At 32.4% G+C, this 115,343-nt stretch carries 86 protein-coding genes, 1 tRNA gene, 1 pseudogene and 1 other annotated feature (1 of these 89 running past the window's edge); of the genes and pseudogenes, 17 read left to right on the top strand and 71 right to left on the bottom strand.

What is annotated here, in order from left to right; all coding sequences use genetic code 11:
- Positions 1-2,547, bottom strand: the 5' portion of a protein-coding gene (gene addB / locus J6Y29_03425) for a helicase-exonuclease AddAB subunit AddB (GenBank protein MBP5426929.1). It extends 855 nt beyond the left edge of the window; only the first 2,547 of its 3,402 coding nucleotides appear in the window; its start codon is at positions 2,545-2,547; its stop codon lies beyond the left edge, outside the window.
- Between the two features lie 225 nt (positions 2,548-2,772).
- On the opposite strand from addB, the gene J6Y29_03420 reads away from it, so the two are divergent.
- Complete coding sequence (locus J6Y29_03420; GenBank protein MBP5426928.1) at positions 2,773-3,711, top strand: glycosyltransferase family 2 protein; 939 nt, start codon at positions 2,773-2,775, stop codon at positions 3,709-3,711.
- 217 nt (positions 3,712-3,928) lie between these two features.
- Here the strand turns inward: J6Y29_03420 and J6Y29_03415 are convergent, their stop codons facing one another.
- Both J6Y29_03415 and J6Y29_03410 read right to left on the bottom strand, forming a co-directional pair.
- Complete coding sequence (locus J6Y29_03415; GenBank protein MBP5426927.1) at positions 3,929-5,932, bottom strand: hypothetical protein; 2,004 nt, start codon at positions 5,930-5,932, stop codon at positions 3,929-3,931.
- Positions 5,933-6,182: 250 nt separating this feature from the next.
- Positions 6,183-7,688, bottom strand: coding sequence for a hypothetical protein (locus tag J6Y29_03410; protein MBP5426926.1), 1,506 nt, complete (start codon positions 7,686-7,688; stop codon positions 6,183-6,185).
- Positions 7,689-7,896: 208 nt separating this feature from the next.
- Here J6Y29_03410 and J6Y29_03405 point away from each other — a divergent pair, with 208 nt between their 5' ends.
- Positions 7,897-8,271, top strand: coding sequence for a carbohydrate-binding protein (locus tag J6Y29_03405; GenBank protein MBP5426925.1), 375 nt, complete (start codon positions 7,897-7,899; stop codon positions 8,269-8,271).
- A gap of 91 nt (positions 8,272-8,362) precedes the next feature.
- Here the strand turns inward: J6Y29_03405 and J6Y29_03400 are convergent, their stop codons facing one another.
- Together J6Y29_03400 and J6Y29_03395 are read right to left on the bottom strand one after the other, a co-directional pair.
- A complete protein-coding gene (locus tag J6Y29_03400; GenBank protein MBP5426924.1) occupies positions 8,363-11,110 on the bottom strand; it encodes a M6 family metalloprotease domain-containing protein in 2,748 nt (915 codons plus the stop codon).
- A gap of 30 nt (positions 11,111-11,140) precedes the next feature.
- Positions 11,141-14,017, bottom strand: a complete 2,877-nt coding sequence (locus J6Y29_03395; protein MBP5426923.1) for a hypothetical protein — start codon at positions 14,015-14,017, stop codon at positions 11,141-11,143.
- A 193-nt stretch (positions 14,018-14,210) separates the two neighbouring features.
- Between J6Y29_03395 and J6Y29_03390 the strand changes: the two genes are divergently transcribed.
- From J6Y29_03390 to J6Y29_03380, 3 genes are all read left to right on the top strand, one after another.
- Complete coding sequence (locus J6Y29_03390) at positions 14,211-14,864, top strand: hypothetical protein (protein ID MBP5426922.1); 654 nt, start codon at positions 14,211-14,213, stop codon at positions 14,862-14,864.
- 181 nt (positions 14,865-15,045) lie between these two features.
- Positions 15,046-15,585 (top strand): LemA family protein, encoded by a 540-nt coding sequence (locus J6Y29_03385; GenBank protein ID MBP5426921.1) that lies wholly within the window; start codon positions 15,046-15,048, stop codon positions 15,583-15,585.
- Between the two features lie 143 nt (positions 15,586-15,728).
- A complete protein-coding gene (locus J6Y29_03380) occupies positions 15,729-17,723 on the top strand; it encodes a DUF2207 domain-containing protein (protein ID MBP5426920.1) in 1,995 nt (664 codons plus the stop codon).
- A 102-nt stretch (positions 17,724-17,825) separates the two neighbouring features.
- Here J6Y29_03380 and J6Y29_03375 read toward each other — a convergent pair.
- Together J6Y29_03375 and J6Y29_03370 are read right to left on the bottom strand one after the other, a co-directional pair.
- A pseudogene (locus J6Y29_03375) lies at positions 17,826-19,067 on the bottom strand (6-phosphofructokinase).
- Positions 19,068-19,366: 299 nt separating this feature from the next.
- The gene (locus tag J6Y29_03370) at positions 19,367-23,044 is read right to left on the bottom strand and encodes an ankyrin repeat domain-containing protein (protein MBP5426919.1); all 3,678 of its coding nucleotides are present in this window, start codon (positions 23,042-23,044) and stop codon (positions 19,367-19,369) included.
- 256 nt (positions 23,045-23,300) lie between these two features.
- Here J6Y29_03370 and J6Y29_03365 point away from each other — a divergent pair, with 256 nt between their 5' ends.
- On the top strand, positions 23,301-26,315 hold the full coding sequence (locus tag J6Y29_03365; protein ID MBP5426918.1) for a DHH family phosphoesterase: 3,015 nt from the start codon (positions 23,301-23,303) through the stop codon (positions 26,313-26,315).
- 105 nt (positions 26,316-26,420) lie between these two features.
- Here J6Y29_03365 and scpB read toward each other — a convergent pair whose 3' ends face one another.
- From scpB to J6Y29_03295, 14 genes are all read right to left on the bottom strand, one after another.
- Complete coding sequence (gene scpB / locus J6Y29_03360; protein ID MBP5426917.1) at positions 26,421-26,984, bottom strand: SMC-Scp complex subunit ScpB; 564 nt, start codon at positions 26,982-26,984, stop codon at positions 26,421-26,423.
- Entirely contained in the window at positions 26,977-27,744 is a 768-nt protein-coding gene (locus J6Y29_03355; GenBank protein ID MBP5426916.1) for a segregation/condensation protein A, read from the bottom strand. Before J6Y29_03355 ends, scpB begins: the two co-directional genes overlap by 8 nt.
- Positions 27,745-27,798: 54 nt before the next feature.
- Positions 27,799-28,455, bottom strand: a complete 657-nt coding sequence (gene minC / locus J6Y29_03350) for a septum site-determining protein MinC (GenBank protein MBP5426915.1) — start codon at positions 28,453-28,455, stop codon at positions 27,799-27,801.
- Positions 28,456-28,537: 82 nt separating this feature from the next.
- Positions 28,538-30,598, bottom strand: a complete 2,061-nt coding sequence (gene mrdA, locus J6Y29_03345; GenBank protein MBP5426914.1) for a penicillin-binding protein 2 — start codon at positions 30,596-30,598, stop codon at positions 28,538-28,540.
- Between the two features lie 10 nt (positions 30,599-30,608).
- On the bottom strand, positions 30,609-31,088 hold the full coding sequence (mreD, locus tag J6Y29_03340; GenBank protein ID MBP5426913.1) for a rod shape-determining protein MreD: 480 nt from the start codon (positions 31,086-31,088) through the stop codon (positions 30,609-30,611).
- An 18-nt stretch (positions 31,089-31,106) separates the two neighbouring features.
- Positions 31,107-31,928 carry a rod shape-determining protein MreC gene (mreC, locus tag J6Y29_03335; protein MBP5426912.1) on the bottom strand — a complete coding sequence of 274 codons (822 nt, stop codon included), beginning with the start codon at positions 31,926-31,928 and terminating at the stop codon, positions 31,107-31,109.
- Positions 31,929-31,970: 42 nt separating this feature from the next.
- On the bottom strand, positions 31,971-33,002 hold the full coding sequence (locus J6Y29_03330) for a rod shape-determining protein (GenBank protein MBP5426911.1): 1,032 nt from the start codon (positions 33,000-33,002) through the stop codon (positions 31,971-31,973).
- 39 nt (positions 33,003-33,041) lie between these two features.
- Entirely contained in the window at positions 33,042-33,632 is a 591-nt protein-coding gene (gene maf / locus J6Y29_03325; GenBank protein MBP5426910.1) for a septum formation inhibitor Maf, read from the bottom strand.
- A gap of 183 nt (positions 33,633-33,815) precedes the next feature.
- A complete protein-coding gene (locus J6Y29_03320) occupies positions 33,816-34,208 on the bottom strand; it encodes a methylglyoxal synthase (protein MBP5426909.1) in 393 nt (130 codons plus the stop codon).
- A 30-nt stretch (positions 34,209-34,238) separates the two neighbouring features.
- The gene (gene minE, locus J6Y29_03315; GenBank protein ID MBP5426908.1) at positions 34,239-34,508 is read right to left on the bottom strand and encodes a cell division topological specificity factor MinE; all 270 of its coding nucleotides are present in this window, start codon (positions 34,506-34,508) and stop codon (positions 34,239-34,241) included.
- A gap of 17 nt (positions 34,509-34,525) precedes the next feature.
- On the bottom strand, positions 34,526-35,326 hold the full coding sequence (minD, locus tag J6Y29_03310; protein MBP5426907.1) for a septum site-determining protein MinD: 801 nt from the start codon (positions 35,324-35,326) through the stop codon (positions 34,526-34,528).
- 123 nt (positions 35,327-35,449) lie between these two features.
- A complete protein-coding gene (locus tag J6Y29_03305; GenBank protein ID MBP5426906.1) occupies positions 35,450-36,451 on the bottom strand; it encodes a deoxyguanosinetriphosphate triphosphohydrolase in 1,002 nt (333 codons plus the stop codon).
- Positions 36,452-36,474: 23 nt separating this feature from the next.
- The gene (gene galE, locus J6Y29_03300; GenBank protein MBP5426905.1) at positions 36,475-37,449 is read right to left on the bottom strand and encodes a UDP-glucose 4-epimerase GalE; all 975 of its coding nucleotides are present in this window, start codon (positions 37,447-37,449) and stop codon (positions 36,475-36,477) included.
- Positions 37,450-37,639: 190 nt separating this feature from the next.
- Positions 37,640-38,803 (bottom strand): D-alanyl-D-alanine carboxypeptidase, encoded by a 1,164-nt coding sequence (locus J6Y29_03295; protein MBP5426904.1) that lies wholly within the window; start codon positions 38,801-38,803, stop codon positions 37,640-37,642.
- Positions 38,804-38,942: 139 nt separating this feature from the next.
- Here J6Y29_03295 and J6Y29_03290 point away from each other — a divergent pair, with 139 nt between their 5' ends.
- Positions 38,943-39,152, top strand: coding sequence for an alpha/beta-type small acid-soluble spore protein (locus J6Y29_03290; protein ID MBP5426903.1), 210 nt, complete (start codon positions 38,943-38,945; stop codon positions 39,150-39,152).
- Positions 39,153-39,193: 41 nt separating this feature from the next.
- Here the strand turns inward: J6Y29_03290 and J6Y29_03285 are convergent, their stop codons facing one another.
- The gene (locus tag J6Y29_03285) at positions 39,194-39,952 is read right to left on the bottom strand and encodes a FliA/WhiG family RNA polymerase sigma factor (GenBank protein ID MBP5426902.1); all 759 of its coding nucleotides are present in this window, start codon (positions 39,950-39,952) and stop codon (positions 39,194-39,196) included.
- 782 nt (positions 39,953-40,734) lie between these two features.
- On the opposite strand from J6Y29_03285, the gene J6Y29_03280 reads away from it, so the two are divergent.
- Complete coding sequence (locus J6Y29_03280) at positions 40,735-42,765, top strand: ankyrin repeat domain-containing protein (GenBank protein ID MBP5426901.1); 2,031 nt, start codon at positions 40,735-40,737, stop codon at positions 42,763-42,765.
- A gap of 22 nt (positions 42,766-42,787) precedes the next feature.
- Here the strand turns inward: J6Y29_03280 and J6Y29_03275 are convergent, their stop codons facing one another.
- The 4 genes from J6Y29_03275 to deoD form a co-directional block, all read right to left on the bottom strand.
- Positions 42,788-44,923, bottom strand: coding sequence for a sodium-translocating pyrophosphatase (locus tag J6Y29_03275; protein ID MBP5426900.1), 2,136 nt, complete (start codon positions 44,921-44,923; stop codon positions 42,788-42,790).
- Positions 44,924-45,082: 159 nt separating this feature from the next.
- Positions 45,083-45,628 carry a hypothetical protein gene (locus tag J6Y29_03270; protein ID MBP5426899.1) on the bottom strand — a complete coding sequence of 182 codons (546 nt, stop codon included), beginning with the start codon at positions 45,626-45,628 and terminating at the stop codon, positions 45,083-45,085.
- Between the two features lie 527 nt (positions 45,629-46,155).
- The gene (locus tag J6Y29_03265) at positions 46,156-46,641 is read right to left on the bottom strand and encodes an SEC-C domain-containing protein (protein MBP5426898.1); all 486 of its coding nucleotides are present in this window, start codon (positions 46,639-46,641) and stop codon (positions 46,156-46,158) included.
- A 17-nt stretch (positions 46,642-46,658) separates the two neighbouring features.
- Complete coding sequence (gene deoD, locus J6Y29_03260; protein MBP5426897.1) at positions 46,659-47,360, bottom strand: purine-nucleoside phosphorylase; 702 nt, start codon at positions 47,358-47,360, stop codon at positions 46,659-46,661.
- 199 nt (positions 47,361-47,559) lie between these two features.
- On the opposite strand from deoD, the gene J6Y29_03255 reads away from it, so the two are divergent.
- Together J6Y29_03255 and miaB are read left to right on the top strand one after the other, a co-directional pair.
- Positions 47,560-48,234, top strand: a complete 675-nt coding sequence (locus J6Y29_03255) for a hypothetical protein (protein ID MBP5426896.1) — start codon at positions 47,560-47,562, stop codon at positions 48,232-48,234.
- A 68-nt stretch (positions 48,235-48,302) separates the two neighbouring features.
- A complete protein-coding gene (miaB, locus tag J6Y29_03250) occupies positions 48,303-49,751 on the top strand; it encodes a tRNA (N6-isopentenyl adenosine(37)-C2)-methylthiotransferase MiaB (protein MBP5426895.1) in 1,449 nt (482 codons plus the stop codon).
- Between the two features lie 34 nt (positions 49,752-49,785).
- Here miaB and J6Y29_03245 read toward each other — a convergent pair whose 3' ends face one another.
- The 14 genes from J6Y29_03245 to J6Y29_03180 form a co-directional block, all read right to left on the bottom strand.
- The gene (locus J6Y29_03245) at positions 49,786-50,295 is read right to left on the bottom strand and encodes a folate family ECF transporter S component (GenBank protein ID MBP5426894.1); all 510 of its coding nucleotides are present in this window, start codon (positions 50,293-50,295) and stop codon (positions 49,786-49,788) included.
- A 42-nt stretch (positions 50,296-50,337) separates the two neighbouring features.
- Positions 50,338-50,916 carry a hypothetical protein gene (locus J6Y29_03240; protein MBP5426893.1) on the bottom strand — a complete coding sequence of 193 codons (579 nt, stop codon included), beginning with the start codon at positions 50,914-50,916 and terminating at the stop codon, positions 50,338-50,340.
- Positions 50,913-51,728, bottom strand: a complete 816-nt coding sequence (locus J6Y29_03235; GenBank protein MBP5426892.1) for an ATP-binding cassette domain-containing protein — start codon at positions 51,726-51,728, stop codon at positions 50,913-50,915. Before J6Y29_03235 ends, J6Y29_03240 begins: the two co-directional genes overlap by 4 nt.
- Positions 51,706-52,290: a folate family ECF transporter S component gene (locus J6Y29_03230; GenBank protein ID MBP5426891.1), complete on the bottom strand. Its 585-nt coding sequence runs from the start codon at positions 52,288-52,290 to the stop codon at positions 51,706-51,708. The genes J6Y29_03235 and J6Y29_03230 overlap by 23 nt, the downstream gene beginning before the upstream one ends.
- A 259-nt stretch (positions 52,291-52,549) precedes the next feature.
- Entirely contained in the window at positions 52,550-53,848 is a 1,299-nt protein-coding gene (eno, locus tag J6Y29_03225) for a phosphopyruvate hydratase (GenBank protein MBP5426890.1), read from the bottom strand.
- A 138-nt stretch (positions 53,849-53,986) separates the two neighbouring features.
- Positions 53,987-55,519: a 2,3-bisphosphoglycerate-independent phosphoglycerate mutase gene (locus J6Y29_03220; GenBank protein ID MBP5426889.1), complete on the bottom strand. Its 1,533-nt coding sequence runs from the start codon at positions 55,517-55,519 to the stop codon at positions 53,987-53,989.
- 32 nt (positions 55,520-55,551) lie between these two features.
- Positions 55,552-56,307, bottom strand: a complete 756-nt coding sequence (locus J6Y29_03215) for a triose-phosphate isomerase (GenBank protein MBP5426888.1) — start codon at positions 56,305-56,307, stop codon at positions 55,552-55,554.
- A gap of 20 nt (positions 56,308-56,327) precedes the next feature.
- Positions 56,328-57,515 carry a phosphoglycerate kinase gene (gene pgk / locus J6Y29_03210; GenBank protein MBP5426887.1) on the bottom strand — a complete coding sequence of 396 codons (1,188 nt, stop codon included), beginning with the start codon at positions 57,513-57,515 and terminating at the stop codon, positions 56,328-56,330.
- A gap of 220 nt (positions 57,516-57,735) precedes the next feature.
- On the bottom strand, positions 57,736-58,182 hold the full coding sequence (locus tag J6Y29_03205) for a GatB/YqeY domain-containing protein (GenBank protein ID MBP5426886.1): 447 nt from the start codon (positions 58,180-58,182) through the stop codon (positions 57,736-57,738).
- 56 nt (positions 58,183-58,238) lie between these two features.
- Positions 58,239-58,427, bottom strand: a complete 189-nt coding sequence (locus J6Y29_03200) for a 30S ribosomal protein S21 (GenBank protein ID MBP5426885.1) — start codon at positions 58,425-58,427, stop codon at positions 58,239-58,241.
- 152 nt (positions 58,428-58,579) lie between these two features.
- Positions 58,580-58,918, bottom strand: a complete 339-nt coding sequence (locus J6Y29_03195) for a histidine triad nucleotide-binding protein (GenBank protein MBP5426884.1) — start codon at positions 58,916-58,918, stop codon at positions 58,580-58,582.
- Between the two features lie 28 nt (positions 58,919-58,946).
- Positions 58,947-61,589: an alanine--tRNA ligase gene (alaS, locus tag J6Y29_03190; protein ID MBP5426883.1), complete on the bottom strand. Its 2,643-nt coding sequence runs from the start codon at positions 61,587-61,589 to the stop codon at positions 58,947-58,949.
- A gap of 82 nt (positions 61,590-61,671) precedes the next feature.
- The gene (locus J6Y29_03185) at positions 61,672-63,870 is read right to left on the bottom strand and encodes an ankyrin repeat domain-containing protein (GenBank protein MBP5426882.1); all 2,199 of its coding nucleotides are present in this window, start codon (positions 63,868-63,870) and stop codon (positions 61,672-61,674) included.
- 59 nt (positions 63,871-63,929) lie between these two features.
- On the bottom strand, positions 63,930-66,122 hold the full coding sequence (locus J6Y29_03180) for an ankyrin repeat domain-containing protein (GenBank protein MBP5426881.1): 2,193 nt from the start codon (positions 66,120-66,122) through the stop codon (positions 63,930-63,932).
- 218 nt (positions 66,123-66,340) lie between these two features.
- On the opposite strand from J6Y29_03180, the gene J6Y29_03175 reads away from it, so the two are divergent.
- Entirely contained in the window at positions 66,341-67,444 is a 1,104-nt protein-coding gene (locus tag J6Y29_03175) for a hypothetical protein (GenBank protein MBP5426880.1), read from the top strand.
- Between the two features lie 40 nt (positions 67,445-67,484).
- Here the strand turns inward: J6Y29_03175 and J6Y29_03170 are convergent, their stop codons facing one another.
- The 7 genes from J6Y29_03170 to J6Y29_03140 form a co-directional block, all read right to left on the bottom strand.
- Complete coding sequence (locus tag J6Y29_03170) at positions 67,485-69,221, bottom strand: NFACT family protein (protein MBP5426879.1); 1,737 nt, start codon at positions 69,219-69,221, stop codon at positions 67,485-67,487.
- Positions 69,222-69,277: 56 nt separating this feature from the next.
- The gene (locus J6Y29_03165) at positions 69,278-70,396 is read right to left on the bottom strand and encodes a hypothetical protein (GenBank protein MBP5426878.1); all 1,119 of its coding nucleotides are present in this window, start codon (positions 70,394-70,396) and stop codon (positions 69,278-69,280) included.
- Between the two features lie 24 nt (positions 70,397-70,420).
- Complete coding sequence (locus J6Y29_03160) at positions 70,421-78,868, bottom strand: hypothetical protein (GenBank protein ID MBP5426877.1); 8,448 nt, start codon at positions 78,866-78,868, stop codon at positions 70,421-70,423.
- 90 nt (positions 78,869-78,958) lie between these two features.
- On the bottom strand, positions 78,959-81,778 hold the full coding sequence (locus J6Y29_03155; GenBank protein MBP5426876.1) for a hypothetical protein: 2,820 nt from the start codon (positions 81,776-81,778) through the stop codon (positions 78,959-78,961).
- 46 nt (positions 81,779-81,824) lie between these two features.
- On the bottom strand, positions 81,825-83,162 hold the full coding sequence (locus J6Y29_03150; GenBank protein ID MBP5426875.1) for a hypothetical protein: 1,338 nt from the start codon (positions 83,160-83,162) through the stop codon (positions 81,825-81,827).
- 18 nt (positions 83,163-83,180) lie between these two features.
- Positions 83,181-84,170: a hypothetical protein gene (locus J6Y29_03145; protein MBP5426874.1), complete on the bottom strand. Its 990-nt coding sequence runs from the start codon at positions 84,168-84,170 to the stop codon at positions 83,181-83,183.
- 30 nt (positions 84,171-84,200) lie between these two features.
- Entirely contained in the window at positions 84,201-85,199 is a 999-nt protein-coding gene (locus tag J6Y29_03140; protein MBP5426873.1) for a hypothetical protein, read from the bottom strand.
- A gap of 128 nt (positions 85,200-85,327) precedes the next feature.
- Between J6Y29_03140 and J6Y29_03135 the strand changes: the two genes are divergently transcribed.
- Entirely contained in the window at positions 85,328-87,211 is a 1,884-nt protein-coding gene (locus tag J6Y29_03135) for a DNA topoisomerase 3 (GenBank protein MBP5426872.1), read from the top strand.
- 15 nt (positions 87,212-87,226) lie between these two features.
- Here J6Y29_03135 and J6Y29_03130 read toward each other — a convergent pair whose 3' ends face one another.
- The 3 genes from J6Y29_03130 to J6Y29_03120 form a co-directional block, all read right to left on the bottom strand.
- The gene (locus J6Y29_03130; protein MBP5426871.1) at positions 87,227-87,946 is read right to left on the bottom strand and encodes an AAA family ATPase; all 720 of its coding nucleotides are present in this window, start codon (positions 87,944-87,946) and stop codon (positions 87,227-87,229) included.
- A gap of 51 nt (positions 87,947-87,997) precedes the next feature.
- Positions 87,998-88,081 (bottom strand) — tRNA-Leu (locus tag J6Y29_03125).
- A 346-nt stretch (positions 88,082-88,427) separates the two neighbouring features.
- Positions 88,428-88,670, bottom strand: coding sequence for a hypothetical protein (locus J6Y29_03120; protein ID MBP5426870.1), 243 nt, complete (start codon positions 88,668-88,670; stop codon positions 88,428-88,430).
- Between the two features lie 580 nt (positions 88,671-89,250).
- Between J6Y29_03120 and J6Y29_03115 the strand changes: the two genes are divergently transcribed.
- Positions 89,251-89,886, top strand: a complete 636-nt coding sequence (locus J6Y29_03115) for a hypothetical protein (GenBank protein MBP5426869.1) — start codon at positions 89,251-89,253, stop codon at positions 89,884-89,886.
- 283 nt (positions 89,887-90,169) lie between these two features.
- On the opposite strand, the gene J6Y29_03110 is transcribed toward J6Y29_03115, so the two are convergent.
- From J6Y29_03110 to htpG, 3 genes are all read right to left on the bottom strand, one after another.
- Positions 90,170-91,603, bottom strand: a complete 1,434-nt coding sequence (locus tag J6Y29_03110) for a hypothetical protein (GenBank protein ID MBP5426868.1) — start codon at positions 91,601-91,603, stop codon at positions 90,170-90,172.
- Between the two features lie 220 nt (positions 91,604-91,823).
- The gene (locus J6Y29_03105) at positions 91,824-92,882 is read right to left on the bottom strand and encodes a hypothetical protein (GenBank protein ID MBP5426867.1); all 1,059 of its coding nucleotides are present in this window, start codon (positions 92,880-92,882) and stop codon (positions 91,824-91,826) included.
- Positions 92,883-93,083: 201 nt separating this feature from the next.
- On the bottom strand, positions 93,084-95,033 hold the full coding sequence (htpG, locus tag J6Y29_03100) for a molecular chaperone HtpG (GenBank protein ID MBP5426866.1): 1,950 nt from the start codon (positions 95,031-95,033) through the stop codon (positions 93,084-93,086).
- 171 nt (positions 95,034-95,204) lie between these two features.
- Between htpG and ychF the strand changes: the two genes are divergently transcribed.
- Both ychF and aroF read left to right on the top strand, forming a co-directional pair.
- A complete protein-coding gene (ychF, locus tag J6Y29_03095; protein ID MBP5426865.1) occupies positions 95,205-96,296 on the top strand; it encodes a redox-regulated ATPase YchF in 1,092 nt (363 codons plus the stop codon).
- The gene (aroF, locus tag J6Y29_03090) at positions 96,262-97,086 is read left to right on the top strand and encodes a 3-deoxy-7-phosphoheptulonate synthase (protein ID MBP5426864.1); all 825 of its coding nucleotides are present in this window, start codon (positions 96,262-96,264) and stop codon (positions 97,084-97,086) included. The genes ychF and aroF overlap by 35 nt, the downstream gene beginning before the upstream one ends.
- A 30-nt stretch (positions 97,087-97,116) precedes the next feature.
- Here the strand turns inward: aroF and J6Y29_03085 are convergent, their stop codons facing one another.
- The 6 genes from J6Y29_03085 to J6Y29_03060 form a co-directional block, all read right to left on the bottom strand.
- Entirely contained in the window at positions 97,117-97,797 is a 681-nt protein-coding gene (locus J6Y29_03085; GenBank protein MBP5426863.1) for a DNA alkylation repair protein, read from the bottom strand.
- 19 nt (positions 97,798-97,816) lie between these two features.
- Positions 97,817-98,596 (bottom strand): 23S rRNA (guanosine(2251)-2'-O)-methyltransferase RlmB, encoded by a 780-nt coding sequence (rlmB, locus tag J6Y29_03080; protein MBP5426862.1) that lies wholly within the window; start codon positions 98,594-98,596, stop codon positions 97,817-97,819.
- 206 nt (positions 98,597-98,802) lie between these two features.
- Positions 98,803-99,162, bottom strand: coding sequence for a 50S ribosomal protein L20 (gene rplT, locus J6Y29_03075; protein MBP5426861.1), 360 nt, complete (start codon positions 99,160-99,162; stop codon positions 98,803-98,805).
- Positions 99,163-99,165: 3 nt separating this feature from the next.
- Positions 99,166-99,378 (bottom strand): 50S ribosomal protein L35, encoded by a 213-nt coding sequence (gene rpmI / locus J6Y29_03070; GenBank protein ID MBP5426860.1) that lies wholly within the window; start codon positions 99,376-99,378, stop codon positions 99,166-99,168.
- Between the two features lie 33 nt (positions 99,379-99,411).
- A complete protein-coding gene (infC, locus tag J6Y29_03065; GenBank protein ID MBP5426859.1) occupies positions 99,412-99,903 on the bottom strand; it encodes a translation initiation factor IF-3 in 492 nt (163 codons plus the stop codon).
- A gap of 39 nt (positions 99,904-99,942) precedes the next feature.
- Positions 99,943-100,062, bottom strand: a sequence feature (ribosomal protein L20 leader region).
- A gap of 387 nt (positions 100,063-100,449) precedes the next feature.
- Positions 100,450-102,657 carry an ATP-dependent RecD-like DNA helicase gene (locus tag J6Y29_03060; protein ID MBP5426858.1) on the bottom strand — a complete coding sequence of 736 codons (2,208 nt, stop codon included), beginning with the start codon at positions 102,655-102,657 and terminating at the stop codon, positions 100,450-100,452.
- Positions 102,658-102,795: 138 nt separating this feature from the next.
- Here J6Y29_03060 and rodA point away from each other — a divergent pair, with 138 nt between their 5' ends.
- Positions 102,796-103,917, top strand: coding sequence for a rod shape-determining protein RodA (gene rodA, locus J6Y29_03055; GenBank protein MBP5426857.1), 1,122 nt, complete (start codon positions 102,796-102,798; stop codon positions 103,915-103,917).
- A gap of 6 nt (positions 103,918-103,923) precedes the next feature.
- On the opposite strand, the gene J6Y29_03050 is transcribed toward rodA, so the two are convergent.
- The 12 genes from J6Y29_03050 to hrcA all read right to left on the bottom strand — a co-directional run bounded on the left by J6Y29_03050 (position 103,924) and on the right by hrcA (position 114,586).
- The gene (locus J6Y29_03050; GenBank protein MBP5426856.1) at positions 103,924-104,832 is read right to left on the bottom strand and encodes an RluA family pseudouridine synthase; all 909 of its coding nucleotides are present in this window, start codon (positions 104,830-104,832) and stop codon (positions 103,924-103,926) included.
- Positions 104,833-104,836: 4 nt separating this feature from the next.
- Positions 104,837-105,304, bottom strand: coding sequence for a signal peptidase II (gene lspA / locus J6Y29_03045; GenBank protein MBP5426855.1), 468 nt, complete (start codon positions 105,302-105,304; stop codon positions 104,837-104,839).
- Positions 105,305-105,323: 19 nt separating this feature from the next.
- Positions 105,324-106,715, bottom strand: a complete 1,392-nt coding sequence (locus tag J6Y29_03040) for a glycine--tRNA ligase (GenBank protein ID MBP5426854.1) — start codon at positions 106,713-106,715, stop codon at positions 105,324-105,326.
- A gap of 33 nt (positions 106,716-106,748) precedes the next feature.
- Positions 106,749-106,955, bottom strand: coding sequence for a DNA-directed RNA polymerase subunit omega (locus tag J6Y29_03035; protein ID MBP5426853.1), 207 nt, complete (start codon positions 106,953-106,955; stop codon positions 106,749-106,751).
- 32 nt (positions 106,956-106,987) lie between these two features.
- Positions 106,988-107,572, bottom strand: coding sequence for a guanylate kinase (gene gmk / locus J6Y29_03030; protein ID MBP5426852.1), 585 nt, complete (start codon positions 107,570-107,572; stop codon positions 106,988-106,990).
- 12 nt (positions 107,573-107,584) lie between these two features.
- Positions 107,585-107,869 (bottom strand): DUF370 domain-containing protein, encoded by a 285-nt coding sequence (locus J6Y29_03025; GenBank protein MBP5426851.1) that lies wholly within the window; start codon positions 107,867-107,869, stop codon positions 107,585-107,587.
- 44 nt (positions 107,870-107,913) lie between these two features.
- Positions 107,914-108,642 (bottom strand): 16S rRNA (uracil(1498)-N(3))-methyltransferase, encoded by a 729-nt coding sequence (locus J6Y29_03020; GenBank protein ID MBP5426850.1) that lies wholly within the window; start codon positions 108,640-108,642, stop codon positions 107,914-107,916.
- A complete protein-coding gene (gene prmA, locus J6Y29_03015; protein MBP5426849.1) occupies positions 108,635-109,564 on the bottom strand; it encodes a 50S ribosomal protein L11 methyltransferase in 930 nt (309 codons plus the stop codon). The genes J6Y29_03020 and prmA overlap by 8 nt, the downstream gene beginning before the upstream one ends.
- A 15-nt stretch (positions 109,565-109,579) precedes the next feature.
- Positions 109,580-110,713 carry a molecular chaperone DnaJ gene (dnaJ, locus tag J6Y29_03010; protein MBP5426848.1) on the bottom strand — a complete coding sequence of 378 codons (1,134 nt, stop codon included), beginning with the start codon at positions 110,711-110,713 and terminating at the stop codon, positions 109,580-109,582.
- Positions 110,714-111,048: 335 nt separating this feature from the next.
- Positions 111,049-112,902 (bottom strand): molecular chaperone DnaK, encoded by a 1,854-nt coding sequence (gene dnaK / locus J6Y29_03005; protein ID MBP5426847.1) that lies wholly within the window; start codon positions 112,900-112,902, stop codon positions 111,049-111,051.
- Between the two features lie 35 nt (positions 112,903-112,937).
- The gene (gene grpE, locus J6Y29_03000) at positions 112,938-113,504 is read right to left on the bottom strand and encodes a nucleotide exchange factor GrpE (protein MBP5426846.1); all 567 of its coding nucleotides are present in this window, start codon (positions 113,502-113,504) and stop codon (positions 112,938-112,940) included.
- Positions 113,505-113,524: 20 nt separating this feature from the next.
- The gene (gene hrcA / locus J6Y29_02995; protein ID MBP5426845.1) at positions 113,525-114,586 is read right to left on the bottom strand and encodes a heat-inducible transcription repressor HrcA; all 1,062 of its coding nucleotides are present in this window, start codon (positions 114,584-114,586) and stop codon (positions 113,525-113,527) included.
- Positions 114,587-115,157: 571 nt separating this feature from the next.
- Here hrcA and J6Y29_02990 point away from each other — a divergent pair.
- Positions 115,158-115,343 (top strand): hypothetical protein (locus J6Y29_02990; protein MBP5426844.1); only part of this gene is annotated, 186 nt, incomplete at its 3' end.

Below are 115,343 nucleotides of genomic sequence, written 5' to 3'. Positions count from 1 at the left end.
TTTATCTAGCATGTCTTCTATTATTTCTGAAACTTTATTCTCACACCATTCTAAATCAAATGTCCTCCACGTAATATCTCCTCCTGATACCTCCTTTGAAAAAGCATCTATAACTACATGTAAAAATGTTCCTACGTCAGGTGGCGTTAATTTATATACTTTTCTCTCTTTCGCTCCTAATCCATATTGTACGTAAAACCCAAATGGACATGCAGTAAATTTTTCAAGCCTTGATACACTCTCCACTAAATTCTCGCCATAAAGCATATGAACTTTTTGGGTACTTAAGTTTTCTTCCTTGTTTTTGTAGCTTAGTGCATATTTTATATACTCACATTTTTTCTTCCAGCCTTCATTTTCAGAAAACCACTTATATATATTATCCCAATCTTTTTCATATTCTCTATGATATCTTTTATTTTTTAATTGATTTACTAACTCGCTAAATATTTTAGACTTCGTTACCAAATCACTTCTTCGCATCTTACTATCCAAATTACTTGTGCATATCATATTGGGAAACATTTTCTTTAATCTAGATATTATAATCGATGGCCTAAGCGATTTATCATTTGTATCTTTTATTGCATAACTTATATGCAATACTTCACTTGGTACAAGCATAGTCTCATATACCAAAAATTGTTCATCAAATGCCTGCACTTTTGTATCCTTAGCTATAACTACATTATTATCCTCTAAAACATTTCTATCCTTATCACTTAAAATTCCTTCATTCTGGCCTTTTGCAGGAAAAATTCCATCATTTACTCCAACTAAATACATCATCTTTATATTATGACTTTTTGATCTTTCTGCACTACCAACAAACACTTGATCTTGTCCCATTGGAATCACTCCCAAACTATACTCACCTATACTTAATTTAAATAAATTAAGAAATTTGCTAAATGTTATAGTTTCATCTCCTCTTAATAACACCATATGATCAAAGCAATCCATCAAAACAGTCCAACTTTGGGAATATTCACTTCCTTTTTCTAATTGTCCACAATCATTAAACCTCTTCACAATATCTTGTATCTTACGTGGTACATCCAGCTCGCACAACAAATAATATAAATTTTCACAAATCTCCCGCACTGTCTTTTTGCCACTATCGCAAAATCTTGTAAGTGGCTCCACTACCTTATCTCTTATATCATTAATCTCATCTAATAACTTTTTTTCCCTTTCTTCATCATTTTCTCTAGGCATGAAATATGGCAACATACTCCAAGGTTTTTTATCTTTCCACATAGACCCCCTGATGCCACACGATAACACATAATTTTCCAGTTTATTAACCTGCGCCACATCTATATTAAAAAAACCTATTCTTAACACCCTAAATACACTCTCGTACGACCAATTCTCTGCAAAAATCTCGATTATTCCTGTTATAAATCTTGTCAAATTATTATCTGACATCTCAACTCTCTTATCCATGAAATATGGTATCTCATTTTCTCCAAACACTACCTCTATTATTTTCTGGTACATGTGCATATCTCTAGACACTATTGCTATGTCTTTGTATCTGTACTTCCCGCTTTGACACGCATATATTATTTTTTTTGCTACGTCATATATCTCTTTATACATATCTGCGTACATATTCACTGATATATTACTCATTGTCGCCTCATACTTAGCACATGGATACACTCCATAATTTTGCTCCAAATAACGTAATGGAGCATTATCCTTAAACTTATACTGCAAATCTAGATGAATTATTTGCTCTACCTGAATTTGATTAGCCTCTGCCATCTTTATTATGTTCCTGTACGACCGTTTTACTCTTGCAAATATATCTATATCATCTATTTCTTCACCTTTATTACACAATTTATCCATGCAAAATGTAATACTTACATTCTTTGCTTTTTTCATTAGCACACCAAGCATATTATACTCTTGCTTAGTATATCCACAAAATCCATCTACCCATATACTAACATCATCTAACATTTCTGATTCACAAAGAATTTGAGTTGCCCACGTAACATCATCATCAGCATCTTTATATTTGTCACGTATATTTTCTTCAAAGCTATTGTATATGGTATATATCTCAATAATCTTTGACTTTAACTCGCCACATGGAAGTTGTTCTATCAATTTCTCTAAGTCACTAGGACCTACGTTGTATTTTTTAAACTCAGATATTAAATCTATTATTGATTGTATGAATCCTTGCTTATTGTACACTTTATTAAATATTTTGAATTTCTTCGCATTTTTCTCTATTATCCCAGATATTATAATAGCTTTGCCAGCCGGATGTATATGTGGATATACTTTGCCTCTTTCTTCATTAAACACTCTATAAGATAATCTCTCAAAACTTAACACTTCACTTTTTATAACTCCTCCGGTGATGCAATTATTCACAAGTTCCTTTTGAGCTTCAAATGAAAATTGCTCCGGAACTAAAAAAATTATTTTATCTGATGAATTCTTTGCTAGTACATCCCTTATCTCCCTAAGACAATATGTCGTTTTCCCACATCCAGATCTTCCATATATTATCCTTAGTGCCATTTTCATTTTCTCCATTCACATAAAATTTACATCTTTTGTAATTATATCACAAATTAACTCCACTTCCAAATAGTCAATTAAGATTTTTAAGATCAATCTTTAGCACATAATATCGAGTACATTATTACTATCCCCAACTTGCGCCTTACAACTTGGAAGTCGATATCATCTTTTGACTAAGATATATTTTTGTTGTATAATATCAGTATATTATACAAAAGGAGCATACTTATGGACATAATTTATTCTGTAGTTGTACCTGTGTTTAATGAAGAACAATTAATAATCAAGACTTACACCGAACTAACACGCGTTATGAATTTAACAAACAAACATTATGAAATAATCTTCATAAATGATGGCAGTATAGATAAAAGTGAAAACATATTGAGCGATATCTGCAAAAAAGACAAACACATAAAACTCATAAATTTCTCTCGCAATTTTGGGCATCAGATTGCAATTACTGCCGGAATGGACCACGCTAAAGGATTAGCTATCATTGTAATTGATGCAGACCTACAAGATCCACCTATAGTTATGTTAGACATGATAGAAAAATGGAAAGAAGGATATATGGTAGTATACGGCAAACGCGAAAAAAGACTTGGTGAATCATTATTTAAAAAATTTACCGCACACTTTTTTTATAGATTATTAAATAGCCAAACTAATATTGATATACCAAAAGATGTAGGTGACTTTAGGCTAATAGATCGCACTGTGTTATTAGAACTTAAGCGCTTACCTGAGCATAATAGGTACGTACGTGGAATTATATCTTGGTTGGGCTTTAAGCAAACTTGTGTACCCTTTGTTCGAAATGCTAGGGAAATTGGTATAACTAAGTACCCATTAAGAAAAATGCTAAAACTTGCCTTTGACGGGATTATATCATTCTCGACTAAACCTCTAAAATTTGCTACCCATATTGGTATTATATCTTTTTTAGGAAGTTTTTCTTACCTTTTATTCCTTATGTACAAGAAATTTTTTACAACCAAATATGTTTCTGGATACCTATTTATAATCCCAGTCACATTAATCTTAAATAGCGTCATACTTATGTGTTTGGGAATAATAGGAGAATATATAGCTCGCATATACGACGAAGCAAGAAATAGACCTTTGTACATAATAAAAGATATCATCAACGATGACTAATATAGCTTTACTTTTTAAGGCAATAAACAGCAAAAGCGTATTGCCTTAATCTCTTACCTAAAACACTGATTTCTTTAACCGAAGATACATAATTATACCCTAAAGTCAGGTTTTATACTATTTGTACCTCTGTATAACTAATTTTTTCCCGTTCTTTTAATATTTATTCCCACTTTCCTACAAAAACACTTAAAAAGAAATCTCCATAACAAAAAGCTTACAAATCTCTTCCTTTCTTCATCCTATCTAAAATTTCAATTCCTCTTTCAACTGAATCAATAAACTTATTTATTTTGTTTCTTCTTAGTGTTACTCTTTCTATTTTTTCTCTATCCTTAGCATTAATCCTATCAACTACCGCATCGTATTTTCCTCTTGCCTTCTCTATTAAAATTCTTTTTTCAGAAAGATCAGCCCCTTCATCGATTAAAAACAACATCAAATCCTCTCTCTTTTTTCTCTCTTCCTCATCATCCTTCTTTCCTCCTTCTAACACATCTCTTATTGTTGTATCATAATCTGCTTTCGTTCCTATTAAATTAAATTCATAATTAAATCTCTCACATAAATATTTAGCAAAACCAGGATATGGAGCTTCACATGATTGTTTTAACTTATTACATAGCGTATTTTTAAATCTTTTTACATCTAAAATACCTTTTGCTATTTCATTTTCTATGTATCGATATGTACTTTCCATCTGCTCCTCTATCTCTCCTATTCTCTTATCCCCTTCATTCAAAACTAAATATTTCAAGCAATTACATAAATCTTTGCCATAATATCTATCTACACAAAGCATTACACTTTTTAAATTCTCATTATTAATACTGATCTCATAAGGTCTCTTTCTTAAAAAAGATTTCACTATATCTGGATTCTTGCTCATACACGCAAGTTCAAATATATTATTACTCCTGCTAAAATCAGTTTTTATACTGTCCATTCTGTCCAACAGTTCATCAACTAATTTGTTATAGCCCTTCCTACAAGCATTTTCTAGCAACTTCATATAGTCACTTTTATCTAACAACCCACTCTCAACTAAATATAAACAAACCCCCTCTGTTGCCAATTGTAACACCTTGTTAAAATTATTTTTAAAATAATCTTCCTCTTCTTGAGCTTGCAGTTGCTGTTTAAAATACCTCTTAAATCTGTTATAATCTTTATCACAAGCAACTTTTAATATTTCTAATATCTCTTCTATTTGATTTTTTTGTTCACGCCTAATTCGCAAATCGATATCTCTCATTTCTTCTTCAACTGGATTTGCTAAAATCTCCTCCAACAACATCCTTATTTCTTGAGTTACTTCTTCATCAGCCATTATTTCAGATCGCCTATCATCTGTTGATATATCTAGAAAAGTAGCCATCTTTTCTTGAATCATTCTTTTTACTATCCTTGTATCTTTGCTAGTACACGCGTGATCAAAAATAGTCCTACTTCCATAATATTCACTAATATTAGGACATTCTTTCATATCCAATATTGCATTTACTACTATTTTTTTACCTTTTATTAACGCATTACCTAATATATCTTGGCCCATATTTTTTACTATATTCCTATCTCTATCTTGATTGATCAAGTATAAAACCATATCCTCATACCCATCAATCAAATTTAATGCTCGTTCCATTAACCTTTCATACTTATCTGTACGGTGATACCCACAATCATCAATTAAATAATCTTTGTTGCGTTTCAACCAATTCTTGGCATCTTCAAATTCACCATCCCTTAAAAAAATTTCTATCCTTTCATATATTTTATTTCCCTTTTTCTGATTCTTAACATTATAATTTTCTAACGGCTCTCTAAATATTTTACTATATATAGTTGTTGAATTTAATTCTAGATGTTCCTCCTCCATTAAAGGGTATATATTCCACCACTCATTGGGACCACCTATCTCTAGTTCTATTATATGATGCGCAGTGGCACCTATTGGCCATTCTTGTTTTGTCTTTTTTTTGTATTCATCAATTATCTTAATCTTTGTCGCATTAAAACAATTCCTTCTGTAAACTCTTTCTGGCTTAATAATGCGTTTATATGAATAAGTATTCAAAAAATCTTTTATATTTCTTTCTTGTTCTTCTAAAAGTTTCCTTTTGCCTATTTCCTCCATTGTATTTAAATACTCATCTATATTGTCTCTTAATTCATCACCAACCTCAGCCTCGATATTTTTCTCTAAATAACCTTTTCCCATTCTCCACAACACCTTTCATAAATAAATACCTTACCATTCTAAAAAGGCAAATCTTTCAAACGCCCATGGTTTAAAATATCACATATTTTATATATTGTCAACATTTAGAATCTCTGTAAAATTAGTTCTATGATGGAGGCTACAGTAAATATACGGCAAAAACATTTCTTTAGAGAATCTGATCCTAAAAAAATCCCTCCTTAGTCTAAAAGGAGAGATTTTTTTAACTTTTAAAAAACTTTTATATTTTTCATGCATTAAATTCTTTAAATGTATTAGTAAAATCATAATCGTCCTGTTGTATCATTGTACAATTGTATAAACCAGTACCTTTTGACTTATCTCTTGTTATTGACCACATTGATAATAACCTTACGTCATCTTCTGTCTTCGCCCAATCAAGTAGTTCTCTAGCATCCTCTAATGTAAATGTCTCCACTGACACATCATTTTGTCCTATCATTGGAGTATTACCCAATTTTGCGTTAAGTCCTATTTTACGTATTTGAATCTCCGTATTCTTACAAGCCTCAATTGCATACTTACCCATGTCATTTGTATATGTTGGGCCATAATCCATTGTCATTATATTTACAACATCTATATTAACTCCCTTTTCTTTTGCATCCTTTAAAACAAAAAGTCCGCTATCTGTTAATCCTTCTGGCATTACCGGTAAACAATAAGCTATTGTTAAATTTGGATTATCTTTTTGCAAACCTGCTATCGCTTGATTTCTTCTTTGCACTGACCCCTTGTCCGAAACAGCAAATCCCTCTATGTCAAAATCCACCCACGTTAATTGATATTCATCTATAACTGACTGATATGCCGCTTGTAATTTCGCCACATCTGTTATCTCTAACGCAAGCTCTATCCCATTTGCTCCCCCAAAAGATACTATGACATCCCCTCCTCCTTGCCTTATTTTAGATATCTCTTCTTTATAAAATCCATCATTATATGGTGTTATTCCACCCCATGCAGGCTTGCCTCCATTACTTAATATAAATGCTAATGTATAATATTTGTTATTTGTAGCCTTCATAAATTCATTTATACTTGGTGTTGGCCAAAGCATAACATCAACATAAGGAGCATATACCTTATCTTTCCAATCACCCTTTGATTCAGCTAATACCTTATCACTATCAGTATCTGATTCATTTATTACGTCTATTATATCATCATCTTCTACTGCTACATCATTATGTTGAGAATCTGCATTAGGAATTTCATCATTCAATTCAACCCAAAGTGTAGGTGTTGCTTCTGGATTCCAAGCTGTACCAACCCATGCCACATGATCTACTATGCATTTGTATAGTAGATTGTTATACATAACTATCTGTCCTAAAGAATATGCCTCTCCCTCTTTCCATTCTAAGACAGCACTATTTTCATCATTTACTGTTTCTACCTCATTCTCCGACTTTTCATCAAGTGTTGCATCTCCTTCATTCTCTTTTTCTTCTTCCATTAACTCCTCTTCATGAGATTTTTCAGATTCTTGTAAAACAACCACGTTACCATCAACACGTTCCCATAATGAAGGAGTAATCTCTGGATTCCAATTTGCTCCTGTCCATGCAGTATGTTGTGCCCTGCACCTATAAGATACATCGTTATATGTAACAAATTCTCCTACAAAATACATAATACCCTCTTCCCAATTCTTTGCATCAACCCTCACAGCACTAATACATAGTATTAATGCCATAAACATAACAACGGTAAATCTTTTAAATAATCTCATACTCACTTTCGGCACTTAAAAGTTATACCAGGTGTTAATTTAAGTGCCTTCCTCCCTTCTCTTGGTTTTATTTGACACCTATAGTCTTTAACGCCAAAATATTTTAATTTCTTTAGGAATATTCGTACCAAATTGCTAAAAAATATTTGTATACTTTTTGTGTAAATAGCACAAACTATGGTTAATAAAATTTTAAGGAGTGACTATTATGCGCTTTTGGGACTTTCTTTTTGGCAAAAATAACAACTCTGAAATCGCAACTGAAATAACACCAAATTCACCAAATTTAATTAATTTATACACTGAAAATGGTATATCTATTCGTGTAAATGAAAATTCATTTACTATTTACTACAATGGTATCCTTGCACAAAAAGGCGCCTTAAATATAAATCTTTTAACAGGTTATGGTGATATTAACAACTGGACAAACGTCACATCGTACACCATGAAAAATAACGGTGATAAAACTTTTGAAGTGGATATACCCCGTTTAACAAACACAAGATTAAATTTAGTCTTCAATGACGGAATAGATAATTGGGACAATAATCAGGGTCAAAATTATTCCTTCCTATGTTAATTCAAAAACATCTATAACAAATCTCCACCTGAAATTTTAATATTTACTATATACAGGTGGAGCAAAATGTCACATAACAGGTATACTATATCTATCTGTTACGGAAATCATAAATTGTACTTTCTCCATATTTTACTCTTCCTTTCCCTTTATACCTTACTGCAACTAATGAATCTATATCTTTTAACTCATCTATATTATCATTCCAATTGACCCCATCAAAACTAAACTCCATATCATTAGTTAATCCTCTTAACAACTTATTATTATGGTCTATTACTAATGCAGGCTTCCTGTTGTTGTTAAGTATATTTATTACATGATAAATATACTTATCCTCTTCCTTTTTTTCCCTTACTATGATGCCATCAATCTCATTTATCTTTTTCAGATCGTCTTTCGTAAGCGTCGTACTTTTGTTGTCACAATTTGTATACGTTACTCCTCCATCAACACTATACTCCATATTATCTCTTGTACCAACAATTTTCCCCTCATTTGCTCCGCTAAAACTAAACCTCATTTTATGGATATAATACTTATTATTTGCAAGAACCGGCACCAAAATTTCTACATCCTCATCACAATCCCCGTTCAATAGATGTCTAGACACTTTTATACTAAGTTTTGCATCCTCAGTTAACACAAATGAGTCGTTCCTTTCAAGTTCTATATCAACCATACTATCATCTATTCTATTAACACTTCCCTGCTTCATTCCATAGGGTAAAGTATCTCTACTAATATGTATTGTGGATTTATTATAATTACCATTTTCTTTGAATATACCTTTATCTGTCATAAGAATTATGTCAGTTGGAAGCATACCATCTTTTTCCCCTCCACCAATAGTCTTAGCTATAATACACACATCCTCAGCTTTTGGAATAATAAGTCTATCACTGAATTTACTGGATTTACCATTGTTTATACTTCTAACACGTATGTTGCATTTATTTAATTCGTTTTTACCCTCAAATATATTTTTGTCAGAGTATATTTCTTCTCCATTATATAGCACTATGTATCCCGATACATCCTCTTCTTTTACCCACGATACATTAAGTTTATTATTCAAAGCCTCCCAAACGAAATTACCTGGCGCTTCTATTACTTCACCTTTTGTATAATAAAAATCCTTTACATTACTCCATTTTATATTTTTCATTTTTGTAAGTGGATTAGTCGCAGCCACTCTCCAATAATATTTTGTATTATTATCTAATACATCTCTAAAATATTTACTAAAAACAATTTTATTCTCCATCACTTCCATTTTCTCTTTACTGGCATTTATAGTGTATTGTAGCGGATTTAAAAAATTTCTGTCCTTACTTATCTGCAGTTTATATTCACTACATTTATCCACACGCCCAAACGAAAACACAACTTCCTCACACACCGCACTACCATCCAACGGTGCATATGTTTTAATAGATTCATTTGGCATACCCATATCCACATCAATATACATTTTAGCCTTATCTCCATCTATTATAAAGTTCTTTCCTTCAATAAAGCTGTACTCTCCTTTGTTACTAAAATTTAGTGCATATGGCATCGCAGCAAAAATATTATTTTGTGTGCATCCCGGAAATGGATCTCCTGCATCGCCAAAATTATATTCATTCTCTTTATTTAAATGAAACTTACCATCTGCTTGTATCAACGATACTCCTTGATTTTCTATTTCATTATTAACTTCATTTATAAACATTTTTTTGTCAATAACTTTATTATCAATATGCCAAATTAATATTCCCTCTCCAGGTAATCCTTCATCGTAATTTATCCTTCTCCTATATTCTATCAGATAATACTCATTTTTGTTTTTCCTACCATATTTATCTTTTAAATATATCTTATATATATTACTTATACCATCAGTATTACTAAACGTTAGCTCTCGGCTTTCATCTACTTCCTCTATATCGCCCCATCCTAAAAACTCCCTACTCCAGGCCGACAAATTGGATGGACATTCACCAGGATTTTGACCTACACCTCTATTCCATGATCCTGCCCCCATAAGATCCCATACTCCTACACCCTGACTTACACTAAATGTATCATATAAATCTGGCAATCCAAAATCATGCCCCAACTCATGAACTATAACTCCAATTGTGGATTTCTCTGGCACTGTTGTATAATTTAAAGCTCTTACCCTACCCAAACTAACTCCATTATTTTGTATCTCCCATCTATGCGACCATATTAAATCCGAATTTGGTGTTTCCTCTTTCCCTCCTCCTGCATGTACGATTATTATATGATCAATTACGCCATCTCCGTCATTATCGTATTCTTCAAACTCAAAACCACTCTCTTTTAAAATACTAACGGCTTCTTTAGCCATTTCATCAATTCCTACCGTTTCATCTAACTCTTTAAAAAGACTTACATATGCACCTGCATAATACACCATATCTTGCTCGCTAGTTACTTTGTCTGTAACCGTGTAATCTATTGTTATTCCCTTTTTCCCTTTCTGATAGCTAGAATTTATTTCGTAGTATTTTTTTACTTCTTCCATCATATTTTCACAATCTCTTTTTATATCATCACTTTCAAACTTTATATCCTTAAACTCTAGTGGTATTACCAAAATTTTCTCTCGATTTTCATTGACAACATTACTTACACTCAACGCTTTTTTCTTCTTAAATGACTCTATAATATACCGTTTGTCCTCACCTATATCATCCCTTATTTTATAAAAATTATAAACATCTGGCTTGGGTGCTACTCTTTCTATATTACTTGCAGCTAAAGTACAATTTAACCCAAACATAATCCCTAAACTTAACCCTACGCAAAAAATATTTTTAACCCTCACCATGTTTTCCTCCTTATGTCATAACGTTCTTCAATCCAACATGAACTGACTTCTATACTCATAAAGCTTTGATTTAGAAATTATAAAAAACTCGTACTCTCCTACATCCCTTAGGTTTTTATATCTTATTTTTACACCATATAATTTATTATTTCGTAAATCTACTGAGTTAACACCATCGTCCTCCTCACTGTCTAAAATCCTATTGCCATCGCTATCAAATACTTCAATAATAACTTTATTACCTTTTGACTGCGAAAATAAATATACGTCCTTGCTACAAGGAACAAATTTATAGTAGTTACATTGTCCTGGTTCTTCTATCTCACCGCTTTGCATCACTTCCTCTACTATACATTCCGCAATATCGTATGCGTGTTTTAAATTATCTATCTTAAAATTATATATGCCTGTTTTATCTGAACTAATTTCTACATAATAAAGGTTATTCTCATCTAATTCAAATATCCTATCTTTATTTACAATATTTTTGTTTTTATCATAAACCACCACTGACATACCTGTGTTCCCATACTTATCTATAAAATACGTATCCTTGTAACAAGCTATAAATTTATATCTTGCAACCTCTCCTTCCCTCTTTATTACATCTGTTATTAGTTTGTTTACTTTTATCCATTTTGATGTTCTACACTCAGTTTCATCATTTTTATTCAATACCACTTTATATATACCACCTTGTTCCTGGTCTATACCTCCCACTTCTATTAAATATACTTCTCCCTCATTAAACTTTGTTACAGAATAACTATTGTTATCAAATCCAATCTCACTTTCATGTATCAAATCACATTTCATATTATACACTTTAATATAAGTATTTAATTCACCAGTAGTATAAATTGAGTAATATCCACTACTATCGCAATTAAACTTATAATAATCTTTTGTGTCAGATAATATCAAGTTACCACAACACATCTGATTACAATCAATTTTTTGCGCATCATTAACCATCCTTGTAAAATTTTCTACCTCTATACAATACTCACCTATATCAACCAATTCATCAGAACCTGTAACTTCTATTATGTACTCTTCCCCCTTTGTAAGATTTACTCCTTTATATTTAGTATCCTCATCTATTACCATACCCTTATCGGAATACATCCTAACATGTATATTCGCATCAGACTTAATTTTTACTGCATACATATCATCACTATCCGCTTTTAATTGATATCTTTTTATATCTCCTACAAATTCTATCTCATCCTCAATCGCAACATCCTCTTGTATTTTTACAACATCATTTTCCTCAACAAAAGATATATCTAGAGAAAAATCACCAAAGCTCTCCTTATATAAATCTGTTATTTTTATATAATATGGTATACCCTCATACATACGCTTAGTTATGTTTAATTTCATATTATTGGCAGTATTCTCACTTAAAATATCTCCAAATGTATTATAAAGCCTGCCATCTATATACAACTTACATGTTGACTTTATTGTGTAAACACCTGTCCTTTCTGGAAGAAAACCATATAATACAACTGGCATATCTTCTTGTATTGTACCATAAGTCTCGCCCTCGGTTACTCTAATACATCTTTTAGCTAAATCACTAAAATTAGACACCTTAACCTCGTACTCTATTTTTTTCCTGCCTGTGTTTTTTACACAAAGATATAGTACATCATCTTTATGTGCAATAGTTCCAATAGTAGGACTCATAACATATGCACAATCTTTTTGCTCCTTTATGAATTTACCATTCTCATCATACAAAGATAGTTTTATTTTAGGAGATGCCGAAAGCTCAAAATTAAAGCATCCATCAGCTGGACACACAAATTTTAAATACTCCTCCCTACCTGTAAGAACATTTTTATTTTTCCCTTCTACTATCGATTTTGCATTTGATCTTAATTTCCCAAAATTTAATATCTTAAGCTTGTATATTCCCTCTTCATTTGATTCACCCTCTAATGTCAATGTGTAAACTTCATCACTTAATACTCTTGCTCTTACAGCTGAATAACTTTTATTATTATTAATTGTTATTGCCACACTTTTTTGTCCTTCATCTAACACATCTAATTTTAAACTCATGTCCGACACTGCCAAAAATTCAAATTCGCCATCAACATTAGGTACAAACTTTATTTTACAAGGTTTATCTCTCTTTATAGCACCTTCAAAAACCCTGTCTAAATTACTATTAACTTCTAAATTAATAACATCCGCATACAACATTCTATCTTTTTTTACTTCTATTTCAAATGTTCCTTCTTGAAACTCTGAATATACTCTAATGTAATAACACTTACCCTCTTCTAGTTCACTTACAATTTTGAAATTCTTACCTGAAATATTTACATCCCTTTTTATTAACATCCCCTTTTCATCATATATACAAGCCATTATATCTATCTTCCCATGCGACTTTACTACATATGTGTCTGTTTTTTCCGGAACATACTTAAAATATTTATCCTCTCCACATAATCTAATTTGACCAGGTACAGAACTATCCTTAATTATCTTGGCATCATCCAAAAGAAATAACCACAGTCTAGATATTTCTTCTTGATTCACTCTATCTACCTTTACATCAACATAGTACCTTTCTCCCTCCATGAAAAAATACGTAGCATAATAATTATTATCATGTTCTTTGTAATTAGGCATTACCTCCTTATTGTTACAATCGATAATCTTTAGCACTATATCGTTCTCACCAGACGTTTTTAGAGCATATAGACCATTCTTATATATATTAAGTCCAATTACTTCATGCTCATTGCTGCCAAGTTCAATATAATTATTTTTTGTTAATATACCATACATATCTGATGAAAAACTTGCTATCCCACTCATCAGTATGTACATTAACACAATCATCAAAGTGTATACTACTCTCTTGTAAATATTCTTCATGTCCCTCACCCCTATGTAATGTTACCTTATTATTTTATATAAACTTTACTGTGTTGTAAAGACTTTTTTGTATTATTTTTCCATATATATATGTATTTTTTTTATTTTTATGTTGACATTTTGATACTTTCATGTTATCATAACGTTGTGCAGTTTTTCGCTGCTTTAGTATGTAAGGAAAGAGGTAATTTTTATGTCTATTTGTGATAAACCTTTAAGGGGTTTGAAACGAATTTTTAATTCATTTCGAAAGGCTTATCGAAAATTTACTGGCGTATGTAAGAAAATTATAAATGCTATAAGAAAGACTTTTAATTTTTCTATTGACTTGATAAAAAAAATATTTGCACTCCCTAAAAAAATTGTGGATACTATATGTAAAAGCAAAAAATACATTGGAATATCTTTAACTTCATTGGGTGCAATAGCTGGAGCTTCCATAGCAACAGTATTTGGTTTAGGGCTTTTTTCAGCTACAAATTTGCTATTTCCTAAAATGGCAATATCAACTTGGGTAGCTACTGCTTCTTTGATAGCTGTTCCTGTTGCAGGTATAGCAGGTGGCATCGGAACTTCAGTTCTTTTAGGGGACATTTTCTCTGATAATAATAAAAATGTTAATCAAGCCACTTCATCTTATGATTGGCATTGTACTGTATCTTATGGTCCAGATTTTGAAAAATCATTTGATTCTAACGGTACTATGAACTACATGAAAGATGTACTACCTACTTTGTCAATACGCACAAATAATTTATCAAAAGTTTCAAAAAATGAGCAAATTATAGAAAATGTTTTCTCGTCTAATAAGTCTAGTAATTCAAAAGGAAAATCAAAAGAAATATAAAATTCATAGCAACTAGTATTTTTATAACGTTAATTATTAAGTACTCTTGTCTTTAGTACAACGAGTACTTTATTTATAGCACTTTTTAGCCATTGTTTATAAGTCTGATCTTTTTTGTTGACAAATCCATTATAAATGTGTTACACTCTTAGCAAGGTATTGAGAAAAGGGGGTATTTATTATGATTTTTTGGGGTATTCTTATTTTAGGAATTATTTTTGTCGTATCAACATATAATGAGTTGGTGCGAATAAACAACACCGTAAAAGAGGCATTTGCTACTATGGATGTTTATTTGAAAAAGCGATGGGATTTAGTACCTAACCTTGTTAATGTTGTTAAGGGATATGCTAAACATGAGAAAAATACTTTAGAGGAAGTAATTAAACTTAGAAATACCACTTATCCTAATATGTCAAACAACGAAAAAATTGAAGTGAACGAACAATTATCTAGGGGGATTAATAAAATTATAGCTCTTTGTGAAAGCTATCCAGATTTAAAGGCTAACGAGAATTTTAAGGAATTGTCATCTCAGTTGTCTTCTATAGAGGATGATATTGCTAACTCAAGGAGATATTATAACGGAGCGGTGCGTCTATTTAATAGCAAACTAGAAATTTTCCCTAATAATATACTCGTTAAACTTTGGAAATTTCCCCCAGCAGCCATGTTTGAGATAAGCTCTGATGAAAGGAATAACGTCAATATCGATTTTTAACTAAATGAAGAGTTAGCTACTTTTACAAAAATTTTGTACAAACCTATTCTTGCAAAAAAAATGAAGATAGGGACGATTTATTTTTGTAGATTTTTTTGTAATAGCTATCTCTTCCTTTTGTTTGTACTGAAAGGAGAAATACTATGTTTAAAAAAATTTTTATAAAATTCTTGATTTGTTTTATAGCACTAATGACTTGGAATAAAACTTTTGTTTTTGCAATTAATGAAAATTCAAAAGATCAGTATATTGATGTCTCTAAAATCAAAGAGTCATATCTTAGATTGAATAATCCAGACAAACTCAACGAATCATATTCAAATCCGTTCGAAACTTTTTATCCTGGAGAAGTAAGTAAATATGATGTGAATGTTGTCGTTCATAAAAATAATGTACTAGATATAAAAGAAACAATAACTGTAAATTTTCATACTAAACGGCATAATTTTATTAGGTTTATACCTTTATTGAATAATACTACTAGAGCTGATGGAGTTTCTTCCACAAATATTGCTCAAATAAGTAACATAACAGTTAATAGACCATTCACCACTTCTTTTGAACAAAATAGCTGTAAATTAAGTATTCATTCGAATAAGCCCTTGTTAGGAAAACAAAAGTATGTGATAAGTTATTCTTATAATTTAGGTAAATCGGTTTCACCTAATTATGATGAGTTATATTTTAATATAGTTGGTAGTAATTGGAGTATTCCTGTTAGCAATATAACTTTTTCTATAAACATGCCTAGTACCTTTGATACCTCAAAAATTGGTTTTACTTCTGGTCGACTTGGTTTAGACACTTGCGGAAAAGTTAACTATACTTGCATTAATAATATTATTTCAGGAAATTATGAAGAAAAACTTGCTCCTGGTAATGCTCTTACTATTAGGTGTGAATTACCCAAAGGATACTTTGTTAACACAGGTCTTAAAAGAAATTTTATAGACTATGCTACTTTTATAGTGCCTTCGTTGTTTATAGGTATGTCTATATTCGCTGTTAAAAAATTTGGTAAAAACGAAACTGTTGTTGATGCAATTGAATTTTATCCGCCTGACAACTTGAATAGTTTAGATATTGCTTTTTTACACAAAGGTATAGCAACTGCAAGTGACGTTACATCATTACTTGTATATCTAGCTAATAAGGGATATCTAAAAATAAAAGAAGAAAATGCATCTGGTAAAAACATAACACTAATAAAGTTAAAAGAATATGATGGAACAGATCCAAATGAAAAAATTTTCTTAGAGGGATTGTTTGAAAAAGATAAAACTGAAGTTAAATTAAGTTCTTTAAAAAATAAATTTTATCGTACAGTAGACAAAATACTATTTAGTGTAAATTCTTTCAAAAATAAATTCAAAGTTTTTGATAAAATGGCCATATTGGTTTCTATATGTATTGCTTTTATGTCATATCTATCATATGGTTTTGTAATTTACAATTTTTATAATGCCTGTGGTCTATCAACTGTATTTATACATATGATTGGTATATCAACATTAGGATTTATTATATTGTTTTATCCTGTACTATTCTACACCTTAAAAATAGCTTTATTTTCAGAATGTTTATATTTTTTGACTTCAATATTTTTTATATCTATACCATATATTCCAGTGAAATATATAATAAGTGACAAATTTTACTTTGCATCCTATATATTTAATTGGGTATCTTTTGCAATAATGTTTATGTGTGTTTACAAAATTAGCAAAAGAAGAACATCTTATGGTATTACTATGTTGGGTAAAATATTAGGCTTCAAAAAATTTCTTGAAGTTGCTGAAAAAGAAAAATTAGAAACTTTGATTACAGAAGATCCATCTTATTTTTATAATATTCTTCCATACGTTTATGTATTAGGAATATCTAGTAAATGGATTAAAAAATTTGAAGTCTTATCCTTCAAGCAACCAGAACCAGAATGGTATATTGGTACTAATAATTATACTGATTTTTTATCATTTAATACGCACCTTTGTTCAACTATGTCATCAGCTAATAGCTATTTGACTAGCAAAAAACTTCCTAGAGGTACATTTTCTAGTTCTGGAACCTCTAGTGGCTTTTCTGGGGGAGGTTTCTCTGGACAAGGATTTGGTGGTGGAGGCGGTGGAGTTGAGTAATTCCATCATAAATATTTTGTGCTCTAATGACATACGTCAATAGAGCACATTTTTATTTATAAATAAAATATAGGGTAATACTTCTAAATGTACTGTTATATTTCAATATCTAACAGACACTTTTTTCAAATGTGCAAATCTAGGAAGCCCATCTTCCATAGGTGGCTTTGAATCTCCTTGAATTAAAGGAAGTGCATAATCAATAAATTCTTTATTTAATCCATTTCCCTCTTTATTAATCCACTCCATAGGCACTTTCTTCTCTGTATTCGCAACTTCTGTTAAGTTCAACAATTTTATATTACACTTGTACTCTGGTCCATTAGCTCGCTCAAATGCTACCATATAATCAGTTTTCCCTTCAACTGCGTACCTTACCGCCATCTGTCCTGCCAAGAAAGCTTCATTAACATCAGTTAATGATCCTACGTGTGCAGCGCATCTTTGAAGTAAACTAAACTCTATTCCTCTAACCTTTGGAGCAATTTTCTCTTTTGCAAGATTTGCCAATATCGATGCTGTACCTCCGAGCTGAGAATGTCCAAATGAATCCTTTGCCAATGATGCACCATATTCAGCTATATATTTGCCTTGAGCATCTTTTGCGCCTTCTGATACTGCTATAATAACTTTACCTTGCTTTTTATATATAGCATTTGTCTCTTCTAAAAACTTATCTACACTAAATGGAAGCTCTGGAAGATAAATCAAATCTGGTCCATATCCTTTGTAAGCAGCTAACGCAGTTGCGGCTGTTAACCAACCAGCATTCCTTCCCATAACCTCTAGGATAGTAATCATACCTGTATCATATACTCTAGCATCATGATACACTTCCATTGTCGATGTCGCAATATATTTTGCTGCACTACCATAACCTGGGCAATGGTCTGTTCCAAATAAATCATTATCTATTGTCTTAGGAACTCCCATAACTCTACACTCATATCCTACTTTTTGCATATACTTACTTATTTTGTTGCACGTATCCATCGAATCATTTCCACCATTATAGAAGAAATATCTTATATTGTATTTCTTAAACACTTCCAACAATCTCAAATAGTCAGTCTCATCTTCTGATGAATCCTTTAACTTATATCTCACTGATCCCAATGCAGATGATGGCGTAGTCTTTAACAACTCTAACTCCTCTTTTGACTCTTTGCCCATATCATAAAAATTTTCTTCCAATATTCCTTTTATTCCATGCGCAGCTCCATACACATGTTCAATGCACGGTTGCTTCAACGCCTCTTGAAATACTCCAGATGCACTCGCATTTATAACTGAAGTTGGACCTCCTGATTATCCAAATATACACGAACCTACTAGTTCTTTCACAATAATAACCCCCTAAGTAAAATCTTTTTGCATTGACTGCTCAATAAGCATGAATCGCCAGGAGATAGTATATCACAAGAAATATTTTTCTACAATAGGAAAACTTAATAAATTTTCCTATATGTTTGAAATGTGATAATGTCCTAAGTAATATCATTTAAAACAAAGAATAATAAAAATAGCCTTCTACACAATACTTCTGCGTAGAAGGTTTTAACCCTATTACAATATCACTTAGAATATGTATATCAACACACTTTTTCGATTATTTATCTTATGCTAAACAAAAAACCTTACTATTATAAATTCAACCCACTAGACTTATAAGCATAGCCTTTTTGCCGTCTCTCTACTGCATCTAAATATATATTCATGAGAAGGTTATCATTTTTATTTTCAAGTATCTTTAATGCTGTCATTCCTTTTTTGTCTTCTATTTCTTCCTTCGCACCTATTCTTATAAATTCCTTTATTATTGTTGCGTTTTTATTTTCGCACGCTATCATTAGTGGTGTCCTACCATCTTCATCTCTCACATTTACATCGCAACCCATTTTTAATAAACTCAATATAGTATCATCACTTATATTCTTCTTGCATTCCTCTAATAATGACTTATTTGCTCCTGCAGTAACAGCATCGCTTAGAACATATCCTGTACTCTTACCATATGTCCTATTTTCTCTTTTCTTTCCATTTTTCACTCGTTCAATATTATTTATTTTACTTCTCTTCTTTGATACAGGTTTAGTATGAGTCTTTGATACATCTGATTTTTTTACAACCTCTACATTTTTCTCCGCCTCTATCTCTGATTTTATACTCTCAAACACATCATAAAACTTATTATAATCTATTTTTTCAGATGTCCCTGCAATACTGGCACCTTTTCTTATAAGATATTTCATCAAGTCTTTATTATCTCTCTTAAATGCTATCCCAAGAGCTGTATATTTTTCTTGGCCCTTCCCGTCTATATCTTTTACCTTATTTACCAATCTCTCTATAGCTCCCATATAGCCTCCTACACATGCATATGTCAACATCTCATACGCTTTTGATTCCCTTACATTTGCTATCATACTCTCTATACTAGCATCTATTAATTCTGATACATCTTTGCCTTTTTTTAGTGCGTACATAAATGTTCTTTCATCTACTTTGGCACCTCTTTCTTCTAAACATCTTATCACTTCTTTAGACCTATTATCTATTGCGTACATTAGTACACTCTTTTTCTCGTTATCCACTGCATTTACATTGACATCCTTATTCTTAAGTAAATTCTTTATTGTATCATTGTTTTTTAGCTCTATTGCGTACATCAATGCACTCTTTCCTTTTCCATCCACTACATTTACGTTTACTTTGTTATTTCGCAATAATTTATGTATATTTTTTCTCTCTCCTGATTTTATTACATCTATCAATTCCTGCTCATCAAAAATATCTTCTTTGGGTTTGTCTATAAACCCAAAATCTGTTCCTTTACTTTTCTTGACTTTATGAACCAATTTGTTCATTTTTTCTTCTTTATAAAAAATTTCTGAGTTTATCCCTGTAGCCTTCAATATTTTTATATATGTCAATTTTTCTTCATTAATAGCCTCTTTAATCTCTTTTATTATCCTTTCCTCTAACATACTTTTTAATGTTCCTTCTTTTATTTCTTTTAAAATATTTTTCCTTTCAAATAAACACTCTACTATTTTTTCTCTCTTATCGTTATTTATATTTTCAAATCCTTCACTTATTTGAGATATATCAAACTTGTCTACCAAAACTGGTATATTACTATCTTTTACTTTATTTATTATGTCTACTGAAATAATAGTTTTTATATTTCCTATTCCTCTTAAGATTGTTTTTAATTTACCTTCTGTCATGCCCTCATTAATTATATACTCACTTAATTTGCTTTTTAATTCACTTTTTAATTCACCACTTGTTTTGCTAATTGCATCTTTTTTATTATATAGTGAATTTATTATACAATTACGCTTTCCTTCTTTGGTTATTAATTTAAATGTATCGTTTATTAGAGAAACATCTATTCTTTTTACTAATACTTCTAAAGTATCCTCATTGGATAAATTAATTAACTCTACCAAAAGCTCTTTAGGTAAAATTCCTCCAACTTTGTCCAATTGTTTTTCTATCTCACCTTTATCATTCTTCACACATGCATTCCTTAGCTCTCTTCTTACTAATGCTTTTAACATTTTATCTCGTACTTTGATATCTACCATGCTTATTGGAGTTCTCCCTTTGTTGTCTTCCTTGTACATATCTGCCCCGTTATCTATTAAATATTCTATTATTTCTTCTTTGCCCTTTTTACACGCGTAGTATAGAGCTGTTCTCCCCCACTTTGCATTCTTTTCTTGTACGTACTGTAATCTATCTTTTTGGGGTATATTCTCTAGCAATAACTCTATCACTTTTTTGGGTGCATTACTTACACATGCAGCTATCAATGCTGTTTGGCCCAAAACATCTTTTATTTTCACTTCTGCTCCGCGATCTATCAACAACGTTATCACGTCCTCCTTTGATTCCTTTCTGAGACATGCAAGCATCAACGCTGTTTGACCACCTTTATCCTTCATATTCACATCTGCTCCATTATCTAGCAATAACTCTATCACTTCTTTTGGTGCATTCATAAAACACGCATACATCAATACTGTTTGGTCATTTTTATCCTTTATATTCACGTCTGCTCCATTATCTAGCAATAACTCTATCACTTCTTTTGGTGCATTACTTCCACACGCACCCATCAACGCTGTTTGTTCCAAATTATCTTTCATATTCACTTTTGCACCGCGTTTTAACAATAACTCTACCACTTCTTTTGGTGCATTCCTGATACATGCAGCTATCAATGCTGTAAATCCTTCTTTACCCTTTGTATTCACTTCTGCCCCGCGATTCAATAATAGCTCTATCACTTCTTTGGATGCATTATTCCCACATGCAAACACCAACGCTGTTTGACCACCTTTATCCCTCATATTCACGTCTGCTCCATTATCTAACAATATCCTTATTACTTCTTTTGGTGCATTCCTAGCACATGCATGTATCAATGCTGTTTGACCATCTTTGCCCTTTATATTCACTTCTGCTCCACGATTTAATAATAACTCTACTACTTCTTTTGGTGCATTCCTAACACATGCAGCTATCAATGCTGTATCACCATCTTTATCCTCCAAATTCACTTCTGCTCCACGATTTAACAATAGCTCTACCACTTCTTTGGGTGCATTGCCTGCACATGCGTACACCAACGCTGTTTGACCATCTTCATCCTCCATATTCACGTCTGCGCCGCAATCTAATAATAGCTCTATCACTTCTTTTGGTGCATTCCTGATACATACACACATCAACACTGTTTTACCATCTTTATCCTGCATATCCACTTCTGCACCATGTTTTAGTAATAACTCTGTCACTTCTTTTGATGCACATTGACAAGCAACCATCAACGCTGTTTGACCATCTTCATCCTCCATATTCACGTCTGCACCATTATTTAACAATAACTCTATCACTTCTTCTGGTACATTACTTCCACACGCAATCATCAACGCTGTTCGGCCCAAATTCGTCCGCATATTCACTTCTGCACCATGTTTTAGTAATAACTCTATCACTTCTTTTGGTGCATTTGCGTGACAAGCATACATAAACACTGTTTGGCCATTTTTATCCTTCATATTCACATCTGCACCATTATCTATCAGTAACTTTACCACTTCTTTATATCCATTACGACATGCTTTGTGTAATACTGTTTCTCCATATTTATCCTCTTTTTGTATATACTTTTTTCTTACTTCTTTATCTGGTATATTTTCTAGTAATTTTCTTACCTTTTCTTTATCACCATTTTCACACAACATATGCAACATTGTATCTTCTCTTGTTTCCTCTAAAAAAACAAATCCCAAATCATTTTTCTTCATAAAAATACATCTCCTGTCCTTTTCTTTCACTAAAAAAATCTCGGTTAATCCAGTGTAGACATATTATAGCATCATTAAGTTTGTTTTTCAACCATTGGTTTATTATTGGAAACTATAAGTCTTAATAACTTCTTTGATTGAAAAAACTCTAAATATTTGTAAATGTTTTGTTGCATTGTGTAAACATATATGTTACAATTAAATAGAAACGTGCTATGTTTCGATATAAAAGTTTTACCAAGGAAGGTGATTTATTATGTTTAGTAAGGAGTGTAATCCTCTTTTGCTAAAAGATATGGAAAAGTGTGTTGATAGAATAAATAAAGCACTTAAGGAAAAAGAAAAAATACTTGTATTCGGTGATTCTGATACTGATGGAGTAACAGGTACATCGATATTATATGATTTTTTAATCAAACTAGGTGGTGTTGTTGACTATTATATAGTAAATAGAGATACTGAAGGTTATGGATTATCAGAAAACGTCCTTGATAAAATATTCGAGATAAACCCAAATCTTATAATTACAGTTGATTGTGGTACAACTAATATAAAATCAATAGAAAGAATAAATGAACAAGGCATAGAGACAATTATAACAGATCATCATGAATCTTATTATGAAGTACCTGATGCTTATGGAATTATTAATCCTAAAATAGAAGAATATGATCATCCTTTAGGAGAATTAGCTGGAGTAGGGGTTGTATTCACTTTAATTGTAGCATTGTGTCAAAAAAATGGTCTTGAAAAAGAATTGTATTTAAATTATCTAGACAGAGTAGCATTAGGTACAATAGCTGATAAAGTGGATCTTACAGATATTAACGTAGAACTAATAACACAAGGAATTAAGCAAATAACTGCAGCTCCTAGTTTAGGTGTTAAAAAATTATTAGAAAATAGTTCCCTTAATGGTAAAAACCTTTCTTTATTTAGCAATTTTGAACAATTTGCCAACTTTATTAGTTTTGAGTTGGTTCCAGTAGTAAATTCTAAGGGAAAATTAGGCCAAGATGCAAAAATATGTGTAGAACTCTTTAATACGAATAATGAAAGTAGAGCAAAAGAAATTATATTCGAGTTAAATAAAAGTAATGCTGAGCGTAGAAGAATAGAACAAAGCATAAGATCAGAGGTGGAACAGAAAATAAAAGATCAACAGTTAAGTAATGATAGAATTATCGTAGTATCTGGTAAGGATTGGAAGGGCGGTGTTATAGGATCAGTTGCATCTAGCGTTGTCCAAACCTATTCTAAATGTTCTAAAGCAGCTATATTATTTAGAGTAAAAGACGGAATAGCTAAAGGTTCAGGAAGAAGTGCAGAAGGTTTTAATTTATTTCGTACACTAGGAAGTTGTAAGAAAAAAAATTTAATACAATATTTTGGCGGACATGAAGAAGCATGTGGGCTTGCAGCTGATGAAGAAAATATTGACGAAATAAAAAGTTATATAAACAATATAGTAAAAATTACTGAAGAGACTGCTAGAAACCTAGATTCTCTTATGGCCAAGAAAAAAGTCACAGAGATTGAGATAACTCTAGATAAGGCAAATATGTTAAAAGATTTAAAAACACGTCAAGTATTTTCATGTCATGGCATGAGAGTAGTTGATTTTTCTCAAAAATCAACTGATGTTTTAACTTTAACATTAGCAGGTCGTGATAATAGTAACATAAAAGCAGTAGCATTTAACATGGGTAATATAGTAGATACTATAAAAAAAGATGATTATCTGGATGTAAAATTTACAATTGGTGAATTTATGAATGCTGTTCAGTTAAAATTACAAGACATACAAATAACTAATAAAGTTCCTGTATGTAATATAACCCCTCAAAAGGTTCAAACTATAGAGCTTTATGCAAATGGAATAACTCTAGAAAATGCTAAAAATGTTAAGTATTCAAATTTATTTGGAAATACAAGTCCGTTATTTTTATGTCGAGCTATGCAAGTAGTGTATCCTCCTCAAATAATAGGTAATAATCATTTAAAATTAGTATTAGTTGGCGAGAATACTCCTTGTATAGATGCAGTAGCATTTGACATGGGGAATATGATAAATACCATTAAAAAAGGTGATTTAGTTGATGTCAAGTTTGAGTTTAACGAATTTAGAGGAAAAGTTCAAATGAAAATAAAAAATATAAATGTACTTAAAGAAGAATTAGAAGATGTTGAACCTATGGAGATTACGTGTGACAAAATAAACTTAAATAATGCTAAAGGTATTAAAAATTTAAGACTATCCGGATTTATACATCCTCCATTTTTATGTCGTGGTATGAGAGTAATTTCTGATCCGCAGATGGCGAAAAAAGGAAATCATTTAAGATTGGTCTTGGCAGGCAACGATAATCGTCCTATAGATGCAATAGCTTTTGACATGGGAGACATGATAAATACTATTAAAAAAGATGATTTTGTAGACGTTAAATTTGAACTTGATGAATTTAGGGGAAAAATTCAGATGAAAATAAAGAAAATCTGCTTCCCTAAAAATAAATCAATGCAATCAGAAGAAATTCAACCTGTAGAAATTGAAGCAGATGAAACGTTTATGGAAAAAATTATTTTACTAAAAGAATTAAATTCTTGTGGTTTATTTTCATGTCATTGTATGAGAATAGTAAATTGGCCTCAAAAATCAAAAAACGGAAATCATTTAAGATTAGTATTAGCAGGAGATAATACTCCACCTATAGATGCAATAGCTTTTGACATGGGAGATATGGTAAGTACCATAAAAAAAGGATCTTGTGTAGATGTTCAGTTTGAAGTTTCTGAGTTTATGGGCAAAATTAGTTTGAAAATACAAAATATAAAACTACTTGAAAAGAAATTAGAATCTATAGAAATTAATGCAGATGGTCTAACTTTAGATAATGCTAGAAAACTTAGAGATTTTAATTTATTCAAAAATTCAGATCCTATATTTTTGTGTCGTAGCATGAAAGTAACAAATCAACCTCAAAGAATAAACAACGGTAATCATTTAAGATTAACGTTATCAAACAATAATACTGAAATAGATGCAATAGCTTTCGATATGGGAGATATGGCAGGCTATATAAAGAAATATGATCGTGTAGATGTTTCCTTTAACCTTCATGAATATAATGATAAGGTTGAAATGAAAATAAAAGATATACGCATATCCAAAAAGAATTTAAGTAAAAACTTTAAACGCAAACTAGATATGATCCCTCAAGAGGAATTAAATAAGCCAAATAAAAAACCTAGGTTGGAAATTATTTTATAAGTTATATAGAAACTTTGGCTACTTAAGTTCTTAAAATATATAACACATTACAAAAATGTTTGAACTTGCAAGGCATTTGCGAGTTCAAACATTTTTTGATATATATTATTTCTCTTTGTCTGATATAAGTATCATATCTATATCTACATCTCCATCTTCTTTTTCCATTACCTCTAAAACAGGTAACTCATCTAATGAATCTAATCCAAAATCCTTCAAAAATTCATCTGTAACCTCATACACTATAGGCCTTCCTATTACATCCATTCTCCCAGCCTCACAAATTAATTCTTTGTCCAACAATGTCTGTATCGCTTTATCACTAGACACTCCCCTTATACTATCAATTCTGGCCTTTGTTGTAGGTTGATTATATGCAATTATTGCTAATGTCTCATACGCTGCTTTCGAAAGATCTTGCTGTCTTCTTGGCTGTACACTTCTTTGCACATACTCATAGTTGTCAGGCTTTGTACAGAGCAAATAACAATCCTGTACTTTTCTTAACATAATCCCCCTATTAGATTTTTTATATTCTTCATCAAGTTTCTCTAATGCTTCTCTTGCATCCTCTTTATTCATTCCCAATAAATTAGTTATAACATCTATCGATACAGGTTCTCCTGACGCAAAAAGTATACTCTCTATTATTGAACTATTATCACTCATTTTCTAAAACTTCATCCTCCCTAAAGTCTTCATTTTTTTTCAACAAAATATCATCAAATGGTTTTTTTTGCTCCACGATCACTCTTTTTGACTTTATTAGCTCCAACATCGCCATAAAACCCGTAACTACTTCTATTTTGCTTTTCTTTTTAAATACATCCTTGAACTTAAAACTACACATAGACTTAAATCTATCTAATATATCTTTTATTTTCTGCTTGACTGTTATTTTTTCAATTCTTAATATCCTTATCATTTTCTTCTTATTGTTATTTTCTTTCTCTATGTTCCTTCTCATTAAATCCTCATATGTATCAATCAACTTGTCTAACGATAAATTAAATCTTTCTCTTTTAACAGGCAATACTATCTTCTCTGGCAACTTATAATAAATCATACTCCAATGTGCATGTCTTTTTTTAAATATACTTGCAACATTCTTATATTTTCTGTACTCTATTAACTTAAGTATAAGCTCATCTTTGGATGATACCTCTATATCATCCTTTTCTTCCTTTCTATTAGACGGCAAAAGTGATCTAGATTTTATATATAACAACGTGGACGCCATAACTATAAATTCACTTGCTATATCCAAATCTAACTCTTGCATCTTTAAAATATACTCCATATACCTATCTGTTATTTCACCAATTGGTACATCATATATATCTAACTTATTTTTCTCGATAAGATGAAACAACAAATCAAACGGACCTTCAAAATTTTTAAACTGAACCTCATACGTCTTTGTACTCAAATCTGCACGTAATTTTAATCTTTCACTAATCAAGGAGCCTACACCTTCCTTTGGTCATTGTTTATGCAAAAAACTTTCTATATACATTCTATCATTTTTTATGTATGCCATCTCTGGTGATATAGTAAGTACCTTTTCTTCTTCATCTGGTGGCCTTGTTATTATATCGGCTATCCTTAACTGAGTTGGCTTTAAAATAAGTGCAACTATTATCGCATTCTTATTCCCATTAGATCCTGCATGAACTGTTCCTCTCAATGACCCTAACACAACAACATTTCCTGTTGCCCTTATCTCTCCTCCTGGATTCAAATCCCCCATAATAATTACGTTCCCATCAAAATCTATTTTGTGCCCTGATCGTAATGTTCCTCTGTAAAACTTAGACATTCCTTCTTCTAATCCATCAAACGGAATGTGCATAAAATCTTTCGATAAACCAGATGTCTTCTCTTCTTCTTCTTCTTTTCCTATACTCTTTATTGTCGCACCACTTCTTTTAGACAGCAAGTCCATAATTCTCTTTTCTTGGTACGGCGTTAAATCTTTACCTCTATACTTAACATCCAACACGGCATTTTTAAAAAATTTTCCTGCATCATCTATCTTGTTTTCTATTTCCTTTAATATAAAATCAAATTCATCATTCTCTTGCAATATCATTGTCAGGCAATTTACCGTCCCTTTAAATCCGACACTAACCTCTCGCATACCAAGTCGCCTCCAATTTTATCTTTTAATATCCTACATTTTCTACTCCATAATACAATATACTATATTTTTAAAATTTTTTCTAGTCTTTAAAATATTCTGCTAAAACATCTCTTGCAACCGGTGCGGCATTACTTCCCCAAACACCTCTTTCTATTACCACTGCCACTGCAATCTGAGGTTTTTCCACAGGAGCATAGCATATGAAAACTGCATTAGATGAATGCTTAGACTCTCCTCCTGTCTCTGGTGTTCCTGTTTTACCCGCAACCTTCACTTTAAAATCCCTAAATGTTTCCCCCGCTGTTCCTCCTCTCTTTGCAACAGCAGCCATTGCTTCATGTATTGCATCTACTGTTTCCTTTTTTAACCCTATCTGATGAAACTCATTCTTGCTCTCTTTTATTATCTCTCCCTTTCTATTCTCTATCCTCTTTACAATAGTTGGCTTAAATCTTTTGCCACCATTAGCTATTGTTGCTATATAATTTGCTAACTGTATAGGCGTAAAGGTATTATCAAACTGACCTATTGCCATTTGTGCCGTATCCGCTATCCTCCACTCATCATTCCTTAATCTCTTCTTTGTGATCCTGTTAGCCCTGATCCCTCTTAACTCTCCAGGAACGTCTATTCCCGTTAGCTCTCCTAGTCCAAACTCCTTTGCCCATTTGTCAATCTTATCAATTCCTACTTTTACACCTAATTCATGAAAATATATGTTGCATGATGTTGCTATGGCTCTTTTTAAATTTAAGCCTCCGTGTGCTCCTAGTCCCATTCTATACTCCAAACACTTAAATTTCCATCCACCTAACACGCTAACTCCTTTATCATAAATAATTGTATCCTTAGTTATTACTCCTTCCTCTAAACCCGCTATCGCCGTTATAGGTTTATAAGTAGACCCTGGTGTATACGTGCCCTGTACCGCCCTATTTAATAATGGTGAATTTTTGTTATCTACTAGCAAACTTATTTTCTTCTTTTGCGCTTCCTTGTCATCTGCACCCGCTAAATATATCATAGGGTCATAACTTGGATAACTTGCCATAGCCAACACCTCTCCTGTGTTTACATCAATCGCTACAACCGCTCCAGCATAAGCATCTCCAAAATTTATTCTATTATCTTTCCCCTTCTTTATTAACTCTATATTTTTTCTTAAAGACTCCATCGCTATCTTTTGTAAATTATAATCTATTGTTAAAATGACATTGTTCCCTTGTACTGGCGGAGTTTTTTGTATTTCGCCTGTTTTCTTCCCTATTGTATCAACCTCTATTTTCTTTTCTCCCTTTTTTCCCCTTAAGTATTTCTCTGCTTTATATTCAATACCATTTTTACCAATAATATCATTTATTCCATATCCGTCTTTACTCATTTTGTCGTACTCTTCTTTATTTATTATCCCTACATATCCCAACAAATGTGCTACACACGTCGCGTCATTATATATCCTGTATGATTCTGTCTCTATAGAAACACCCGGTAACTCCGCATTCTTTTCTTCTAATTCAAGAACAGACTCTTTACTTATATCCCTTGCCACAACTAATGGACTAAATTGAGAATACCCCTTCATTAGTGTTTCATATCTTATCGCCATTATCTTATATGCTTCATCTTTTGTGTATTTATCACTAATACTAAACTTTGTATACCTAAGATAATTAAAAACATCTTCTGGCGTACTCATTAGTTCTATATCACTTTTCTTTATTGCCATTTCCCTCTTCCATTTTTCTGTCTCTTTTTCTGACGACTTTATATATGGACCATAATCAATAGGACTAATTGTCAAATATTTAGAAAGAGAACTTTCAAAACAATCACCATTCTTTTCAAGTATATTTATCACCACGTTTATTAACTCATTTAATTCATCTACTGTTCTCTTCTCTCTGTACAAATTTACTAAAAATCCAGTCCTATTAACTGCTATTGGCACACCATTACGATCTAAAATATTACCTCTAGGAGCTACGATGTATCTTTCTCTTAACAATCTTTTTTGAGAAATATCTTCATAATACTTTCCCTTATTTATTTGCAGATTAATTAACTGCGTAATAATAAGTGCACTCATTATTATAAAAAATATAGCAACCAGATTACATCTATCTTTTAATTTTTCTATCATGATATTTCTCCTATATAATTTCTTTCTTCTTAGCAAGTCCAAAAATTAGGATCGCACAAGCCGTATTATACATCGCTCCAACTAAAATAAAGTTCTTTAATACAAAAAACAATTCACCAAGTGTCTCTGGAAAAGAAGTAAGCAAATATGCTGTACTATCATATAATAAAAATGATATAAACGCTACAAACAAAAATATCAAGAAATCCTTTCTATAACTTCTTTTCCTCACTGTATACATTATCATACAAAACAATATATTTGTAATCAAATACATTCCTATTATCTTTGAAGATAATAAATCCTGCATAACCCCTGCTAAAATCCCGCCGAAGAATAAATCACTTCCAGTCGCACAAACTCCCAAGAATAACACAAATATTAACACTATATTAGGCTTAACATTAGCAATTCTTATCCCTTCTATAAGTGTCATCTGTAACGCTATTGATAGGACTAAAATTAAAATAATGTACAACTTATTTTTCATTATTGATTTACCTACTTTCTACCTTTTTACTGCCACTAAAACTTCCTCTATCCTCTTTAAGTCAACACTAGGCTCTATTATCGCATATCTTTCTAACTTATCATTTGGATTTACTACCTCTCTTACCTTACCTATCTCTATTCCCTTCGGAAAATATTCACCCAATCCAGACGTTTCAACAACATCTCCTACCTCTATCTTAGCGTCCGAATGAATGTACTCTAATTTGCAAAGCCCTCTATTTTTTAACCTTATATCACCTTTTGCTAAAACTAATTCTCTTGTTTTTGTTAACCGTGCTCCTACTGCACTGCTTTTATCTAAAATAGATATTATATCGCAAGTATTCTCCCTTACTCTATATACTCTACCAACAAGTCCTTTCTCAAAAATAACAAAACTATCTTTATAAATCCCATCCTTGCTTCCTTTGTCTACTGTAAATATCTCAAACCAATTACCTGCATCTTTTGCTATAATGCTTGCCCCAATAAAATCATACCCTTTGATAGAATCCCTTAATTCCAACGTCTCTCTTAACTCTTGGTTCTTTTCATCTAACCACAATATTTTAGAAATATACTTTTCAAGATCGTCTACCTTCCGCTTTAATTTTTCATTTTCCTTAGATAACTCATCAACATCTTTAAAATATTTTCTGGTATTGTTAACTTCAACTTTCGTATATGTAAATAGCTTTCCAAAAGGATAAACAATGTACGACAACGGTCTTTGTAAAAAATCAAGCCCCAATATGTCTCTCGCATAAAGTCCCTGTATAACTAATATAAATGTAATTACCACCATCGTTATAACAACTTTAATATTAAAATCTCTCAATTGCCTTTATCCTTTCTTTTGACAACTAAAAAATAAATCAACTTACTTCTTAGTCGCCATTAATACTTTACGTAACATCTCCATATCCTCACTCAACCTTCCTGCTCCTAACGCTACGCAATCTAGCGGATTTTCTGCTATCTTTGCATCTATGCCTGTCTCTTTTTTTATTAATTGGTCTAATCCATGTAACATCGCACCACCACCAGCTAACACTATTCCTTGATCCATTATATCTGATGCCAACTCAGGTGGCGTTTTCTCCAATGTATCTTTTATAGCCTCTATTATTTGTGATATAGGCTCTTTTAATGCAAACAATATTTCATCTGAAGATATCATTATATTCTTTGGCAAACCAGTCAATAAATCCCTTCCTCTAATAGTCATTTCTTCTCTCTTAGGCCTTTTAAATGCTGCACCTATCTTTTTCTTTATCTCTTCTGCTGTTCTGTCTCCTATCAACAAATTATGCTCTCGCTTTATATATATAGCTATGCTGTCATCTAGCATGCCTCCCGCAACCTTCAATGACAAACTCGTTACTATTCCTCCTAAAGAAGTTACAGCAATTTCTGTAGTACCTCCTCCTATATCCACAATCATACAACCTATAGGCTCAGCTACAGGAAGATTAGCACCAATCGCTGCCGCCATAGGTTCTTCCATCAAATATACTTCCTTTACTCCAACCTGCATAGTTGCTTCCTCTACTGCCCTTCTCTCTACTTCCGTAACTCCTGAAGGTACACATATTGTAACTCTAGGTTTTATCCTAAGCACACTTCTAAATATATTCTTTGGCATAACCTTCTCTATAAAATATTTCAACATGTCCTGAGTAATATCAAAATCAGCAATAACTCCATCCTTCATTGGCCGTATAGCCATTATATCACCTGGTGTCTTTCCTATCATATTCTTTGCTTCATTCCCAACTGCTAAAACCTGATTAGTTCTTGTATTTATAGCCACAACCGAGGGTTCGCTCACTACTATCCCTTCGCCTTTTACATAAACCAATATATTTGCTGTACCCAAATCTATTCCTATATCTTTGCTAAAAAATCCCATGCTCTAAAATCTCCTATCTACTATCTTCTATATTTACCTCTAGCCCCAGTGATCATATAAAACCTCACCCATATCTTTTAACATCCTGCACACTCTACCAATCGGTAATCCTACAACATTAAAATAACATCCGTCCACCTTTTTTATAAGTACGGCGCCTCTATTTTGTATTCCATATGCTCCCGCTTTACCTTGGTAGTCATTACTCTTTATATACGCCGTTATTTCTTCATTAGTTAATCTATTAAACGTAACCTTGGTAATTTCGTGCTCTACAAGTACTTCATTGGTAACTGTATCTATCAAGACCACCCCCGTTATAACTTCGTGAGTCTTATCGCTTAGACTTTTAAGCATATCAAATGCTTCCTTTGAATCTCTGGGTTTACCATAGACCTTATTGTCCAAGGTAACAAGTGTATCTGCACCTATTATAATTCCCTGATCCACTAAACTCTTCACATTTTTAGCTTTCCCATAAGCCAAACTCTCTGCTAATTCTTGAGGCGTTCTCTCAAAATCCACTGTATTTTCGTCAAAATTGCTCTTTACTACTTCAAATTTTAATCCTATGTTTCTTAATAACTCTCGTCTTCTCGGGGATCCCGATGCCAAAAATATTTTTTTCATCTGTTTCACCTTACTTAAACACTTAATCTGTTAACAAGCTCAAACATTATTTTATAGCAAGTTTGGTCTCTTGTAAAGTGAAAAATTTTATTTTTTTATTTTTTGTATGTGTCAAGTAAATTAGGGTATTCTTGCTAAATTTTAGGTAAAAAAATAACTAAGGTAAGAATATTGGGGTAACCCTCACCTTATGTTATTTCTCCATTCCAACTCTCCTCGCTCTAAAGACTTTATTAAAAGCTCAGCTGTAGCAATATTGGTCGCGAATGGAATATGATTTTGGTCACATAAATTAAGCAATCTTCCTATATCTGGTTCATTAATATCCTTAGTTATAGGATCCCTAAAAAATATAACCAAATCTATTTCATCATACGCCGCCTTAGAGCTTAACTGTTGCTCACCCACTATACCATGAGAGACTCTCACAACTTCAAGCCCTGACGCTTCTTCCACAACAGATGCCGTCCCTGCCGTTGCGACTAAAGAGTGTTTACTCAATATACTCTTATACGCAATGCAGAACGCACCCATTAATTCTTTCTTCTTATCGTGTGCCACTAAAGCAATATTCATATACACCACAATCCATTTTTTTATTATTATCTAAGATTTCATATTCTTGATAGGGATATTCGCTATCAAGGCTGGAACATATCTTTCTCCATCTTCACTTTCTGTTCTAGTCATTTGTATATCCAATGCATTCTCCTCAATATCCATATAATGCGAAATGACCTTTATAATCTCTCCTTTTATCATCTCTAAAAACTGCGGAGAAACATTCGCTCTGTCATGAACTAATACAAGCTTAAGCCGTTCTTTTGCAACATCTTTTGATGTCTTTGTACGACTAAATAACTTTAATAAATTCATTTTTTGTCCCCCCTCTTTTATACTGTCTTAAAACCAAATATTTTTTTTATTTTTAACATAAAGCCTTCTTCGCTGCATATATCCTCTATAGGTATATCTTCTCCAATTATTCTCTTGGTTATATCCCTATAGGATCTACCAGCCATTGACTTTGAATCTGTAACTGCTGGTTCCCCTCTATTTGTAGAAACTACTATCTTTTCATCGTCAGGAACTACACCTATTAACTTTACTGCCAAAATATCTATTATGTCGTCTATGCTCATCATGTCTCCACGTTTTACCATATCAACCCTTACTCTATTTATCAAAAGCCTTGTATCTTTCACATCATTTGCTTCTAATAACCCTATTATCCTATCTGCATCTCTTACTGCTGAAACTTCAGGTGTAGTAACAACTATAGCTCTGTTAGCTCCTGCTATTGCATTTTTGAATCCTTGTTCTATTCCAGCTGGGCAATCAATTAATATATAATCAAAATCTTTTTTGATTTCATCTAAAAGTTTTATCATCTGATCTGGATTCACTGCAGATTTGTCTCTAGTTTGTGCGGCTGGCAAAAGATGCAATCCCTCATATCTCTTGTCCCTAATTAACGCTTGCTTTACTCTACAATTCCCTTCTATTACGTCTACTAAGTCATATACTATTCTATTTTCAAGGCCCATAACTACATCTAAATTTCTAAGTCCTATATCTGTATCAATCAAAACGACTTTCTTCCCCAACAAAGATAAACCTGTCCCGATATTTGCTGTAGTCGTAGTCTTTCCTACTCCACCTTTTCCGGAAGTTATAACAATAACCTCACCCATATTTAACCCCCCTAATGTATTTTTGTATACTTAAAAATAATTATACTCTTTTAAATCATCTTCTAAAAAGCTTACCTCTACATCTTACCCAATTTTTACACAATAGTCAAATTAATTATTTCTTTATATCCCACTTATGCCACATATCTGATCTAAGAAAAAATTTTCCGCATACCTGTCTGTCATACCGGCTACGTAGTCACACACAACTCTATCTACGTCCTGTTCTTTTAACATAGCTTTCCACTCATCTGGCAAAAATTTTTCTGGATCATCTAATATGCAATTATACACCCCCTTCACTATATTGCAAGCTTTTTTTTCTTCTTTTTTTGCAACTGACCCTATATAAACATTTTCAAACATGAAATCTCTTAATTTATTTGTCATTGCCCAATATTCATCTGTCATCCTAATATAATTTTTATCCCTGCAATTCTTCGTTATATTTATTATCATATTATTGATTCTCTTAGATGAAGTATTACCCAATACCTTGACACAATCTTTGGGCAAATCATCCTCTGTTAGTATATGACCTTCAATTGCATCCTCTATATCATGATTGATATACGCTATCCTATCAGCAAATTTTACTATACACCCTTCTAGAGTTGATGCAATATTGTTTCCTGAGTGATTTAATATGCCATTTCTTACTTCAACTGTAAGATTAAGTCCTCTATTGTTATTCTCCAAATAATCCACCACTCTAAGACTCTGTTCGTTATGTAAAAAACCATGTTTACAAATTTCATTTAACACGCTCTCTCCTGTATGTCCAAATGGTGTATGTCCTAAATCATGTCCTAAACTAATAGCCTCTGTCAAATCCTCATTTAATCTTAAACCTCTTGCTATACTCCTAGCTATTTGAGCCACTTCTAAAGTATGAGTTAGCCTTGTTCTATAATGATCTCCTTCTGGTGATATAAATACTTGCGTCTTGTGCTTTAGTCTCCTAAATGCCTTAGAATATATTATTCTGTCTCTATCTCTTTGAAATTTTGTACGTTCTGTACATTCAACTTCCTCTTTAAGACGCCCAGCAGATTTTTTACTTAAAGTAGCATAAGGTGATAATATTTTCTCCTCTAACTCCTCTAATTCTTCTCTTAATAACATATACCACCCCTCCTCTCTTCTTATCAATATCTCCTATTCTTATGCCACTGCCACGCAGTCTGTATTATGTCTTCTAGTTTTGTATACTCTGGATTAAACCTCAATTCTTTTCTAGCCTTTTGCGATGAAGCAACTAAATATGGCACATCTCCTTTTCTTCTCTCCAGTATATTTTCTTTAATATTAACCCCTGTAACAAATCTTACCTTGTCTATAACCTCTTTTACAGAAAAACCTACACCATTGCCTAAATTATATACTCCACTTTGATTATCTCTTCTAAGTTTTTCTAATGCTAAAACATGTGCCCTCGCTAAATCTGATACATGCACATAATCCCTTATACATGTCCCATCTTTTGTATTATAATCAGTACCATATATATTTATACTACCCCTTTGTCCCAATACTGTTTGCAATACCAGTGGTATTAGATGTGTCTCATTTTTGTGTGCTTCGCCAATTTCCCCATTTTTATCCGCACCACATGCATTAAAATATCTTAATGCGATATAAGATATTCCATATGCTAACTTAGAATCTTCTAAAATATTTTCTGCCATTAGTTTTGTTTTTCCATATACACTATAAGGGGATAGCTTGTCTGTCTCTAAAAAAGGTTCTTCTTTTTCTTCTCCATAAACTGCAGCAGTAGATGAAAATATAATTTTAAATACATTATTTTGTTGCATAGCCTCCAATAAATTTATAATTCCTGAAACATTATTATTATAGTACTTTAGTGGATCTCTCATACTCTCTTCTACAGATATATACCCAGCAAAATGAATGACTGCCTCTATATCATATTTTTTAAACAATCTTTCCAATAAAGCCTTATCATTTGTACTCCCTTCCACTAGAGTAGCACCAATCACAGCCTCTTTGTGCCCACATTCGAGACTATCCAGCACAATAACATTCTCTTTTTCTTTTACTAATTCTAATACTGTGTGACTTCCTATATAGCATGCACCACCTGTAACAAGAATAGCCATACCAAAACTCCCCTTATTATACCCGAAATACTCTATAAATTTAACGTACAATATAATTTTACCATAAGAAATCATAAATTTCAACTTTTTCTCAAAAAATATATTTTTAAACTTATATTACAAAATACTATAGATTTTGCAATATAGCTAATCCATAGTATTTTCACTCTTTTTTTCTATTGCGCATACTTTATACACAGCAGAAAAAATCTCTTAAATAATCCAAAAAATCTTTTTGTAAAACACTGTTCTTTACTACAAGATCTGTTTTTGCTATAACCTTGTCATCTACTTTAAATTCAATATATCCTACCTTTTTATATTTTTTTATCGGAGCCACCAAGTCCTTTTCTACGTATTCATTCGTATACAAATTCGATCTTTCATATTCATTAAGTGGTAATACTATTGTATCCTTAGCTATTGTTTCTATATGTTTAGATTTTCCTTTTTTTACATTTGTTGTTGTATACACATATTCTTTGTTCACTAATTCATATCTTTTATAATTCCCATATGCATAATCTAATATTTCCTTACTACTTTGAGCCCTTTTATTTTTTGTTTCACACCCTAATACAACTGCTATGTAATTTTCAGTCCCTCTCTGTACTGATGTAACCAAACATCTACCTGCTTTGCTTGTAAATCCAGTTTTTACTCCATTACATCCTTGATATAAAAACAACATTTCATTCGTATTATTGAAAACTTTACCTCCGCTAATTGATTTATTTTTTGTTGCGACTATTTTTGCAAATTCTGGTTTCTTCATAGCATATCTGGCCATATTGGCCAAATCATAGGCTGTTGTATAATGATTATTATTATCTAATCCATGTGGATTTACGAAATTAGTATCTAATGCATTTATGTCTAATGCCTTCTTGTTCATCATCTCTACAAATTTATTAACATCTCCTCCTATGTGTTCGGCTATTGCTATAGCTGCATCATTTCCTGATTTCATAAGAAGGCCATACAATAATTCCACTAACTTATACGTCTGACCCTCTTTTAATTTTATTGTAGATCCTCCTACGTACGCAGCTTTTTTACTTACGCTTACTGTATCATTTAAATTTCCATTTTCTATAGCTAATATGGCTGTCATTATCTTTGTAGTACTAGCCATCGGCCTTTTTTGATATGCGTTCTTCTCGTATAAAACTCTTCCCGTATCACAGTCTATCACTATAGCACTTTGGGCTTCCACGTTGGGTATACTAGTTGATTGTTTTAAAAAAACTGGATAGTCAGGTTCATCATCTAAATTATCATCGCCAAAACAATTCATTTGTATATTTATAAACATACACAAGCATACTATTAGTAATGTAGATTTTTTTAACATTATTCTTCACCTATATTTGTTATAGCTACAATAAATATATCTAATTTTATTATTTTTATTCTATTTTTTAGGAAAAAACTTCTAGACATATTTATTTATTTTGGTGACATAATATTAGCGTAAGGAGGTGACCTTTAAAATGGCAAACAAATCAAATAGCAAATCAACAACTTCTTTTGATGATATGAAATATGAAATAGCAAAAGAAATAGGTGTCAACTTAAAACCTGGTTACAACGGAGACCTAACTTCAAAAGAAGCTGGTAAAATTGGAGGAACTATAGTAAAAAAAGTTTTTCAATCTTATACTAACAATTCATATCCTTCATCTAATACAAACAATAATTAATATATAACTCTATAAGCTCCCACACAGCAAAGTGGGAGTATCTATATTAAGGCTTCTTTATTATTAGCTAATTTTAAATTTAATCTAGACACTGCCTTTGTATGTAATTGAGATATTCTAGACTCAGTAACCCCCATTACAATACTTATTTCTCTTAATGTTAATCCTTCATAATAATATAATGATATAACTTTTTTTTCTTTTGGTGGCAATGACTTTATGGCCTTCATTAGTAAATGTTTTACTTCTAAAAGCGCCAAATGTCCTTCTGGTTTTTCTTTAGTCCCCATGGTATTTTTTAACGAATACTCTGAATTTTGCTCCATGACCTCTTCTAAAGATACCATTTTTGCCAAAGTTACATCTCGCATTATTTTATTAAATTTACTCATCGAAAGCCCTAGCTTACTCGCAACTTCCTCGTCAGACACTGAATGTCCTAACTCACATTCTAACTCCCAACAGGCTTTTTCCACTGCTTTGCTTTTCCTTCTTATGGATCTAGGTAACCAATCAAGTGTCCTTATATGATCTATTATGGCTCCTCGTACTCTTAGAGTTGCATAAGTTTCAAATTTTACTCCTTTTTTTATATCAAACTTATCCACAGCATCTATTAAGCCCAACACACCATAACCCACCAAATCGTCATACTCCATATTAGATCCAAAATAAGTACTAAGTCTTCCAGCAATAAGCTTAACAAGATAGGAATACTCCTCTATTAATTTACATCTTATGTCAGGTTCTTTTGTTTTATCATATTCCTTCCATAATTGAATTCTGTATTCTTCTCTCATATCACTCACCTGTCTTCTTTATTTGACTTTTATTGTGTACTGTCCAAGACTACCCTTCATTTTCAGTATATAGGATATCATTCTTCTTTTCAAGTTTTAACTACAAATCTTAATAATTGTCGTTATTTCTTAACACATGTTAATAAATTTTAATATTTAATGTGAATAGTATAATCTATGATCTTCCCTTCTCTTTAAACTTTTGTCTTTATTTTTAGTATCTTTTTTATTTATCAAAAATTTTTAGATAAAAATTCCCCCACATAAATGAATTTTTATAAAAAATTTAGCGATTCATCCCTCACTTGTAGAAATGAGGGATAAATCCACTAAAAAAATATAGCATTGACAATTTTGGGATAATATACTAAACTAATATTAGTCGAAAAATAGGAGATTAAAGCAATGAAATTGGATAAGAATGCACATTCTGTATTTTCGTTGTATTTGTTGTTAAGTATAGAAAAAAAAGTATTTGATAAAAACATTTTGGAAAGAGATATATTTCTCCCAAATACAATATAGTGCGCATAAAGGGTGGAATTATGATAAATATATACTGTTTAGAGTGCACCCCAAAACCAAAATAAGTAAGTTCATAAATCTTTACAAAAGCGTGGTACGTACGCCAAGAATTTTATAAAAAAATTTGAGGTGTATATAGAAAAGGATGTCACGTTAAGATTATATTGTAAGGGATTAATCGTAGTAACCAACTATTTGTTAACTTATTGATGAAAAATATTTTGATATGTACAATAATGACAAAAGGAGCGGATTCTATGAAATATCTAAACGCATTTCTTAATTCTTTAAAAAATTATATGGAAAAATTCCTCTTAAAAAGCAATAAAAATGGGGATTTATGGCTAAACTTTTTATTCAAAAAATGTAATATAGGGTTCTCAAAATTTCTTATACAATTGGGAATAAATATTAATACTACAAGCAAAAAAGGTGAAACTCCACTTTGGAGCGCTATCCTTGAAAAAAACTATGATCTAGTTAAATCATTACTAGAAAATGGTGCAAATGCTGATATTGGCTATAATGGAAATACACCTCTAACATACGCATGTCAACATAATGATATTAATCTACTTAATTTATTATTAGCATACTCAAACCCTACTATAAATTTGGTTAACACCTTTGGGAAAACTCCTTTGTACATTGCTTGCGTGCATGGAAATTTAGATATTGCAAAAATTTTAATTCAAAATAATGCTAACCCAAATTATAAAAATAAAACTGGAGAATCTCCATTGTGGACTGCATGTAAATATAACCACTCTAATTTAGTAGAATTTTTATTGCAAAATAATGCTGATGTAAACCTTTGCAACAATAATGGAGATACTCCTTTATGGGCATCCTTAATTTCTAAAAATATACACATAACAAAAATATTATTGCAAAATAATGCTCAACCAAATCAAAAAGACTTTTGTAATTTAGATACTCCTCTAATTTTCGCTTGTGAACAAAAAAATATACTCTTGTTAAAATTATTATTGCAACATAATGTTGATATAGACTACTCCAACATGTTTGAACAGACTGCTTTATGGATATCAATATACAAAAAAAATATAGAAGCAGTTAGATTATTACTTCAAAATAATGCTAATATAAACAAAAAAAATACATATGGTAACACTCCTATTATTGTTGCTTGCAAAAATGAAGATATAGATCTTTTAAGATTATTATTAGATTTTAATGCCAATGTTGATGAAACAGATAAATTAGGAAGAACACCTTTGTTGATTTCTTGTCTACGCAAAAGATTTGACATGGCTAAATTATTAATATCTAGTGGGTCAAATGTGTATAAAAAAGATATATACAATTGCTCTCCTTTTAAAATTATCTGCAAAGAAAAATGCACTACACTACTACAATTAATTGTGAATCAAAAAAATTCTGATGGCCTTACTCCTCTTTATATGGCTTGTAAAAAAGGTGATTTTAGATTAGTAAAATTATTCGTTACAAATGAAGCAGATGTTAATCTAGAATGCAATCAATCTACCCCTTTGATGTGTTCAATAAAATATCTGAAATCTAATTTAGACAAATCTAATTTTAGAATTGCTTTTTATAGACGAATTGTAGAATACTTGGTATTTCATAATGCAACAGTTAATATTGTCATCAACGATTCTACCCCTTTATTGGAATCTATTGGTTCTGATTTTTTACTCACTCAATACTTAATAGATCATGGGGCAAATGTTAATATGTTCACTCCAACTAGATGTCCACTAATAGAAGCAATAAAATTAGATATACCAACAGCAAAATATTTAGTAGATCATAAAGCAAATGTTGATATGCTAGTAAATAACAAATCGCCTTTATTAGAAGCCCTTCACATTAAAAATTTTCAAATGGCAAAATATTTAATTGAACATGGCGCAAACACCAATATATCTGTTACTACTGGTGAAACTCCATTATCTATTGTTGTATCTTCAAGTAATAATATAGAATTGGCTAAATTGTTAATAGCAAATGGTGCAAACACAGATATCCTATACAACAAAAAACTAGATAAACCTAGCAAAAAATTTGCAAAAAAAATTTTGAATGATCCTATTGTAGAATTGTTAATTGCTATTAAAAGCAAAAATTCGAAAAAAGTACAATCTTTCAATAAATCTGTTGTCGCCTTGCTACAAAATCCAAATAATCGCATAATAAATAAAGTAACACTAGATATGGCAACAAATCTTTATAAATCGCTAACTACAAATATTTTGTCTAAAAAAAACCACCTGCACGACATCTCTCTTAAAAAAGGGCTGTAGCACAGGTGGACAAAAAATATTGTTATCTTATCAAAGCATATTTTACGAACAATACAGCGAACAACAATGTTACCGTACTTATCAATTTAATTAATACGTGTATTGATGGACCTGCTGTATCCTTAAATGGATCTCCTACTGTATCTCCAACAACACCAGACTTATGTGTCTTTGAGTTCTTACCTCCAAAGTCACCCACTTCTATAAGCTTCTTGGCATTATCCCAAGCTCCCCCTGAATTATTCAAAAATAACGCTAACAATACACCAGTTATAGTAGATATCATCAAAAATCCAGCTACTGCCTCTGCGCCTAATACAAATCCCACCAAAATAGGAGCTACTATTACTATAAGCCCTGGCAATACCATTTCTTTTAAAGCACCTTTTGTAACTATATCCACGCACTCACCATAATCAGGCTTTTCTATTCCTTCTATTATTCCTGGTTTTTCCTTAAACTGTCTTCTTACTTCAACTATAACATAACTTGCCGCCCTACCAACTGCATTAATAGCTGTTGAACTAAACAAAAATACCATTGTAGCACCTAAAAGTCCGCCTATAAATACTTCTATCTTTCCTATATCAACAGTAAATATATGACTTAATGGAATATTTAATGCTAACTTTACTTTATCTAAATAAGCTGAAAATAATATAAATGTTGCAAGAGCTGCACTTCCTACTGCATATCCTTTTGTTAAAGCCTTAGTTGTATTTCCACATGCATCTAACAAGTCTGTTCTGTTTCTTATCTCCTCTTCGGCCCCAGACATCTCTGTTATTCCTCCTGCATTGTCTGTTATAGGTCCAAATGTATCCATCGCTAATATGTAAGAGCATGTAGCAAGCATCCCCATTGTTGCCACAGCTGTACCATATAGCCCTCCATTGAAACCTAATTCCTTTAAACCTGAAGTTTGACCTAAGTAATACGATAAAAATATTGCTATTGATATAAATACAACTGGCAAAAATGTGCTTTCCATACCAACCGCTATACCTGTTATAATATTAGTAGCAGCCCCAGTTTTAGAAGAATATGCAATAGATTTAACTGGTCTATGCGACATAGAAGTGTAATACTCTGTTATATACACAAATATAAAACTTAATATCAATCCTATTAATGCACACCCAAAAAAGTTTATGTATCTGACCTTACCAGCATACTCTCCAACACCTGATAACATGAACTTTGTTATAAAAAATAAAAATACCGCTGCTATAATTGTTGTTATACTATATCCCCTGTTTAAAGCCTTCATCGGATCTTCATCTTCTTTAGTTTTTACTGAATATATACCAAATACAGACGCTATTATCCCTGCAGCTCTAGCTATCAATGGAAACATTATTCCGCATATTCCAAAAACTGGATATAGCGCTATTCCTAACACCATAGCCCCTATATTTTCAGCAGCTGTGGATTCAAACAAATCCGCTCCTCTACCAGCACAATCACCAACATTATCCCCAACCAAATCAGCTATAACTGCTGGGTTTCTCTCATCATCTTCTGGTATGCCAGTCTCTACCTTTCCAACTAAATCTGCACCAACATCTGCAGCTTTAGTATATATGCCGCCTCCTAATTGAGCAAACAACGCTACAAAACTTGCCCCAAATCCATAACCTAATATAAGCAAAGCTGCATCTTTTACTGCACCGACACTTCCTTTTAAACCTCCGAACAGGCAAAACAATCCGCCAACACCAACAAGACTTAATGTAGTAACTGAAAGACCTGTTACTGCGCCTCCTCTAAATGAAATAATAAGCGCCTTATTCAAGCTATCCCTTGCCCCTGCTGCTGCTCTTATATTAGAACTAACCGCAACATACATTCCTATAAATCCTGATAATCCTGAGCAAATTGCTCCTGCAATGAATGATACAAATGTATACCAATTAAAACTACTTCTTCCTTTTGTTATAAATCCAAGTACAACAGCTACCACTATAGCCATCACTGATATTGTCTTATACTGTCTACTCAAAAACGCCATTGCTCCATCCTTTATAGCTTTAGCAATTTCTTGCATCTTTTCATTTCCTAATTCCTGCTTGAAAACGTATTTTATTAACATGAATACAACTATGAATGCCACAACACAAACAGCTGCAATTATGCTCATTAATCCTAATACTTTCATTTTCAAATCTTGCATCTATTTTTTTCCTCCTCAAACCTAGTACAACGTACTAATTACTATTTATATCAAAAAGCCAACTTATCTTTTAAAAAAACATCATAAGTTGAGCTTTATTTACTCACCCATATTAGCTTATGCTACAAACACAAGTTAATTTTTCTATTGCAATTCAATATTTTTGTTCTTTGATTTATAGAAGATTTCGCTCAAATCAACATGTTCCCCTTCTACCGAAGCTTCCCCATTGACTAGAATCTTGACTCCATCTATCCAATTAGACATGTTTTTTTCGTTCTGCAATAAGCTATTAACTATGATACCTAAATTAATTCTACTTCCAGTAGAACCAGCATTCAAATATGAACTCACAGGCTTATCTTTATCCTTTAGATCTAACACCAATACTTTCTTTCCCATAACATTTTCATAGTTTACAACTTCTAACTCAATATCTGAAAACTTGTCTTGTAAACTTGAAATTACTACTTCCACTTTGTCTTCTGTAGTTTTTCCTCCCTCAACTTTGATAACTTTATCAACTATTAAACTCTCTCCCTCTGTATCCCCTGCATAAATACAAAGCTCCTCCATTTTAAAATCCTTAAATGTAGGTATTTTTATAAGCCTATCTTTGGCAAAACCAACAAATACTAACAAAACTACTATTAAACTGATAAGAATTAATATTAACTTTCCTTTTTTCATCTTCCAAATAACCTCTCTATCTTTGAAGATTTATAAACCAAAATTCACATCCCTCTTAATGCGATTATACCAACAAATCCGTTAATTGTCAATCAATATTTTTATAAGGCACAACATCCCACCCCACCTACATACCAAATTTTTACCATAAAATTCTCAGTGTAAAGTTTAAGAACTTTCTTTTGCAATAACGTGCAAACAGTTAAGTTTTCTTCGATAGCGCCAATATGCTAAGGCGATACAAGCTAACCTTATAAGCCCTGTAGTTTTTACTTCTTATGTTAAGGCATTCGCTATTTTTATGTCCTCATTTCTTATATTTAATGTTACACTAGTAAATTTGATCCTATAACAAAAATGCTCATTCTTTCATTACTTTAATCCACTCCTTAAATAACCTTGTTTTATTATGTTTTTTTAGCAATTTACACCTTATTTACAGAAGTTAGTGTATCATCGCCAAATGTTGTAGAAATTAAAAGTTCCCACAAGGCAAAAAAATCATCTTGTGGGAAATCTTTTTTAAACTATCTACCACAGCACTTCTTGTACTTTTTTCCACTACCACAAGGGCAAAGTTTATTCCTTCCAACTTTATTACTAACAGCAATTCTTGTTTTATCAAATTCTTTTTTTATTTCTTTTCTTTTTTCAACAGTCAATATCTTATCCCACTCTTTTAGCTTGTATAACCATTCTGCTCTTGCATCCAACATATTGTAATAAAGCTTTTCAAAATCTATTTTTAGTTCAACATTAGATGCCTCATCAAGAGTACTAAGTTCTACTTCTTTCTTAAGACTTGTATTTATCCCATCTATAAAACCAATTACCTCAACAGGAGTTAGGTTATATCTTTGGCCAAGTTCACTAACCGTACCCTTTTCTTCTTCCTTTATATCTCCTAATAACACTTCATAAGTTTTTTTCTCTTTAAGTAAAAATTCTTTCCAAAATTCTTGCTCTCCTTCTTGATCCTCTAAAAGCTTATTCCATTTTTCATATAAAGACATCTTAAATCCCTACCTTTTCAATCTATAGCTGTATCTAACGCTATTTCAACCATATTAGTAAACGTTTTTTCTCTTTCCTCTGATGAAGTAAGCTCACCTGTCACCAAACTATCACTAACCGTCAATATAGACAACGCATTCACATTATTTCTTGATGCAACTGTATACAAACCATAAGTCTCCATTTCCTTTGCTAGCATACCATAACTAGCCCACAATTTCGAATCATCAATTTCATTATAAAACTGATCCTCTGTAAATACACTCCCTACATGCACATGTATACCCTTCTTAGCTGCATTGTCATATGCTTTTCTTAACAAATCAAAACTTGTACTTGGCGCATAAGTTGCACTTCCAAATACTGTACTACTTATTGCACTCCTTGTAGACGCAGTCGTAGCTAATATTATATCTCTTATTTTTATATCTTCTTTTATCGAGCCACATGTTCCTATTCTAATAAGATTCTTTGCTCCATAAAACTCTATTAGCTCAGTTGCATATATTAAAATGGACGGTACTCCCATTCCTGTACCCTGAACTGAAATCTTTTTCCCTTTATAGGTTCCTGTAAATCCTAACATTCCTCTCACATTATTATAACACACTGCACCTTCTAACATATTCTCTGCTATAAACTTAGCCCTTAATGGATCTCCTGGCAATAATACTGTTTCTGCTATGTCTCCTTTTGGGGCTCCTATATGTATAGACATTTACCATACCTCTCTTTCCTGATTTTTTTCCCAACTTATTCTCTCATAAAATTTGCAAAAAAACAACCCCATTTTTGTATAAATTTAAAAAACAATTTACATAACAAAAATAGGGCCATACTCTAATTAAAGTTTCTATTTTATTGACACCTTTTTTTGTGTTATAATACTATCATAATAATTTTTTAGGAGGCAACTAATGTATACAAATTCACCAGAAAATGAAATGGAGTTTCTCGTTACTCTTAGTAAAAGCAGCCAATCACTTAAGGCGGGAGAAAAAATTCATGTTACCACTTGTCCATGTTGTAAGAAAGGAACTGTCGTTACTCATCACAGTGTTCAACATTCACAAGCTAAATTTTTGCACTATTGTGATTCTTGTGGTGAAAAATTTGATATAAGTAAATTAAAAGCAGAACTCTTTTTTAATAATCAATGCTGGGAATTAAAAAAATTGGAAACTCCATTAGGCAATATAATCGTTACTGTTAATGATTCTCCTACACGCTTTAGATATTTAGTCAGTATTCACAATGACTTGGTACACAAAAAATCTTTCGTTTTACATAAAATTGAACTTAATCTATCAAAATTTAAAAATAATGACATTATACGCTGTTCTTTTCCCCTTCCTAGATTTCAGTATGAAATCAAAAACAACATACTTATTTGTTCGAGCGAAAATAAAGATTATTTCTTTGCTATGTGTACAAATCCCAACTATTGCAACGTAGACGAACATGGAATGAAGCTTAACTTAACTTTACCATCAGATAAAAAAGTATTAATTACTACGATTTGTCTTCCTAAAAAACAGTTTAGCGATTTTAACTCTTTCCTAGCATCTGTCTCTAGTATATGGAGAAAATAATAGCTTCACAAAAGCTTCAAATGATGTTAAAATATCTTTTGTGAAATTAAAATAAAGGAGATCGTTGTATGACTGAAATTGATTTAAAAAATATCAACACATCTTGTAACGTACCAGAAACTGAACCCAATCGTCAACTTTATTTTATGGCTTGTTGCAAGAAAATATTAGACCAAAAAAAGATTCAACTTGGTAGGCCACTTAAAATGTATGTACAAACTTTTGGATGTCAGATGAATGAACATGATTCAGAAAAGTTATCCGGCATGTTACTTAATATAGGATACGAGAAAACTTCATCTAAAGATGCTGCAGACTTTATTATATTTAATACATGTGCAATACGCGAAAATGCTGAGCTTAAAGTATATGGACATTTGGGAGCATTAAAAAATCTTAAAGCTAAAAACAAAAATTTGATAATTGCTATTTGTGGTTGTATGATGCAACAAAAGGAAGTTGTCTATCACATAAAAAAAACATATCCTCATGTTGACATAATATTCGGGACACATAATTTATTCAAATTACCAGAACTTATGCTAGATGTATTGGACCATAACTGTTGTGTAACAGAGATATTTAATGCTACTTCTGATGTTGTAGAGGAAATTGCAATAGACAGAACTGATGAAAAAAGAGCTTACGTTAATATAATATATGGCTGTAATAATTTCTGTTCGTACTGCATTGTTCCTTTTGTAAGAGGACGTGAACGAAGTCGAAAATTATCTGATATTATATACGAAGTAAAAGAACTTGCAAAACTTGGATATTTAGAAGTAACTCTTTTAGGTCAGAATGTAAACTCCTATGGAAACGATTTATCGGACAATAATGCTACATTCCCTAATCTATTACGTGAATTAAACAAAATTGACGGCATTAAACGAATTAGATTTATGACACCCCATCCTAAGGATTTCTCGCCAGATCTGCTTCGTGCTATACATGACTTGGACAAAGTATGTCATCACATACATTTGCCACTACAATCCGGCAACAGTAAAGTTTTGGCTGACATGAATAGGCACTATACAAAAGAGCAATATTTAGATCTTGTTTACAACATAAGAAAAACTATCCCTGATATTACAATTACGACAGATATAATTGTTGGTTTCCCTGGAGAAACAGAAGAAGACTTCTTAGACACAATAGATGTCGTAAAAAAAGCTCATTTTGATATGGCATACACTTTTATTTATTCTAAACGAACTGGTACTCGGGCTAGCACCTCACCAAACCAAATACCTCCTGAAATAACTAAAGATAGATTTGATCGATTACTTAAGGTACAAAATGATGTAAGCCTGGATAATAATAAAAATCTATTGGATTTGGTTTTGGATGTTTTAGTTGAAGGCTTTAGTAAAACATCTGATAAAAAATTAACTGGTCGAACTTCTGGAAATAAAGTTGTAAACTTTGAAGGTGATGAGTCTTTAATTGGAACTATTGTCCCTGTTAGAATAACTAAAGCTCTCACTTGGTCACTAGAAGGAACTCTTGAATGAAACTTTGGGGCGTGAAAATTTTAAAAAGCGCCCTCTATTCGTTTATAATATTGTTTAATTTATTTTCCAAAAACTTCACGGTATAATACATAGTAATAACTTTAAATGGTATCAATAAAATCTGTCTTATTATTTTTAGTGGAAACTCAAGTCTAACTACATTTTTAGCGATACAAAATAACCAAAATGTATTCAATCCTAAACTAATAAAAATTGCCACTAATGATATACTTATTATAAATCTCGGCAGTAAACGTTTTGCTGAAATTATATTGTCGCAAGAATAAAGCATTTCTCCGTATATAAACCCTATAAGCATAGCACTTATTGTAAAACCTACAAAAAATACTCCTCTAGGGAAAAGCAACCAGCCTAAAATATCACTTAACACTTCCAATAATATAGTATATTTAGTCCCCAAAATTATTGCGCACAAAATAACTGGCACAAAGCTAAAACTAAACTTTGCCATAAGTAACGGCAACCTTATATATAAAAATCTCTTCAAAACCAAATTTATTGCCAGGAAAAAAGCTACTAGCAATATTTTTTTTGCTTTACTAATATCAATCCCGTCCTAACTTCTCTATTCAAACGCTTTGGCTATTAAACTTTTTTCTATTTCATCTATTCTATTAAAAACAGCATTCAAATACGTTACTATAAAAATTTGTGGCCTAGTCATAAGATTTTTCAAACTAAAATCAAAATTCTTAGCCGCAAGTGAGTTCTTTATTGAACTTAGCTCTTTCGCCAAAATAGGCAAAAATGAAATAGCTATAGTTATTATCAATGTTATCTCTTCTATATCAATCCCTACTACTCTAAACGGATACAATAAATTTGCTACAGCCCCAGCCAAAACAACTGTTGGCATTTTTTGTGATAATATATTGGTAGCTCCCCATGCTGTCAATATCTTTACTCCCATAATCAATGGTTCAAAAATATCTCCATTGAATATCACATTAAATATTACTGTAAAAAACAATAACGGCAATATCGAATACAAATTAGCAAAAAACTTCTTCATATTTATTTTCACTACAAATAACATAGCAATCTGTACAACAAGGCAAACCAATATAATACCTGTATTTCTTATCTGAAATATAGCTAGTGTATATAATATAAATGCTATTAAACCTAGTGTATATGTAATCATATAGCAACATTCCTTTCTATGATTGACAATATACTTTGTTCATCAAAGCTATCCACTGTAATATGCTTTTTCTCTAACATAGATATAACATTTATGATAAAAGGTATATAGAACCCTTTTTCTCTCAAAAACTCTATATTATCAATTATATCACTTTTTTTTATAATTTTCACTATTTTGCCCTCATCTATAACAACAAGCCTATCTGCTAATAAAATTTCTTCCATTATGTTTGTTATAAAAATAACTCCTATACCCCTACTAGATAAATCTTTTATTATAGCATGTATATCCTTTTTCCCTTTAGCATCAAGCATAGATGTCGCCTCATCAAATACCATATATGATGGATTTATAGATAATGCTTCTGCTATTGCTATTCGCTGTTTTTGTCCTAATGACATTTCATGCGGATTTCTATTAATATAATCCCTCATTCCAACTCTGTCCAAACTTTCTTCTATTATACTCGGTATCTCTTCTTTGTTTTGTCCTAGATTATCTAACATAAAAAACATATCATCATACACTCTATTAAATATAATTTGATTATCTGGGTTTTGAAATACTATACCTATTTTCCTACGCAACTGATTCTTAGACTTCTTGTTTTTTATAACTTCATCATCTAACTTAACTTCCCCTTCATTATAATTATAAATCCCTGATATAACATTCCCCAATGTACTCTTACCTGATCCGTTTTTTCCTATAACGACAACTATCTCTCCTTGATTGACATCTAAGTTTATACCTTTTAATGCTTTATTCCCATTTTTATACTCAAAACTAACATTTTTCAAACAAATCATTGTTCATAATCCCCTTATATCCATTTATACTAGAATGCACTTTATTAGTATACATATTTATGCTAGACTGCATCCTATCAGTTAATATATACATAACCATAATTTCTACTGGCACCATAATTATTTGCTTTAAAAATCTAATAGGTAAAATTACTCTTGACGCTTTGTCAGTAATATACGTTATCCACAACGTATTCAATCCAACATTAACCACAAGCGTTACTATTATAACACATAATATAAGTCTTGTCAGAAACTTTTTATTTGCTTCTATCTTACCATCCGTGTACAAAAATTTGCCATACAAATACCCAGTAATACCCGCACTTAATGTAAAACCCGGGAAAAAATACGACATAGGAAACATAAGTCTACCTATTATATCACTTGTCACTCCTATAACCGTTGCATACTTTGTGCCTAACAACATGGCTGAAAACATGAAAGGTATAAATTTGAACCCAATCGATATGAATGGTAACCTAATAGACATCAACCTCTCTACTACTATGCAACTAACCAACAAAAATGAACTTATTAATACTTTCTTTATCTTCCCCATATACTATCCCTTCTTTACTCCAAAACCTCCCTTTTCTATAATTGTACCACCATCTATAAAAAAAGTGAAGTACTAATTTTTATATCATCTTCATACTTTTCTATAAACTTCATTATAGGCACAAAACAAGATAGCCTCACATCCCCCTCTTAAACGAAATCACTGAACGCAAGACTATCCCTAAACAACTATATAAAAGCTCTTACTGCACACTATCTATTCAAAACAAATAACATCTAAATTATATTTTCCTCTCGTTTTACTTAAGATTAAACCATGCATTCTTTCCTAAGTACTCTGCAACTTCTCCCAACTCTTCCTCTATTCTTAACAATTGATTATACTTAGCAACCCTATCTGATCTTGACGGAGCACCTGTCTTTATCTGACCTGCATTCAACGCAACTGCCAAATCTGCTATTGTTGAATCCTCTGTTTCTCCTGATCTATGTGATACAACCGCTGTAAATCCAGCTCTATTTGCCATTTGAATAGCATCTAAAGTCTCTGTTAAAGTTCCTATTTGGTTAACCTTTATCAAAATTGAATTTGCTACATTAAGCTTAATTCCTTTTGATAATCTCTCTGTATTTGTAACAAATAAGTCGTCTCCTACTAATTGAACTCTATCTCCTATTCTATCATTTAGCATCTTCCAAGCTTCCCAATCTTCTTCTGCCAAGCCATCTTCCAAAGATATAATAGGATATTTCTTTGTCCACTCTTCCCAGAAATCTACCATTTCTTCTTTTGTCTTTCTAATTCCAGACTTCCAGAATAGATATGTTCCATCTTTTTGGTACATCTCTGTAGCTGCTGCATCTATAGCAATTTTGAATTCTTCACCTGGTTTATATCCCGCTTTCTCTATAGCCTCAACTATAACTTGCAATGCCTCTTCATCTGTCTTTAAGTCTGGCGCAAATCCACCTTCATCTCCTACTGCTGTGCTATACCCTTTGTCTTTTAAAACCTTCTTTAAATTATGGAATACCTCCGCACACATTCTAAGTGCTTCCTTGAAAGATGACGCCCCTACTGGCATTACCATAAACTCCTGAATATTAACACTATTGTCTGCATGTTTCCCACCATTTAATATATTCATCATTGGAACTGGCAATGTTTTAGCATTTGTTCCACCTATATAATGATATAGACTCAATCCTGTAGCCTCTGCTGCCGCTCTTGCTACCGCTAACGATACACCTAATATAGCATTTGCGCCTAACTTTCCTTTATTTGGTGTTCCATCTAATTCAATCATTTTTTTGTCAATTGCAGCTTGATCTAATGCATTCATACCAATAACTGCTGGAGCTATTATATCATTTACATTTGATACTGCCTTTGTAACACCTTTTCCTAAATATCTTTTTTTATCTCCGTCTCTTAATTCAACAGCCTCGAACGCACCTGTTGATGCACCTGATGGAATTCCTGCTCTTCCTGAAAATCCTCCCTCTATAAAAACTTCTACTTCTACTGTAGGATTTCCTCTTGAATCCAATATCTCTCTTGCATATACTTTCTCAATCTCATAAAAATACTGTTTCATTTAAAGCTTCTCCCTTCAATCTATTCATTTGGCTTCCTTACTAAAATATAATTCAATCCTTTGTCTCAACTTCAGTCCATATTATATAACTATCCCACATAAATTGCAATATATTTTTGCAATTTATGTGATTTTTTTCTACGCAAGCAAACTTTTCCCTGTCATCTCTTGCGGTACGTCAATCTCCATTATTTGGAGCATAGTAGGTGCTATATCACTTAATCTGCCATCGGTTAACCTAACATTCTTCATCCCCACCAACGCAAGTGGCACATCATACGTTGTATGCGATGTAAACGGTTTTCCTGTATCATAATCTATCATCTGTTCAGCATTACCATGATCTGCTGTTATTAAGGCCACTCCACCTTCAGCAATTATTGCATCAACTACTTTTTTAACGCACACATCCACCGCCTCTATTGCTTTTACTGCAGCATCGAATACTCCTGTATGACCTACCATATCAGGATTTGCAAAATTTAATATCATAACATCATACTTACCTGACTTTATCCTATCCACTGCTTTATCCGCGACCTCATAAGCACTCATTTCTGGCTTTAAATCGTATGTAGCAACTTTAGGTGATGGCACTAAAACTCTATCTTCTCCCTTATATTCCTTCTCTACTCCACCGTTGAAGAAAAATGTAACATGCGCATATTTTTCTGTCTCAGCAATTCTTAGTTGTCTATACCCCAAATCACTTATATACTCTCCGAATGTATTTTTAAGCACCTGTGGCTTAAACGCCACTTCAACATTAGGCATTGTATTATCATATTGGGTCATACAAACATAACAAACCTTAAAATATCCATTTGCTCTATCAAATCCACTAAATCCCTCGTCAACAAATGCTCTTGTTATTTCTCTTGCTCTATCTGGTCTGTAGTTATAAAAAATTATAGAGTCGTTATTTTCTATTTTTGCCACAGGATGTCCGTCTTCCATAACAACAGTTGGCTTAACAAATTCATCATACTCTTCCCTTTTATATGATTCCTCTACTGCAGCAATAGCACTTTCTACCTGATATCCTTTTCCTAAAACCATGGCATCATATGCAAGCACTACTCTCTCCCATCTATTGTCTCTATCCATAGCATAAAATCTTCCCGAAACCGTAGCAATCCTTCCTACACCCAATTCCTGCATCTTGTTTTCAAGAGCCTCTACATAACCTTTTCCACTAGCTGGTGGTGTATCTCTTCCATCTAAAAAGCAATGTACATAAACCTTATCTAAACCCTCTTTTTTTGCCAGTTCCAACAATCCATATAAATGAGTTATATGGCTATGCACACCTCCGTCTGACAACAATCCATATATGTGTAGCTTAGAATTATTTTTCTTACAATTATCTATAGCCTTCTTAAATTCCTCTTTATCAAAAAAATCCCCATCCTCTATAGACTTAGTTATTCTTGTTAATTCCTGATAAACAATTCTACCTGCGCCTATATTGGTATGTCCAACTTCCGAATTACCCATCTGACCTTTTGGTAAACCCACATCTAACCCACTAGTTTTTATCGTAGTAGTAGGATTCTCTGTAAAAATTTTATCTAAATTGGTCTTATTAGCGTTTACCACAGCATTGCCCTCTTTTTTAGGATTAATTCCATATCCATCTAGTATAATCAATGCGGTCATTTTTGGTCTCATTACTTCACCTTCTTCTCTATTCTATGTTTATATTATTTATTGTACTTAGCTATTTGTTCAAAATCATCCAACTTAAGGCTTGCACCACCAATTAATCCACCATCTATATCTGACATCTCAAACAACTCTTTTGCTGTTTTTGTATTTACGCTTCCACCATATTGAATATGAATTTTATCTGCTACATCCTTGCCATAAAGCTCGCATACTGTATCTCTTATTATTGCACAAACCTCATTGGCTTGCTCTTTCGTTGCAGTCTTTCCTGTACCAATCGCCCAAATTGGTTCATATGCTATAATTACATCACTTACTTGCTCTTTTGTTAATCCAAGTAAAGCTATCTTAACTTGATAACGTACCAAATCTTTTGTTACACCTTGCTCTCTTTGTTGCAATGACTCACCTACGCATATTATAGGCTTAATACCAGTCTCTACTGCCTTTAATACTTTTTTATTAACTGTCTCATCTGTCTCATTAAAATATTGTCTTCTTTCTGAATGTCCTATGATTACATAGTTTACTCCTATGTCCTTTAACATATTAGCTGACACTTCTCCTGTATACGCACCTTTATCTTCCCAATGCATATTCTGTGCTGCAACCTTTATATTGGTTCCTTTTGCTATTTCAACTACTTTCGCCAATGCCACATAAGGTACAGCAATTATAACTTGTGTATCCACATCCGCTACTCTATTTTTCAACTCTTTTACAAACTCGCACGCTTCACTAGGAAGTTTATTCATTTTCCAATTTCCCGCAGCTATAACACTTCTACTCATCTTTTATATTCCTCCAAATCTTATTTGTCCATTAATACATCTATTCCTGGTAATACTTTACCTTCCAAAAATTCTAGTGACGCTCCACCACCTGTTGAAATATGCGTAATTTTATCTGCATATCCTAGCTGTTCTACTGCTGCTGCAGAATCTCCTCCACCTACAATTGACACTGCTCCTGACTCTGCTACTGCTTTTGCTATAGCTTTTGTTCCTACCGCAAAATTAGGGAACTCAAATACACCCATTGGTCCATTCCAAACTATAGTTTTTGCATTCTTTATTTCCTCTGTGAATAACTTAATCGTTTCTGCTCCTATATCCATCCCGCTCCAATCACTTTCGATTGAGTCCGATTTAACTGTTTTGTACTCTGTATCATTTTTGAATTCCTTTGCTACAACATTCTCTACAGGAAGTAGCAACTTAACATTGGCTTCTTTTGCTCTTTTCATAATTGATTTTGCTAAATCTAACTTATCATCTTCACAAATCGATCCTCCAATAGGATAACCCATAGCCTTTAAAAATGTATATGCCATTCCTCCGCCTATAATTAGTGAATCTACTTTGTCTAAAAGATTCTCTATAACTCCTATTTTATCCGACACTTTAGATCCTCCAAGTATTGCTACAAATGGTCTTTGTGGATTTTCTAAAGCTTTTCCCATAAACTGAATTTCTTTTTCTATTAAAAAACCACAAACAGCCGGCAAATAGTCTGCCAAACCCGCTGTAGATGCATGCGCTCTATGTGCTGTACCAAACGCATCATTTACATAAATCTCTGCAAGCTCAGATAGGCTCTTTGCAAATGCTGGATCATTCTTTGTTTCTTCTTTATGAAATCTAACATTCTCTAGCATTAAAACTTCTCCTGCTTTAAGTTCACTAGCCTTCTTCTTTGCATCTTCCCCTATTACATCTTTTGCAAGAACTACTTCTATGCCTAATAACTTCGACAATCTATCTCTTGCAGGTCTCATACTAAACTTGTCTTCAAATCCATCCTTAGGTCTTCCTAAGTGAGATACCAATATAGTTTTTGCGCCATTATCGATTAGATATTTTATAGTTGGCAATGCTCCAACAATTCTCTTATCATCTGTTATGTTGCCATTCTCGTCTAGCGGCACATTAAAATCTACTCTTACTATGACCTTCTTGTTTTTTACATCAATATCTCTTACTGTCTTTTTATTAAACATCTCATCACGCTCCCAAAATACTTTGTCTTTTTGCTTCAATGTCATTTCTTCTTGCATCCTATATTTTATATTTATTGGAATATAATTGCAACCTCTTTTTTAAAATTTGTAAAAATTTTTTCAAAAAAAAGTTGTAATTTTCTACAAGTATCTATTCCTTCCCACTTTTAACCATAAAAAAAAATAACACCCCATCTTTTCCTAAGATGGGATGCTCTTCTCAACAGCCAAGGATCTCTTTTACAATCTCATTTATTTCTTTTCCTTGAGCTCTGCCCTTTACTTTTGGAAGTACTAGCTGCATGACTTTTCCTATATCTTTCATTGATACCGCGCCACACACCTCTATTTCGCCTTTCACAATATCATATAATTCCTCTCGTGATAATTGCTTAGGCATGTACTCTAATAATATATCTATTTCTTTCTTTAAATTATCAATTAAGTCTTCTCTTCCACTCTTCTCGTACTCTGGTAAAGAATCTTTCCTGCTTTTTAGCTCTTTGGCTATGACATCCATAACCCCTTCGTCATCAAGTACTATTTTCTTATCTTTTTCTACTTGAAGAATCGCTGTCCTTACCATCTGTACTGTATTTTTGCGTACAATATTTTTATCTTTCATTGCACTCTTCATGTCGTCAAGAAGTCTTTCTTTTAAAGCCATTGCCTAAAACCTACCTCCTCTTGATCGGAAAATACTCTATGTACTCCCCTTAAATATTAGTTTCTCTTAAACTTCCTTTTTCTTGCTGCTTCTGCCTTTTTCTTTTTTCTTACACTAGGCTTCTCATAGTGTACTCTTCTTCTTAATTCAGACATTGTACCAGCTCTTGCACACAGTCTCTTGAATCTCCTTAAGGCACTATCTATAGTTTCATTTTCTTTTACCTTAGTCTCTGTTCCCGCCATTATTTCCCCTCCCCTCCAATATAACAATTGTGCTCACAATAGCATTCTCATGCTTTGGGTAATTATGGGAATTATTCATTTAGCACACATCCTATTATATATTAATATATTCTATAGTGTCAATACATCAAATCCAATTATTATCTACTTTATCACACTATTTTCTCTCCTAATTTCTCTCCTCCTAGCAGATGATAATGCACATGCATTACCGTTTGTCCTGCATCTTCTCCACAATTAACTATTAATCTATATCCCTTATTATATATTCCTAGCCTTTTTGCTACTTCTTTTGCCGCTTCGTGTACTTTAAATATCAAATGAGAATTTTCCTCTGATATTTCTCTTATAGTATCCATATGAATTTTAGGAACTAAAAGCACATGAACCGATGCCTGTGGATTTATATCCTTAAATGCCACAACATCACGATCCTCATACACAATTTCTGCTGGTATTTTTTTTGCTACTATATCACAAAACAAACACATTTCAAAACTGCCTCCTCTTTTTTCTTATCTACTTTTCAATTTGCGCCTTAAGTACACTAGGAACACTGTCTAACGCGCTATCTAGTTTATCTACATCTATACCTCCTGCTTGTGCCAAATCCGGTCTTCCTCCACCTCCTCCACGAGTCTTCTTAGATATTTCTTTTAGTATATTCCCTGCATGCACACCCTTTTCCACTAAATCTTTTGTGCACGATGCGACATATACAATCTTACTGTCATTTACTCCTGCTAGTACCGAAACAACACTACCCATTTTATCTCTTATCATATCTGACAAATTCCTTAGCGCATTTGCATCAACATCAGAAAATCGCTTCACTATAAGTGGTACTCCCAAGACAGTTACACTTTTCTTAACAATATCCTCTAACGAGTTCTCCATTAGTTTAGTTTTTAGTCTATCCACCTCACGATTAGCCTCTTTTAATGCTTCCAATGTAGATTCGACCTTTTTCACACTTTCATTAACATCCGTCTTTAATGCTTTTGCTATGCTCTCCAACTTAGCTTCTACTTCTCTATAATAAGACATTGCACCTAATCCAGTCACTGCTTCTATCCTTCGTACTCCAGCTGCAACTCCTGTTTGTGACACTATTTTCATAAGCCCCGCCTTTATTGTAGATGATATATGTGTACCGCCACACAACTCCATACTATAGTCTCCTATTTGTACTACTCTTACCACATCACCATACTTTTCATCAAATAATGCAGTTGCTCCCATTTTTTTTGCTTCTGCTATATTCATTTCTTTTATCTCTACTGGCAAATCTTCTAATATCTTTTCATTTACTTCCCGCTCTACTCTACTTAACTCTTCATCTATCATTTGTTCAAAATGTGTAAAGTCAAACCTCAATCTATTATCGTCCACGCTTGACCCTGCTTGGCTTACATGATCGCCTAATACATTTTTTAGTGCTTTTTGCAACAAATGTGTGGTTGTATGGTTTTTTGCTATATTTTCTCTACGATCCTTTTGCACACTAAGCTTCATATTATCATTTATATTTACTATACCTTTTTCCACTACACACTCATGCACAAATTTCCCGTCTGCAATTTTTTGTACATCACGTACAAAAATCAAAGTATCTTTTGTACTCATATATCCAATATCAGCTACTTGGCCTCCACTTTGTGCATAAAAAGGAGTTCTATCTAATATAACTGACACTCTATCTCCTTCTTGTGCTACATCGCATAATTTACCATCTCTAACAATATATAACACTCGTCCCTCATCTTCTAATGTATCATATCCAGTAAACTTGGTCTTTATGTTTTTGTCTAAGCTTTGGTATATACTCTCACTCCATGCCGCGCTTTCTTTATCCTTTGCTCCCTTTCTTGCCAAATCTTTTTGCTTTTGCATACTCTCTTTGAATGCATCCTCATCTAAATCAAACCCACGCTCTTCTAGTATCTCTCGTGTTAAATCTACTGGGAAACCATATGTATCATGTAACTTAAATACCTTATCCCCGTCTAATATCTTTCTTTTGGTGTCATCTAACTCTTTCATATATTCATTAAGAATTACTATCCCTTGTTCTATAGTCTGCTGAAACTTTCCTTCCTCTGTATTTATAATCTTTTTTATATAACTTCTGTTCTCTTCTAATTGTCTATATGCTCCTTTAGATTCATTTATTACAACGTCAGCTATATCCGCCAAAAAAGACTCCTTTATACCAAGCAATTTACCGTGTCTTGCCGCTCTTCTTATTAGCCTTCTTAACACGTATCCTCTTCCCTCATTAGATGGCAACACTCCGTCAGATATAAGCATAACTGTGCTTCTTATATGGTCAGTTATCACTCGTATTGATACATCTGTCTTTGCATCTTTTTCATATGATACCCCGGCTCTCTTGCACACAGCATCTAGTATATTTCTTACTGTATCTACCTCAAACAAATTATTTACACCTTGCATTATACATGCCAATCTTTCAAGGCCCATACCTGTGTCTATGTTTGGATGATCTAATTTTTTATACTCTCCATCATCTGTTTTGTTAAATTGTGTGAACACCAAATTCCAAAATTCTATGTATCTGTCGCAGTCACATCCAACTTTACAATCCTTCTTATGACAGCCTCTTTCTTCTCCTAAATCAAAATAAATTTCCGAACACGGGCCACATGGACCTGTCCCTATCTCCCAGAAATTATCGTCCTTGCCCATCCTTACAATTCTCTCTTTAGGAACTCCCACATGATTAACCCATATATCAAGCGCATCGTCATCCTCTTCATATATCGATACCCACAATCTATCAACTGGCAGCTGTAATTCCTTTGTTATAAACTCCCATGCCCACGATGTAGCTTCCTTTTTAAAATAATCTCCAAAAGAAAAATTCCCTAGCATTTCAAAAAATGTACCATGTCTCGCAGTCTTACCTACGTTATCGATATCTGGCGTACGTATACACTTCTGACATGTAGTAACTCTTTTTTTGGGCGGTACCTCTTTGCCAACAAAGTAGGGTTTTAGTGGTGCCATACCCGAATTTATCAGCAAAAGACTAGTATCATTTACTGGAACTAGCGAAAAACTTGGAAGTCTTAAGTGTCCCTTTGATTCAAAAAACTTTAGATACTTTTCTCTTATCTCATTTAACCCTAATTTTTGCATCTATAAATTCATCTCCACTTCTTTTACTTTCGTCTTGAATTTTAAGTATAGCACATTTTCATCAATTTTACAAAAACATTTTTTACAACTTCGTCTTACCTTTTTTACTAGTACGTTCACTCTTTTCTACCAAAATTTTATGTCTAGTCTTCTTTTGTTTTTCTTCCCTTGTATCAACTTCCCCAAGTAACTTATAAAATTTATTCTTCTCTTTTATTTCTCCAGGATTAGTTGCCCCTTTCGAAAAAAGATATTTAGTCATATTTATATCTTCTCTTTCAAACGCTATCCCCACGGCTGTCCATCCTCTATTATCCACATTGTACACCAGCTCATTCTTTCTTTTTAATAGCGTCTCTACCGCTTTCATGTATCCTCCCTGGCATGCGTACATCAATAAATCTTTGCCGTCTTTATCAACCATATCTGTATCCACACTATTTATCATATCATCTATTATAAAAGCCATTCTATCTCCCTGCTCTAATGCATACATCAAAACACTCTTATCCTCTACATCCTTTAACTCTACATTTGCTCCTCTCCCCACTAACTTTCTTGCAATCTCAACATTCCCTTTCCTTATTGCGTACATCAACGCACATCTTCTTTTCTTGTCCACTTCATCAACATAAGCCCCCTTGTCTAGCATCTTCATTACTTTATCTGATGCATCTCCACTAACAATCAATTTTAGCATTGTGTACTTTTCTACCTTTCTAGGTTCATTCCTCTTTATTTCTACCCTTATCTCTACTTCCTTGGCTCCGTGCTCTCTCAATATCTTTCTAATCTCTTTATCTAAAGATACCTGCATGTATGTTTCATCCTTTGTTACATCTATTCCAGTATCCAATAATTGTACCACTTTATCCTTATCCGACTGTGCACATGCTTTTACTAATTTTTGTGATATTTTTTTCTCTAGTGTTCCATCAACTAGATTTAATATGTTTTTTCTTTTTACTAATTCATCCATTATATACTCATCATTGTTAACATACTGTAATGCTTCAACCGTTTCCTTAATACTAACTTTATCTATTAAGTACTTTGTAATTTCTCTATTAGCTACATTAAAGCTTTTTCCTAACGTTTTTGATCCTATCGTTCCCATCCCTTCTAATACTCTACCTACTTTATTAATGTCACTATTTTCACACGCAGATAATAATTTTTCTCTATCCTTATTCTTAAAATAATTCACTGCAAATTGATCCTTTCTAGCAATCATACTTTCTTTTAATATTCTCTCTATATTTTCATTTTCTAATATTGGTATGCATGATAAAACCTTGTTTGAATCTATCCCTGTATCCAATAATTCTCTTACTTCAAACTCATCAGCTTCATCACATGCAATAATTAATTTATCCAGTATTTTCGTTTCTAGAGTATCTTTTATATCCCCTTTTGCCACACAAATTACTTCCTTTTTGTTTGATAACTTTTCAATTACATAACTAGTAGCATCTCTATCCATATATTTTAATGCTTCTATTGTCTTTTTAAGACCAAATCTTTTAATAAGATATCTCTTAACTCCTTTACTTGATTTATTAAAATACTCTCCTAAACTTTTTATTCCCACTGCTTTTACTTTTTCTATTATATCTAGTAACTCTTCTACTTCATTCACATTACCTTTCTTGCACGCACCTAACGCCCTTTTGTTAATTTTATCCCTTGCTTCTTGTGCAACTTTATCTTTCTTTATTCCTTCACAAGATAATAACTTTTTTATAACTTCTATATTACTTACTTGATTCGCAAAAAAAATTGCTGTTTTCCCTGCATAATTAGCTTTATTTACATCTGCACCAGCATCTAATAATACATCCACAATTTCTACTTTTCTATGCCAACATACCACTTGTAGTGGAGTAAATCCATTGTTAATACCTTTATTTACATTTGCTCCATTTTCTAATAATCTTTTTACTATATCTACTCGTCCGCACACACATGCTGCATACAATGGTGTCCACCCATTTACTCTTTCAATCCTATTTATGTCTGCTCCTAATTCTATTAATTTATCTACTACCTCTATATTCCCGTGTAAACAAGCCAATATTAATGGAGTTTTCCCTTTTTCATTGACTTCGTTCACACAATCCTCGTTCCCTGCTAATTTTTCCTTCTCTATTAATTTTTCAAGTGTTTTCACATCTCCATCTATACATTTATCAAAAATATTCTTCTTTTTTGAATAAAATTCGTTTAAACGTATCATACTTACACAAAAAAATCTCATAATTCTAAAACATATATACAACATAAAATTGTCCTCCCTGTATTCTCCGCTTTTGCTTTAAAATCATAATTTAATTTTACTGTTTACATTAACCTTGTCTTGCTTTTTTTGTCAGCACTCTCGGCCTTTTCTACCAATGTTTTATGTCTAGTCTTCTTTGGCTTTTCTGCCCTTGTATCAACTTCCCCAAGCAATTTATAAAATTTATTCTTCTCTTTTATTTCTCCAGGATTAGTTGCCCCTTTCAAAAAAAGATATTCAGTCATCTTTATATCTTCTCTTTCAAACGCTATCCCTACGGCTGTCCATCCTCTATTATCTACATTGTATACCAGCTCATTTTTCTTTTCCACTAATGTCTCTACCGCCTTCATATATCCTCCCTGACATGCATACATCAATAAGTCCTTACCCTGATTGTCCAATACATCCATATTAGCACAATCTATTACTCTATCTATTATAGAAGCCATTATCTTACCCTTTTCTAATGCATACATCAACACATTCTTACCTTGTGCATCTTTCCAATCAAGATTTGCTTTTCTTTTCACTAATTCACCTGCAATTGCTACATTCCCATCTTTTATTGCATACATTAGTGCACTTATTTTTTTCTCATCATCAACCTCATTTACACTAACACCTTTATCTAATAATTTTATTACATCTTCTACTTTACATCCATTTCTAATTAATTTAATTAGTGTACTTTTTTCCTTCTTTTTAGGATAATTCTTATTTATTTCACTTCTCTTTTTCTCTTCCTTTGCACCATGATTCTTAAGCATATTTATAATATTTATATCTGTAGCTTCCTTCATGTATGATGCATCCTTTGTTACATCTATCCCCGTACTCAATAATTTTTCTACTGCATACTTGTCCGATTTCCTACATGCATCAATCAATCTCTGTGATATTTTGGTTTCAAGTGTTCCTCTAATTTGATGCAGTATATTATTTCTGTTTAACAACTCCTCTACTACATACTTATCATTTTTGATATATTGTAAAGCTTCAACAGTTTCACTTAAGCTAAATCTATTTATTAAGTACTTTGTAATTTCTATATTAGCTACACTAAAACATCTTCCTAACGTTTTGGCTCCTATTTTCCCTAATATATCTAATATTTTACCCACTTCTTCAATATTCCCAGCTTCACACATAGATAATAATTTTTCTCTATTCTTATTTTTTAAACATTTCGCAGCTTGTCCTTTCCCAGACAATAGCTTTTTTTTTAATATTTTTTCTATATTTTCATCTAATACATCTATTTGTAACAAAGCTTTTTCTATATCTAATCCCGTATCTAACAATTCCTTTACTGTATCTTCGCGAGACTCTTTACACGCAATAATTAATTTTTTCAATATCCTCTCTTCTAAAATTTTTCTTAAACTTCCTTTTGCTATACAAAGTATATTCTTTTTATTCAACAAATTCTCAATCACGTAAATAGCCTCATTTTTCTCAGTATATGGTATTGCCTCTAATGTATTTTTAATACCAAATCTATTTATAAGATACTGCTTAGCCTCTTCATCTGATTTGCTAAAATATCTCCCTAAACTATTTTTTCCTATTTTTTCCACCCTTTCTACTACGTCTAGTAGCTCTTCTAGCTCTTTTACATTGCCTTCACTACATGCAATTAGTGCCCTTTCATTAATTTTATTTTTGGCACTTTTAGCCTCCCCATCTATTTTTATTTCTTTATGCAATAATAACTTTTTCATCAACTCAATATTCCCAGTTGAATCCACTATAAAAATAGGCGTAATCCCTATTCTACTAGCTTTATTTACATCTGCTCCTCCTTCTAATAATTTCTCCACCACCTTTGTTTCACCACGTAAGCACGCCTCTTGCAGTGGAGTATATCCATCTTTGGTACTTTGTTTATTAGGATCTGCCCCTCTTTTTAATAACTTTTCTACTATGTCCGCATATCCACACATGCACGCTACATACAATGGGGTACACCCATTCACAATATCTCCTTTATTTATATCTGCGCCCATATCTAATAACTTCTCCACTATATCCGCATAACCTTGCAAACACGCTATGCCCAATAAAGATTCCCCATACTCATTGACAGCATTTACGCAATCCTTGTTCCCTAATGCTATCTCCTTATTTATTAATTTCTCCAACATCTTTATATCTCCGTTAGCACATGCCACAAATATACCAGCTTCTTCTAAAAAGAAGTTTTTTAATTCTTTCAAACGCGTTTTATACCCATAAACAGCTTTCTTGATCATAGCTTATTTTGCTCCTCCTTTAAGTTTCAACTTTTACTCTTACCATAATCCTGTTGTATTATATATCATTGCTTTATAACTTGTAAACGCTTTATTTTACATTTTTGTAAAATATTTTTTCAAAATTAAAGAAGGATTTTTTGTTTTAGATGTCGAATTATTCATAAAGGAGACGTCGCTCTCTTTTCTGAAAGTATATTAAGGGGGTTGGAGATGCAATGAGTAAAGAACTAACCAAAACACGGGATGAAAAAGAAGCTCTCGAATTATCAAAAAAACTCACTAATAAAGTTATACAGGATTTGCCTACTTTCTGGAATGAACACAAACAACAATTCTTACTAAATAATCACGCTATACCAGAAGCGCTTAAAAAATCCTTGCGTAAACAAAATACCGAGATGTTCGATTTCTTCTGGGGTAAATCTTGTGAGCAACAATTAGATTTATCTAATAATATACCTTTCTTAAATCAGATAATCGCGATAGTCACTGTTTTAAACAGCACTTATTTATTAGATCATGTGTGCAACAAAATTACTTTACCTAAACTTATTTTAAATACTAACATATTTTCTATAATATTAGAAGGTCGCTATCATTTAACCAAAAAATTTGATATAGATATGTTTTCACATTTATATCAAAAATGTTCTGATATAAATTTTTCGCTAACATCAAAAGGGATTCTTGCTGCTGCCTCGTATAAAAATTCAGCCGCAATAGATTTCTGTATACAAAAAGAATTACCAAAACCTAATCCAAAATTAATTTCTACTTGGGAAACGGCAACAAAAATTGCACTTCAAAATCAAAATATCAAAAGCGCACAAAATATAATTACTAACATTAGTAAGAAAATACCTAATTTTAATTTTGAAAATATTATTCTTTGTGCTGTCGAATATAATGCAAATGACATAGTAGATACTTGTCTTGCTTATATTAACAAAAAGAAATATCGCTTGTACGAAGAAATGTTTAAAGTAGCATCCAAAAAAAATAATATCACTCTAGTAAAAAAAATTGGTAAACAAATAAAAGATTCCAATATAATTAGCGAAGCCTTTGTCAATGCCATAAGCGCTGGTTTAGACGATATGCTTTGTGCACTAGAACAAGTTACATCTAAAAAAAGAGATGAGTTTATTTCAGATGAAATAAAAATTTTTTCTTTTTCTAACAATAGTCCCAGTAAAAGCAACAACCTTGCTTGGATATATGCTCTAATAGATTCCGAATCTATCGTGAAAACCTTCGAGATTTCACGGGTGGGACATATCCCAAACAAGACTTCATTTAAAATAAAACCCAGTTTATAATATTTATTTATAATTCTCTCAAAAAAATTATTTGGGAGAATTATTTTTTTATGTCAAATGTTAGTGTTTCATCTATACCAGGAGTTACACTTATAGTCTTACTATTGTAATAGATCACTTTCCCTGGCTTCCCATTTTTGGACTTTCGTACATTTTTGACAAAAGTATAATCCACTTCTACTACTCGGGCCTCTCGCTCTTTACTGTAGTACGCACCAAGACACGCAGCTTTATATATTACATCCATTGGCACTTCTTTTTTGTCTGTTCGTATCACAACATGAGACCCTTGCCCTCCTCTAATATGTAGCCACATATCATGTGGTGATGCCCATCTTAGCGTTAATTCATCATTTTGTTTGTTATTCTTTCCCACCATTATTATAAATCCATCTTTTGTAACAAATTTCCTAGGACAAGACACTCTATTTACCACCTTCTTGCTATACTTTGAATATTTGGATGTTTGATATCCTTCCTCTTGTAGCTCCTCTTTCACCTCTTCCAAATCATTCATATTACTACAATTCTCGATTGAATGCAAAACACCCTCTAAATATTCCAGTTCATCTTTTGTTTTATCCAACTCCTCTTTTTGCATCTTAATCGTATTTTTAGCTTTTCGATATCGTTTAAAATACCTTTGCGCATTATCATTTGGTGATATTTTCGGATCTAGTGGGATACGTATCTTTTCCATATCTGGTGAAAAGAAATTCTCTAAAACTACAAAATCCGCATCACCTGGTATTCTATATAAATTGGATACCAAGAGATCTCCATAAATCTTTGAATCATAATCACGCTTAGCCTCTCTTATCTTATTTTCCTGCAAATTCATCTTCTTATTACATCTACTAATGTTGGTGTTAACCACGCGCAGTAAGTTCGCTTTTTCGCTATTTATTGCACTAAGGATACTCTTATCTTGATAAAATTTATCTATACATTCATTTACAGACGGCATTATCTCTACATTCTTTTCGCCAAAATCTATACAATAAAAATCATCCTTTTCGCCATGTACAATACACCCTATAAATTCATTACGACGTATCTTATCTATCACCATTGTCAACTCTTCCTTAACTTTTGCTATATCTTGTTGTGACAAATCTCCTATAACATCATTATAGGACACACTTGCTCTCTTACATATATTTTTTATGATATACGGGCTAAACCCTTTTATTGTGCTTAGTATACACTCTCCCAACTCCACATCAGCTTTGTAAAATAACTCATCAACCGATACATCAAATGGCGATATTTTATCTTGCACTGGAGGCATAATATATTCTCTTGCCGGCATTATCTCCCTTACTGCACTCATCTCATTGTCCACATGTTTTATACTATCAATTATTTTATTCTCATGATTTACCAATATAATATTACTATATTTACCCATTATCTCTATTACAAGCCTTTTTTTTAGTAAATCACCTAGCTCTGTTCTAGACTCAACTTCAATCATAACAATTCTCTCGAAATCATCACATGTAATACTAAGCACTCTTCCTCCTGTAAGATGCTTTCTAAGTAACATACTAAACATTGGTGCATTAATTGGATTCTCCTTTTGCATATTAGTTAGATGTATACGTGGACAACTTGGATTTACAGTCACTAATAATTTATGATTATAACCTTTGCTTCGTATATTTAATATTATCTCATCGCAAAAGGGCTGATATGTTTTATCAACCCTTCCGCCTACTAACAATTCATTTAATTCATTAACTACGCTTCTTGTTACTACGGCGTCAAATGGCATATTCTACAACTCCTTTTCCTGTTCACTTATTCTATAATACACCAAATGCGCATTTTCTACAATACGTACCGCTCAGTACAAAATCCTTCTCTATTAATTACAATTATCTTTTTTATCTCTCCAGAAGTTTCCACTTCACTGGTCTCGTGCTCATAATCATACTTCCACACCCCGTCTTCTTTAGAATCCTTTGCTTTAATGTCATAAAAATAATTAATGTACTCTTGACTTTCCCTTTTTGATACAGGGCATATTACTATTCCCTGTGTATAATTATTAACCATTACTTTTACTTTAGCCTTTACTTTTTCATTTTCAGCCCCTTCTTCTGTTCCCTTTTCAGATTCAACTTTAGAATTATAAGTTACGCTCGCATTGGTAATATTAGGTCCTGCATACGACGCACTTGCCCCACTTTTATCATACACCGTAATTTCTTTTATTGGCAATTTAATATTTTTTAGTTCAAATTTCTTTTTCTTTGTATCCCCTTCCGCAATCTCTGTCACTTCTTTTTTCCCGTCTTTATCGGTTACCACTATTTTAGATATTCTGGTGTTCCCATCTATCAACGGCCTTATTCTTATTGTAAAGTCTGCTTTAACAGAACTATTCCCTCTAAGCGCCTCTACTAATTTAAGAGCTTCTTCCTCTCCTATTTCTCCTTCTTTATTGCTTCCATATCCCGTTACTTCTACATCAAATTTATCTACCATGGAATTATCATATGTCTTCTTCTCTAATACCTTAAGCACTAAATCTGGATCCCCTGATGAAACCCATGCACTTGTTTGGCTTAGATCATCCAGTAAAACATTTATATTAGTCTCTATTAGCGATCCATATATCGTCTCCGCATCTAGCATATCTGACGTAACAATTTTATCTTGATTTTCACTACTGCTACTACTCCCTCCATTATTGTTACTGTTATCATTATTGCCAGATATATTGGTAACACTACTACCATTTTGGCCTCCATTTGATGGACCTGTGGTGCTACTTCCACCATTAAGCACTGGCCCTAACAACATCATACAAATTGCTCCCGCGGCTACATACAAAAATATTAGTCCAAAATTATTAGCGTAAGATGACGTTGTAGAATAACTATCTCCTTCATCACTGCCACCTTCCATGTATGATTTTAAATTTCCTGCACCAAATGCTGCCATGTCCATCCCTCCTCTTTTACACCACTAGTCAATTATTTCAAATCCTTCAGTTGTTTTACTAATTGTAATTCTGTCACCATTTGATCCGTAAATAAAAACATTTCCCCAAACAAACTCATTTATCTCGTATACTTTTGTATATTTTTCTTGGATGTTGTTTTCTAATCTAGATTGTCCATTTTCATTAAGCCAATATACCTCTATTATTCCACATAAATTTCTATCAAAAGTTACCCTAACTCCGCCTGTATCCAAGCCCTCAACTTTTTCTACATGCATAAGTTTATATTCTTTAGTCCATTCTCCCCTATCGTCTCGAACTGATAGGCTTATAGGTAAATTATCACCATATGTCCTTGGTATTTTTACTTCTTTGCAATCTTCTACACTAAGTCTTTTTATCTCATCTTCACTCAACCTATCATAACCATTTCTATACTCCGCAATTGCTTCTTTGATATATCTTTGAGCATCTGTAGTTTTAATTCTTATTGTATAACTAGTATCATCTATTGTTACGCTTTCTATTGTTGTTTTATTGCTTGCCTCTGTTTTATCTAACACCCTTATCTCATCACACAATCCTGTATCTGCTATAACTTTTATGTTGCTCATATCTTGCAACTTTTTATCCAACTCAACTGTTGTCACTAAGTCTTTTTCTTTACATTCTACGTCAAATTTATTGCCCTTATCATCCCAAACGTTAATTCGTCCATCTAACGGTTTACCATTAACTTGCACTTCCATTTCTAAATTAACCTTTCCATCTTTTGCATCAACTTTATTTGCACTTTTTATCTTAGGTCCTTCTACTAATTCTATCAAACCTTTAGCACTTCTTGCTTCAATTGCTTTTATTGTTCCTACCCCATCCCTTATTACATAATTACCATTGCCTTTAGAACTTGCTTGTACTATTTGATCTCCATTGATACCATATACATTTGCTGCTCCCACTGTATCTTCTCCCTGTATTTTTATTTCAATATCGCTACCATTTTTCTTAACTTCTTCTATTGTAAATAGCTTATATTCCTTATCCCTTACTATACTATCATTATACCTTGCTACAAGTTTTATCTTATTTACATCGTAGTTATTAACATTTGCTATTATAGTCCATACATTACTATCGTCTTCATGTTTAATTGAACTTTCACATTCATTTTGATTATCATCTTTCCAGAATGTTGCCTTTACTATTTCCCACATCTCAGTTTCAACCTTTGCTATAAGGTTTATTCCTCCAACTCCTTCACTAAAATTAACTGATATCCATTCAAATTTTACTGCATCTTCTGTCTTGTCAATTATCTCACTCGCTGGCATTTCTGCAATAAGACCCATTTCATCAACTACTCTTATTTTCGAAATATCCTTATTCTGCCAATCTGCTAGCTTAATTGTTGTTTCATTTTGGTTTTTTGCATTCACAATTATACGTTCTTCTAAAATTATATTTTCCTCTTCATTAAAGCACTGTATATACGCCAACTCAGACGAGTTAGCCTTACCTTTTTCTGATCTTATAGTAATTGCTACCTCATTGTCCAAAAGGCTCTTTTTCACTGCACTAATTATACTTGGTCCATAGATTTCTTTTTTGCTTGTATAAGTTCCATCTATAATTATTATTTTTGTCGCTTCATCTTTTGGTATATAGTATCCATCACTTCTTTTTTCTGCTTCAAATGGGCCATCATTTACTGTATAATACTGCACACTTGTTGCACCACTCACTGACATTACAATATAATTTTCTTTATTTACAATATTATTTACTTCCAAGAAATCATATTCTGCCTTAAATCCTAATGAATCCACTAGAACCACTTTCTTCAACGGATACTTCTCATGATCAACCTTCTCAAATTTAAGTTCTGTATAACTTCCGACATTTTTCATGTCACTTACTGTCAATTTCTTTATATTTGTAGTTCCAGTAGTAAAGTTAATATACTGGGTTTTTGCTTTACCATTAGCAATCTTAAATGTTTTTTCAACCTTACCGCTACCTTCTACTGTCAACGTCTTAAGTTCATTTAATCCTTTGCTAAAATCAACTTGTAGTTTGTTTTTATTCGTTACCCTACATCCTGTTATAGCCGGTTTTATTTGAACATCTCTTGCTATTCCTGCATCATCCCAAAGTATTATTCCTGTATCCTCGTCATTTAAACTTGAGTCTTTTATAAAATATGCTTCCTCTTGTGTACTCTCTATTTTGATCTTACCCTCATCATCTGTTGTATAGTACATACATGCTAGTTTTTTATTTTTCTCTACGACTTCTGTGTGAGTTATAGTCTTTTTCTCACCATAGACTTTATAGTATTCTATTTTGTTTAGTCCCACACCCTCTTTATTAAATATCAAGAACTCTTTTCCACTAGGACTTTGTTCAATACTTAACATGGTGTATAAGTCTTCTACAGTACTATTACTACCCATTTTTACAACACGCACTTCATCTGTTGTATGCCCTTTATACAATTTTATAGATAGCTCAAATTCTGTAATATCCTTTATGGAAGCCTCACCTATTTTATTTAATTTAGCATCCAATAATTCGATATTTGGTAATTTCTTTTCGCTTCCATATGCACTAAATTGCACTCTTACTGTATCTGTTCCTGTAATCTCAGCTTTATATATCTTATTCCTAATGTAATACTCTGTCACATCTCCATTACTTGATTTTAATAAAACTTTTTCTATCTTACCCAGTCTTTCTGCTCCCACATTAATAGTTACCTTTTCACTTACGTTATTTGCTCTAGACTCCAAAAATGGTTTACTTGCATTTCTTTCATACACTTGTACTAAACTTAATAAATCTCCTTCTCCCTCAGTGAATTTTATTACTATCTCTGCTATTTTGTCATTCTTTCCCATTTGTACATCATCTATAGTCATACATTTATATGTTGTGTATTGGCCTTTTGTATCGTATATCATAATGTGATTAACTTTGTATGCATTACCTGACAAATTACTTCCCTTTGCTCTTCCTATGATAAGTGTATTTATTCCATCTTGCTCTTTTTGCATAGATTTTATGTTTTCTTGATTCATAGTATATATATTGCCATCTTCATCTACACAGTCTATCTTCTTTATGTCTTCTCTTCCTTTTGCAAATTTCAATTCTATCGAGTTTTGATTCTCCTTATTAACAGATAACATCTGCGGTTTTAAATACATAACATAACCTGTATTTCCTGTTACTTTAACTTGATCTATATCACTTGATACTTTTTTATTTATATAATAAATACTAGTATCTTCATCATCAACCCTAATATTTGCTCCAATCTCTTCTAGTATATTATTACCGTCTTTATTGTAACAGTCTATTCTACTAATACCCATACCATTATCACTTGCTAATAATATATTAAGTTTAATCCCTTCATCTACTTTTTCTACGGATTTTATCTCATTTATGTCGTAATCTGTAGAATTTCCTGCAGAATCAAATATTCTTATTTTAGATACCTCATTTATATTTCCATCTGGTACATACAAAGCTATATCTTCAACTGTATACTTATTATTTTTGTCTTTATTCCTTGTATATCCAGTCTTATCTTCCTTAACTTTGTCACCAGATCCAGAATACCATAATTCCTTAATGACATTATAACTACCACCCTTGTCAAAGTCTCTTGCGTACTTAAATTGTGTTGTAGCAATAACTTCCCCATTGTTATTATAACACTGTACTTTTATTACCCTATGATCACTCTCTGTATAAGACATTAAGAACTTATTCTCTTCTTTTTTTGCTTCAATTTTTGTTATCGTAATACCCTTTTCAGATATTTTCTCAGAGAAATTACTTGGCATTAATGTACCAAACTTTTCTATTAATACATCCACATGAACTGCATCAAACAAGTCTGATACTTTTGGACTCATTGATAATACTAAATTTTGCTCCTTACTCTTATCTGTATCACTTGTTGTAACTACACTTTTCGAAGCTCCTACTTTTATCCTAGTTTGCAATTCCTTAGACTGTACTCCCGCAAGCTTTTGTACACTATCAGTTGTTTTCTTCATCTTAGCATAGCCTATAATTTCACCTTCATATAAATATAACGTATTAAGTCTATATTGAGGTAACGTTGTACTAATTGTACTAGTATCCTTACCTACTTTTGTGATTATATCTATATTTACATTTTCTATATTCTTTACTATAGCCTTATTCTCTTTTGTACCTAGCTTGTTCTTTGCTAGGCTACAATTTGCATATACAATGTCTTTATATTCTTCATCTAAGAATACTATCGCATCATCATATCCATTTATAACTGTATGTGCTGTTAAACCAGATATATCCATATCCTCTATCTCATATGCTCTCTTTCCATCCAAACTTTCTAAGCGCACACAATAATATTTTTTATCCTCCACAGCTTCTTTTACATTAGCATAACTACTATAAGCATCTTCACTGTTATTTGCAACCTTATAACCCATCTTAACTATACGTAATGTCTCTGGTGCAATTAGCGGGATTTCACCAATATCAGGTCCCTCAGATGCACCCATTCTACCTATAATCTCTCCTTTTTCTATAATTCTATATTCATCTATTGTTATATCATCATATTTCTTTGTCTGCCAATCAGGGCCTATCTTATTTCCTATAACTCCTTGTATCCAAAGAGAAAAACTACTAAGCTTTGAGAATGTATATCTTCTCTCATAATCTAAACTTGTAAGCTGCACTGTCCATCCAGTATCAGTACTCCACCCAGCCTTAGTTAAAATGCAATTTTCTGGCGCAACCACTTCTAATAGTGAATCGGATTCATTAAACGCTACTGTACCTTTGGGGGAATCCTTAACTTCTACTGTTCTCCCCTTAAAACATATACCCTCTCCAGCTGGGATTTTACTCTTTGCTTTATCACAAAGAGTGTACATATCAGCAGAGGCAAACTCACCAGTTTTTTTATCTTCAGGATAATTATCATACATTACATACGAACTAATATCCCAATCTACATATCTATAATTTTTCCCGTTCTTTTTATTTGTAAATGTACTATCTAACTTAGATTTAACTTTCTCTCCAATCTTATATAGATTTATATACTCTTTTATTTCTCCACTCGTATTTCCCTTGATTTTTACTTTTAACATACCATTCTTATCTTTACCAACTTGTACTATTTGTCCCGCCTCTTCGCACTTTATCTCTACTGTTTTCCTATTAACATGTGTGGTTGTAAATCCCTTAGCAGTTGTTTTTACTCTAATTTCAGTATCTTCACCATACTTTTTAACCTCATCTCTACTTATACTATTATCCTCAACTACTTCCTCTTGTATTGACACCCCTATTATATCTCCTATTACTATATCTTCTTTTTTACTTTTTTTCGTTGTGCTTTTATTATCACTAGTTTTTGTTTCGTAATCGTTATTATCATAATCAAATTCATATGTTTTTGAACTCCAATAAGGGTCTACTGAATACAATAATTCCTTTGCCCTATCTCCAAACTCCACTATATTATTTGCTGCTTTACTATACTCTGTTCCATCTGCAAATTTTATATACTCACCTTTTTCTCTATCTATCCCTATATCTGTTATTGCCATTCCTTTTTCTGCTTTTATCGCACCTCCATAAATTCTTGCTCCTAAACTACTTTTGTTTTCCTTATCAGTAGTCGCATATCTATACATTCCTTTTTTATCTATAGGAATAATAAAGTCTGGTTCTATATCCAACACACTACTTCTGCTACTTTCATTTAATTCAATAAATACTGACGCATAGGTATTAGGACTGTTTATTATCGCTAAATTCTGTTCTGTAGTGTATTTATTTACATCCGCAACCTTTGCATTTTGTTCTAATTTTGCCTGCTCTCTTTCTGCCGCCGCCCTTCTTTCTAACAATGTAACAATATTTTTACCAAATGTACCTATTACAGTTCCCTCTGGTATTATAACGTTATTTACCTCATAATTTGTTTCTGCTATGTTTAATGTTCCATTTTCTTTTATTACTACTTCAGCTGCATCTTTATAGTCTTTCTTTAACTTCGCATTAAAAAACTTAGATATATCCTCTAGTCCCATTACTCTATATTCTCTTGCATAATCAGTACTTATGAAACTAATACATACTATTTTCTTTCCATTGCCTGTAGGATCATCCTTCATTCCTATCTCTAAAAGTTTTAAATTTTCTGGTGCAATGACTGCTGTATGCTCATATGTTAATACTTGTGCACCCAATACATAATCCCCATTATTCTGTGTTGTATAGAATGATTTAGGATATCCATACCCACCATATCTTGGCTGCACCATTTTGTTTAGTGCATCATTTATAGACATCTCATCGAATCCATTCTCTGTACCAACAAATTTATCCAATGTAGTCCAATTGCTATCTGCCGAATTATCAAGTAATTCCTTAATACCATCTTTCAAATTTTCATACGCTGTATCATTAGGATAATATAATTCCATTATATAATCTAATTTGCATTCATTGCTTTTATCTCCATCCTCTACTAACGCATAATACAATTCAGGTCCCATGAACAATTCATACAATTTTTCTTTCTCTTGCTGTAACTCACTATATATTCTCTTTCTCTCTTCTTCTTGAGAATCTGATGCAACTTTTAAATTAATTAACTCAACTTTTGAACTTTCTAGGCTTTTAAGTGAAGTTTGTATTTCTTTTAAAGTTTTTTCCTTTGCTTTCAATTCTTTATTTTTAGTTCCTATCTCTTCTTCTTTTGCTTGTATCTCCTTAATATAAGTTTTTAACCCATTTATTTTAGCTTCAACATCACTTTTTTCTGTTTTTAACGCCTCTACTATAAGGCTAAGATCCTTTTTCTTTCCCCATGATCTATATTGGCTTGAATTTGGTTCCACTGTGTACGCATAATTTGTTCCATTCTCTTCATAGCTATAGACTTCATTTTGGGTATTATAATAATTCTCAAACGCTGCCTCCTCAACTTTTGAAATTGAAATTTTTTTACTTTCCATTTTTATAATTTTATTAGCATTATCAGATAAAATATCAATGTTACCTAAATATTTATTTAAAAATTCATATAATTCTGTCATCACCGAGAAAGATAACTTATCATTAACTAATTCATTTACTTCATCTATAATAGATATACTTTCTAAATAAGAAGTATCATCCTCTTCTTTTGAATTAGATACCTTTTTTCTCTCTGTACTATCAATCTCTTCAGAATTACTATCAATTCCTTCTTCGTTCATAATTTTTGCAATTGAATTGTTATATTTATCTACACTCATATAATCATCCAACGACAAAGAACCGCTCTTTAAATTCCCCCTGTATACTTGTAAACCATCCTTCATTACATTTTCTCCCTCAAAACTCTTACATAGTACTAGGTTTTTATATTCATCAGTATACTCCTCGCCATTTTTTAATTTACTATCATATTCCTTTATCTCTTCTCTTAGTTTTGTTATATCCGATTTCAAAGTATTTATTTCTTTACTGCATGTTTCTAATTTAGTCGTTTCACTTTTTATACTACTTTCTAGATCACTTATTTTATCATCAATACTTTCTATATTATTGTAATTTAAGTTTTCTAAATCTTGCTCCTTATTCTTAATAACCTCAATTTGTCTATTATATGTATAATAATACACATCTTTTATTGATCCTGTTTTTTCTTCCGAACTTCTCTCCATAATTGGTATTTCTGACTCTCCGTTTACCCTTTTATAGTAATTCTCTAACTGCTCTCTTCTAATCATACCTGTAGCTAGTGCCTTGTTCCAATACTTCCCAAAACGTAATGAATACTGAAGCATCTCGGCAGTAATATCATATGATTTTAGTGTTTCCCTTCTATTTATATCAAATATATCTTCTTGAGTATATGTTATATTTACAAGTTTCTCCTCTTCTTTTGTTTCGCTTTTTCCTTCTTCTAAAGCTCCTTTTGTTTTTTCTTCCTGTGCTATTCCCAATTCTTTTTCCTGTGTTATTACTTCACTCTTACTTGATAAGACTGACATACCTCCTTGCATTGCCATTGACGCTAAACTCGTCACTCCTGCTGTTGTAAACTCTACTCCCGCCATAGCTCCTTTTATAGCAGCCTTAGCCATATATGTTTTTAAATCCAAGTCCTTTTTCATAAGTAACGCAATTCCCTTTATAATTCCACCTATTATCTTTCCAACCCATCCTATTTCCGAAATTGTTGTTCCCAAAACCCACTGTACTTTTATTATACTTTTCATTGTAAAATCATATATTAATAATGCAATAACAATTGCCACAACTATAAGGCCTGGAAAACTTAAAATTATGGGCGCCATAAAACCCCATAAAATTCCAAATAGCCAACTTGAAACTTTAAAAATCGCCTTAGCATAACTACCTAATGTATCTCCTACCCTATCTGAAAAATTTTTTTTACCCATAATCTAGTCATCACCTCTTTTACTTATCCCCCTTGGGTTGTATTATTAGTTATCTATCCTAATTATTTTTTGCCACATATTTACTTCTTTTTATGACTTACCTTCATAATTATTTATTAACTCTTGTAACCTTTTTCTGTTTCTTTCATCTTCTCTTTTTTGTCTTTGTTGTTCTCTAATTTTTTTATCATTTGATGTTGCAACCGCATTATCTATATCCTCTTGTGTATACTTATATGAACTATTTTTAGCTCTACTCTTCATTTCTTCTATCATCTTTTCGTCAGAACTACTTATTTTATTGCTTTCACTTTTCATCATTTCATCATAGTCATTCTTCCTACTTTTAGCCATTTCATAACACGTTTTTTTATCTTCTTTGCATTTATCAATAAATACTTGTTGCTTGTCTATCTTAGCCTGAATTTCCTTATATGCATCACTATTAACTTTAAGCCTTTCTTTTTGTTTTTCTAGTGAACTTATTTTCTTTGTAGCATAATTTATTTTGTATTCGTTATCCATATATCTATTGTAGATCTTTTCTTCTTCTCTCCTTCCAACTGAATGCAATCTCGAATCTGCTCCTGGAGATAGCTTAACAATAGCATCAGTTGCAACTTCGAATGATTCTTTATATGCACCTAATATATTATCTAAATTATTTTTAGTTAATATCTTTTTTCCAAAATCAACTATATTACGATCAACACCGGCAATATCTGATGCCACATTCATAATTAATTTCGACTTATTAATCTTAAATTTCTGTTGTTTTTCTGCTACATAAATATCATCAGCATTTTTATTTACTGTAGCATACATGTCTCTTTTCTCTTTAAGCGCATTTTTCTTGTCTTCTAATAAAGATTTCTGATCCTCCAACTTCTTTCTTTCTTCCCCTGTTGCTTTTGCTATTTTATTATCTAGATTTTTTATCTTATGATCATATTTGTTAATCTTTTCATTCAATTGTTGTATCTTAGTCTCGTTTTTATCTTTTACTTTACCTCTTACTGATATTAGGTCAGTTGAATCTTTTGCTATACTCTTCTGTAAATTTTTAATCTCAGCATCAACCTCTTTGTAGTGATTACGAAGCTCTCTTCGTTTTTTCTCTATCTCAAAAGATATATTCATTGCTGCATCAACAAAACCTCTTTTCTTAAATTTACCTAATTTATCATCTTTATTTGGATCATCTATAAATTCTTTTTTAAGTGCCATATATTCCGCATTGTTTTCTAGCTCTTTCTTTGAGAAAAATTTACTTGCAAACATCGCTTGTCTTATTTGCTGTTCCTTCGATAACAACGAATCTATTTCTTTTTGTATCTCTTGTCCTTTTTTATCTACTTTTAGCTCATCTATCTTCATCTTCTTATCTTCAATTTTATTCTTCACTTTATCTAGTCTTCTTCTTCCGCCTTTTCCTTCCTCATATTCTTTTTCCTCCTCTTTTTTATCTTGTATCTTCTCATTAAGCCTATTTATCCTGTTATTACATGATCTAAGTTTATCCTCAAACTTCTTCCTATTCTCTTCGCTTAGATCTTTACTCTTTAATTTATCTTCATATTTTCCTTTTTTCTTCAATTGTTCCTTAAGCTCTTGTTCTCCCGTCAATTTATCTAATTTCTTAATATGCTTATCTAATTTCTTCTTATATAATTCATTTTGTGGATTTTTATTCAGTCCTTCTTGATACATCTTAACCTTTTGTACTTCTTTTAATCTTTTTCTTATTATTCTATTCTTTTGCATCTTATTAAGTTTTCCTGCTACTACCAGTCCCATTGTGAAATAGCCTTTTGTTTTTTCCCAACCTGTTTGCATCATACTAGTTCCAGCTCTTATAGAATTTATGCTACCCTTAACAGATAAAACAGACCCTCCTGTATTAAATCCTAATTCTTTCGCTATATTTTCTGCTTGATCCATTATAGACAAAATTCCAAGCAACATGCCCGTTGCAAAGATAAAACTAGTTTGGCCATTAAATCCATGTACAGCTCCTGATATCGTCAACTGTCCTCCATTACTCAAGTATAAAAATAGTATTACAAGGACAAGTGTTAAGTTATATACGAAATACATAACAAGTACACCAACAAAAGCTTTTATCCATCCTTCAAATATATGTTTTGTATTCTTGGATACACCGCATGCAAATGTAAGTGGTGATATCAATGTTAGTATAAATAATGTAACTGCTCTTTCTGCAAATTTAAATACAACCAATACGATATTGTAGTCAATGTACAACAAGACAAGTCCTTGTATTAACGTCGAAAATGTACCAAAGCTCTTAAGTGCCGAACTATCCAATTTTAATACCGTTCCTAAACTTCCCAGTATCATCGACATTACGTTAGTAAGTGACATATCTTTATTTAATCCCATTATATCCGAATCATATATAATACTAAGCAATCCATTCACAACAGGCGAATATATAGATACTATTATCATATTTATAATATCGTATGCCTTACCCACAAGTATTCCATATATTATAAGGCGAACACCTAGTTTCATTGGATCGTCTGTCTCTATTCCACCAGATTTAAAAAATATTTTAAATAATTGCCACAATACTATTAATATTATAATAGATAGTCCCACTATCTGCGTCGCGTCTTTAAATACACTCAATACATTACCGAATTGTGTTTGGCTATTGGTAAAAAATGTTTCATCTATAGCAAAATTAACCCTAATCTTCTTGATAAGCCATAATGCTGTTGTATGCATTAAATCTAGGATAAGTGAAAATCCCAGATTAACAATCAAGAACACTACATTTAGAAATGTCTTAATAAGACCAGATATTATTTCAACTACTACACCACTTATTCCAGTCCTAATGCCAAGATCTATAGTATCTTCACTAAGAATATCTGTATCCATAAAGACCTAACTCTCCTTTCCTCTAAAAATAAATCTTGTCTTCATATCAATAAGTTGATTCATCATCATACACAGTTGTCGGTTCACTTTCATCACTAAAATTCGTTAATGCACTACTTTCATCGCTAAAATTCGCTAACACATCACTTTCTTGACCAAAATTAGTTAATGGGCCACTTCCTGGCGTCATAAGAACACTTGGCGGCGTATTTTTAGATTTATTATATAAATCTTTACCCTTGTTATAAGTATTAATTGTTTTAGCACCAATTACGCCAGCCACCGCCAAAGCTCCTTTTGTGAATGTCCCCATGGATGTCGTAGTATTACCCAGGAAGCTAAATCCTAATTCATCTATCAAATATGCTGCGTTTTTACCTAATTGCACAATTGCCCATATGGTACATATATATTTGAATGTACAACCGTCTTTTAGCATATAAGTTGGTGGTACCCAATCACCCAAGAAACTCCAGCCTATCTGTTTCTCTGTCATAAAATCTGTAACTTGGAACAAAAGTGCCATAACTAAAAACTGAAATATGTTGTACAGTATACTACTTATAAATAAGCTAATCCATTTAGATAAGATATTACTAGTTGATTTTACAACACCACACGCAAAACTAATTGGCGATACCAGAATCATAAATATTAACGTAACATATTTTTCTGCCATGGCAATCCCCAATTTTAAAAGTTCCAAATCTATCTTTAATATAAATACAAACTTCACAATATCAAATATTCCTAGCATATCCCCTCCTGTGCTAAATGCTGAAAAGTTTAAATTTTCCATAACATCGAACATGCCACTTATTTTATCTTTTACACCCATTTTTTGGGGTATTAAATTTTGTTCTATTACTTCCTCTCCATTTTTTATTGTTACTGTCGCAAACGTATTTATTTTGCCCAACGCTTCCACTACTTCAGCACCAACTCCCACACACTTTACGCATAAAGTTTTGCTACTGTAAATAAGTGTTGCAAAAATCAATAACTTACAGGCAATTTTAAATCCATCCTCAACTTCTGTCTGTATAAAATGTGCAAAAAATGTTTTAAACAGTTGCCATGCTGCTATAAGTCCTATTATCCCAAGTCCTATTAACATCAATTTTTCATGGCAAAAGTTTAGTATTAGTCCCATTAGTTCATCATTATTAAATATATCTTTTTTTAAAATAAATACACCATATATTTCAGTGATAAGTGGCCTTAACATGCATGTGTGGAATAACCATACCATTGCATCAACAAAAACTGCCACAATAAGATTTATGCTAACATTAAATATTCCCAGGATCATTGATACCAAATAATCTACTAAAGCCGTAAATATACTTGTTAAAGATCCCGCACACACAAGCCACATAATCATATCTCCTTTCTTAACTATTTACTTAAGTAACCCCATTCCTTTCCCTATCAAACCAGAAACTACACCCGTTCCTCTTCCTATTGTCCTTCCCGCTTGGAATCCTAATTCTTTTATTAACTCATCTGATTGTTGTATTAAACTTGTAAATGCTATCAAAATAATAGCTGAACGTAAAACGTTATACCTAGTATTCATTAAAATTGTCCCACTATTTTCAAGTAAAATCTTTATTAAAAAATACTTTATAAATACACTTGCAAGAGTTCCTGAAAATAATTTCACCCATGCAGTAAATATTTGGCTAGTGGATTTTGCCACACCACACGCCATTGATAATGGTGATATAATAATCAAAAATCCTACACGAATATACTTCTCCGCAAGATCTATAACTACGGATATAAGTTTTAAATCTATTATTAATAAAGACAAAAACATAATCAACTGCGGTACCTTACTTAGCAATGCTTCCTGCAAAATCGCACCTGCATAAGCACCTAAATCAAAACTTTCAAACCTGTTTTTAAGACTATCCAACCATGTAAAACTAAATTCCTTTATTTCTATTACATCCATAAGCTTTTCAAAAAGTCTTATTGAATATCTACATATATTTTTTGACTCCCAAACCAATGCAGCAAATATCATAATTTTTATTCCTATCTTCCAAGGTTCCTCTGCTTCAGACGATAATCCTGCATACTCAAAAAATGTTTTGAATAAGTTCCATGCCACTATTAACGCAATAATGGAAATCGCCATTGATCTAAAATTGGGCAGATATGTGTTAATCATTAGAGGAACAACGTCCGCTTTATCATCAAAAATTGATTTTTCAGTTATCATAAATAATCCCATTACATTCTTTATAACAAATACACAACCTGCATGCACAATTGTGAATATAAATGTAATAATAATATCAATTATGCTTGTCATAAGTGGTATTATGAATTTTAATATTACTGATATTACTTGTAATGCTATATTCCCTATGGTAGACATCATTCATTCTCCTTTCATTTATTGCCTAAATTTCTACTTGGTTAATCTCTTAAGCATCATTACTCCAGCTATTTTTGTATTCTCCCCTATACCAAAATGCAATCTTATTCCTCCTGATAGGCCAAATTCAGATAAAATTTCTTCTACTTTATCAGTCACCATAGCTACAGCAAAATAAACAAACACTAAACTCCAATCAAACCTACTAGCTGCACCTATAACACTAGAATAAGCATTTAATACCCTAAGAAGCGTAATTTGGAATAACTGCATTGCAATACCACCTGCAAATAATTTTATCCAAGACGACAATATGTCTGATGTTGATCTAGATACACCAAATGCAAATGCAAGCGGTGATATTACTATATAAACAATCATATTTACGTACTTTTGCGCAAATAGAAGAATAAACATAAGCATTTTATAATCTATAAAAAGAATAATTATGTCCTTTACAATTGAAAATGCAAGTCCTGAATTCCCGTATGATGTTATGTAATCTTTAAGATTAGTTATTATAGCAAAACTCGTATTAGCCGCAACTGTTCCACTTCTGTCCGTTTGCTTTATTTGCCTATTTTCAACTTTAGTTTCTATTTGTCTTATGGTAGTCGTCATACTAGCAACTGGTCCTGTTATTATAAATTTACATAATCCATACGAACTTCTTATTAATGTAGCAAATATAACAATTTTTATTGCTATTTTCCACGGCTCTTCTATATCGTTGTTTAAACCTGCGTAACCCCAAAAAACTTTAAATAACTGCCACATTGCTATTAAAGAGAGTAATAAAATTGATATCGTAACAATTTCTTCTCTAGCAAAATTCAAAACACTTAGCACAAAATTATCATTGTACATTTCCTCTCCTATTATAAAATCAGAAGTACATGCGTTTATAACCCATGTAAAAGCGCAATGTAAAAACAATGTTATCCTGTCTAATATCCACCCAAATGCCTTGCTCAAATAACCGTCTATACACATCATAAGAACCATAGCAAGTATCACTAGTAAAGATATCACTCATATCACCTCTCTTTATGACCCATTTCAAAAAAATATATCGGTCATTGTAATCAAAAATATTACTTGATGTTATTACTATTTTTGTGATACACTTTTTACTAGTGGTATATTTAGGAGGTATATTATTGAGCAAAAAATTATTAATAACAGAAAAACCATCCGTCGCGACAAGTTTCGCTAAAGTTTTGGGTCTTGCTATTTCGAAAAGTGATCGCACGCTTGGCTTTTGTGAAAATGATAAATATATAATAACATGGTGCTTTGGCCATCTTGTTACAATGGTGTATCCCGATGGCTATGACAAGCGCTATAAATTTTGGAATATAGAAGATCTACCTATTATTCCATCTGAATACAAATATACTGTCATAGATGATGATGGTATACGCAAACAGTTCGACACTATCACGAAATTATTCAATCGAGAAGATGTTGACGTAATATACGTATGCACCGACAGCGGACGTGAAGGAGAATATATATATCGACTGGTGTATCAAGAGAGCAAGTGCACTAAGCCAGCTCTTCGCGTATGGATTTCTTCCTATACAGATGAATCTATTTTGGATGGTCTTAAAAACGCAAAAGACATATCAGACTACAATGCTCTTTCCGACTCTGCGTACAGTCGTGCAAAAGAAGATTGGCTATTTGGTATAAATTTTAGTAGATTATACACTTGTCTCTACGGAAAAGAACTCTCGTCTTATTTGCATGAAGAAAAAAGTTCTCTAATTGCGATAGGTCGCGTTATGACATGTGTGTTAGGTCTAGTTGCCAACAGGGAGAATGAGATAAAAAACTTTGTTCCAAAAACCCATTATGAGGTTGCTGCGCACTTTCACTCACGCACAAACAATGTAGACTATACTGGCAAATGGACCACAAAAGACAAAAATACTGATGATGATATGCCAAAAGAAATTGCACAAAAACTCATAGATACGCTATCCAACAAAATTGGGTGCGTACAAAAAATCACCTCAAAGAAAAAAAATGAGTTACCACCTTTGTTATTTAATTTGGCAGAACTTCAATCTGAAGCTAATAAAAAATTTAAGATACCGGTGGATAAAACATTAGAGATAGCTCAAAGTCTGTATGAGAAAAAATATATTACTTATCCTAGAACTGATAGTCGTGTAATAACTACAGATATTGTGCCAACATTACCTGAGATTTTAAATGGCTTATATAAAAATACACACTTTAAAGAATACGTAGCAAAAATAAAAACGTTTGGCACATTAAAAATTACTTCAAAAACAAAAAGATACGTAGACAATAGCAAAGTATCAGATCACTATGCCATAATTCCTACTTACGTATCGCCTGATGTAAATAGACTAGATGAGAATACCAAAAAAGTATATTGCCTAATTGTACGAAGATTTTTGGCTATGTTTTATCCAAACGCCATATACAACACAATCAAAGTTGAAACACTAATAGACAATGAGCTATTTATTACTAATTCCAGAACTCTAGATACTATTGGTTGGAAAGAAGTATACAATATGCCATCCAAAAATTCAAAAGAGGAAACTTTGTCTAATCTCGGTGCTCTCACCAAAAAAGAAGAATGTGACGTAACAGGGTTTGATCTTTTAGAAAAGCAAACTAAACCTCCTCTTCGATATACCGATGGATCATTGATAATAACAATGGAAAAAGCTGGTAAGTTTATTGAGGATGAAGAACTTCGTGAACAAATTAAGACATGTGGCATAGGTACATCTGCTACAAGAGCTGGCATTATAAAAAAGCTACATAATATTGGATACATCGACATAAACAAAAAAACTCAGGCTGTAACTCCAACAAAAAAAGGCCTTGCCATAGCAAATCTTGTTAAAAAAACTGCAAAAGAATTATTGGACCCAAAACTAACCGCCAGCTGGGAAAAAGGATTATCTATGATAGAACAAAGTGAAGTATCAAAAGAAGAATTCGATAACAAATTAAAAAACTACGTAATACGTACTATGAATAAAATAAGAGAAACATAATTTAAGTTTAAGCATCTACCCTTCGAATAAGGCTTTTTGCATTCTGGAAGGATTATTCAAAAAATACTTATATATTTGGTAGGCTTCTGTATCTTCATACTTTATTTCTTTTATCTCTTTACTTACTTCAATTATTTGGGCGCGTTCATAAGATAATAATATCGGAGAATGAGTTGCAATTATGAATTGGGATCCTCTCTTTACCAAATCATTTATATAGCAAAGTAGCGTCATTTGACTTTGTGGAGACAATGCGGATTCTGGCTCATCTAAAATGTATAATCCATTATCCCAGAATCTATGCTCTACAAGCTTTAAAAAAGACTCTCCATGTGAACACAAATGTAAATCTTCTCCTCCATAAGTCGTATACACTAGATCTCCATTTTTGCTAATGTCTGTTGCAACATTATAAAAAGACTCCGCTCTTAAAAAAAACTTCGTCTTAGGTACTCCAAATTTACTAATTGTCAAATACTTATACAAATCTGAATAATCGTCATAGTTTGAAAATTGCATATTATCACTACCACCTTCAGGATTCAATCCTAAAGCAATAGCAATGCCTTCTATCAATGTAGATTTACCAGCTCCATTTTCTCCGCAAAAAAAAGTAACAGGACTATCTATCCTCAATTTTTCAAAACCTCTTAAACATTTTATATTAAATGGATATATATTGCTATCTACCTCATCCTTACTAAATCTTATTTCATTCACAAACAGCCTTTTCATCTAACTTCACCCTACCTTTATTGCTGATTGGTCATATATCAATCTTACATCTGGTGCGACCGATGGGACTTGAACCCACATGCATTTAGCATACGCCCCTCAAACGTACGTGTCTGCCTATTCCACCACAGTCGCTCATCTTTAAAATCTCTAGCCCAAGTATCATTCTACTATACTTGCAAAATTAATTCAAGATAATGTTTAAATTCCTGTTGCAAAAACCAGTATCTCTTTGCTTCATGCTTGCGTTGGCATAATATATATGGTAAAATTGTTCGTAGAAAAATTTTATCTACAGGAGGATTATTTTGAATAAACTAAAGCTTGTAGCAAAAGATTTTCTGTTTACTATACAAGGTTTTTGTTTGGCATTACTTACTTTAATCGTAGTGATGTGTTTATTGGTTCGTGTTACGGTATTTAACTGCAATTTTCACCGTGCACTTTTTTTGCGTCATAATGTATGTGTACACACATACAATTATATAAACGACAGTATTGATTGTTTTTCTGACCGGATCTTATCAAATAGTACTTCTGATCCACTCGAATCTGATCTTATCAAGGTAATAAAATCATCTATATCATTACGATTTGTTACATTAAATTTAGAACTTATGCGAAATGAATTGTTCTCATACTTTTCTGGTAACAGAGAATTTTTACCTGATGTATCTTTTCCTAACATAAACAATGCTGATGTAGAAAAGATATCTAAAACCATGTCTTCACCTAATTTAAAAACATTAAAAAAAATAAATGCTAGTACTATTCTACTAACATTTGGTTTTAATAATATTATAAATATTTTGTTTGTAATTAAATTTGTATATTTTTTAATACATCAAATACCATTATATATTTTTATGGTAACACTGACTATCTTTTTTATAAACCTTATATTTATGAAAAGTTCACACTCTATGTATATATTAGTCAAACGTTATTTGATATTTCTAGGGATTTTTTCGTTAATGACTAGTATTGGCATAAGTGCAGTATTATATTACTTTGTGACTAATAATATGTTGCTTGAAAAAATTCCTACCCATTTTTCTGGCATGCTTTGCAACTATACTATTAACCTTGTAATACCTATCGTATTACTACTAATTTTGACCACAATAGTTTCATTTGCCTTAATATTGTTTTTGAGTAAATCATCAAAACTTTTTGAATTCACAAAAAATATTTCGTTCTTATCAAAATTAGAAGAACAAAATAATCATCTTCTATATCCGGTAATATTTATAATAATTGTAATGTGCCTTACTTATAAGCTTCACTTAATATATAATTTAATCATGAATAATTTTAATAATATTGTGTGTCCAAGCGAGGCTGTCGTTTCCGCTTTTGACGAAACTATATATGATATAAAAGTTACTGTAATAGATGCCAAGACAAAAATGCCAATACCAGGCATTGCAGTATCTATGTCTGGTATATCAAAGGATGGTATTTATTTTAGCACAATGGCAAAATCAAATTCGGATGGATCCCTTACTTTTAATGCGAATAAGGGGCATTTTTATTTGGACTTTGTTAGTGATCTATTCCCACCAGAGTATGTTTTGCCTCGGCGTAGCAGAATTAGTTTTGATACAGCTAAAACCATAAATGTACTATTAAAACTTAAAAGTGCTACGTACGTAGATAACAAGTTGGGAAGTGTCTCTATTGAATTTCTTGATTCAACTAATATGCCATACCCTAACATATCCCTATGTCTTATTCCAACAGACAATGCCTCTAAAAATATATACTCTGTATCCAATACTAAAGGTATATCTGTATTCAAAACAAAGCCTGGTAATTATTATGTCGACGTGTTAAAGGATAATTTCCCTTTAAATCAATATCGTTTACCAGACCGTTTTAATATATCTATTGAAGGTGGCACAAATAAAAAGTATGTTATAAAACTAGTACCCTTTTAAATATAATTCATACCATCCTTATAATTAATCCACAAACCTAATTTATCTAATATTTAAATCCCCTCACTTCTATAAGAAGACTTAATTGGGGTAATATGATAAACTAATATTAGTCAAACGAAGTAAAAAAAAGATAATTTGCAGGATTAGCTCATACTGCCTTAACACAATTGGTGCTATCTAAAAAAACTAACTACTTACACGTTGTTTCAAAAAAAAGCCCTACCATCACGCCAAGAATTTTATGGCAAAAATTTGAGGCGTAGGTAGGGTGAGTATGTCACTACCATGATAAAGGAAGATCTGGCTCTTTTTCCATTGTTTTTCTTCTGTGGTCTACGTTATCATTTAATTTAAGTCTTACAATAATTCCTTTTGGCCTATTTTTAGCCTTTGTTTTATTTTTATTAGACGATTTTCTATTTTCTTTCTTTTCCTCATTCTTTAACATCTCTAATATCTCCGCACTTGCTAAACGTCTATTCTTTTCTTTTAAGCTTTTAATATTTGGTACCTCTTTTTCTTTGTTCTCTGGTTCCATAACTTTTACTTCTTCTTTTTCTTCTTTCTTCGGAAGCTTTACCTCTTCTTCTTTCTTTGGAGGCTCTACTTTCACCTCTTTCTTTAGAGTCTCTACCTTTTCTTCTTTCTTTGGAGGCTCTACTTTTGCTTCTTTCTTTGGAAGCTCTACTTTTGCTTCTTTCTTTGGAAGCTCTACTTTTACATCTTTCTTTGGAAGCTCTACTTTTACATCTTTCTTTAAAGGCTCTGCCTTTTCTTCTTTCTTTGCTACTTCTTTATTCTTATCTTCCTCTTTTGCCTCTTTCTTTGTTTCAGTACGTTTATTTTTTAAGCCATCTATTTCACCTTTTGTTGCTATACCATTTTTTTCGAGTAAACTAATTTTTTCATTTATACTATTATCTTTAATCATATCCATTAATACTAATTCTTTATCGGCACCACAACTTATCATATATTTAGCTATATCCCACTTTTTATTTTCAATTGCCACTTTTAAGGAATTATCCAAGCTTGATTTTAAGAATTCCTCAATCCATTCCTGTGCTATAATAGCTTTGTCCATATACCAAGCCGCATCCTTTACAGTTTCTTTTATCTCTTTAACATTAATATTCCTTGCTTTATCTAATACTTCCAATGCCATAGACAACAAAGGATTAATCTTTACAAATTTTTGTATTAATGATTTGCATTTTTTTAAATTTCCTGCTTTTACTTTTTTATCTAAAAATTCATCTATTTTCTTTTTTATCTCAATACCTTTTTTTAATAAATCCCTTTGATTTATTGCACCCTGCACATACTCGTTAATCGTATCTACAAATTCATTAGTTAAAATATTAGTTTTAGCATACTTACTTACTTTTATACTATGCCTTAATAACCACTTTATAGCCATTTTGAAGTTAGCCCCACATTTCATCACAAAAATTGCCATTTCTTGATTGTTTTTTTGGAAAAATCTTCCCAATAAAATACTAAGATTTCCTCCTAACGCCTTTATCAATCTTATACATCTTTTAGCAAAACTTTTATTTTCATTATTAGCAAGCTTTTCTGGATCTAAGTTATTGACTTTATTTTTCACATAACCTGATAATCTTTGAGAATAATATCTTTTATCTCCATCTTCCTTAGTCTCTTTTATATCTTTCTTTAATCCCTCTAGCCCTGTTTTTGAAATTTCTTTCATTCTCTTTCTCCCCCTCTCAATAATTCTATTCCAATATTCCCTAGTAACTATTTTGACAGGAAGCATTAAAAATCCTCTTTTTAAAACTAAAAATATTTTTTAATTAAGATTCTCTTACAAATCCTAATTACTGCATATTTTCGCAAAAAAAAATAAAAAGCGTACGATTTTCGTACACTTCTTATTTTTCCGAACTTTTTTTAAAAAAACTCTTTTTTATCTAAACAACAAACCCTCTTCTCACTCGAGTTTGTTCACAACCACTTGTAATCCCCTTGGCTACCTCTAAAAGTAAATCTTTCTTCTCAGTATTCTCTTCAATTTTCTCTAACTCTGAGTCATTGCAACCTTTTTCACTCACATCAATATCCTTAAACTTATCTATCAATGGATACAACTTTTCCATTTTGGTAGACATCTCTTCTATATTTTGCGATGCAAGGTCCATCTCTTTTTTTAACTCAAGTTGTCTATCATTTATTTCATTCATATTTCTTATATTATGCTTATGCATAAAACTCTTAAGCGATGTAACCAACTTCTTACCATCTTCAGCCGATAGTAACTTTTTATCAAGGCAAGCTCTCTTATACAACGATATAGCGTGCGACGCGTTAGAAAAACTTACTAGACTACGAGATGCCATTAAATACTTCTCTTTAAATTTTGCCAACGACATCGAGTATTCATCATACAACGAAGACAAACTCTTATAATCTACCCGCGGCAAATTAAGGTTTTTTAGCACTAACACCTGCTCACTCGGTAAACTCTTAACTACCGAAAGAACACCCTTTGGCAAATCAAACAAATACTCGTCAAATACTCTCACATTTAGACTTTTTAATATATCTGTTAACTTCTCTCTCTCCTTTTCTATGTCACAAAGCTTACTTTCAAAATTCCCTAACTTAGCGTAATTTCTTTTAAAATTATTCACCATGACATGGTATTCCTTTTCGTCCACAATGCTCCTTTTATTCAACTCACTCTTAAACTTAGCTAAACTTGAAATATATCTACTATTCATTTTATCATAATTATCCTTTACTTTTGGCAAAAACCTTAAATGTCTAAACCAAAAACTCTTCTCATACAAACAAAGATCTTCTTTTGCGCTACATACAATATTATAATATCTATCTAGAGTAGAAAATACTTTCTTCTTTAAGTTTAGATTATTTATTATGTGTTTTAATTTGCATTCTTTATTTTTATAATCTTTTATGAGACTCTGTATGTATGCTACATTATCAAAATCTCTACCTACTTCCAACATCTATAATCCCTCCAAACACTACAAAAAAATCTAAAACATAATCTTATTATAACATGTCATACAAAAAAATCAATATGTTAACAAAAAAAAAATAAAATTTTTTTGTTTTTTTAGTAAAAATAACATTAGAACCCTTGTCTACCCACGCATTAAAGCTAAATATCAGTTGTTGTTAAATATTTACAACAACTGATATTTCCACTATATCATCTCTAATAATTTATTACTTCTTTCTATAAATTTAGTCATCTCATCTGAGGTCAATTGTCTATGGCTCATAATAGCCAAATCATAAATATGCTCACACATAAGCTTCACTTCATCCTTCTTTGTATCACTATTGGCAAGTATATTCTGTATAAGCTTGTTATTGTTATTTAGCACCAACGTAACCTCATCTTTAAACATAGCACTCATATCAACTCCACCACTATACATTCTACTCATCTCTTGGAATCGTCTTTGTTCCTCAGACAATGTAATCATAGCTGGCACATCCTGTGCTTTCAAGCTCTGTAAACTAACCTTTAGCTTATCATTATTAAGATTCTCTTTAAATATTTTTTCTAGATCTTTTTGTTTATCACTAAGATCCTCTTCTCCATCTTCCTTTAATGAACTTGATACTTCAGAATCAATCCTTCTAAATTGCAAATCATTTTCCTTTGTTTCAACAAATGTTATAAACTGGTTATCTAACATACTTGGCAATATCACAGCATCCATATTATTTTCTTTGAACAACTTTATGTACTGCGATTGCTGCTGCTCATCTGATACATATGGAACAACATCTTTTGTTCCCTCTTTTTTAGTCTTAGCTATAAATTCTTTTAATGTCAAAAACTCTCCATTTATTGTCTTATATATAACTACATCATTAACCCTCTCATAAAATTTATCATCCCTCATGCAGCCATATTTAACAAATGGATGTATATCTTCCCAATATTTGCAATATGAATCCTTATCATTTTCAAAAATAGATATCAGCTTATCCGCAACCTTTTTGGTTATGTGTGAAGATATTTTTCTCACATAGCCATCACTTTGTAAAAAGCTTCTTGACACATTAAGTGGTAAATCTGGGCAATCCAAACATCCCTTTAGCAATAACAAAAACTCTGGTATAACTTCTTTTATGTTATCTGCCACAAAAACTTGATTATAGTACAACTTTATTCTTCCCTCTACAGTCTCAAAATTATGCTTCAACCTTGGGAAATATAATATACCCTTTAAATTAAATGGATAATCCATATTAAGGTGTACCCAGAATAAAGGATCATTATAGTCATTAAACGTTTTCTTATAAAAATCCTTATACTCCTCTTCTGTACATTCATTTGGGTTTTTTAACCACAACGGATTTGTATCATTTAATGGTGTAGGTCCGCTCTTTTCTTTATCCTTTACCTCATCTTTCTTTTCTTCTTCTTCCGCATTCTTTTTAAGCTCTTCCTTCATAAGCTCTATCTGTTGTTCATCTGTTAATGTAGACGGATCTGTCTTCACTCCATCAACATTTATAAGATATATATTAACTGGCAAGAACGAAAAATACTTTTTCAATACATTTGTCACAGTATATTCCTCTTGAAACTCTTTGCTATCCTCAGACAAATACATTGTAACCATAGTTCCTCTAGTATTTTTTAGTGAATCTTCTATTTCATAATCTGTTCCATCTTTACTTGTCCACTTAACCGCCTTTGCCCCTTCTTTATATGATAGAGTCTCTATCTCGACTTTATCCGATACCATAAATGAAGAGTAAAATCCCAAACCAAAGTGACCTATTATCTGGCCCTCATCTGTTTTATCTTTATATTTTTCCAAAAAATCTTTTGCACCAGAAAATGCAATCTGATTAATATATTTTTTTATTTCTTCAGCAGTCATACCAAGCCCATTATCTTCTACTCGTAACAGACCCTTTTGTCTATCCACATAAACATTTATCTTGTATTCTTCATCATCCTTTAAAGATGCTTCTCCCATAGACACTAACTTCTTCATTTTATTTATTGCATCACTTGCATTAGAAACTATTTCTCTTAAAAAAATATCTTTCTCCGAATAAAGCCACTTCTTTATTATAGGAAATATATTCTCAGTATTAATTGATATATTACCACTCTCAAAGCTCATTTTATCTTTCCTCCCCTTCTTTTTCTTAAGACATACTCTATTATAATACGTATATTGATATTGTCAAGAGGAGCCCCTTCAATTCTTCCCTTATTATGGTTGATTTCCGATATAAATTATTATATAATACCACTTGTGTGTTACTTTAATTACGAAAGGAACGGTTTTTTTATGAAACTAGGAATAGTCGGCCTACCTAACGTAGGCAAAAGTACGTTATTTAATGCTATAACAAAAGCTGGTGCTGAATGTGCAAATTATCCGTTCTGCACAATAGAACCTAATGTTGGAATTGTTACTGTACCTGACAATCGGTTAGATATGCTTGCTAAAATATATAATCCCAAAAAAGTTGTACCTACAACAATAGAGTTTGTTGATATTGCTGGATTGGTTAAAGGTGCAAGCAATGGAGAAGGTCTTGGAAACAAATTTTTATCACATATAAGAGAAGTAGACGCTATTGTTCATGTCGTTCGATGCTTCGAAGATACAAATATCGTTCACGTCGATGGTAATATAGGCCCTGTTCGCGATATTGAAACTATTAACTTAGAACTTGTCTTCTCTGACTTAGAAATTGTTGATAAGCGAATTGATAAAACTCGAAAATTACTTAAAACTGGAGACAAAAAGTATTCCATAGAACTTGCCATCCTTGAAAAAATAAAGTCTAACCTTGAAAAAGGTGTGCTTGTTCGAAATATGGATCTTGACGATGATGAAAAGCATTTGGTTAATCAAATGTTTTTGATAACGTCTAAACCTGTTATATACGTAGCTAATGTATCAGAGGATGATATGAATGGATCTCCTAATCATTTTGTTGTAGAACTCAATGAATTTGCCAAATCTGACAATGCAGAAGTTGTTGTTATATGCGCAAAAATTGAAGAGGAAATTGCTACATTGGATGATTCTGAAAGAGAAGAATTCTTACAAGAACTTGGTTTATCGGTTTCAGGCTTGGATAAATTAATTACTTCTAGCTACAGGCTATTAGGACTAATTAGCTTTTTAACTGCAGGTCCTGACGAAGTACGAGCATGGACCATTGTAAAAGGCTCAAAGGCACCACAAGCTGCCGGAAAGATTCACACAGATTTTGAGCGGGGATTCATTCGTGCAGAGATTGTGTCTTATGATAATTTGATCAAATGCGGTTCAGTCAATGCCGCTCGTGAGAAAGGTCTTGTTCAGTCTGAAGGCAAAGATTATGTAATGAAAGATGGAGATGTTACTTTGTTCAGGTTTAACGTTTAGAAAGGAAGTTTTTATGAATACTGTAAGTGTTGGTAATGTTTTATTCGGTAGTGATAATTTATTAGTTATTGCAGGACCTTGTGCTATTGAGTCGTATGAGTCTTATCTTGACATTGCACTCGGTGTAAAAAAATCTGGCGCTTGTATGTTACGTGGTGGTGCATTCAAGCCTAGATCTTCTGTTGATTCTTTTCAAGGCCTTGGAGAAGAAGGACTTCGAATTATATCCAGCATAAGTAAAGAAATTGGGCTTCCTGTAGTAACAGAAGTTATGGATACTCGTGATGTTCAATTAGTTAGCAAATATGCAGATATGCTACAGATAGGAGCTCGAAATATGCAAAACTTTAATCTTTTAAAAGAAGTTGGTATATGCAAAAAACCTGTTTTACTAAAACGAGGTTTTTGCTCTACTGTAGAAGAATGGCTTCTTGCCGCACAATACATAACATCATCTGGAAATCCTAATGTAGTTCTATGTGAACGCGGTATCAGAACTTTTGAAACATCCACTAGAAATACTTTGGACATAAGTAGTGTAGCTGTTATTCATGAGCTATCATCTTTTCCTATTGTAGTTGACCCAAGCCATGCAACAGGAAAATGGCAATATGTTTCTAGCATGTCTATGGCTTCTGTTGCCTGTAAATGTGATGGACTAATGATTGAAGTACATAATGATCCTATAAATGCCCTATGTGACGGTAAACAATCACTTAAATTAGACACATTTGATTCGCTTATGAATGACTTAACAAAACTTCATAACGTAATTAAAAACATTGCTTGATAGTAGACTATATTCCCTACTATCAGCTTTTTAAATTTTCTGGCCCTTTAAATATTCCTTTTGTTCTTTTTTTATTCTATTACTTTCTATTGCTTTTTGAATTGCCTTGTTGTGTGTCCACTTAGGAAGCTTCCTATTTACGATAAAAGAGATAACCTGGTCATACTGTTTTGCAAGAGCAGTTGCAAAATACCACGCAATCATCATATTTACATAATACTCGTCACTTTTTACTTTTGCCACCATTAATGGATACTCTAAGTTGAAATCATCATCTAAAAAATGATTCTTAAGAGCACCAATTGCAAATCGTACTGCATATGTATAATCAGACTCAATCCACCTTTTTATATGAACTATCAAATCTTTTTTATTCTTTTTGAAAACTTTAGGTAACATCTGATCACATGTAGCCCAATTATCTACAAATGGAAAGAAAATATCCAATCTGTTTATACATAGTAAATAATTCTGTGTCTCAGAAATAATAAACGCATGTAACTGATTTTCCTCAAAATATTTATGAGGCAAATCATCTAGGAAAAAATTTATATTATCTTTCTTAACCAAAACTTTCGCAAATTTACGCAAATCTGGTGTCCTTACTCCAATAACACTTTTTGCCTCAACTGTCGGTATTAATTTACTTTGGAAATTGCGATACTCTTCATCTTGTAATGAAAAAAGTTTTTGTTCAATCTGATTCTTTATTGTAACCACATCTCCTTTACTATATTGATTTCATCTTTTGCCTTAAAACTTCATACATCATAATACTTGCTGATACTGACGCATTCAAAGACTCTATTCTCCCTCTCATCGGTATTTTGACTAACTCATCACAAACGTTTGCAATATTATCTTTCATACCATTAGCTTCATTTCCAACTACTATTACCACTTTATTTCTCAAATTAACATCATAATAATTCTTTTGACCTTTCAAATGCATAGCTAACGTGATATACCCTTCTCTTTTTAGTTCTAAGATGGTACTCTCTAAATCACTATGTCTTTCTATTGGTACTCTAAATATAGATCCCATAGTAGATCTTAGCACTTTTGGATTATATACGTCTACAGAACCTTTGGACATTATTACTCTACTTACACCAGCTGCATCAGCTGTTCTTAATATAGTCCCCATATTCCCTGGATCCTGTATCGAATCTAATACTAAAACCACATCATCATATGGATTATCAACATTTTTTAAATATGGTATAACCGCTATAATTCCCTGCGGCGTATCAGTATCAGATAACTCCTTCATAACCTTATCCGTTGATACGTATATATCTACACCTCTATCTTCTAACAACTTTACCAACAAATGAGTCTTTTCAATCAAATCAGTTATAACAACATAATCTATTTCTACGTTTTCCTTTATAGCCTCTTTTACAATACGCGTTCCTTCTACGAAAAATTTTTGTTTGTCATCACGGCCTTTTTTTCTATGCAATAACCGTATTTCTTTTTGTATGCTAACTGGTATATCTCTTATCATTAAATTTCACCTTTCATAATATCTAAAAACGAACTACACACTGTATTCACAATGGTATAGTCCGTCCAAAATAAGATTCCATTAAAAAATTTTTTGCTTTCAAATTCCAACAAGTAAACAAAATTAAACCTCTTTTTTTAAAAAAACTCTAAGCATCTATAAATACTAAAGTTTTAACAACTTTTAAGATTATATCACAAAAAATATTATTGTGCCAACGCAGCTTTAGCCTTCTCTGCCAATTGTGAAAAGCCCTTCGCATCTTTTACTGCCATATCCGCTAATACTTTTCTGTTCAAAACAATCCCAGATTTTTTTAATCCACTCATAAATCTGCTATATGATAATCCATTTATTCTCGATGCCGCGTTTATTCTAGCAATCCATAACTTTCTGAAATTTCTCTTTTTAGTTCTCCTATCTCTATATGCATAAACAAGTGATTTCATAACCGCCTGTTTTGCTGTTCTAAACAACTTGCTCTTTGCTCCAAAATATCCTTTAGCAAGCTTTAATATTTTCTTTCTTCTTGCTCTAGTTTTTACTGCACCTTTAATCCTAGCCATCTATTACCTTCTCCCCTTCCTCTTGTAAGGAATCATAGCTTTAATTGTAATTGCATTTGACACATGTGCTAAAGCCGACTTCCTCAATTGTCTTTTTCTCTTTGTAGTTTTAGAGTTAAGCAAATGACTTCTATATGCTTTTCCTCTTTTTATCTTTCCTGTAGCTGTAAACCTAACTCTTTTCTTCCAAGAACTTTTTGTCTTAAATTTAGGCATTACTTTAAAACCTCCTCATTTCTTTATATAATACTACCTCGGATTTATAAACATTATCATATTCTTTCCCTCTAGCTTTGGTGCCTTATCTAATATTCCAACTTCAGAAACACCATCTGCAAACTTTGAAAGTATCTCTTCACCCAAGGCTGTATAACTCATCTCTCTTCCTCTAAACTTTAGAGTAACCTTGACCTTACATCCACTTTTTAAAAACCTAATAGCATTCTTTAGCTTGAACTGAAAATCATGACTCTCTATGGACGGCGATAATCTTACTTCCTTCACACTCATAACTTTCTGGTTTTTTCTTGCTTCCTTCTCTCTCTTACTAACCTCAAAAATATATTTGCCATAATCCATAATTTTGCATACTGGTGGCTCGGCTTGAGGAGCTATCTTCACAAGATCAAGATTCTTAGCTATCGCCATATTTTGGGCTTCTGCCACGGGATATATTCCAAGCATAGATCCGTCACTATCAATAAGCCTAACCTCTTTATCTCTTATTTCCTCATTAGTCATCAATTCATTCTTGCTGATAATAATACACCTCCAAAATGTTTTCATTAAAAAAAGTGGATCGAAATAATCCACTCTCCCTAATAAAGTCATATATAACCTTTACCAGACCCAGCCAAACATAATGACAAGGTGAGAAGTGGAATACCTCTACTTTTTCTTACTCGTCCATGCTATCACTTTTTTTTGCAATTGTCAAGTCAAAATTTTAGATATTTTTGTTAAGTTCCAATTAAATTCAAAATATTACTTCCTATGTCTAATGGAATCAAATAACATTAGACATAGAATTCTATTGGAATTGTCGCACTACAATGGAAGTAAAGTATTTTGATTTAACGGACGAAAAAATATCTATAATCAGTTACCACGTCTTGAGGTGCGGAACCATCCCACTAATTCCGAGAGAGTCGCCTTTCTTTGTCATACTCAGAGGCTCTTTGCAACAACTACATGTTGTCACCTCTGTAACTGATTATTATTTTTTTAATTCATCTCTTACTTATAGAAATGAGGATCTAAATTTTAGACAAAAAAATCAAATTAAAATTATGATCCTTGTGCACGTATTTTCTCCGCCAATGCGGAATATTTTTTATTTTCTTTTGCATTATTAACCATTTTTTTTACTGTATCTTTTGCCCCTACTATAATAACCATTTCCTTTGCTCTGGTTACTGCTGTATACAACAAATTCCTTGTAAGTAGTATTGTTGGTGCTTCTACCAATGGTATTATAACAACCTCAAATTCGCTACCCTGACTTTTATGTGCTGTAATTGCATATGCAAGTTCCAACTCATCTAATATATCAAACTCATATTGAGCTATTTTTTCCTCTTCAAAAACAACTGTAATATTTTGATCCCTTGCATCTATCTCATCGATAACCCCAATATCTCCGTTAAATACGCCTTCTCCATATTCGTCTTCATCATTTATCATATTCCATTCTATATTATAGTTATTACGCACTTGCATAACTTTATCACCCACCTTCAATGTGTAGGTATTATTGTCCTTGGAATTTTTATTATCTTGATTTAATGCTTCTTGCAATACTTTATTTAAATTGACGCAACCCAATGCACCTCTTCTCATAGGCGTTATCACTTGAATATGTTTCATTGGATCATATCCATATGTTTTTTGTAATCTCGTCTTACACAAACCAACAATGGTTTTTAACGCATCCTCAGTATTGTTTTTCTCAATAAAAAAGAAATCTTTATTCCTAACATCCAAATCAGGCATCTCTCCTTTATTTATCTTGTGTGCATTAGATATTATTAAGCTTTCTTTGGCTTGTCTAAAAATTTCTGTTAAACATACCACATCTATTGTCTCACTCTTTATAATATCCTTCAAAACACTTCCTACACCTATTGGAGGCAACTGATTTATATCACCTACTAGTATCAATCTAGTATTTTTAGACACTGCCTTTAGTAGATCCTTCATCAAAAGCAAATCTATCATAGAAGCTTCATCCACTATTAACACATCTGTATCAAGTGGATTTTTTTCATTCCGTGTAAATTTTCTATCTCCGTCCATACTAAGTACATCCATTTCCAAAAGCCTGTGTATTGTTTTTGCTTCTATTCCTGTTATTTCTGTCATTCTTTTTGCTGCTCTACCTGTTGGTGCTGCCAATAACACCTTTTGATCCTCTTTGCCTAAAATATATAATATTGATTTTATTATTGTAGTTTTTCCCGTACCTGGGCCACCCGTTAACACAAATACTCCTTTTTGAACAGCTAGTTTTATTGCTTTTTTTTGTGCATCATCTAGTGTTATAGCCTCTTCTTTTTCAAACTCATGTATGCTTTTTTGGGTACTCTTCTCATCATCTATGTATTCCATTTGCGACATTTGATACAACTTAGCTGCAACATAGTTTTGCGCATAGAAATTACTTTCCAAATATACTCTAACCTCAGCATCATTTTTTTCAAACACTATACTGCTATCCATAGCTGCATTAGATAAAATATTATCCAACTCATCATCATTTACTGCTAAAAGTTTCTTTGCACTTTCTCTCAATTGATCAATAGGTAAGTACTCATGTCCGTGTTCCTTTGCACTATTTAATATATACCCTACTGCGCTTTTATTTCTTTCCTCTATATACATGTCAATTCCAAGCTTACTTGCTATTCTATCCGCAATCTTAAAATTTATAGATATGGGTTCTTTTGTTAAAATATATGGATTTTCTTTTATCTTTTCTATGGTGTTTTCTTTAAATTCTTTGTATATAACTGTTAAATATGCTGTGGGTATATTATTCTCACTAAGAAACGCTGTTACTTTTCTTAAATCTAGGTTTTCATTTACTTTATTAGATATCTCCTGCGCCTTCTTTTTGGTTACTCCTTTGACTTTTGACAACTCATCTGGGCAATTCATTATTATATCCAATGTATCTTCTTTAAAGGTGTCCACTATTCTATCTGCTAATGTAACACCTACTCCCTTTATCATACCTGATGACAAAAAAAATTTTATCGCATCTTGTGACTGTGGTAAACTCTTTTCATATCTTTCTACTTTAAATTGCATTCCAAACTTGGCATGTGGCACCCAATTTCCCCACACCTTTATTGTATCTCCAACATTGATAAATGGAATATATCCAACCAGTACAGTCTCGTCCCCTGTATTCTTCTCCCAAATTTTTAATATTGTATATCCATTAGTCTCATTTGTAAATATTATCACTAACACGGTTCCTTCTGTTTCTATCATAATCTCCCACCTTCATTTGTTAGTTCCTTGTTCTAACTATATCATATTTTTGTCAAATTATGCAAGTACTATTGACATTCCATCTTCAACAATGTATAACTATTATTGAATACAAAAATAGTTGGAGCGTGTGAATAAATGTATTTTATTGAAGAACGAACTAAAAAAACTATATTTAAAAATTTCGATATTAAATTATTTTTACCTGTTTTAGTGCTTGCTATATTTGGCATGTTTATTCTAAAAAGCGCAACCTTAGTTCGCGTAAATTCAGGTCCTAGAATGGTTTTTGTGCAAGGGATGTGTCTTGTAGTAGGCGCCATTGCTTCAGTTATTATTAGTTGTTTTGACTATCGTGAAATAAATATCTTAGTAAAAATTGCTTACGTTTTAAGTTGCATATTGCTATTAGTCGTCTTAGTTCTTGGTCTGGGTGATCAATATGGCAGTAGAAGCTGGATTAAAATAGCTGGTTTTAGTCTACAACCTGCGGAGTTTGCTAAAATAACTTTCGTTCTGGTTGTGTCTCAATGTCTTGCCAAGCTAAAAGAAAAAAATGTAGTACTACTAAAAGACTTAATACCTCTTCTAGTATACACTTTAATCCCCATAATCCTAGTTGTACTACAAAGAGATCTTGGGACCACATGTGTTTTTTTAGCTATATTTTTTGTATTGTTGTTTGTTTATGGATTAGATTTAAAGTATATTGCAGGAATAGCTGGATTGGGTATTGCACTCATTCCAATTGCATGGTTTTTCTTTTTGAACGAAAAACGTAAAGACAGAATTCGTGTATTTCTAAATCCTGAATTAGATCCGTTGGGCTCAGGGCTTAATGTTTTGCGTTCTAAAATGACTATCGGTTCAGGGCGACTATTCGGTAAGGGACTATTTAACGGTATCCAAACCCAAAACTCGGCTGTACCCGTAAATGAATCTGACTTCATTTTCTCGGTTATTGGTGAAGAAACTGGATTTATTGTAAGCGCGTTAGTCGTAATTGCATTTTTGTACATAATACTTCGTTGTATATACATCGCTCAAAAATCAGAGGATACTTATGGTAAATTTTTATCTATGGGATTTGTGGCTATGATAGGCGTTCACTTCGTCGAAAATGTTGGAATGACGATTGGGTTACTTCCTGTTACTGGTATTCCACTACCTTTCATTAGTCAGGGAGGATCATCCATGTTAGCTAATTTTACAGCAATTGGTTTTTTGCTTAGCGTATATCGAAATAGAAAACTAACTTGATACTTATTATTCTTCCCTTAACTTCTCTAGCAATTTTTTGAAATATTCTGGTAATTCGGAATCAAATTCTATATATTCTTTGGTAGACGGGTGCAAAAAACCTAATGTTTTTGCATGGAGAGTCTGTCCTATTAAATTATATTTATTTTTTCTACCATAAACAGAATCCCCCATCACTGGATACCCTATACTAGACATATGTACACGTATCTGATGCGTACGCCCCGTTTCTAATGTAATCTCTATTAATGTAGCATTTTTAAATCTCTCCAATACTTTAAAATGTGTTACCGCCCTCCTACCATTCTTCGCATTTATAGTCATTTTTTTTCTGTCGTTAGGATGTCTCCCTATGGGCGCATCTATCTTTCCGGCCTCTCTATTAATTACCCCTTCGACAACAGCTACATACTTTCTTATTATATCATGCCTTGAAAATAATTCACTTAAAAATTCATGTGCAACATTATTCTTAGCCACAACCAAAAGACCTGTCGTATCTTTATCTATTCTATGTACTATGCCTGGTCGTATAACTCCATTTATATCTGACAACTTTCCTTCACAATGCTTAAGAAGTGCATTTACCAAAGTCCCCTCACGATTACCTGCCGCTGGATGCACCACCATACCCTTAGGTTTATTTACCACTATGATATCATCATCTTCGTACACAACATCAAGCGGTATATCCTCTGGCAACACATCAAGATGCTCTGGCTCTGGTATACACACTTCCACACTATCATTTAACTTTATTTTGTAATTAGACTTTCGGATAATTCCATCCACTGTAACTAAGCCATCATCTATCAACTTGCTTACAAAGTTTCTAGAATATTTATCTAACTTGTCTGATATATATTTATCCAATCTTTTGCCATCAGTATCTGAAATTATCCTAACTTTCTCCATACTGTTACACTTCCCTTTCCTTCCCAATATTTTGAAAATCCTTATCTAGCAAAATACAATACAGTAGCAAAATCACTCCAATTGTTATAAAGATATCCGCCATATTAAATGTAGGAAAGTGATACCCGAATATGTAACAATCCAAAAAATCTATTACATATCCCCTCATTACTCTATCAATAAAATTACCCATTGAGCCTCCTAACACCAACATTAACGCAACTTTAACGTAGTTTTTGCATGTACTCCTAATAAGATACAACATAATGTACATAGCCAACAGAGTAACCACTATAAATAATACCCTTCCATTTTGCAATATTCCCCACGCAGCACCCCTGTTTCTAACATTTGCCAAGTAAAACCATCCATTTATCACTTCAACCTCGTGATTACTGGCTAACCTAAAATTTACAAGAAACTTTGTCACCTGGTCTAACATCACTAGCAACATCACAATTATGCTACTCATATTATAAGCCCTTACCTTTTTATATTATTTCTATTCTCTGTTCTAGGTACTCCTCTAATTTATCTATTGATATACGCTCTTGTTCCATTGTATCTCTATCTCTTACTGTCACACAATTATCTTCTTTAGAATCAAAATCAAATGTCACGCAATATGGCGTACCTATTTCATCTTGTCTTCTATATCTCTTTCCTATGCTACCAGTTTCATCAAACTCGCAATTATATTTTTTAAGCAATCGTTCATACAACACCACTGCATCATCTGATAATTTCTTAGACAATGGAAGTACTGCAACTTTCACTGGTGCTAATGCAGGATGAAAATGCAATACCGTTCTAATATCACCCTCCGAAACCTCTTCTTCATCATACGCATCACACAAAAATGCAAGCGTCACCCTATCTGCACCTAATGATGGCTCTATACAATATGGCACATATTTTTCATTTGTTACTGGATCAAAATACGCCAAATCCTCCTTTGAATGCTCCATATGCTGTTTCAAATCGAAATCTGTTCTATCTGCTATACCCCATAGCTCTCCCCATCCAAATGGAAATTTGAATTCTATATCTGTTGTAGCATTGCTATAATGCGACAACTCCTCTTTTGAGTGATCTCTTAACTTAAGATTCTCTGCTTTAAGGCCCAAACTCAACAACCACTTATAGCAAAAATCTTTCCAATAACCAAACCATTTCAAATCTTCACCTGGCTCACAGAAGAATTCTAACTCCATCTGTTCAAACTCTCTTGTCCTAAATGTAAAGTTTCCCGGCGTTATTTCATTTCTAAATGACTTACCTATTTGACCTATACCAAAAGGTATTTTCTTTCTCGATGTTCTTTGAACATTTTTAAAATTAACAAATATTCCTTGTGCTGTTTCCGGTCTCAAATAAATCTCTGCCTTACTGTCCTCTGTAACACCTTGAAATGTCTTAAACATTAAATTGAACTTTCTTATGTCAGTAAAATTCTTCTTACCACACGATGTGCATGTTATGCCATTTTCTTCTATGTAATTTAATAATTTCTCATTACTCCATCCATCCACTGCCACTTGCTTGTTATTCTCTTTGTTCCAATCCTCTATTAATTTATCCGCTCTATATCTTACTTTACACTCTTTACAATCTATCAACGGATCACTAAAACCTCCAACATGACCTGATGCAACCCAAGTTTGAGGATTCATCAAAATTGCACAATCTATACCCACATTTAATGTATTTTCCTGTATAAATTTCTTCCACCATATCTTTTTCACGTTATTTTTAAGCTCTACTCCCAATGGTGCATAATCCCATGTATTTGCAAGACCTCCATATATCTCTGATCCCGGATATATAATACCTCGTCTCTTGCATAACGAAACGATCTTTTCCATAGTCTTATCTTCTGCCATATTTCCAAATCCTTTCTTCACGTTTGTTGTGTATTATTTTATTCCACTCTTTGTTCTTATGTAAGTTATTTTATTCTCGCCCACTTCATTAACAGCTACTGTTACCGCTTTTTCTGAATCACAATCAGCTAATCTAGTTGATCCATCATTTAACTGTCTTGCTCTTTTTGCAACAACAACCACCAACGTATATCTACTATCCACTCTTGTCAACAATTTTCCTATACTAGGATTAATCATTGATATATTACCTTCACTTTTGTTTGCCATGACTATATACCCCCTTTAGTTTGATTACTGTGCTTTTTATCATTAATTATTTTTATTATAAATCCAATAACATTGTCTATCTCATCATTTACAACAGTATAATCGTAGTTTTGTACTTCCTTTTGCTCATCTCTTGCCCTCTTAAGCCTTCTTTGTATACTCTCCTCTGATTCAGTTCCTCTATCCCTTAACCTTCTTTCAAGGTCCTCAAACGACGGTGGCAATATAAAAACTGATATACTATCTGGATAAACCTTCTTTACGTTTTTGGCCCCCTCTACTTCAACCTCCACTACTAAATCATACCCTGCTTTCGACATTTCTTCAATATATTTTTTGCTTTTCCCATAAAAATTACCACAGTAATTCACCCACTCAACGAGTTCATCATTCTCCATCATAGCACGAAACTCTTCTTCTGTCTTAAAAAAATAATCTACACCATCTACTTCACCCGGTCTGGGCTTTCTTGTCGTTGCGGATATGGCAAATTTTATATTTTCATTATCTTTAACCAACTTTCTTAAGATCGTCCCTTTTCCAACTCCAGACGATCCCGAAACTACAACCAATACCCCTTCTTGCATAGCTCTTCTCCTTTATTCTTCAGCAAATTCTACATCATCAATTTCATCATTATCGTCAAAACCTGTCTCTCCTGCCCTACTACCTAATGTCTCGGCCTGAAGCGCTGATAGTATTATGTGATCGCTATCCGTTATAACAACAGACCTAGTCCTTCTGCCATAAGTTGCATCAACCAACATTCCTCTTTCTCTTGCTTCTTGCACAATTCTCTTTATTGGCGCTGACTCCGGACTAACAATAGCAACAATCCTCTCTCCTGAAATCATATTTCCAAAACCTATATTTATTAATTTCATAAAAAACCTCCTATAAGAATATATTATACCACAACTACATCTATTTAGTCCAACTCATATATTATAATAGATGTCATATATATTGATGCTGTCTCTGTTCTAAAAATTCTATTACCAAGTGTCACAGGCAACACTCCATTCTCAACTGCAATGGATATCTCTTCTTCTGAAAAACCTCCCTCTGGGCCTATAAACACACTTACATCTTTTACAGATTGAGCTTTTAAAACATCTTTTAGCTTACGTTCCTTTTCCTTTTCATAAGGTATTAATGACAAATCACTCTTCTTTGCCATGGTTATCGCATCTACTAACAAAACCGGATCATGTACACTGGGTATAATTCCTCGTCCTGATTGTTTTGCTGCTGCAACTGCAATCTTATTCCACCTATCAATTTTTTTCTGAACATCCCTTTTATCAAGCTTAACTATAGTTCGTTCACAAATAACTGGAACTATCCTCTTTACACCAAGCTCTACATTTTTTTGTATTATAAGATCCATTTTTGATCCTTTTGGAACCCCCTGATACAATGTTATGTCCACACTTGGCTCTGTGTTAGAATCAGAAATACTCAACACTCGTGCTTCTATGCAATCACTCGGTTCTTTTGAAATAACAGCCAAATAATCATATCCATCACCATCGCACACCGTTAATGTATCTCCTATCGTAAGTCTTAAAACATTTTTTATGTGATTTACACTATCTCCACGTATATATATATTATTATTTTTGATATCACTTTTATCCACAAAAAATTTAGGCATATCTAAACACCATCGCTATCCAATCTTTATCCCTTGTACACTCAAGTAGCGTAAAATTATTCTTTTCCAATGCATCTAAAACTTGATCTTTTCTATCTACAATTATTCCAGATGCTACAAACACTCCACCTTTCTTTAAGTACTTTGAAAGATCTCTCGAAAAATCTATTATAACATTAGCAACTATGTTAGCCACAACTATGTCAAAATCCGTATCCATAACATCATCCAAGACTCCAGCCATGCACTCTATTTCTACGTCATTTTTGGCAAAATTCTCTTTTGCAACCTTAACACACATATCATCTATATCCACTGCAAAAACCTTGTCTGCCCCAAGCTTCTTGGATATAATAGACAATATTCCTGTACCCATACCAACATCTAATACCTTATCGCCTTCTCTAACATATTTTTCTAAAAATTGACTACACAATTTTGTCGTCTCATGTTGTCCTGTGCCAAACGCCATTCCTGGATCCAACTCTATAACCAAATCATTTTCTTTGGCAGCATACTCCTCCCATGATGGTTTTATAACAACTCTATCTGATATGTATATAGGCTTGTAGTACTTCTTCCATGAAGTCTCCCAATCTTCACCTAAAACATTATTGTAACAAACTACTCCTTTTCCAATATCTAAAAAACGAGACACCAACCAAAGCTTCTCTTTTATGGAACAAACAAGCTCATCTTTATCTTGATCCTCTGAAAAATATGCCGAAACTTTCACATCCTCACCCAACTCATCAAAAAAATCATCATCCACATAGTTTGATGTGTTAGGTTTCGCTAATTCTTGTTTCGCATCAAAAGGATCCTTTACAACCACTCCTTCTGCGCCCATTTCATTTAACATATCGCAAACAGCATCACTTGCAACATGTGTCGTCGTTATAACTATCTCATGCCAATTCATTTAACTATCCCCTTATTACTTGAAAATATCCTTTACTTTTTCAAAAAAGCTCTTTCCCTGCTCATAGTACTCTTGTGTACCACACACCTTATCAAACTCACGTAAAATTTCTTTTTGATTTTCTTTTAATTTCTTAGGGATCTCAACTTTAACAGTAACATACTGATCTCCTCTACTATTACTTCTTAAAGACTTAATTCCCTTATTCTTAAGCCTAAATATTGTACCTGTTTGTGTACCTTCTGGAACAGTATACTTCACTTTCCCATCAATTGTTGGTACCTCTATTTCAGCACCCAATGTAGCTTGAACAAAAGTAATTGGTATCTCACAATATACATTATTGTCACGTCTTTTAAATATAGGATGCTCTTTTATTCTGATTCCAACATACAAATCTCCCGATGGTCCTCCCTTTATACCTCCTTCTCCTTCTCCTCTTAGCGAGATAGTCTGTCCATCACCTATTCCCGCAGGAATATTTATCTTTATCTTCTTGGACTGTTTCACTCGGCCATGACCGCCACATGTAGTACATGGATTCACCACTACGTTACCGCTTCCACCACATACATCACATGTTCTGGTAGATACAAACTGTCCAAATGGCGTATTTTGTTTGTAACGTATCTGTCCTTGTCCATTACAAGCCTTACATGTAACTGGCGACTCACCTTTTCTACATCCAGTTCCCTTACATGTACCACAAACTTCCATACGTGATATATTTATCTCCTTCTCTACTCCAAACGCAGCTTCAAGGAAGGTAATCTCTACTGAATATTTTAAATCATTACCTCTTCTTGGACCATTCTTGGTTCTTTGGCTACGGCCTCCAAATCCTCCTCCAAAAAAGCTCTCAAATATATCTCCAAAATCAAAATCTCCAAATCCTCCTTGGCCTCCTCCAAAGCCACTATTTGGATCATTTGCCGCGTGACCAAACTGATCATATCGAGCTCTTTTTTGTGAATCTGACAATATCTCATATGCCTCGTTCACTTCTTTGAACTTAGCCTCTGCTTCTTTATTATTTGGATTTAGGTCAGGATGATATTTTTTAGCAAGTTTCCTATATGCCTTCTTAAGTTCATCATCTGATGCACCCTTAGAAACTCCAAGTACTTCATAATAATCTCTTTTTTCCATATACCTTCTCAACCCCTCAAATTTTCATAATCGCCCCTGATATTATACCACATTCTAAAAAAATTTCTATACCCTATTGATATATTTTTAGCCAAAGCCGTTTCTTGACTTTAGCTAAGTAACAAATCAACCAAGATTTTAGAGATCAATCTTGTGCACCAAATTCCAAGTACATTTTGTATACGAAATTCCTATGCAAATCTTAGGCGTTTTTATACAAAACATTAATTTTTAGTTAGAGCTTTAACTCCCACTAAAAATTAATTATCTCTTCCCCCCATTTACACCTTACGGCTTATAAGCAGGGGGGCATCTCCGACTGAAATGTTTATTTTTTACTTATTATCTTTGTCGTCATCAACAACTTTATAATCTGCATCGTATACATTATCATTTGCACCTTGTCCTGCGCTGGCTCCATCTTGTGCGCCCGCTCCTGCATTAGGATTTTGCGCCTGCTGTTGTTGATACATCTTAGATGAAATATCATAGAACACTTTTGTTAACTCTTCTGTAGCATTCTTTATATCTCCTGTATTAGTTCCCTTCAATGTCTCTTTTAGCTTATCTAGCTTATCTTGTATAGCCTTTTTATCATCTTCTGATATTTTATCCTTTAGCTCATCCATTTGCTTTTCTGTTTGATATACCATAGCATCTGCGTTATTTCTTACATCTATTTCTTCTTTTCTCTTTTTATCTTCTTCTGCGTACTTCTCTGCATCTTTTACAGCTTTATCTATCTCCTCATCATTTAAATTTGTTGATGATGTAATTGTAACTTTCTGTTCGTTATTTGTTCCCAAATCTTTTGCTGAAACATGAACTATTCCATTTGCATCTATATCAAATGTAACCTCTATTTGTGGCACTCCTCTTGGAGCTGCTGGAATTCCTGTTAACTGGAATCTTCCTAATGTTTTATTGTACTGTGCCATTTCCCTCTCTCCTTGTAGCACATGTACATCAACACTTGTTTGACCGTCTGCTGCTGTTGAGAACACTTGACTCTTCTTTGTAGGAATAGTTGTATTTCTTTCTATCAACTTGGTGAACACTCCACCTAGTGTCTCTATACCTAATGATAGAGGTGTTACATCAAGTAATAATAAATCTTTTACTTCTCCTGTTAACACTCCCGCCTGTATAGATGCACCTATTGCAACACATTCATCCGGATTTATTCCCTTAAATGGATCTTTGCCAAAGAAATTTTTTACTGCATCTTGCACTGCTGGAATTCTACTTGAACCTCCAACCAATAATATTTTATCTATTTTTGATGGTGCAAGTCCTGCGTCACTCATTGCTTGTTTTGTTGGACCCATTGTCTTTTCAACAAGATCCCTTGTTAATTCATCAAATTTTGCACGAGTTAAAGTTACATCCAAGTGCTTTGGCCCATTTTGATCAGCTGTTATAAACGGCAAATTTATATTGGATGTTGTAACTCCGGATAACTCTATTTTTGCTTTCTCCGCAGCTTCTTTCAATCTCTGCATTGCCATTTTATCAGAAGTTAAATCTATTCCATTTTCCTTCTTAAACACATCTACAAGGTAATCTATTATTTTTTGATCGAAATCATCTCCACCTAATCTATTGTTACCATTTGTAGCCAAAACCTCAAACACTCCATCACCTATTTCTAGAATAGATACATCAAATGTTCCTCCACCTAGGTCAAACACTAATATTTTTTGATCTTTTTCTTTATCTAGGCCATATGCCAGTGCTGCTGCTGTTGGCTCATTAATTATTCTTAAAACTTCTAGCCCAGCAATCTTTCCTGCATCCTTTGTTGCCTGTCTTTGCGCATCACTAAAATATGCTGGCACTGTAATAACTGCTTGTGACACTTTCTCTCCAAGATAACTTTCCGCATCTTGCTTTAATTTTTGAAGTATCATTGCGGATATTTCTTGTGGCGAATATTTTTTATCATCAATCTGAACTTTTCTATCTGTTCCCATATCTCTTTTTATTGATATAACTGTCCTATCTGAATTTGTAACCGCCTGTCTTTTTGCGACCTGACCAACTAGTCTCTCATTTTCCTTTGTAAATGCTACCACTGATGGAGTTGTTCTATTACCTTCTGGATTTGGTATTACTGTTGGTTCTCCACCTTCCATAACTGCAACACATGAATTTGTTGTTCCTAAATCTATTCCTATAACTTTTCCCATTTTTACTCATCCTCCTACATATTATATAAAATTTATTAATTTGCTACTTTAACCATGCTGTGTCTTATAACTTTGTCTTTTAGGCTATACCCCTTTTGGAATTCCTCGATCACAACATTATCTTCACACCCATCATCTTCCACATGCATAACAGCATTATGTAACTTTGGATCGAATTTCTCTCCTACTGAAGGTATTTCCTTTACTCCAAGACTCTTTATTGCATCTTGCAGCTGTCTGTATATCATCTGCATTCCTTCTCTTATAGCATCTGCATTATCTGTATCTTGTGCCAATGCTCTCTCAAAATTATCCACAACGGGTAATATACTCCCAACTGCATCTGCAACACTATCTATATATATTGCTTCCTTTTCTTTTTGAGTCCTTTTTTTATAGTTATCAAACTCAGCTCTAAGTCGCTGATAAGAATCTTTTACCTCATCTCTTTCTTTTTCAATTGTCGAAAGCTTTTCTTTAAAATCTCTCAATTTTGACTTAAGCTCCGACACACCATTTGATTCTTTTATGTCTTCTTTTTCTGGATCGGCTCTAGGCCTTTTTTCTTCTTTTGGTTCTTCTTTACCATTTTTTAATTTCATAATGCTTCAAAAACCCCCTTTTATATATCTCCCAAAATTTTTAGTATATCCTCATTTATCTTCTTCTTGACCCAATTCATAATTGATATAACTCGCGAATATTCCATCCTTTTGGGACCTATTATACCTATTGTTCCTATAATGTTACCGTCTACTCCATATGTGGTTGTAATAAGACTACAGTCTCTTATAAGCTCACTTTTATTTTCTTTGCCTATTTGAATGCATATGTCTTCATCCGATTTTGTATTCTCTATCAGTATGTTGTCAACCATCTCCTTTGCATCAAGCAAGCTTAAAAATTCTTTCGCCTTTTGTATGTCACAAAACTCTGGAAAGTTTAGTATATTGTTTGTTCCATCCAAATAGACCTCTCTGTTATCTATTTGATGTATACAGTCGACAACTCCATTTAATATACACTCAACTAATTGATCTGGAAGTTTATCCCCAACAACTTTTTTGATACTATCCAACATGTTCTCATTGATTTTTTCTATAGTAACACCTTTTAGCATTTTATTGAACACTATTGACAAATCAATCAAAGCATCAGGCTGTACTTCGTCGTCTAAACGTATCATATTATTTTTAACCGTGCCATCCTTAGTTACTATTATAACCAATGCACGATCAACCTCTATTGGAACTATCTGAACTGCCTTTATTTCGCTTTTGGCCATACCTGAAACCACTGCCACTGCTGTATAGTTTGTCATATTAGCTATAACAGATGCAGCTTTTCTTATAAGACCATTTAGCTCATCTATCCTTATCTCCATAGCCTCCTTTATTCTTTCCATCTCTTCAACAGATAATTCATTATAGAAATCTTTATTCTTTAGAAGCTCATCTACGTAAAACCTATATCCTTCGTCTGATGGTCTTCTTCCCGACGACGTGTGAAGCTGTTCTAATAAACCTAGCTCTTCTAAATCTGCCATTTCATTTCTAATTGTCGCGGAACTTAGGCCTATCTCATGCTTCCTTGCTAGTGTTCTCGACCCTACAGGTTCAGCTGTATTTATGTAATCATCTATGATTACTTGCAATATTTTTCTTTTCCTATCATCTAGAAGCATTGCCTTCGTCTCCTTTTTTTATTTTTTGTTAGCACTCGTCGCCGTTGAGTGCTAATCTTTAATATAATAATACTACCTTCATTTTGATTTGTCAAATTTTTTTTAAAAAATATTTTTTTTATAAATTGCAATAATAAATTACCGTTTTTTTTAATTACAGACATAATTCTTCCAGTATTTGGTTAGTACTTTTATAATTAAACATAGCTCTAGGATAATTATTCGTCCAATTTGCTATATTTTGTTGACACTAACATTGTATCATGGTTTTAATTATGTGTCATTTCTTTTACCCTAAAACCGGTAATTTAATTTTACCATTTGTAAAAAAATATCCTAATATAAAAAAACACACCAAAAAAAAGTCTTACTTCTTGACACATAGCATTGAACAATGATATAACTATTACTGTGAGGGATGCTATTTTCCTTACGATGTTGTTTTTAGTGAATTTATGTTGAAAATTGAAAAAATATGGCATAATTTATGTTTTTTTCCTTTTTTCTGTTGACATTTCTGGAATATTTTGTTATAATTTGTTTGAAATTGTAAGAAAGGAGTACCAGTACTATGGAAAATTCTAAAATAAACAGAAAATACAAAGATAGACTTTTTAAATATATCTTTGGAAATCCAGAAAAAAAGGAATGGACATTAAGCTTGTTTAATGCTATTAGTGGTTTAGACTATACAAATGCAGAGGATATAAAACTGACCACAATTGATAACTTTATTTACATGGGAATGAAAAACGAT

The organism is Clostridiales bacterium, from assembly GCA_017961515.1.
Taxonomy (GTDB): Bacteria; Bacillota; Clostridia; order Acetivibrionales; family RGIG10202; genus RGIG10202.
This window is presented reverse-complemented; position numbering and strand designations above follow the sequence as displayed.

Coding starts and splice junctions, on each gene's coding strand:
- J6Y29_03410 (MBP5426926.1), bottom strand. CDS start 7,688: ATGAGATTATTTAAAAGATTTACCGTTGTTATGTTTATGGCATTAATA.
- mreD (MBP5426913.1), bottom strand. CDS start 31,088: ATGAAAAATAAGTTGTACATTATTTTAATTTTAGTCCTATCAATAGCG.
- J6Y29_03215 (MBP5426888.1), bottom strand. CDS start 56,307: ATGAGTAGAAGTGTTATAGCTGCGGGAAATTGGAAAATGAATAAACTT.
- aroF (MBP5426864.1), top strand. CDS start 96,262: ATGGAGATGTTACTTTGTTCAGGTTTAACGTTTAGAAAGGAAGTTTTT.
- scpB (MBP5426917.1), bottom strand. CDS start 26,984: ATGAGTGATAATAGTTCAATAATAGAGAGTATACTTTTTGCGTCAGGA.
- J6Y29_03280 (MBP5426901.1), top strand. CDS start 40,735: ATGAAATATCTAAACGCATTTCTTAATTCTTTAAAAAATTATATGGAA.
- J6Y29_03230 (MBP5426891.1), bottom strand. CDS start 52,290: ATGGGGAAGATAAAGAAAGTATTAATAAGTTCATTTTTGTTGGTTAGT.
- J6Y29_03370 (MBP5426919.1), bottom strand. CDS start 23,044: ATGAAGAAAAATGATTTGGGATTTGTTTTTTTAGAGGAAACAAGAGAA.
- J6Y29_03060 (MBP5426858.1), bottom strand. CDS start 102,657: ATGATAGAAACAGAAGGAACCGTGTTAGTGATAATATTTACAAATGAG.
- J6Y29_03040 (MBP5426854.1), bottom strand. CDS start 106,715: ATGGCAGAAGATAAGACTATGGAAAAGATCGTTTCGTTATGCAAGAGA.
- J6Y29_03395 (MBP5426923.1), bottom strand. CDS start 14,017: ATGAAGAATATTTACAAGAGAGTAGTATACACTTTGATGATTGTGTTA.
- J6Y29_03130 (MBP5426871.1), bottom strand. CDS start 87,946: ATGAAAAGGCTGTTTGTGAATGAAATAAGATTTAGTAAGGATGAGGTA.
- J6Y29_03165 (MBP5426878.1), bottom strand. CDS start 70,396: ATGGCAGCATTTGGTGCAGGAAATTTAAAATCATACATGGAAGGTGGC.
- J6Y29_03270 (MBP5426899.1), bottom strand. CDS start 45,628: ATGAAAAAAGGAAAGTTAATATTAATTCTTATCAGTTTAATAGTAGTT.
- J6Y29_03170 (MBP5426879.1), bottom strand. CDS start 69,221: ATGCCATTTGACGCCGTAGTAACAAGAAGCGTAGTTAATGAATTAAAT.
- J6Y29_03025 (MBP5426851.1), bottom strand. CDS start 107,869: ATGAAATTAATAAATATAGGTTTTGGAAATATGATTTCAGGAGAGAGG.
- minE (MBP5426908.1), bottom strand. CDS start 34,508: ATGAATTTATTAAAGTTATTTAGTCGTACAAAGACATCAAAAGATGTT.
- lspA (MBP5426855.1), bottom strand. CDS start 105,304: ATGAGTAGCATAATTGTGATGTTGCTAGTGATGTTAGACCAGGTGACA.
- rodA (MBP5426857.1), top strand. CDS start 102,796: ATGTATTTTATTGAAGAACGAACTAAAAAAACTATATTTAAAAATTTC.
- J6Y29_03405 (MBP5426925.1), top strand. CDS start 7,897: ATGCGCTTTTGGGACTTTCTTTTTGGCAAAAATAACAACTCTGAAATC.
- J6Y29_03285 (MBP5426902.1), bottom strand. CDS start 39,952: ATGAGAGAAGAATACAGAATTCAATTATGGAAGGAATATGATAAAACA.
- hrcA (MBP5426845.1), bottom strand. CDS start 114,586: ATGCTTCTAGATGATAGGAAAAGAAAAATATTGCAAGTAATCATAGAT.
- miaB (MBP5426895.1), top strand. CDS start 48,303: ATGACTGAAATTGATTTAAAAAATATCAACACATCTTGTAACGTACCA.
- J6Y29_03205 (MBP5426886.1), bottom strand. CDS start 58,182: ATGGCTTTAAAAGAAAGACTTCTTGACGACATGAAGAGTGCAATGAAA.
- rpmI (MBP5426860.1), bottom strand. CDS start 99,378: ATGCCTAAATTTAAGACAAAAAGTTCTTGGAAGAAAAGAGTTAGGTTT.
- deoD (MBP5426897.1), bottom strand. CDS start 47,360: ATGTCTATACATATAGGAGCCCCAAAAGGAGACATAGCAGAAACAGTA.
- maf (MBP5426910.1), bottom strand. CDS start 33,632: ATGAAAAAAATATTTTTGGCATCGGGATCCCCGAGAAGACGAGAGTTA.
- infC (MBP5426859.1), bottom strand. CDS start 99,903: ATGACTAATGAGGAAATAAGAGATAAAGAGGTTAGGCTTATTGATAGT.
- dnaJ (MBP5426848.1), bottom strand. CDS start 110,713: ATGGAAAAAAGAGATTATTATGAAGTACTTGGAGTTTCTAAGGGTGCA.
- J6Y29_03120 (MBP5426870.1), bottom strand. CDS start 88,670: ATGGTTTTAGATATCTTTTCTACATCAGCATTGTTTATGTTAGGAAAA.
- J6Y29_03180 (MBP5426881.1), bottom strand. CDS start 66,122: ATGATCAAGAAAGCTGTTTATGGGTATAAAACGCGTTTGAAAGAATTA.
- dnaK (MBP5426847.1), bottom strand. CDS start 112,902: ATGGGAAAAGTTATAGGAATAGATTTAGGAACAACAAATTCATGTGTT.
- gmk (MBP5426852.1), bottom strand. CDS start 107,572: ATGCAAGAAGGGGTATTGGTTGTAGTTTCGGGATCGTCTGGAGTTGGA.
- grpE (MBP5426846.1), bottom strand. CDS start 113,504: ATGAAATTAAAAAATGGTAAAGAAGAACCAAAAGAAGAAAAAAGGCCT.
- minC (MBP5426915.1), bottom strand. CDS start 28,455: ATGCGAGAGGTTAGTGTCGGATTTAAAGGGACGGTAAATTGCCTGACA.
- prmA (MBP5426849.1), bottom strand. CDS start 109,564: ATGAATTGGCATGAGATAGTTATAACGACGACACATGTTGCAAGTGAT.
- J6Y29_03235 (MBP5426892.1), bottom strand. CDS start 51,728: ATGATTTGTTTGAAAAATGTTAGTTTTGAGTATAAAAATGGGAATAAA.
- J6Y29_03255 (MBP5426896.1), top strand. CDS start 47,560: ATGTATACAAATTCACCAGAAAATGAAATGGAGTTTCTCGTTACTCTT.
- J6Y29_03050 (MBP5426856.1), bottom strand. CDS start 104,832: ATGGAGAAAGTTAGGATAATTTCAGATACTGATGGCAAAAGATTGGAT.
- galE (MBP5426905.1), bottom strand. CDS start 37,449: ATGGCTATTCTTGTTACAGGTGGTGCATGCTATATAGGAAGTCACACA.
- J6Y29_03240 (MBP5426893.1), bottom strand. CDS start 50,916: ATGATTACATATACACTAGGTTTAATAGCATTTATATTATATACACTA.
- J6Y29_03380 (MBP5426920.1), top strand. CDS start 15,729: ATGTTTAAAAAAATTTTTATAAAATTCTTGATTTGTTTTATAGCACTA.
- J6Y29_03185 (MBP5426882.1), bottom strand. CDS start 63,870: ATGTTGTATATATGTTTTAGAATTATGAGATTTTTTTGTGTAAGTATG.
- J6Y29_03150 (MBP5426875.1), bottom strand. CDS start 83,162: ATGATTATGTGGCTTGTGTGTGCGGGATCTTTAACAAGTATATTTACG.
- J6Y29_03035 (MBP5426853.1), bottom strand. CDS start 106,955: ATGATTAATCCTAGTATAGGAAAATTGTTGACAAGAGTGGATAGTAGA.
- J6Y29_03275 (MBP5426900.1), bottom strand. CDS start 44,923: ATGAAAGTATTAGGATTAATGAGCATAATTGCAGCTGTTTGTGTTGTG.
- J6Y29_03160 (MBP5426877.1), bottom strand. CDS start 78,868: ATGGGTAAAAAAAATTTTTCAGATAGGGTAGGAGATACATTAGGTAGT.
- J6Y29_03365 (MBP5426918.1), top strand. CDS start 23,301: ATGTTTAGTAAGGAGTGTAATCCTCTTTTGCTAAAAGATATGGAAAAG.
- J6Y29_03265 (MBP5426898.1), bottom strand. CDS start 46,641: ATGTCTTTATATGAAAAATGGAATAAGCTTTTAGAGGATCAAGAAGGA.
- J6Y29_03115 (MBP5426869.1), top strand. CDS start 89,251: ATGAATAATTTTAATAATATTGTGTGTCCAAGCGAGGCTGTCGTTTCC.
- J6Y29_03290 (MBP5426903.1), top strand. CDS start 38,943: ATGGCAAACAAATCAAATAGCAAATCAACAACTTCTTTTGATGATATG.
- J6Y29_03105 (MBP5426867.1), bottom strand. CDS start 92,882: ATGTTGGAAGTAGGTAGAGATTTTGATAATGTAGCATACATACAGAGT.
- J6Y29_03320 (MBP5426909.1), bottom strand. CDS start 34,208: ATGAATATTGCTTTAGTGGCACACGATAAGAAGAAAGAATTAATGGGT.
- J6Y29_03200 (MBP5426885.1), bottom strand. CDS start 58,427: ATGGCGGGAACAGAGACTAAGGTAAAAGAAAATGAAACTATAGATAGT.
- J6Y29_03330 (MBP5426911.1), bottom strand. CDS start 33,002: ATGGGATTTTTTAGCAAAGATATAGGAATAGATTTGGGTACAGCAAAT.
- alaS (MBP5426883.1), bottom strand. CDS start 61,589: ATGCAAAAATTAGGGTTAAATGAGATAAGAGAAAAGTATCTAAAGTTT.
- ychF (MBP5426865.1), top strand. CDS start 95,205: ATGAAACTAGGAATAGTCGGCCTACCTAACGTAGGCAAAAGTACGTTA.
- pgk (MBP5426887.1), bottom strand. CDS start 57,515: ATGTTTAATAAAAAGACAGTAAGAGATATTGATGTAAAAAACAAGAAG.
- J6Y29_03020 (MBP5426850.1), bottom strand. CDS start 108,642: ATGCCTAAATTTTTTGTGGATAAAAGTGATATCAAAAATAATAATATA.
- J6Y29_03145 (MBP5426874.1), bottom strand. CDS start 84,170: ATGATGTCTACCATAGGGAATATAGCATTACAAGTAATATCAGTAATA.
- rplT (MBP5426861.1), bottom strand. CDS start 99,162: ATGGCTAGGATTAAAGGTGCAGTAAAAACTAGAGCAAGAAGAAAGAAA.
- htpG (MBP5426866.1), bottom strand. CDS start 95,033: ATGAGCTTTGAGAGTGGTAATATATCAATTAATACTGAGAATATATTT.
- J6Y29_03415 (MBP5426927.1), bottom strand. CDS start 5,932: ATGGGAAAAGGTTATTTAGAGAAAAATATCGAGGCTGAGGTTGGTGAT.
- J6Y29_03385 (MBP5426921.1), top strand. CDS start 15,046: ATGATTTTTTGGGGTATTCTTATTTTAGGAATTATTTTTGTCGTATCA.
- J6Y29_03295 (MBP5426904.1), bottom strand. CDS start 38,803: ATGTTAAAAAAATCTACATTACTAATAGTATGCTTGTGTATGTTTATA.
- J6Y29_03390 (MBP5426922.1), top strand. CDS start 14,211: ATGTCTATTTGTGATAAACCTTTAAGGGGTTTGAAACGAATTTTTAAT.
- eno (MBP5426890.1), bottom strand. CDS start 53,848: ATGAAACAGTATTTTTATGAGATTGAGAAAGTATATGCAAGAGAGATA.
- mrdA (MBP5426914.1), bottom strand. CDS start 30,598: ATGATAGAAAAATTAAAAGATAGATGTAATCTGGTTGCTATATTTTTT.
- J6Y29_03220 (MBP5426889.1), bottom strand. CDS start 55,519: ATGAGACCAAAAATGACCGCATTGATTATACTAGATGGATATGGAATT.
- J6Y29_03175 (MBP5426880.1), top strand. CDS start 66,341: ATGAGTAAAGAACTAACCAAAACACGGGATGAAAAAGAAGCTCTCGAA.
- J6Y29_03110 (MBP5426868.1), bottom strand. CDS start 91,603: ATGAAAGAAATTTCAAAAACAGGGCTAGAGGGATTAAAGAAAGATATA.
- J6Y29_03195 (MBP5426884.1), bottom strand. CDS start 58,918: ATGTGTTTGTTTTGTGATATAGTAGCAAAAAAAATACCAGCAGAAATT.
- rlmB (MBP5426862.1), bottom strand. CDS start 98,596: ATGATAAGAGATATACCAGTTAGCATACAAAAAGAAATACGGTTATTG.
- minD (MBP5426907.1), bottom strand. CDS start 35,326: ATGGGTGAGGTTATTGTTATAACTTCCGGAAAAGGTGGAGTAGGAAAG.
- J6Y29_03305 (MBP5426906.1), bottom strand. CDS start 36,451: ATGTTATTAAGAGAAGAATTAGAGGAGTTAGAGGAGAAAATATTATCA.
- J6Y29_03155 (MBP5426876.1), bottom strand. CDS start 81,778: ATGGATACAGATATTCTTAGTGAAGATACTATAGATCTTGGCATTAGG.